At 69.8% G+C, this 113,397-nt stretch carries 111 protein-coding genes, 1 pseudogene and 1 riboswitch (2 of these 113 only partly in view); of the genes and pseudogenes, 73 read left to right on the plus strand and 39 right to left on the minus strand.

The window, feature by feature from the left end; all coding sequences use genetic code 11:
* The 24 genes from ACGFIV_RS00905 to ACGFIV_RS01020 form a co-directional block, all read left to right on the plus strand.
* Nucleotides 1–1,676, plus strand: partial view of a terminase TerL endonuclease subunit gene (locus ACGFIV_RS00905; protein WP_392830770.1) — the 3' portion only. 118 nt of this gene lie to the left of the window's left edge; only the last 1,676 of its 1,794 coding nucleotides appear in the window; its start codon lies beyond the left edge, outside the window; it ends in the stop codon at nt 1,674–1,676.
* Nucleotides 1,673–1,933, plus strand: a complete 261-nt coding sequence (locus ACGFIV_RS00910; RefSeq protein WP_392830773.1) for a hypothetical protein — start codon at nt 1,673–1,675, stop codon at nt 1,931–1,933. The genes ACGFIV_RS00905 and ACGFIV_RS00910 overlap by 4 nt, the downstream gene beginning before the upstream one ends.
* Before the next feature lie 2 nt (nt 1,934–1,935).
* Nucleotides 1,936–3,918 carry a phage portal protein gene (locus ACGFIV_RS00915; RefSeq protein WP_392830776.1) on the plus strand — a complete coding sequence of 661 codons (1,983 nt, stop codon included), beginning with the start codon at nt 1,936–1,938 and terminating at the stop codon, nt 3,916–3,918.
* Nucleotides 3,919–3,929: 11 nt separating this feature from the next.
* Nucleotides 3,930–4,562 (plus strand): hypothetical protein, encoded by a 633-nt coding sequence (locus ACGFIV_RS00920; protein ID WP_392830779.1) that lies wholly within the window; start codon nt 3,930–3,932, stop codon nt 4,560–4,562.
* Between the two features lie 75 nt (nt 4,563–4,637).
* Nucleotides 4,638–5,861 (plus strand): phage major capsid protein, encoded by a 1,224-nt coding sequence (locus tag ACGFIV_RS00925; protein ID WP_392830781.1) that lies wholly within the window; start codon nt 4,638–4,640, stop codon nt 5,859–5,861.
* Between the two features lie 40 nt (nt 5,862–5,901).
* On the plus strand, nt 5,902–6,300 hold the full coding sequence (locus ACGFIV_RS00930) for a Bbp16 family capsid cement protein (protein ID WP_392830784.1): 399 nt from the start codon (nt 5,902–5,904) through the stop codon (nt 6,298–6,300).
* 64 nt (nt 6,301–6,364) lie between these two features.
* Complete coding sequence (locus ACGFIV_RS00935) at nt 6,365–6,652, plus strand: hypothetical protein (RefSeq protein WP_392830787.1); 288 nt, start codon at nt 6,365–6,367, stop codon at nt 6,650–6,652.
* A gap of 3 nt (nt 6,653–6,655) precedes the next feature.
* Nucleotides 6,656–7,201 carry a hypothetical protein gene (locus ACGFIV_RS00940; RefSeq protein WP_392830790.1) on the plus strand — a complete coding sequence of 182 codons (546 nt, stop codon included), beginning with the start codon at nt 6,656–6,658 and terminating at the stop codon, nt 7,199–7,201.
* Entirely contained in the window at nt 7,201–7,536 is a 336-nt protein-coding gene (locus tag ACGFIV_RS00945; RefSeq protein WP_392830791.1) for a head-tail adaptor protein, read from the plus strand. Before ACGFIV_RS00940 ends, ACGFIV_RS00945 begins: the two co-directional genes overlap by 1 nt.
* Nucleotides 7,533–7,892: a hypothetical protein gene (locus ACGFIV_RS00950; protein WP_392830793.1), complete on the plus strand. Its 360-nt coding sequence runs from the start codon at nt 7,533–7,535 to the stop codon at nt 7,890–7,892. The genes ACGFIV_RS00945 and ACGFIV_RS00950 overlap by 4 nt, the downstream gene beginning before the upstream one ends.
* On the plus strand, nt 7,889–8,290 hold the full coding sequence (locus ACGFIV_RS00955; RefSeq protein ID WP_392830796.1) for a DUF3168 domain-containing protein: 402 nt from the start codon (nt 7,889–7,891) through the stop codon (nt 8,288–8,290). Before ACGFIV_RS00950 ends, ACGFIV_RS00955 begins: the two co-directional genes overlap by 4 nt.
* Before the next feature lie 9 nt (nt 8,291–8,299).
* Nucleotides 8,300–8,710: a phage tail tube protein gene (locus ACGFIV_RS00960; protein ID WP_392830799.1), complete on the plus strand. Its 411-nt coding sequence runs from the start codon at nt 8,300–8,302 to the stop codon at nt 8,708–8,710.
* 12 nt (nt 8,711–8,722) lie between these two features.
* Nucleotides 8,723–9,235, plus strand: a complete 513-nt coding sequence (locus tag ACGFIV_RS00965) for a hypothetical protein (protein WP_392830802.1) — start codon at nt 8,723–8,725, stop codon at nt 9,233–9,235.
* Nucleotides 9,232–9,615 (plus strand): hypothetical protein, encoded by a 384-nt coding sequence (locus tag ACGFIV_RS00970; RefSeq protein ID WP_392830805.1) that lies wholly within the window; start codon nt 9,232–9,234, stop codon nt 9,613–9,615. The genes ACGFIV_RS00965 and ACGFIV_RS00970 overlap by 4 nt, the downstream gene beginning before the upstream one ends.
* A 50-nt stretch (nt 9,616–9,665) precedes the next feature.
* The gene (locus ACGFIV_RS00975; protein ID WP_392830808.1) at nt 9,666–9,968 is read left to right on the plus strand and encodes a DUF4035 domain-containing protein; all 303 of its coding nucleotides are present in this window, start codon (nt 9,666–9,668) and stop codon (nt 9,966–9,968) included.
* Between the two features lie 44 nt (nt 9,969–10,012).
* Nucleotides 10,013–12,622: a hypothetical protein gene (locus ACGFIV_RS00980; RefSeq protein WP_392830810.1), complete on the plus strand. Its 2,610-nt coding sequence runs from the start codon at nt 10,013–10,015 to the stop codon at nt 12,620–12,622.
* Between the two features lie 10 nt (nt 12,623–12,632).
* Nucleotides 12,633–12,860 (plus strand): hypothetical protein, encoded by a 228-nt coding sequence (locus ACGFIV_RS00985; protein ID WP_392830813.1) that lies wholly within the window; start codon nt 12,633–12,635, stop codon nt 12,858–12,860.
* Nucleotides 12,857–13,315 carry a hypothetical protein gene (locus ACGFIV_RS00990; protein WP_392830816.1) on the plus strand — a complete coding sequence of 153 codons (459 nt, stop codon included), beginning with the start codon at nt 12,857–12,859 and terminating at the stop codon, nt 13,313–13,315. Before ACGFIV_RS00985 ends, ACGFIV_RS00990 begins: the two co-directional genes overlap by 4 nt.
* Nucleotides 13,316–13,325: 10 nt before the next feature.
* On the plus strand, nt 13,326–13,808 hold the full coding sequence (locus ACGFIV_RS00995) for a hypothetical protein (protein ID WP_392830819.1): 483 nt from the start codon (nt 13,326–13,328) through the stop codon (nt 13,806–13,808).
* A complete protein-coding gene (locus ACGFIV_RS01000) occupies nt 13,809–14,483 on the plus strand; it encodes a hypothetical protein (protein ID WP_392830821.1) in 675 nt (224 codons plus the stop codon).
* Nucleotides 14,484–14,496: 13 nt separating this feature from the next.
* Nucleotides 14,497–15,573: a hypothetical protein gene (locus ACGFIV_RS01005; protein ID WP_392830824.1), complete on the plus strand. Its 1,077-nt coding sequence runs from the start codon at nt 14,497–14,499 to the stop codon at nt 15,571–15,573.
* On the plus strand, nt 15,570–16,745 hold the full coding sequence (locus ACGFIV_RS01010) for a hypothetical protein (protein ID WP_392830827.1): 1,176 nt from the start codon (nt 15,570–15,572) through the stop codon (nt 16,743–16,745). The genes ACGFIV_RS01005 and ACGFIV_RS01010 overlap by 4 nt, the downstream gene beginning before the upstream one ends.
* On the plus strand, nt 16,745–17,497 hold the full coding sequence (locus ACGFIV_RS01015; protein WP_392830830.1) for a hypothetical protein: 753 nt from the start codon (nt 16,745–16,747) through the stop codon (nt 17,495–17,497). The genes ACGFIV_RS01010 and ACGFIV_RS01015 overlap by 1 nt, the downstream gene beginning before the upstream one ends.
* A 6-nt stretch (nt 17,498–17,503) precedes the next feature.
* Nucleotides 17,504–18,310: a hypothetical protein gene (locus tag ACGFIV_RS01020; RefSeq protein ID WP_392830833.1), complete on the plus strand. Its 807-nt coding sequence runs from the start codon at nt 17,504–17,506 to the stop codon at nt 18,308–18,310.
* 4 nt (nt 18,311–18,314) lie between these two features.
* On the opposite strand, the gene ACGFIV_RS01025 is transcribed toward ACGFIV_RS01020, so the two are convergent.
* A complete protein-coding gene (locus tag ACGFIV_RS01025) occupies nt 18,315–18,932 on the minus strand; it encodes a hypothetical protein (protein WP_392830835.1) in 618 nt (205 codons plus the stop codon).
* 108 nt (nt 18,933–19,040) lie between these two features.
* On the opposite strand from ACGFIV_RS01025, the gene ACGFIV_RS01030 reads away from it, so the two are divergent.
* From ACGFIV_RS01030 to ACGFIV_RS01045, 4 genes are all read left to right on the plus strand, one after another.
* On the plus strand, nt 19,041–19,379 hold the full coding sequence (locus ACGFIV_RS01030; protein WP_392830837.1) for a hypothetical protein: 339 nt from the start codon (nt 19,041–19,043) through the stop codon (nt 19,377–19,379).
* A gap of 168 nt (nt 19,380–19,547) precedes the next feature.
* Nucleotides 19,548–20,270 (plus strand): CHAP domain-containing protein, encoded by a 723-nt coding sequence (locus ACGFIV_RS01035; protein ID WP_392830840.1) that lies wholly within the window; start codon nt 19,548–19,550, stop codon nt 20,268–20,270.
* Nucleotides 20,271–20,325: 55 nt separating this feature from the next.
* Nucleotides 20,326–21,045, plus strand: coding sequence for a DNA-methyltransferase (locus ACGFIV_RS01040; protein WP_392830843.1), 720 nt, complete (start codon nt 20,326–20,328; stop codon nt 21,043–21,045).
* Nucleotides 21,046–21,089: 44 nt separating this feature from the next.
* Entirely contained in the window at nt 21,090–21,368 is a 279-nt protein-coding gene (locus ACGFIV_RS01045; RefSeq protein ID WP_392830846.1) for a hypothetical protein, read from the plus strand.
* A 177-nt stretch (nt 21,369–21,545) separates the two neighbouring features.
* Here the strand turns inward: ACGFIV_RS01045 and ACGFIV_RS01050 are convergent, their stop codons facing one another.
* The 5 genes from ACGFIV_RS01050 to ACGFIV_RS01070 form a co-directional block, all read right to left on the minus strand.
* Nucleotides 21,546–22,550, minus strand: coding sequence for a hypothetical protein (locus ACGFIV_RS01050; RefSeq protein WP_392830849.1), 1,005 nt, complete (start codon nt 22,548–22,550; stop codon nt 21,546–21,548).
* 80 nt (nt 22,551–22,630) lie between these two features.
* On the minus strand, nt 22,631–22,786 hold the full coding sequence (locus tag ACGFIV_RS01055) for a hypothetical protein (protein ID WP_392830852.1): 156 nt from the start codon (nt 22,784–22,786) through the stop codon (nt 22,631–22,633).
* A 195-nt stretch (nt 22,787–22,981) separates the two neighbouring features.
* The gene (locus ACGFIV_RS01060) at nt 22,982–23,302 is read right to left on the minus strand and encodes a hypothetical protein (RefSeq protein ID WP_392830854.1); all 321 of its coding nucleotides are present in this window, start codon (nt 23,300–23,302) and stop codon (nt 22,982–22,984) included.
* The gene (locus ACGFIV_RS01065) at nt 23,299–23,682 is read right to left on the minus strand and encodes an ATP-binding protein (protein ID WP_392830857.1); all 384 of its coding nucleotides are present in this window, start codon (nt 23,680–23,682) and stop codon (nt 23,299–23,301) included. Before ACGFIV_RS01065 ends, ACGFIV_RS01060 begins: the two co-directional genes overlap by 4 nt.
* Complete coding sequence (locus ACGFIV_RS01070) at nt 23,683–24,048, minus strand: hypothetical protein (RefSeq protein WP_392830859.1); 366 nt, start codon at nt 24,046–24,048, stop codon at nt 23,683–23,685. It lies immediately after the preceding gene.
* A gap of 86 nt (nt 24,049–24,134) precedes the next feature.
* On the opposite strand from ACGFIV_RS01070, the gene ACGFIV_RS01075 reads away from it, so the two are divergent.
* The gene (locus tag ACGFIV_RS01075; protein ID WP_392830862.1) at nt 24,135–24,908 is read left to right on the plus strand and encodes a GntR family transcriptional regulator; all 774 of its coding nucleotides are present in this window, start codon (nt 24,135–24,137) and stop codon (nt 24,906–24,908) included.
* 98 nt (nt 24,909–25,006) lie between these two features.
* On the opposite strand, the gene ACGFIV_RS01080 is transcribed toward ACGFIV_RS01075, so the two are convergent.
* From ACGFIV_RS01080 to ACGFIV_RS01120, 9 genes and pseudogenes are all read right to left on the minus strand, one after another.
* Nucleotides 25,007–26,188 (minus strand): helix-turn-helix domain-containing protein, encoded by a 1,182-nt coding sequence (locus ACGFIV_RS01080; protein ID WP_392830865.1) that lies wholly within the window; start codon nt 26,186–26,188, stop codon nt 25,007–25,009.
* A gap of 476 nt (nt 26,189–26,664) precedes the next feature.
* Nucleotides 26,665–26,919 (minus strand): hypothetical protein, encoded by a 255-nt coding sequence (locus tag ACGFIV_RS01085; protein ID WP_392830867.1) that lies wholly within the window; start codon nt 26,917–26,919, stop codon nt 26,665–26,667.
* Complete coding sequence (locus tag ACGFIV_RS01090; RefSeq protein WP_392830870.1) at nt 26,920–27,246, minus strand: DUF6247 family protein; 327 nt, start codon at nt 27,244–27,246, stop codon at nt 26,920–26,922. It abuts the gene before it with no gap.
* 294 nt (nt 27,247–27,540) lie between these two features.
* Nucleotides 27,541–29,004 carry a non-reducing end alpha-L-arabinofuranosidase family hydrolase gene (locus ACGFIV_RS01095; protein ID WP_358552068.1) on the minus strand — a complete coding sequence of 488 codons (1,464 nt, stop codon included), beginning with the start codon at nt 29,002–29,004 and terminating at the stop codon, nt 27,541–27,543.
* Between the two features lie 794 nt (nt 29,005–29,798).
* The gene (locus ACGFIV_RS01100; RefSeq protein WP_358552066.1) at nt 29,799–30,359 is read right to left on the minus strand and encodes a hypothetical protein; all 561 of its coding nucleotides are present in this window, start codon (nt 30,357–30,359) and stop codon (nt 29,799–29,801) included.
* 108 nt (nt 30,360–30,467) lie between these two features.
* Nucleotides 30,468–32,270 (minus strand): dipeptide ABC transporter ATP-binding protein, encoded by a 1,803-nt coding sequence (locus ACGFIV_RS01105; RefSeq protein ID WP_392830873.1) that lies wholly within the window; start codon nt 32,268–32,270, stop codon nt 30,468–30,470.
* Nucleotides 32,267–33,193: an ABC transporter permease gene (locus tag ACGFIV_RS01110; RefSeq protein ID WP_358552062.1), complete on the minus strand. Its 927-nt coding sequence runs from the start codon at nt 33,191–33,193 to the stop codon at nt 32,267–32,269. Before ACGFIV_RS01110 ends, ACGFIV_RS01105 begins: the two co-directional genes overlap by 4 nt.
* Nucleotides 33,194–33,258: 65 nt before the next feature.
* Nucleotides 33,259–34,290, minus strand: a pseudogene (locus tag ACGFIV_RS01115) (ABC transporter permease); the annotation flags it as partial.
* Nucleotides 34,223–35,920: an ABC transporter substrate-binding protein gene (locus ACGFIV_RS01120; RefSeq protein ID WP_358552058.1), complete on the minus strand. Its 1,698-nt coding sequence runs from the start codon at nt 35,918–35,920 to the stop codon at nt 34,223–34,225. The gene ACGFIV_RS01120 and the pseudogene ACGFIV_RS01115, both read right to left, overlap by 68 nt.
* A gap of 426 nt (nt 35,921–36,346) precedes the next feature.
* Between ACGFIV_RS01120 and ACGFIV_RS01125 the strand changes: the two genes are divergently transcribed.
* Complete coding sequence (locus ACGFIV_RS01125) at nt 36,347–37,084, plus strand: polysaccharide deacetylase family protein (protein ID WP_358552056.1); 738 nt, start codon at nt 36,347–36,349, stop codon at nt 37,082–37,084.
* Here the strand turns inward: ACGFIV_RS01125 and ACGFIV_RS01130 are convergent.
* From ACGFIV_RS01130 to ACGFIV_RS01140, 3 genes are all read right to left on the minus strand, one after another.
* Nucleotides 37,063–38,166, minus strand: coding sequence for an acyltransferase (locus ACGFIV_RS01130; RefSeq protein WP_358552054.1), 1,104 nt, complete (start codon nt 38,164–38,166; stop codon nt 37,063–37,065). The genes ACGFIV_RS01125 and ACGFIV_RS01130 overlap by 22 nt on opposite strands.
* Before the next feature lie 126 nt (nt 38,167–38,292).
* Nucleotides 38,293–39,648 (minus strand): glutamine synthetase family protein, encoded by a 1,356-nt coding sequence (locus ACGFIV_RS01135; protein WP_358552052.1) that lies wholly within the window; start codon nt 39,646–39,648, stop codon nt 38,293–38,295.
* 261 nt (nt 39,649–39,909) lie between these two features.
* Nucleotides 39,910–42,138 (minus strand): molybdopterin-dependent oxidoreductase, encoded by a 2,229-nt coding sequence (locus tag ACGFIV_RS01140; RefSeq protein WP_392830879.1) that lies wholly within the window; start codon nt 42,136–42,138, stop codon nt 39,910–39,912.
* A 388-nt stretch (nt 42,139–42,526) separates the two neighbouring features.
* Here ACGFIV_RS01140 and ACGFIV_RS01145 point away from each other — a divergent pair, with 388 nt between their 5' ends.
* The gene (locus ACGFIV_RS01145) at nt 42,527–42,835 is read left to right on the plus strand and encodes a hypothetical protein (protein ID WP_358558633.1); all 309 of its coding nucleotides are present in this window, start codon (nt 42,527–42,529) and stop codon (nt 42,833–42,835) included.
* 116 nt (nt 42,836–42,951) lie between these two features.
* Nucleotides 42,952–43,662 carry a haloacid dehalogenase-like hydrolase gene (locus ACGFIV_RS01150; RefSeq protein ID WP_358558635.1) on the plus strand — a complete coding sequence of 237 codons (711 nt, stop codon included), beginning with the start codon at nt 42,952–42,954 and terminating at the stop codon, nt 43,660–43,662.
* Between the two features lie 160 nt (nt 43,663–43,822).
* Here ACGFIV_RS01150 and ACGFIV_RS01155 read toward each other — a convergent pair whose 3' ends face one another.
* On the minus strand, nt 43,823–44,521 hold the full coding sequence (locus ACGFIV_RS01155) for an HNH endonuclease family protein (protein ID WP_358558637.1): 699 nt from the start codon (nt 44,519–44,521) through the stop codon (nt 43,823–43,825).
* 156 nt (nt 44,522–44,677) lie between these two features.
* Between ACGFIV_RS01155 and ACGFIV_RS01160 the strand changes: the two genes are divergently transcribed.
* A complete protein-coding gene (locus ACGFIV_RS01160; protein WP_358558639.1) occupies nt 44,678–45,034 on the plus strand; it encodes a nucleotide pyrophosphohydrolase in 357 nt (118 codons plus the stop codon).
* 137 nt (nt 45,035–45,171) lie between these two features.
* Here ACGFIV_RS01160 and ACGFIV_RS01165 read toward each other — a convergent pair whose 3' ends face one another.
* Entirely contained in the window at nt 45,172–45,969 is a 798-nt protein-coding gene (locus ACGFIV_RS01165; RefSeq protein WP_358558641.1) for a polysaccharide deacetylase family protein, read from the minus strand.
* A 193-nt stretch (nt 45,970–46,162) separates the two neighbouring features.
* Nucleotides 46,163–46,951 carry a CPBP family intramembrane glutamic endopeptidase gene (locus ACGFIV_RS01170; RefSeq protein WP_358558643.1) on the minus strand — a complete coding sequence of 263 codons (789 nt, stop codon included), beginning with the start codon at nt 46,949–46,951 and terminating at the stop codon, nt 46,163–46,165.
* A gap of 256 nt (nt 46,952–47,207) precedes the next feature.
* Here ACGFIV_RS01170 and ACGFIV_RS01175 point away from each other — a divergent pair, with 256 nt between their 5' ends.
* From ACGFIV_RS01175 to ACGFIV_RS01220, 10 genes are all read left to right on the plus strand, one after another.
* Entirely contained in the window at nt 47,208–47,999 is a 792-nt protein-coding gene (locus ACGFIV_RS01175; RefSeq protein ID WP_358558645.1) for a glycosyltransferase family 2 protein, read from the plus strand.
* 293 nt (nt 48,000–48,292) lie between these two features.
* The gene (locus ACGFIV_RS01180) at nt 48,293–48,616 is read left to right on the plus strand and encodes a hypothetical protein (protein WP_358558647.1); all 324 of its coding nucleotides are present in this window, start codon (nt 48,293–48,295) and stop codon (nt 48,614–48,616) included.
* Between the two features lie 96 nt (nt 48,617–48,712).
* A complete protein-coding gene (locus ACGFIV_RS01185) occupies nt 48,713–49,795 on the plus strand; it encodes a hypothetical protein (protein WP_358558649.1) in 1,083 nt (360 codons plus the stop codon).
* A 426-nt stretch (nt 49,796–50,221) separates the two neighbouring features.
* The gene (locus ACGFIV_RS01190) at nt 50,222–50,452 is read left to right on the plus strand and encodes a DUF7008 domain-containing protein (protein WP_392831107.1); all 231 of its coding nucleotides are present in this window, start codon (nt 50,222–50,224) and stop codon (nt 50,450–50,452) included.
* A gap of 111 nt (nt 50,453–50,563) precedes the next feature.
* Nucleotides 50,564–51,316, plus strand: coding sequence for a TauD/TfdA family dioxygenase (locus tag ACGFIV_RS01195; protein WP_358558650.1), 753 nt, complete (start codon nt 50,564–50,566; stop codon nt 51,314–51,316).
* A 2-nt stretch (nt 51,317–51,318) separates the two neighbouring features.
* Nucleotides 51,319–52,308, plus strand: coding sequence for a hypothetical protein (locus tag ACGFIV_RS01200; protein ID WP_358558652.1), 990 nt, complete (start codon nt 51,319–51,321; stop codon nt 52,306–52,308).
* A 7-nt stretch (nt 52,309–52,315) separates the two neighbouring features.
* Nucleotides 52,316–53,149, plus strand: a complete 834-nt coding sequence (locus tag ACGFIV_RS01205; protein ID WP_392830889.1) for a protein phosphatase 2C domain-containing protein — start codon at nt 52,316–52,318, stop codon at nt 53,147–53,149.
* A gap of 2 nt (nt 53,150–53,151) precedes the next feature.
* On the plus strand, nt 53,152–53,619 hold the full coding sequence (locus tag ACGFIV_RS01210) for an NUDIX hydrolase (RefSeq protein WP_358558656.1): 468 nt from the start codon (nt 53,152–53,154) through the stop codon (nt 53,617–53,619).
* 6 nt (nt 53,620–53,625) lie between these two features.
* Complete coding sequence (locus tag ACGFIV_RS01215; RefSeq protein ID WP_392831109.1) at nt 53,626–53,952, plus strand: DUF7008 domain-containing protein; 327 nt, start codon at nt 53,626–53,628, stop codon at nt 53,950–53,952.
* A 151-nt stretch (nt 53,953–54,103) separates the two neighbouring features.
* Nucleotides 54,104–54,430 carry a hypothetical protein gene (locus tag ACGFIV_RS01220; RefSeq protein ID WP_358558658.1) on the plus strand — a complete coding sequence of 109 codons (327 nt, stop codon included), beginning with the start codon at nt 54,104–54,106 and terminating at the stop codon, nt 54,428–54,430.
* On the opposite strand, the gene ACGFIV_RS01225 is transcribed toward ACGFIV_RS01220, so the two are convergent.
* A complete protein-coding gene (locus ACGFIV_RS01225; protein ID WP_358558660.1) occupies nt 54,427–54,639 on the minus strand; it encodes a DUF397 domain-containing protein in 213 nt (70 codons plus the stop codon). The two genes, ACGFIV_RS01220 and ACGFIV_RS01225, sit on opposite strands and share 4 nt — an antisense overlap.
* A complete protein-coding gene (locus tag ACGFIV_RS01230; protein ID WP_358558662.1) occupies nt 54,630–55,451 on the minus strand; it encodes a helix-turn-helix transcriptional regulator in 822 nt (273 codons plus the stop codon). The genes ACGFIV_RS01225 and ACGFIV_RS01230 overlap by 10 nt, the downstream gene beginning before the upstream one ends.
* Nucleotides 55,452–56,557: 1,106 nt before the next feature.
* Between ACGFIV_RS01230 and ACGFIV_RS01235 the strand changes: the two genes are divergently transcribed.
* The 5 genes from ACGFIV_RS01235 to ACGFIV_RS01255 all read left to right on the plus strand — a co-directional run bounded on the left by ACGFIV_RS01235 (nt 56,558) and on the right by ACGFIV_RS01255 (nt 61,704).
* Complete coding sequence (locus ACGFIV_RS01235) at nt 56,558–57,367, plus strand: ATP-binding protein (protein ID WP_392830895.1); 810 nt, start codon at nt 56,558–56,560, stop codon at nt 57,365–57,367.
* Between the two features lie 462 nt (nt 57,368–57,829).
* Nucleotides 57,830–58,333 carry a hypothetical protein gene (locus tag ACGFIV_RS01240; RefSeq protein WP_392830898.1) on the plus strand — a complete coding sequence of 168 codons (504 nt, stop codon included), beginning with the start codon at nt 57,830–57,832 and terminating at the stop codon, nt 58,331–58,333.
* A gap of 177 nt (nt 58,334–58,510) precedes the next feature.
* Entirely contained in the window at nt 58,511–59,005 is a 495-nt protein-coding gene (locus ACGFIV_RS01245; RefSeq protein WP_358551843.1) for a hypothetical protein, read from the plus strand.
* 440 nt (nt 59,006–59,445) lie between these two features.
* Complete coding sequence (locus tag ACGFIV_RS01250) at nt 59,446–60,636, plus strand: glycosyltransferase (protein WP_392830901.1); 1,191 nt, start codon at nt 59,446–59,448, stop codon at nt 60,634–60,636.
* 105 nt (nt 60,637–60,741) lie between these two features.
* A complete protein-coding gene (locus ACGFIV_RS01255; RefSeq protein ID WP_358551839.1) occupies nt 60,742–61,704 on the plus strand; it encodes a UDP-glucuronic acid decarboxylase family protein in 963 nt (320 codons plus the stop codon).
* Nucleotides 61,705–61,746: 42 nt separating this feature from the next.
* On the opposite strand, the gene ACGFIV_RS01260 is transcribed toward ACGFIV_RS01255, so the two are convergent.
* A complete protein-coding gene (locus tag ACGFIV_RS01260) occupies nt 61,747–63,639 on the minus strand; it encodes an amino acid transporter (RefSeq protein ID WP_358551837.1) in 1,893 nt (630 codons plus the stop codon).
* A 414-nt stretch (nt 63,640–64,053) separates the two neighbouring features.
* Here ACGFIV_RS01260 and ACGFIV_RS01265 point away from each other — a divergent pair, with 414 nt between their 5' ends.
* Nucleotides 64,054–66,342 (plus strand): cellulose binding domain-containing protein, encoded by a 2,289-nt coding sequence (locus ACGFIV_RS01265; protein ID WP_358551835.1) that lies wholly within the window; start codon nt 64,054–64,056, stop codon nt 66,340–66,342.
* 25 nt (nt 66,343–66,367) lie between these two features.
* Here ACGFIV_RS01265 and ACGFIV_RS01270 read toward each other — a convergent pair whose 3' ends face one another.
* On the minus strand, nt 66,368–67,543 hold the full coding sequence (locus ACGFIV_RS01270; protein ID WP_392830906.1) for a glycosyltransferase: 1,176 nt from the start codon (nt 67,541–67,543) through the stop codon (nt 66,368–66,370).
* A gap of 133 nt (nt 67,544–67,676) precedes the next feature.
* Nucleotides 67,677–68,165, minus strand: a complete 489-nt coding sequence (locus ACGFIV_RS01275) for an NUDIX hydrolase (RefSeq protein WP_358551831.1) — start codon at nt 68,163–68,165, stop codon at nt 67,677–67,679.
* A 119-nt stretch (nt 68,166–68,284) separates the two neighbouring features.
* Between ACGFIV_RS01275 and ACGFIV_RS01280 the strand changes: the two genes are divergently transcribed.
* Nucleotides 68,285–69,550, plus strand: coding sequence for an MFS transporter (locus ACGFIV_RS01280; RefSeq protein ID WP_358551829.1), 1,266 nt, complete (start codon nt 68,285–68,287; stop codon nt 69,548–69,550).
* On the opposite strand, the gene ACGFIV_RS01285 is transcribed toward ACGFIV_RS01280, so the two are convergent.
* Together ACGFIV_RS01285 and ACGFIV_RS01290 are read right to left on the minus strand one after the other, a co-directional pair.
* Nucleotides 69,540–70,322 (minus strand): MBL fold metallo-hydrolase, encoded by a 783-nt coding sequence (locus ACGFIV_RS01285; RefSeq protein ID WP_358551827.1) that lies wholly within the window; start codon nt 70,320–70,322, stop codon nt 69,540–69,542. The two genes, ACGFIV_RS01280 and ACGFIV_RS01285, sit on opposite strands and share 11 nt — an antisense overlap.
* Nucleotides 70,323–70,447: 125 nt before the next feature.
* Nucleotides 70,448–71,083, minus strand: coding sequence for an SDR family oxidoreductase (locus tag ACGFIV_RS01290; RefSeq protein ID WP_358551825.1), 636 nt, complete (start codon nt 71,081–71,083; stop codon nt 70,448–70,450).
* Between the two features lie 104 nt (nt 71,084–71,187).
* On the opposite strand from ACGFIV_RS01290, the gene ACGFIV_RS01295 reads away from it, so the two are divergent.
* On the plus strand, nt 71,188–71,802 hold the full coding sequence (locus tag ACGFIV_RS01295) for a TetR/AcrR family transcriptional regulator (protein WP_358551823.1): 615 nt from the start codon (nt 71,188–71,190) through the stop codon (nt 71,800–71,802).
* 31 nt (nt 71,803–71,833) lie between these two features.
* On the opposite strand, the gene ACGFIV_RS01300 is transcribed toward ACGFIV_RS01295, so the two are convergent.
* Both ACGFIV_RS01300 and ACGFIV_RS01305 read right to left on the minus strand, forming a co-directional pair.
* Nucleotides 71,834–73,135, minus strand: coding sequence for a carotenoid oxygenase family protein (locus ACGFIV_RS01300; RefSeq protein ID WP_392830912.1), 1,302 nt, complete (start codon nt 73,133–73,135; stop codon nt 71,834–71,836).
* Nucleotides 73,136–73,158: 23 nt separating this feature from the next.
* Nucleotides 73,159–73,716, minus strand: a complete 558-nt coding sequence (locus ACGFIV_RS01305) for a hypothetical protein (RefSeq protein ID WP_358551819.1) — start codon at nt 73,714–73,716, stop codon at nt 73,159–73,161.
* A gap of 90 nt (nt 73,717–73,806) precedes the next feature.
* Between ACGFIV_RS01305 and ACGFIV_RS01310 the strand changes: the two genes are divergently transcribed.
* The 5 genes from ACGFIV_RS01310 to ACGFIV_RS01330 all read left to right on the plus strand — a co-directional run bounded on the left by ACGFIV_RS01310 (nt 73,807) and on the right by ACGFIV_RS01330 (nt 80,542).
* Nucleotides 73,807–74,337 carry a PadR family transcriptional regulator gene (locus ACGFIV_RS01310; protein WP_358551817.1) on the plus strand — a complete coding sequence of 177 codons (531 nt, stop codon included), beginning with the start codon at nt 73,807–73,809 and terminating at the stop codon, nt 74,335–74,337.
* Nucleotides 74,338–74,435: 98 nt separating this feature from the next.
* On the plus strand, nt 74,436–75,635 hold the full coding sequence (locus ACGFIV_RS01315) for a thiolase family protein (protein ID WP_358551815.1): 1,200 nt from the start codon (nt 74,436–74,438) through the stop codon (nt 75,633–75,635).
* Nucleotides 75,632–77,725, plus strand: coding sequence for a 3-hydroxyacyl-CoA dehydrogenase NAD-binding domain-containing protein (locus ACGFIV_RS01320; RefSeq protein ID WP_358551813.1), 2,094 nt, complete (start codon nt 75,632–75,634; stop codon nt 77,723–77,725). The genes ACGFIV_RS01315 and ACGFIV_RS01320 overlap by 4 nt, the downstream gene beginning before the upstream one ends.
* Before the next feature lie 36 nt (nt 77,726–77,761).
* A complete protein-coding gene (locus ACGFIV_RS01325; RefSeq protein ID WP_392830917.1) occupies nt 77,762–78,631 on the plus strand; it encodes a putative RNA methyltransferase in 870 nt (289 codons plus the stop codon).
* Nucleotides 78,632–78,748: 117 nt separating this feature from the next.
* A complete protein-coding gene (locus tag ACGFIV_RS01330) occupies nt 78,749–80,542 on the plus strand; it encodes a prolyl oligopeptidase family serine peptidase (RefSeq protein ID WP_358551809.1) in 1,794 nt (597 codons plus the stop codon).
* A gap of 68 nt (nt 80,543–80,610) precedes the next feature.
* On the opposite strand, the gene ACGFIV_RS01335 is transcribed toward ACGFIV_RS01330, so the two are convergent.
* Nucleotides 80,611–82,164 (minus strand): SpoIIE family protein phosphatase, encoded by a 1,554-nt coding sequence (locus tag ACGFIV_RS01335; protein WP_358551807.1) that lies wholly within the window; start codon nt 82,162–82,164, stop codon nt 80,611–80,613.
* A 121-nt stretch (nt 82,165–82,285) separates the two neighbouring features.
* Here ACGFIV_RS01335 and ACGFIV_RS01340 point away from each other — a divergent pair, with 121 nt between their 5' ends.
* Together ACGFIV_RS01340 and ACGFIV_RS01345 are read left to right on the plus strand one after the other, a co-directional pair.
* Nucleotides 82,286–86,476 (plus strand): HAMP domain-containing protein, encoded by a 4,191-nt coding sequence (locus tag ACGFIV_RS01340; RefSeq protein ID WP_358551805.1) that lies wholly within the window; start codon nt 82,286–82,288, stop codon nt 86,474–86,476.
* The gene (locus tag ACGFIV_RS01345) at nt 86,476–87,102 is read left to right on the plus strand and encodes a response regulator (RefSeq protein ID WP_358551803.1); all 627 of its coding nucleotides are present in this window, start codon (nt 86,476–86,478) and stop codon (nt 87,100–87,102) included. The genes ACGFIV_RS01340 and ACGFIV_RS01345 overlap by 1 nt, the downstream gene beginning before the upstream one ends.
* Before the next feature lie 21 nt (nt 87,103–87,123).
* On the opposite strand, the gene ACGFIV_RS01350 is transcribed toward ACGFIV_RS01345, so the two are convergent.
* Both ACGFIV_RS01350 and ACGFIV_RS01355 read right to left on the minus strand, forming a co-directional pair.
* Entirely contained in the window at nt 87,124–88,842 is a 1,719-nt protein-coding gene (locus ACGFIV_RS01350; RefSeq protein WP_358551801.1) for an HD domain-containing protein, read from the minus strand.
* Nucleotides 88,843–88,902: 60 nt separating this feature from the next.
* A complete protein-coding gene (locus tag ACGFIV_RS01355) occupies nt 88,903–90,864 on the minus strand; it encodes an NYN domain-containing protein (RefSeq protein ID WP_392830924.1) in 1,962 nt (653 codons plus the stop codon).
* A 233-nt stretch (nt 90,865–91,097) separates the two neighbouring features.
* Here ACGFIV_RS01355 and pyrE point away from each other — a divergent pair, with 233 nt between their 5' ends.
* Nucleotides 91,098–91,634, plus strand: coding sequence for an orotate phosphoribosyltransferase (gene pyrE, locus ACGFIV_RS01360; protein ID WP_358551797.1), 537 nt, complete (start codon nt 91,098–91,100; stop codon nt 91,632–91,634).
* 10 nt (nt 91,635–91,644) lie between these two features.
* On the opposite strand, the gene ACGFIV_RS01365 is transcribed toward pyrE, so the two are convergent.
* A complete protein-coding gene (locus ACGFIV_RS01365; protein ID WP_358551795.1) occupies nt 91,645–92,076 on the minus strand; it encodes a hypothetical protein in 432 nt (143 codons plus the stop codon).
* A gap of 141 nt (nt 92,077–92,217) precedes the next feature.
* A complete protein-coding gene (locus tag ACGFIV_RS01370) occupies nt 92,218–92,910 on the minus strand; it encodes a DedA family protein (protein WP_358551794.1) in 693 nt (230 codons plus the stop codon).
* Between the two features lie 224 nt (nt 92,911–93,134).
* Here ACGFIV_RS01370 and fbaA point away from each other — a divergent pair, with 224 nt between their 5' ends.
* From fbaA to ACGFIV_RS01395, 5 genes are all read left to right on the plus strand, one after another.
* Complete coding sequence (gene fbaA, locus ACGFIV_RS01375) at nt 93,135–94,157, plus strand: class II fructose-bisphosphate aldolase (protein ID WP_358551792.1); 1,023 nt, start codon at nt 93,135–93,137, stop codon at nt 94,155–94,157.
* Nucleotides 94,158–94,405: 248 nt separating this feature from the next.
* Nucleotides 94,406–96,001, plus strand: coding sequence for an asparagine synthase-related protein (locus ACGFIV_RS01380; RefSeq protein WP_392830930.1), 1,596 nt, complete (start codon nt 94,406–94,408; stop codon nt 95,999–96,001).
* Between the two features lie 54 nt (nt 96,002–96,055).
* Nucleotides 96,056–97,291, plus strand: a complete 1,236-nt coding sequence (locus tag ACGFIV_RS01385) for a class I SAM-dependent methyltransferase (protein ID WP_392830932.1) — start codon at nt 96,056–96,058, stop codon at nt 97,289–97,291.
* A 43-nt stretch (nt 97,292–97,334) separates the two neighbouring features.
* Entirely contained in the window at nt 97,335–99,368 is a 2,034-nt protein-coding gene (locus tag ACGFIV_RS01390) for a glycosyltransferase (protein ID WP_392830935.1), read from the plus strand.
* The gene (locus tag ACGFIV_RS01395) at nt 99,365–100,996 is read left to right on the plus strand and encodes a glycosyltransferase (RefSeq protein ID WP_392830938.1); all 1,632 of its coding nucleotides are present in this window, start codon (nt 99,365–99,367) and stop codon (nt 100,994–100,996) included. The genes ACGFIV_RS01390 and ACGFIV_RS01395 overlap by 4 nt, the downstream gene beginning before the upstream one ends.
* Before the next feature lie 19 nt (nt 100,997–101,015).
* Here the strand turns inward: ACGFIV_RS01395 and ACGFIV_RS01400 are convergent, their stop codons facing one another.
* Complete coding sequence (locus ACGFIV_RS01400) at nt 101,016–101,816, minus strand: polysaccharide deacetylase family protein (protein ID WP_358550642.1); 801 nt, start codon at nt 101,814–101,816, stop codon at nt 101,016–101,018.
* A gap of 127 nt (nt 101,817–101,943) precedes the next feature.
* Here ACGFIV_RS01400 and ACGFIV_RS01405 point away from each other — a divergent pair, with 127 nt between their 5' ends.
* The 7 genes from ACGFIV_RS01405 to ACGFIV_RS01435 all read left to right on the plus strand — a co-directional run bounded on the left by ACGFIV_RS01405 (nt 101,944) and on the right by ACGFIV_RS01435 (nt 108,439).
* A complete protein-coding gene (locus ACGFIV_RS01405) occupies nt 101,944–102,363 on the plus strand; it encodes a DUF3151 domain-containing protein (protein ID WP_358550640.1) in 420 nt (139 codons plus the stop codon).
* A gap of 102 nt (nt 102,364–102,465) precedes the next feature.
* Complete coding sequence (locus tag ACGFIV_RS01410; protein WP_358550638.1) at nt 102,466–103,749, plus strand: adenylosuccinate synthase; 1,284 nt, start codon at nt 102,466–102,468, stop codon at nt 103,747–103,749.
* Between the two features lie 136 nt (nt 103,750–103,885).
* Nucleotides 103,886–104,800, plus strand: a complete 915-nt coding sequence (locus ACGFIV_RS01415) for a glycerophosphodiester phosphodiesterase family protein (RefSeq protein ID WP_392831112.1) — start codon at nt 103,886–103,888, stop codon at nt 104,798–104,800.
* A gap of 123 nt (nt 104,801–104,923) precedes the next feature.
* Nucleotides 104,924–105,754: a hypothetical protein gene (locus ACGFIV_RS01420; protein WP_358550634.1), complete on the plus strand. Its 831-nt coding sequence runs from the start codon at nt 104,924–104,926 to the stop codon at nt 105,752–105,754.
* Nucleotides 105,741–106,895: an XRE family transcriptional regulator gene (locus tag ACGFIV_RS01425; protein WP_358550632.1), complete on the plus strand. Its 1,155-nt coding sequence runs from the start codon at nt 105,741–105,743 to the stop codon at nt 106,893–106,895. The genes ACGFIV_RS01420 and ACGFIV_RS01425 overlap by 14 nt, the downstream gene beginning before the upstream one ends.
* Before the next feature lie 47 nt (nt 106,896–106,942).
* Nucleotides 106,943–107,055: riboswitch (TPP riboswitch) on the plus strand.
* Complete coding sequence (gene tenA / locus ACGFIV_RS01430) at nt 107,048–107,743, plus strand: thiaminase II (RefSeq protein WP_358550630.1); 696 nt, start codon at nt 107,048–107,050, stop codon at nt 107,741–107,743. Its footprint overlaps the riboswitch before it by 8 nt.
* Nucleotides 107,744–107,872: 129 nt before the next feature.
* Nucleotides 107,873–108,439, plus strand: a complete 567-nt coding sequence (locus ACGFIV_RS01435; protein ID WP_392830945.1) for a zinc-binding dehydrogenase — start codon at nt 107,873–107,875, stop codon at nt 108,437–108,439.
* 147 nt (nt 108,440–108,586) lie between these two features.
* On the opposite strand, the gene ACGFIV_RS01440 is transcribed toward ACGFIV_RS01435, so the two are convergent.
* The 3 genes from ACGFIV_RS01440 to corA form a co-directional block, all read right to left on the minus strand.
* Entirely contained in the window at nt 108,587–108,898 is a 312-nt protein-coding gene (locus ACGFIV_RS01440; protein ID WP_358550628.1) for a MerR family transcriptional regulator, read from the minus strand.
* A gap of 63 nt (nt 108,899–108,961) precedes the next feature.
* Nucleotides 108,962–109,405, minus strand: a complete 444-nt coding sequence (locus tag ACGFIV_RS01445) for an Hsp20/alpha crystallin family protein (protein WP_392830948.1) — start codon at nt 109,403–109,405, stop codon at nt 108,962–108,964.
* 423 nt (nt 109,406–109,828) lie between these two features.
* On the minus strand, nt 109,829–110,962 hold the full coding sequence (gene corA / locus ACGFIV_RS01450) for a magnesium/cobalt transporter CorA (protein WP_358550624.1): 1,134 nt from the start codon (nt 110,960–110,962) through the stop codon (nt 109,829–109,831).
* 402 nt (nt 110,963–111,364) lie between these two features.
* Between corA and purD the strand changes: the two genes are divergently transcribed.
* Both purD and ACGFIV_RS01460 read left to right on the plus strand, forming a co-directional pair.
* Nucleotides 111,365–112,597, plus strand: coding sequence for a phosphoribosylamine--glycine ligase (purD, locus tag ACGFIV_RS01455; RefSeq protein WP_358550622.1), 1,233 nt, complete (start codon nt 111,365–111,367; stop codon nt 112,595–112,597).
* An 82-nt stretch (nt 112,598–112,679) separates the two neighbouring features.
* Nucleotides 112,680–113,397, plus strand: partial view of a hypothetical protein gene (locus ACGFIV_RS01460; RefSeq protein WP_392830952.1) — the 5' portion only. Its footprint extends 356 nt past the window's final position; the window shows 718 of its 1,074 coding nt (coding positions 1–718); it begins with the start codon at nt 112,680–112,682; its stop codon lies off the right edge, out of view.

Consider the following 113,397-nt stretch of genomic DNA (forward strand, 5'->3'; position numbering starts at 1 on the left):
AGAAGAAGGGCGCGCACTACTGCGAGCCGCGCGCCGACCGGTTCGTGCTGTTCTGCGCGGAGCTGCTGGTGCATACCAAGGGCCCGCACCGGCGCCGCCCGTTCCTGCTGCGGTTCTGGCAGGAACACGAGATCGGCCGGCCGCTGTTCGGCGAGGTGGTCTGGTCGGCCGAGTGGGAGCGGTACGTTCGCCGCTACCGCATCGCGCACATCGTCGTCGCGAGGAAGAACGGGAAGTCCGAGATCGCCGCGGCGATCCAGCTGTACCTGCTGGTCGGTGACGACGAGGAGTTCGCTGAGGTCTACTCGGCGGCCAAGGACATGAAGCAGGCCGCGAAGGTGTTCGAGCCGGCCGTGCGCATGGTCCAGTTGAGCCCGTTGCTCAGGGGGCGGCTCAAGCACCTGAAGGACGCCAACCGGCTGGTCGACGAGAAGTCGCACAGCCACTACGAGGTCATCACCTCCGACGCCAAGGGCGAGCTCGGTCACAACCCGCACGGGTTCAATCTGGACGAGGTGCTGTCGCAGCTGGACGGGTCGTTGTGGGAGGCGATGACCACGGCCGCCGGCGCGCGTGAGCAGGAGCTGATGTTCACCACGACGACGGAGACCAACGACGTGGCGTCGTTCGGCGCGGTGATGATCGATGACGCTGAGCGGGTCCAGGAGGACCCGGCGCGGGCGCCCCATGTGTTCACCTTCGTCCGTAAGCTCCCGCGCACCCCAGAGGCCCTGGAGCGCCTGCAGAGGATCTTCAAGGGGCACCCGGACCTGCCGGTCACGCTCGACCCGTACGACGAGCGGAACTGGAAGTGGCCCAACCCGGCCTTGGACGACTTCAAGAGCCGCGAGGCGATGCGCCGCCAGGCCCTGGAGGCCCGCGGCTCGAAGCTCAAGGAGAACGGGTTCCTGCAGTTCCAGATGAACTGCCGGGTCCAGCAGGCCACCCGGTACATCTCGCTGGACCTGTGGGACGCCTGCATCGGCGAGCTCGCCCCGAACCCCGAGTGGATTCTCCCGCTCATCGAGGGCCGCAAGTGCTGGGGCGGCCTGGACCTGTCGTCCAAACTCGACCTGTCGAGCCTGTGCTTGCACTTCGACAACGGGTGGACCTGGTGGCGCCACTGGGCGCCGGAGTCGGTCGCGCCGGTGCTGGACGAGGCGACCGGCGGCCAGTTCTCGGAGTGGGCCGACGCCGGATGGGTGCGGCTCACCGAGGGCGACACGATCGACTACGACGCGATCTACGACGACATCGCCACCGACCACGACCGGTTCCGCATCGTCGACATCACCTACGACAAGTGGTGTGGCGAGCCGGTGCGCCAGGCGATCGAGAAGCGCACCAAGCTCACCATGCACGAGTCGAACACCACCTACGAGCGGATGACCGACCCGATGACGGAGCTCGCCCGCCTGCTGAAGAAGCGCGACGGGACGTTCGTCCACGGCGGTAACCCGGTGGCCCGGTGGATGGCCGACAACCTGGAGGCCAAGACGCCGGCCGACGACGCGAGCCGCTTCCGGCCGGTCAAACCGGACCGCGACAAGTCCGGCAAGCGGATCGACGGCATGGTCACCCTGCTGTACGGCATCGACGGCCGCCGCCGCGGCGGTCCCGCCGAATCCATCTACAAGACGCGCGGTCTGACCGTGCTGGGAGGCAGGGACGCGTGATCGGTTCGACCCAGCATCCGCCGGCCCGGTGGCAGCGCGCCGCGGCGGCCGCCGGCCAGGCGATCGGGGGCCTGCAGCTGGATCGGTGGGATCTCATCTGCGGCCTCGGCGTGGTGGCCTTGTTCGCCGGGGTGTGGATCTGGGTGCACCTGGGCGCCGCGCTCACGCTGATCGGCGTGCTGCTGATCGCCCTGGGCATCGCCGGCGCGCGCACCGCCGCGGCGGACGACGCTTCGACTACGCCTGGGCGGGGGTGACCATGGGCCTGATCCGATCGGCCGTCCGCGCGAGCTCCTACCCGAGCTCGGGGATCGCGACCCCCGAGAAGTGGGTGGAGGAGTGGTTCGCCGGCGGCGCCGCCACCGCGGCCGGGGTGTTCGTCGACGAGGACACCGCGCTGCACTACTCGCCGTTCTTCGCCGGGGTGCGGGTCATCGCCGAGGACCTCGCCTCGCTGCCGCTGATCACCTACGAGCGGCTCACCCGCGGCAAGCGGCGCGCCACCGAGCACGCGCTCTACCCGCTGCTGCACGACCAGCCCAACCCGTACATGTCGAGCGTGGCGCTGCGCGAGACCTTGCAGGGCCACGCGATGACCTGGCGCGGCGGCTACGCCAACATCGTGCGCAACGGCGCCGGCGACGTCACCGAGCTCTGGCCGCTTCGGCCCGACCGCACCAAGCCCGAGATCAAGCGCACCAGCCGCGGCACCTTCACGCTGATGTACCGCTACACCGACGACGTCAACGGCATCCACACGATGCTGCATCCCGACGAGGTGCTCCACATTCACGGCCTGGGCGGCAACGGCGTCCAGGGCTACTCGCTGATCGGCCTGGCCCGCCAGTCCATCGGCCTGGGCCTGGCCACCGAGGCATACGGCTCGGCGTTCTTCGCCAACGGGTCACGGCCCTCCGGGGTGCTCAAGCACCCGGGCGAGCTCGGCGACGCCGCCAGCAGGCGGCTGCGCGAGGGCTGGGAGGACATGCACCGCGGCCTGGACAACGCCCAGCGCGTCGCGATCCTGGAGGAGGGGATGGAGTGGCAGTCCATCGGCATCCCGCCCGAGGACGCCCAGTTCCTGCAGACCCGCAAGTTCGGCGTCTCCGACATGGCGCGGTGGCTGCGCCTGCCGCCGCACAAGATCGGCGACCTGGAGCACGCGACCTACACCAACATCGAGCACCAGGCGCTGGACTACGTGACCAGCGCGCTGCGGATCTGGCTGGTCCGCTGGGAACAGGCGATCCTCACCCGGCTGCTCACCTCGGTCGAGCGTGGCCGGTTCTTCGCCGAGCACCTGGTCGACGCGCTGCTACGCGGCGACATCAAGAGCCGGTATGAGGCGTACGCGATCGGCCGCAACTGGGGCTGGCTCAGCGCGGACGACATCGCGGAGATGGAGAACCGCAACCCGCTGCCCGACGACCGCGGGTCGGTGTACCTGGTGCCGCTCAACATGGTGCCCGCACAGACCCCGGCGGAGATCGAGGCGGACGCGGGCGCGCCGCGCCGGTACGGTCTGCGGATCGCCCGCGGCATCGAGGGCCGCAAACGGATCGCGGCCCAGTACACCAAGCTCTTGGCGGCCGCCGATCTCAGCCTGGCGGAGCTGGAGCGCGAGCTGGTCACCGCGCTGGTCGACCAGCACCTGAATGCCGACCCGCCGACGACGGGCGCGTTCGCGGCCGCCATCGAGGAGCTCTACGCCGGCACCATCACTGAGCGGACCTCGGCGGCGTGGATGCCGATCTTCAGCGAGTTCGCTGCGGCGATCGCGCAGGACGCGGCGGCCGACGTCGCCTACGACGCCGCGGTGGATCTGGAGCAGTGGGTCCGTTCCTATGTCACCTCCCACGTGGGTTACCGCATCGCCTCCGAGCTCGGCCAGCTGGGCGCGCAGCTGGCGGCCGCCGACCCGGCGGCCGCCGTGCTCGCGCGGCTGGCCAAGTGGGTGACCGACCGGCCCGAGCAGCTCGCCAAGTGGCAGGGCAACCAGTTGCCCAACGCCGCCGCGCGTGAGGCCTGGCGCGCCGCCGGGGTGAAGACCCTGAAGTGGGTGGCGCTCGGGTCGGCGGACTGCCCGTTCTGCAGCGCCTTGGACGGCGTCACGGTTGGCATCGACGCCCCGTTCGCCGCCAAGGGCGCCGAGCTCGGCGAGGCCGAGAAGCTGTCGACCCCTCGCGACATCCACCACCCGCCCCTGCACCCCGGCTGCGACTGCCAGATCGTGCCAGCCTGAAAGGAGTGATCATGAAACGGTTGCACGTCCGCGGCTACGCCGAGGTCGAGCGCGCCGGTGAGGTCGGCCCGATCCCGTTCGTGGCGGCCACCGCCGGCGCCAAGGCCGACGGCCTGGATCTGCAGATGTCCGGCGTCGACCTGACCCGCTACCAGGCCAACCCGGTGATCATGTACGACCACGAGTATTGGGGCAGGGACGCGCTGCCGATCGGCCGCGCCGAGAACGTCCGGGTCGACGGCGACGCCCTGCGGATGGACATCGTGTTCGACACCGACGACGAGTTCGCCCGCACCGTCGACCGCAAGGTCCGTGGCCGGTTCCTCAACGCGGTCAGCATCGGGTTCGGGGCGTACAACATCGACGAGGCCGGGGTGCCCGAGCGGTGGGAGCTGTACGAGACCAGCGTCGTTCCGCTGCCCCTGGACCCAGGCGCGCTCGCCGACCCGAACCGCGCTGGAGGCCTCGCTCTGGCCCGGGCCCTGGCCGACGTCGGCGGCCGAGGCCTCGGCGGCGACGTCGACGAGCAGACCGTACGCAAGGCGATCGCCTCCCTGCAGGCGCTGCTGCCCACCCCGTCGGCCAACCCGTCGGCGGCCGCCGACCGGGCTCGCCGGCTCCGCCTCATTGAGGCGTCTCTCTAACCCACACGATCTCCGCCACAGGGCCGCCGTGGTCCTGCGCTGGCGGCTGCCTGCAGTACGAATCAGGAGGTAAGGGTGGACGTCAACGCCCTCAAGCAGAAGCGCGCCGGGCTGGCCAAGCAGGCGCGCGCCATCATGGACGGCGCCGAGGCCCTCAGCCGGAGCATGACCAGCGAAGAGGAGACCGAGTTCGACCGGATGATGGACGACGTCGACAAGCTCGACCGCACCATCGCCCGGGAGGAGAAGCTCCGCGAGCAGGAGAAGCGCGTCGCCGGCGACAACCCGCCCGAGGACGACCCGAACGGCCCGGGCACGGGCACCGAGCAGGAGCGCAAGGCGCGCGCCTGGCGGGTCTTCCTGCGCGACGGCCGCGCCGGCCTGACCCAGGAGCACGCCCGCGCGCTGAACATGGGCTCAGACCCCGAGGGCGGCTACCTGGTCGCGCCCACCCAGTGGGTCACGGAGCTGCTCCAGGCCGTTGACGACGAGGTGCCGCTGCGCGGCATCGCCAACGTGGTGCAGCTGACCAGCGGTGAGAGCCTCGGGGTGCCGACCCTGGACACCGACCTGGGCGACGCCGAGTGGACCAGCGAGGTGGCCACCGGGTCGCAGGACGACGCGCTGCGGTTCGGCGGCCGGGAGCTGTCGCCCAACCCGCTGGCCAAGCGGGTGAAGATCTCCCGCACGCTGCTGCGTCGCGCGTCGCGGAACCCCGAGCAGATCGTCCGGGACCGGATGTCCTACAAGTTCGGCGTCACCCAGGAGAAGGCGTTCATGGTCGGCGACGGCAACAAGAAGCCACTCGGCCTGTTCACCGCCTCCGCTCAGGGCATCTCCACCAACCGGGACATCGCCATCGGTTCGGGCGGCGCCATCCCGCTGACCCCGGCCACCGGTGACCAGCTCATCGACGCCAAGTACACGCTCAAGGGGCAGTATTGGTCCAAGGCGCGGTGGCTGTTCCACCGCGACCTCATCAGGACGATCCGCAAGATCAAGACGACCGACGGGTTCTACGTGTGGCAGGCCGGCCTGGCCAGCGACCGGCCCGACACGATCCTGGACGTCCCGTTCATCGTGTCGGAGTGGGTGCCCAACACCATCACGGGCAACAACTACGTCGGCATGATCGGCGACTTCTCGTTCTACTGGATCGTCGACGCGCTGAGCATGGAGGTTCAGCGGCTGGTCGAGCTGTATGCCGAGAGCAACCAGGTGGGGTTCATCGGCCGCCTGGAGACCGACGCGATGCCGGTCCTTGAGGAGCCCTTCGTCCGTCTCAAGGTCGCCGCGTAGGCGCCCCGTAACCCACGCCCACGACAGGGAGCATCCGCACATGTCCAGGCTCGACAATGTCAACGACATCTCGATCGCCGCGTCGCTGGTGCCCGCCGCGCGCACCACGACGGCCAACGGCACCGGGGTGGACCTCGCCGGCTACAACGCCGCGGCGGTGGTCATCTGCGCCGGCGTCATCACCGACGGCACCCTCTACACCTTCGAAGTGCAGGAGTCCGACGACAACGCCACGTTCACCGCGGTGGCCGACGCCGACCTGATCGGCACCGAACCGGCCCTGGCCGCGAGCGACGACAACGCCGTGCGCGAGCTCGGCTACAAGGGCATCAAGCGCTACATCCGCGTCGCGCTCGCCACGGTGACCGGGTCGCCGGCGACCGGCGGGGTGTTCGCGGCCTTCGTGGTGCGCGGCAAGCCCCGCAAGTCCCCGGCCTGACAGCCCCGGACCCGGGGCGGGCCCCCGAGCCCCGGGTCCGGCCCCCATCTGAAAGGACGAACCGATGAAGCTCGAAATGAGAACGCTGTACGCCACATCCGAGCGCAGTGTCCAGCCCGGCCAGCAGGCCGTGTTCCCGCGCGAGGAGGCCGAGGCCCTCATCGCCGGCGGGTTCGCGGTACCCGTCGACGACGACGGCGAGGGCAAGGTACGTACCCGCCCGGTCCCCCAGCCGCCCAAGCGGGCGGCCCGGGGTGGCAAGCCGCCGGCCGCGCCTGAGGGCCCGGGGCCTGCCGACCCGCCCACGCCTGAGGGCCCGGGGCCTGCCGACCCGCCCACGCCGACGGAGTAGCCCATGCCGTACGCCGAGGCCGAGGAGCTCGGCATCCTGCTGGGCCGCGGCGATGAGGGCCTGGACGGCGTTGAGACCGCCCGGGCCGAGATGCTGCTGGAGATGGCCACCGGCGCGATCGACTCCAAGACCGAGCAGCCGCTGCAGCTGCAGGAGTCCACGCACGTCCTGGACGCTCGCGGCGGCACCAAGCTGGTGCTCCCGCGCTGGCCGGTCACGGCGGTCGCCGCGGTCGTCGTGCTCGACGAGCGCGACCAGGAGATCACCCTGACCCATGGCGCCGACTACCGGTGGACCCGGTGGGGGCTGCTGCGCAGGGTCCGCGGATGCTGGCCCTGTAAGGAGCGGTCAGTGATAGTGACCCTTACCGCCGGGTACGACCCGATTCCCGGGAGCGTCCACGCCATGTGTCTTCGCCTGGCCTTGGCGGGGTGGGAGAACCCGGCCGGACTGGAGTCCCTGCGGCTCGGCGACTGGAACGCCAAGTACGCATCCGCCGGGCTCACCACCGCCGAGCTCCGCACCCTGTCGAAGTACGCGGCGCACTGATGGTCGAGCATCTGCTGAACCGCACGCTGGCGCACACCCGGCCGCACACCTTCAGCGACGGAGGCGGCGGTCAGGCCACCGAGTGGCGGCCCGTCGGCACTGGCACCGTACGGGCCCGCGTCAACCAGCCCACCGCTGTGGAGCGGGAGGCCGGCGACCAGCTCAGCGCCGACCTGTCCTACCCGATCTACCTGTCACCGCGCGCGGCCGTACGCCGCGGCGATCGCCTCACCGACGGCCACGCGGTCTACGAGGTCTTGGAGACCTACGGCCCGTCGGTGTCGATCTACCTGCGCGCCGACTGCCGGCTACGGCAAAGCGAGGGGGGGCCGTGAAGATCGAGATCGACGCCGCGGCGGTGCGGCGCCAGTTCTACCTGATGTTCCACGACATCGACGCCGCCGGGGCCGAGGTCGCGGCCGAGTGGGCCGGCCACGTGCAGACCCACGCCGTCGACCACGTGGCCGTCGACACCGGGTTCCTCGGCGCCCACATCGACAAACGGGTGTCCAAGGCCAGGATGAGCGCGCAGGTCGGTGTGTTCGACAAGGACGGCTACTACGGCACGTTCATCGAGAAGGGCACCGATTCGATCACCGCCGATCCGTTCCTGGAGCCCGCGTTCGACGACGGGAACGACCGCCTGGAGGAGATCACCCGCAGGGCGATCGACAGGCACCTGCCCGGATGAGCGCGATCTGGCCGGTACAGCAGGCCATCTACGGACGGCTCACCGCCGACGCCGAACTCGGCGCGCTGATCTCCGGGGTGTTCGACGAGGTCCCCGAGTCCAAGGACAAACCGTACGTCGCGTTCGCCGAGATCACCGAGACCCCCCTGGACTCCCACGACCGCATCGGGTTCGAGGTGATGGTCACCCTCAACGCCTGGTCCGCCTACCGAGGGTTCGGCCAGTCGGCGCAGGTCCTGGAGCACGTGCACCGGATCTTGCACCGGGTCGAGCTGGAGGTGCAGGGGTGGGAGCTCATCAGCATCGCCCACGTCGCCGACGGCGTGCGGCGGGTCAACGATCCCAACCTCAGACAAGGCCAGGCGCGGTTCCGCGTCTGGGTCCAGCAGAACAGATAGGAGACGCCGATGGGCGTTGACGGGTACGGCTGCCAGCTGCAGCGCTCGGACATGGCCGACCCCCCGGGGTTCGCCGCGATCGCCGGCGTGGTGAACGTGAAGGGCCCGGAGATCTCCCGGGAGACCTACGACTCCACCCACCACGCCTCACCCGACGCCTACCGGCAGTTCGTGGGCGGGCTGAAGGAAGCGGGCGAGGTCAGCCTGGAGGTCCGCTACGACCCGCGCGATCACGATGTGCTGATCGCGGACTTCCAGGACACCGAGCCGCGGGACTACCGACTGGTCTGGCCGGCCATCACCGGCGCCCAGTGGGACGTCAAGGGGATCATGAACGGCTTCAAACCGGAGGGCCCTCACGACGACCTGCTGACGGCCGAGATCACGATCAAGGTGACCGGCAAGCCGGTCTTCAGCTGAGACGGGTGTGAAATGACGTTAACGAGCAAGCTTGTGGTGTCGCTGGACTCGACGCTCACCAGCGCCCTGGACCTGGCCCAAGGCAGCGTGCCGCTGAGACTGCGCGAGGTGCTGGCCCTGGCCGACGGTACCGGCGCCGGCCGGGCCGACAAGATCTTCAGCGACCGGCGCACCCTCGCCGCCAGCGGCACCGAATCGCTCGACCTGGCCGGCGGGCTGACCGACGCGTTCGGCAACGTGATCACCTTCGCCCGGATCAAGGCGCTGCTCATCGTGGCGGCCACCGGTAACACCAACAACGTGGTCGTCGGCGGGGCCGCCTCCAACGGGTTCGCCACCCCGTTCGGCGACGCCACCGACAAGCTCGTCCTTCGCCCCGGCGGGCTGTGCCTGCTCACCACCGGCCCGGCCGACGCCACGGCGTACGCGGTCACCGCGGCGACCGGCGACCTGCTGCAGGTCGCCAACTCCGGTTCCGGAACCGGAGTCACCTACGACATCGTCCTGATCGGAGCCAGCGCATGACCGCACGCACCACCGACCCCGCCACCGAGGAGTTCCTGACGGCGGAGCAGATTCTCGAGGTCGACGACCGGCAGTGGGAGGATCTGCCGGTCCCCGAGTGGGGCGGCAAGGTGCGCGTGCGCGGCCTGCAGGGCACCGAGCGCGACCGGTTCGAGGCCTCCCTGCTGGACTCCAAGGGCAGGGCGAAGATCGAGAACGCCCGGGCCAAGCTGGCCCAGCTGTGCCTGGTCGACCCCAAGACCGGGCAGTTGCTGTTCTCCAAGGAGCAGATCGCCGCGCTGGGCCGCAAGAGCGCGGCCGCGCTTCAGCGCGTGTTCGAACTCGCGCAGAAGCTGTCGGGGCTGACCGATGAGGACATGGAGGAGCTGGAGGGAAACTGAGGCGCCGCCCCGAGCGGCGCTTCTACTTCCGGCTGGCCTCCCATCTGGGCATGACGGTGGAACGGCTGCTCAGGGAGATCTCCTCCCGGGAGCTGTCGGAGTGGATGGTGTACGAGCAGCTCGCCGGGCCGCTCGGCGATCGCCGCGGCGACTATCAGGCCGCACAGATCACCGCGGCCCTGATCAACGTCCACCGCGGCAGGGCCCAGAAGGCGCGCAGCCCTGACGATGTGGTGCTGCGCTGGGATGACCGCGAGCCGATGACACCGGAAGAGATCTACAACCAGATCCGGCAGATCAACGCCGAGCTCGGCGGCACCGTGGCCACCGACAGGGACACGGCCGCCGCCTGAGCCCGGCCCCATAACTGAACAGCACGGCACGCCAGGGGGTGATCATGACCCTCAAGACGCTGCTCGTGAAACTCGGTCTGGACACCAAGCGGTTCAAATCCGGGGTCAACCGGGCCCTGTCCGGCCTGGACTCGCTGGTCGCCCGGGCCGAGAAGCTCAACGGGGTCGCCAAGGCCGGCGGGATGGCGGTGCTCGCCGGCTCGGCCCTCCAGCTCGCCGGGGCCCTGGTGCCGGCGGCCGGGGTGATGCTGGCGATGCCCGCGGCCTTTCTCGCGGTCAAGGGCAGCGCCGCGATCTTGAAGCTCGGGCTGATGGGCCTCGGCGACGCCATGTCGGCCGTAGCCGACGGGGACTCAAAAAAGCTCGACGCCGCCCTGAAAGGCCTCGCCCCCTCGGCTCGGCTCTTCGTCAAGGAGATCGCCCAGCTCAAGAAACAGGCCTTCGACCCGGTCCAACAGGCCGTCCAGAACAGGCTGTTCGAGGGGCTGGTCGGCCCTTTGCGCACGGCGGCCGCCAGCGTCCTGCCGACTGCCCGGTCCGGGCTCGTCAGCGTCGCCGGCGCGCTCAACGGCCTCGGCAAGGAGGCCCTGAAGACGGCGGCGACCCCGATGTTCCGCGGGGAGACGTCCAAGGCGTTCTCCGGTCTCACCGGGGTGATCAACATCATGCGCGGGGCTGTCGGCCCGCTGATCACCGTCGTGCTCAAGCTGGTCAACGCGGGCACCCCGCTGTTGCAGCGCATGGTCGGGTGGGCGGTCGCCGGGGCCAAGGCCGCCGCGGCGTTCCTATCGTCGGAGCAGGGCGCGTCCAAGCTCGCCGGCGTCGCCCAGCGTGCCGGTGACACCCTGGCCACGCTCGGCCGGATCGTCGGGAACCTCGGCGTCGGGCTGGGCGGGATCTTCGCGCAGGCCACCGCTGGATCGGGTGACCTGCTCGGCACGATCGAGAGGCTGACGGCCCGGTTCGCCGCGTGGGCCCAGAGCGCCCAGGGGCAGCAGCAGCTGTCCACGGTGTTCTCCACCCTGGCCCAGACCGGGCAGGCCCTGGGCGCCGCGCTGCCGGTGCTGCTCGGCCCGCTCGGCGCGATCGCCTCCCTGCTGACCTCGCTGCCCGCGCCCGCTCAGGAAGTCGTCGCGAAGATCCTGGCCTTCACGATCGTGGCAGGCACCCTCGGCGCCAAGCTCGGCCCGGTCGTGTCCGGGGTCCGGCTGCTGGTCACCGGGATCGGCAAGGTCGGTCCTGCGGCCAAGGGCCTGATGACCGCGGGGACCTGGATCGGCAAACTCGCCGTGTCCGCAGTGACCGGCACGGCACAGGCCTCGGCCGCGCTCGGCCGGTTCGTGCTGTCGTCCGCCACCGCTGCGGCGTCGTTCACGGTCGCGGCGGCCAAGATGGTCGCCCAGATGGCGCTCACCGCCGGGCGGGTCGTGGCCGGGTGGGTCCTGATGGGCGTGCAGTCCCTCGCCCAGGCGGCCCGGGTCGCCGCGGCCTGGGTGCTGGCGATGGGCCCAATCGGGTGGATCATCGTCGCCGTCGTCGCCCTGGTCGCCCTGATCGTCGCGAACTGGGACACGATCAAGAACGCCATCGCGGCCGCCTGGGAGTGGGTCAAGGAAAAGACGGTCGCGGTCTGGAACGCGATCACCGCCTGGTTCTCCGGCTTCTGGGCGGCCCTGAAGTCGACCTTCCAGTCCCATGTGGACTGGGTGAAGAACCTGATCTCCCGGGTGTGGGCGGCGATCCAGCAGACCAACGCCACCATCTGGAACGCGATCAAGTCCTTCTTCACCGGGCTGTGGAACGGGATCAAGTCGATCTTCACCGGTGCGGTCGACAAGGTGAAGTCCGTGATCAGCGGCGCGTGGACGGCCGTCAAGACCGCTACCAAACTGGCGTGGGACACCGTCACCGGGCTGCTGTCCACCGCCTGGAACAAGGCCAAGAGCGCCGTCTCGGAAGGGATCTCCGGCGTTATCAAGCTGGTGAAGGAGCTCCCCGGCAAGATCCTTTCCGGGCTCGGCAACCTGGCCCAGTTGCTGCTGTCGGCTGGCAAGGACCTGATCAACGGGCTGATCAACGGGGTCAAGGCCATGGCCTCCAAGGTGATCGAGTCGGTGAAGAAGGTCATCGGCGACGCGATCCAAGGGGCCAAGAACCTGCTCGGCATCGCCAGCCCGTCGCGAGTCTTCGACACCATCGGCCAGTTGACCATGGCCGGCATGGTCAACGGGATCAAGAAGGGCGGAGTCGGCGTCCTGAAGGCCGCCCAGGACATCGCCAAGAAGACCGCGCAGGTGGTCAAGGGGGTGGTGCTGTCGGGCCCGTACGTGGCCGGCCCCGCGGCCGAGGGTGAGATCGCCCGGCTCCTGGGCGGCGCCAAGTTCGGGCTGGACGTCAAGGCGCTGCAGCCGAAGGTGCCCGAGCCGCCCAAGCAGCCCAAGCCGCGGTCCGACCCCAACGACGTCACCTACGACCGGCACCCCCCGCCGGGCGGCGGCGCCGGGTACGTCGGGCCCTCGGCGTACGGGGCCGGGCAGACGCCCGGGGGCGTGAACGTCACCGTCAACATCGACAAGAACTACGAGTCCCCCAAGTCGACTCCTCGGCGCAACGCCGAGGAGATGTGGGGACTCATCCGCGCGCGCGGCATCTGAGGAGGGGAATGTGAGCAGCGAGTATCGAGACAAGCTCCGGCGTGTCGGCTTCCTGGCCCGAGGCCGGTCCAGGCCACGGGAGAGGATCTACTTCGACTCCGAGGGCGGCATGGTCCGCGAGACCACCCTGGAGGGCGGCACGGTCTACCGCGAGTACGCCCGCGGGGACCGCAAGGACGTCATCTTGCGGCCGCGTACCATCCACGTCACCACCGTCCTACCGAGGATCGGCGGATGACCATCTCGCAGTCCGGGCTGCTCGTGGCCACGATCCGCAACAACCTGATCGGCGGCACCCAGACCTCCCTCGTCCACGCCGGGAACAAGATTGCGTTCTTCGGGGACGCGCTGGTCCCGAACTTCTCCCAGGCCGCGCCCGTCTACGGCGTCGCGCCCTACGACACCGGCGAGATCTCCGGGCTGGGGCTGAGCGCCGGCGGCGTCCTGATGGACACCCCGGTACTGGTCGACAGCGGCGGCGGGCTGCTCAAGTGGGACGCGGGCGATGTGTCGGTCCCCGGCACGACGCTGTCGGGGATCACTGGCATGGTGATCTTCGGCTCTGGCCAGGGCAACCGGGTGATCGCCGTCGTGGTCGCCCCCGACGGCCCGCACGAGACCCAGAACGGGCTGCTAGGCGTGGTCTGGGATCCGCTGGGGATCGCCGACTGGGACGTGGTCCCCACCCCATGAAGGAGAGCTGATGTCTGGTTACACCGCGATCGCCGAAGAGGTCCTGTCGACCACCTCGCTCAAGACGATCTTGCAGATCACCAACCCGAACACCAACCCGGCCAGCCACCGGATCGCGGTCTACGGCGTGCGGATCTCCGGCGCCGGGACGAACTCGATCGCCGAGCCGGCGCGGGTGCTGGTCGGCAGGCAGACCACCGCCGGCACCGGCGGAGTGGCGCTGACCGCCGGGTTCGGCCCAGTGCCGCTGGATCCGGCCATGCCGGCCAGCTCGATCACCGCGGTCAAGGGCCCGGCCGGTGCGTGGACCACCGAGCCGACCCTGACCGATGTGATCATGGCGCAGAAGATCCACCCGCAGACCGGGATGGGCGAGTTCATCCCACTGAACGACGAGCCGCGGGTGGCGCCCAACGGGCGCCTGGCCGTGCTGGTGGTGGCCACCATCAGCGTGGCCATCACCGCGCAGTTCTACTGGCGTGAGGGCCACTGAATGTCGCTGCTGACCAACGGCTTCGAGGGCGGCACGGCCGCCACGGCCATCACCGCGGGCAACTCCGGGGGCGCCTCGGGGGACGCGTTCAACTCGGTGTCCGGCGCCACCTACAGCATCACCCATCCGCGCGAGACCCTCGGCGCGCAGCTCGCGGCCGCCGGGGCGACCCTGCAATGGAACCTCGCCGGCAGTGTCCTGGCGCTGCGGACCTACCTGTGGATCACCGGGTACCCGAGCGCGGACTTCGACCTCATCGTGGGCAAGCGAACCTTCGACTCCTCGGTTCGCCTGCGCACCTCCGGGCTACTCCAGGTCTTCGCCCTGGACGACTCCGGCAACGTGTCCTCGACCACGGGCGGGATCGCGGTGCCGCTCAACCAATGGGTGCGCGTGGAGGCCCGCTTCACCCGGGGCGGCGCCAACTCCGTCACCACCGCGTTCCGCCTGTACTCCAACCCCGACGCCGGGGCGACCAGCGACGCCCAGGCGATCACCACCACCGGGGCCACCGCCGCCTCCTGGTCGGGGATCGCGCTGAAGTGGGCGAGCTCTTCCAACGCCTGGGCCGATGATCTGGCGGCGAGCGATGTCGACTGGATCGGCCCCAAGTCGCTGGCCGTACGGCCGCCGCCGCTGTCGACCGCCGCGGTGCACCGCGCCTCACGCATCTAAGAGGAGGTAGCTGGTGGCACGTCTCGGACGCGGGTACCCGGTACCCACACGGATCATCGCCCCGCCGCGCGCCCCGGTGAACGCGACGATCCGCCCGGTCACCATCCACGTGGTCACCCGGTTCCACCGGCCGGGCATCACCGCCGAGACGCCGAACGCGACGATCCGGCCGAGAACCATCCACGTGGCCACGCGGTTCCACCCGCCGGGCATCACCGCGGTCCGCTCGGTCACGATCCGCCCGGTCACCATTCACGTGGTCACCCGGTTCCACGCCCCGCGCATCCCTGCGTTGCCGGGTGTGCGCCTGGTGGAGGAGGGGCAACTGGAGTACCGCGGGCTGCTGATGGGCGCCGGCACCCCGTACGAGCTGATCCGCCTGTCAGGGCTGGATGAGACTCCCAGTATCACCTCGGGCAACGTGCGCCGCCCGGACGGGCACGGGTCCATGCGCGGGGCCAAGACCGCTGAGGAACGGGTGGTCACCGCCGAGCTGAAGATCGCCGACCACATCAGCGTGGCGCAGCTGCCCGCCGTGCTGGACCAGCTGCGCGCCGCCACCCCGATCAACTCCGGTGAGACGCCGCTGGCGATCCGGTTGAACGGCCGCGTATGGCTCACCAGCGGCGAGGTGATCAGCCGGCCGATCGGTCACGCCGAGCACCGTGAGCTGACCAACGTGCGGCCGCTGGTGCAGTGGGTGTGCTCCGACCCCGTGCTCTACAGCCCGCAGCTGCACCAGGCGCAGATCGCCCCCGGCACGGTCGCCGTCGCTGGCAACTCCGGCAACTCCGACTCCCGCCCGCAGATCATCTTCCCCGGGCCGGTGGTCAATCCGGTGCTGACCCACGTGCAGACCGGGCGGCGGGTCGGGCTCAACCTCGACATCCCGCCGGGGCAGTTCGTGACCGTCGACTGCGAGGCCGGCACCCTGCTGCTCAACGGCGACGTCGATGTGCTGCCGGCCCGCGCCTACGGCAGCGTCCCGCCGCGACTGCTGGTCATCCCGCCAGGCGGCGCGGCCCTGTCGTACGCGACCGTCTCCGGCACCGCCGCGGCATTCGTGCTGTGGAGGGACGCCACCCTATGATCAAGCCGCGCGTGTGGCAGGTGCTGTTCTGCGACTTCCTCACCGACACCGACTTGGATCTGCTGCCGGTCGAGGGCTTGGAGTTCGACTCGCGGATCATCGTCCCTGGCAGCTTCAAATGCACGCTGCCGATCCCCAACTCCAAGATCGCCAAGCGGGCGCGGCGGATCTTCCCCGACGAACGCGAATGGCCACCGCCTGGTGGTGAGGGCCGGGTGGTGGCCCACGTGTTCACCGATGAGGGCCTGACCCAGGAGTGGGACGCCTACCAGATCTGGGAGGCGCCGGTCATCGGCGACGAGGACGGCAACTCCTCCATCGAGATCATGGGCGCCGGCCTGGACTCCTATGCCCACCACCGGCAGATCTGGAGCAGCCTGGCGTTCGAGCAGACCGACCAGATCGACATCGCGCACGCCCTGATGGCCGACATGATGTTCGAGCCTCCGGGGGACCCGGCGATCTTCCTGTCCGGGGATCCGTCCGGGGTGCTGCGCGACCGCACCTACCTGGCCTCCGAAGGGGCGACCTACGGCGCCCGCCTGGCCGAGCTGGCCAACGTCGACAACGGGTTCGAATTCCGCACCCAGGTCCGCGTCAGCCAGCCCAGCGGCGCGCGGATCCGGGAGTTCGTCACCGGGTACCCGCACCTGGACCCGGGCCCCGGCGGCGCGCTGGCGCTGCAACGGCCCGGGAACCTGCTCAGCTACAAGTACAACAAGAGTGCGCTGGACGCCGCGATCCGGTGGCAGCTGCGCGGCGACACCGTCAACGACGACGTGACCGCCGACAGCGAACCGCTGCTGTCGGACATCATGGTCGCCCAGGAGTTCGTGGACGCCGGGTGGCCGCTGCTGGACCGCGTCATCGACCGCCAGGGCGTCACCGACCTGGCCACGCTCAACGCCTACGCCCGCTGGTACAGAGACACCCGCTCCGGATCGTTCCGCGTCCCGGAGGTCACCGGCATCCTGACCCCCGAGATGACCATCCACCCCCGGCGGCTCGGCGGCGCTCTCGACGTCACGATCGTGGATGAGTGGTTCCCCCTGGACCTCGCCGGCGCCCCCACCCTTCAGGCGCTGTGGCGGATGGTCGGCCTCGGGGTCAAGCCCGGCGCCCGCGACGGACTCGACGAAATGACGATCATCTTCGAGGAAGGCCACGACTGATGGCGGGCACCCCCAAGTACACCGACCCCTGGCCTGAAGAGTGGGGCAATATCCGCACGCTGATCAACGCGGCCATGACGGCCGCCTGGTCGCGGATCGCCTTCATGAAGCTCGTGGCGCGCGAGCTGGTGGTCGGCGCGGTCACCGGGCGCCGGATCATCCTCAACCCCGACGACGGCGAGCTGCCGGAGGTGCGGTTCGTCACCGGCACCGGCGACTACGCCTCGATCGTCGCCGGCGGCGACGGCGGCTCGGGACTAGAGATCCTCGGCCTGGCCTCCGGCACCGGGCAACGGTACGCCCTGCGAGTCGCCGACGAAGAGCTGCACGTGCTGTACGTCGACGCCGCCGGCAACGAGGACCTCGGGGGCCGGCTGCTGCTCAACACCAGCGAGGCCTACGTCGGGTACTGGGGCAACGGGTCCGACGATGAGAACTACTTCCAGTTCGCCGGCGACGGCAAGACCCGCCACATCGGCAAGTGGGACGCCAACACCGGCGGCACGTACTGGGGCATGCTGCTCGGCGCGGTGAGACTCGGCGCCGGGTTCGGCGGGATCAGCATCTCCTGGGGCCCCACCATGGCCACCGAGACGATCCCCATCCCCGCCCTGGGTGACCTGGCGTCCAACCCGGCCGGGGTGGGGTGGATCGTCAACAACCGCGACAACACCGGGTTCGACATCAACTGGGCGGGTGGCAACAACACCACTACCCGGGAAGTGACCTACATGGCCTACCGGACGGGGTGAGCTGGCTTGGAGATGTGGACGATCGACCAGCTGTGGCTGGTGGAGCTCGGCGGCGTGCGGACCTGGAAGCTCGCGATCACCCGGCCCGACGGGTCGCGGTTCCTGCGCGCGTTCACCGCCGACACCATCACCTGCCGCATGGCCGAGTACGACCTGACCTTTGATGAGGCCCTCGACGTCGTGCTGCACGAGCGCGCCGTCGCGCAACCTCAGCGGGACACCCGGGAAACCACCCTGGTGGAATGGTCGGCCGACGCCGGGCAGTCCGCCCCGGCTGCCCCAGCCACCCTGCAAGCCCAGGACCCGGCCGCGGCCGACGCGCCGGTCACCCTGGCCAGCGCGGCCGACGCCCCGGCCGCCCGGGCCGCGCTGCTCGAATGGATCGCCGCGGTCAAGGAATGCGTGCAGATCGTCCCCGCGGCCGCCGCGGCCGCCGGCTCGGGCAAGCAGCGGTCGACCACCACAGCGGCCACCGGCAAACCACCGGCGGCACCGGGCCCTCTGGACATCATCAGGGACAACACCACCGTCGACCCGCAGCACCTGGCCCAGCGCCGCGCCGAGGTCTGGGCCCGCCGGGAAACCCGGGCCGCGCGGGCCGCGCTGGTCGTCTCGACCCGGGCCGCGCGCCGGGCCGCCGCGAAAGAGCAGCAGCGGCTGGTCACCGCCGGCCTGTTCCACAGCGCGCTCACCACCGCCCGCGCGAAGTTCGCCGCCCGCCTGGCGGCCGACGACCCTCGTCGGGGCGCGTTCGAGACCGCCGCCACCGCCCGGGCTGTCGCCCGGATCAGACGCCCGGATGGTGAGCCATGACCGGCTACTTGCAGGTGCCGGACGCGCGCTCGGAGGCGACGATCTCGTCCACCGTCCGGGTTCGATATTGCTGCTGCATCTCCGCCGGTGGCACGTACTTCCACGCGCCGTTCTCGTAGATGAAGTCGTAGGTGAAGATCGCGTTCAGCCTGGACACGCGGACCTTGGCCCGATCACCGGAGACGGCGACCTTCTTCACCTCGAACCGGATGCCGCCTGCCAACGCCGGACATTCCTTGTACCTGCGCACGTAGTCGCGGCGAGAAACAATCTTCTGGCCCTTCGCGCTCCAGGTGTCCCAGAACTCGCCGTACTCCTCGGCCGCGTACGCATCGAACGCGACAGCGGCGGCGGCCTGCACCCCGGCCTTGGTCCGCGGCTCCGCATCCACCGCGGGTTCCTCCTTGGCCGCGGCGGTCTTCGACTTCGCCGGCACCGTCGCCGTCGACGCCGGGGCCGCGGCCGACGCCTGGCCGGACTGGCGTACCAGCAGCACGGCCAGCACCGTCGCGACGAGCACGGCAACGACCGCGACCACCGTGGCGATGACCGCGATGTTGCGGTCGCGGCTGACCCGCGTATCGCGTCGCCTCGGCTGGTGATCACTATCGGGATAGGTCACATCATCTCCAGATCAAGGGGGTGCCAGTGAGACGCCTGATACCTCAGCCCGGGTTACAGGTGGCCGGATCCGGCCACCTGCCCGGGGCCTCGGCAGAACGGAGCCCATGTGAGTGATCAGATGTCCCTCGACCTCGCCTTGCTGGACCTGCGCCGCCTGGTCGAGCTGGGGTTCTCCGAGACCAACGGTCAGAACGCGCTGATACTGCAGCGGATGGACCAGGCCGACGGCCGCCACATCGAGCTGGTGCGCAGGATAGACACCGAACGGGCGGAGATGGTCGCCCGCTACAACGACGTCGTGGAGCGGGTGCAGGTCCTCGAACGCGACGCCGTGACCAAGACCCAGCTCGCTGAACGGACCCGGCAGATCATCGCCGTGGTCGGGCTGCTCGTCACCGTCGCCGGCGTCGTCATCGCGCTCGTGTTCGGCATCGTCCAGGTGTAACCCTCCCGCTTCTCGCCGGTGCCCGCCGGCGAGCTTCGCCATGCCCGCCCCCGGGCTCACCCTTCGGAGGTCCAATGTCCGAACCCTTCCCACAGCCCCCCGTCGACGGCGCCGCTGTGCGCCCCGAAGACGGCCCCCAGGACGACTGGCAGGAGCTCGTGGTCAACGATGACGACGAAACCTGATCAGCGCCTGGTCGAGATCATCCGCGGCGAGCTCGGCTACCGCGAACGCGCGTCCGACCACTGGACCAAGTTCGGCGCTTGGTACGAGCAGACCAAGCCGGCGCCCGGGTTCGCCGAGGGCGCCTGGTGCCAGATGCTCATCTCCTGGGCGGCCGACAAGGCGGGGATCCCTCAGACCGTCATCCCGCGCATGGCCTACACCCCGGCGGCCGCCATGTGGTTCAAGGCCCGCGGCCGGCTGGGCCATGAGCCGAGGCCGTACGCGCTGGTCTTCTTCGACTGGGGCGGGTCTAGAAGCGACCCCAACAAGATCGACCACGTCGGCATCGTCACCGCGGTCCTGAGCGACGGCCGCTTCCGCACCTTGGAGGGCAACACCTCCAACCAGCTGCAGGAGCACACCCGATCCACCTTCGGCGCGTTCTTCGCCTACCCCGACTACGCCGCGGCGGCGACCGATCCGACGGAGGTCCTGTTGAGCAAGCTGCCACTGATCAAGCCCGGCGCCGAGGGCTGGCACGCCAAGACGATCTTCTACCTGCTCAAGGCCCGCGGGTTCGGCAAGTACCTCGACGACACCCGGCTCGACCCGACCCGCTACACCGGGGAGGTCGTCGCCTGCGTGGTCCGGCTCCAGAAGTCCGAAGGGCTCAAGCCGGACGGCGAGGTCGGCGAGAAGACCTGGCCCAAGCTGCTCGGCCTGTAGTACGGCAATCGCTTTACATCCCTCGGAGCTAACCCCTCCGAGGCTCGGGAGAAGCATGCACCACAAGATCATTCAGGGCGATGCCCTATCGGTACTCCTCACCATCCCCTCGCAATCGGTGGACCTGGTTCTGGCCGACCCGCCCTACAACAGCGGCGGCCGTACCAACACCGAACGCCGCACCAGCTCGGCCCACTGCAAGTACGTCAGCAGCGATGCCAATCACCAACTCGCCGACTTCGCCGGCGACAACCGCGATCAGCGCAGCTACACCACCTGGTTGACCCTGATCCTCATCGAGTGCCTTCGCGTCAGCCGTACCGGGGCCTCGGCCCTGGTGTTCTGCGACTGGCGGCAGCTGCCGGCGACCTCCGACGCACTGCAGGCCGCCGGTTGGACATGGCGCGGCGTCATCCCCTGGCGCAAACCGATCTCGCGGCCGCAGCGCGATGGATTCCGCCGCGAATGCGAATACGTGCTGTGGGGCAGCAACGGCCAGCCTCATCGCCACGCCGAGCCGATCTACCTACCCGGCATGGTCGAGGGGTCACAGCCGCGCGGGCACGAGCGCCAGCACATCACTCAGAAGCCCGTGGAGGTCCTGCGGCAACTCATCCGGGTGTGCCCACCGGAGGGAACGGTCCTGGACCCGTTCGCCGGCGCCGGATCGGCCGGGGTCGCTGCGCGCCTGGAGGCTCGCCGCTACCTCGGTATCGAGATCACCGAGCACTACGCCGAAGTCGCCCGAGGCCGCCTGGACGAAGTCCGTTCGTAACCGTCCCGCCGGACCCCGGCGGGACGGTCCCTGAGGAGGGACGCATGGCAAAGATCTTTATCCGTCAGCCGCTCGTGCTCCGCGCCGGCGTGGCCGTCGTGGGCATGGGCCTCGCCCGGATCGCCGCCTGGGCGGGCTGGATCCCCGACGAGTGGGCCAACATCGACCAGGCGCGGATCGAGCAGGCGATCGACCTGATCATCCTGGGCGTCACGTGGCGGTCGACGCACAAGGCCGTCACGCCGGTGGCCGCGCCGCGCGCGAACGACGGCACCACGCTGGTGCCGATCACCCACCCGCTGCAGCGGCCGCGCCCGCTGTAGCCTGTGATCGTCTCCTCTCCCTGGCTGGAACGCAGCGGGACGATCGACAACCGCCACGCGTGACCCGTACGCACGACGGCCCCCGTACCTCCTCCGGGAGGTACGGGGGCCGTTTCGCGTTCTCAGGTACGGCTGCCAGGTAAGGCCGTCGACGCGGGCAGGAGTACCTACCCGCAGTCAGGTAGTGGCGTACTCCGCCAGGTACGCCCGTACCTCCTGGGCGCGCGGTTGGCCGCACTTGAGCTCTCGCTTGATCTGCGCGATGGGCGGCAGCTTGCCCTGGGCGGCCAGCGGGGCGTAGGTCTGGATCGCCTGGCGGACCGGTTCGGGTACGTCGGCGGGTACGGGCACCTCGGCGGGTACGGCCCGGAATGATCCGGTGTCGGTCACGGCTGCCTGATCAGCGGGATCGGCGGGTACGTGCTGCGCCTGGCCCTCGCCGGCGGCGCGGGCGACCAGATCGCTCCAGCGCAGGGGGGCTGCGCCACCCGGATACGGGCTCGGCCCGGCGGGTACGGTCGCAGGTGCCTCAGGTACGGCGGCCGTACGCGGCGGGTACGGCCCCGGTTCGTCGAGCGGTAGACCCGGCCCCCCGAGGATCTCCTGCGCCGGGTCGCCGGCACCCCGCACGGGCGAGGCGGGTACGGCAGCGGCGGCTGCAGGTACAGTCGGCGCCGGACGTACCTCGGCGGGTACGGCTCGCGCCCGGGCTGCGGCGTCGTCCCGCGCGCACAGGGCCATCAGGTGCGCCAGGGCGCCGAGCGCGACCGGCGGGATGATGCTCACGGCGACCACGAGTACCCACATGGCCGGCCCAAGGTGCCAGACATTCGCGGCGAGCAGGTGATAGGCGGCGTTGGCCAGGACGCCGACGACGATCGCGGCGATCGCGTGGACCAGGGCGTGGTGCCGGGTGTGCTCGGAGTACCGCGCGGCGTCCACCGTGATGAGGGTGGCGGTCGCGCCGTAGGCGTCGACGCACAGCGGCAGTAGCCATGAGAGCGACAGCCTCCAGCCGAACACGTTGAGGGAGGCGTGCCACCCGGCGAGCTCGCCGAGGCCGGACTGGGCGTGGAAGCTGGCGATCACCGCGGCTGCCGCCACGATGCCGACCAGGATCCTGCGTATCCAGTCAGGGCGAACGGGTGGCACGTCCACGGTGGCGCTCGTAATCTCGGTCATCTGTTCGTGTCTCCATCGTGAGTGGGGATCGGGCGGAAGGGCCTCGCCTGGTGTTCGTGCACCGGCGAGGCCCGTTGTCGTCAGGGGGTCGCCGGGCGGATGCGGTCCGGCTGCACGTCACCCGCTCCGGCCCAGCCGCCGGGAGCGGGGGCGGTCGCCCATCCGTCGCCCTGTGGGATCAGGCGTATGCCACTACGCCGGATGTCCACGATCGAGCCATCGTGCCACGTGATCATGACTTCTCTCAGGTCGTCGGTAAGCGGGGATCGAGATAGGCAGGCCCCGAGAGGGGCCATGTACCTCTCGGGGCCAAGGTCGGCGGGGATGACCCGCCGGTTTGATGCGGCGACCCTGCACCGTCCTCAAGGCACAGGGCCGCCGCGGCCCGACCGCAGCGCTCGGGGTCCGCTGCGGCCGGGCAGCTCATGCGGTCAGGACGGCCACTTGCCGCGGGTCGAGAACCGCCCGTCGGGTGCGGTGAACTTCGTGGACAGCTCGACGAGGTTCCAGCCCTGCCGCCGCAGCTCGTGGTCGCGGGTGTAGATCCATACGGGCAGGTTCGGTGCGACGTCAACCAGCTCGTCGACCACGACCTCGCCGTCGGCCGTCTCGATCTGCCGGACCTCGTGCTCGGAGACGCGGATCTCCAGGCGCCGGCCCGGCTGCTCGTGCTCGTAGGCGGCGGCGGAGATCCGGAACGGTGTCTGCATGACGGGGTACACGCCCGTCATGGCCAGCATGATCGCGTTCACATGCACCTCGTGAACCACACGGTCTTGCCGCGGCCGTCGTCCGCTGGTTCCACGCCCCAGCGGTCCGCGAGCGCCGCCACGATCACCAGCCCCCGCCCGTGCTCTTCGTCATCGCCGGGCGTCCGTGGCGCGGGCACCGACACGGGGCCCATGTCCGCCACCTCGCCGCCCACGCACCGGCCGGAGGACCTCAACGACATGGTGTACGGCGGGCACCCGTACGTGATCGCGTTGGTGCACAGCTCGCTGAGGATGACCAGCACTTCGTAGGCCAGGTCGCCCAGGCCCCAGCTCTCCAGCGTGGCCAGTGCGATCTCCCGTCCCTTGCCGATCGCCTCGGGGTTGGCGGGTAAGTCCCAATGGGCCTCATGTTCGCTCATCTACCCGTGCCTCCGGGGAAGTAGGACCCAAGCCAAATGGCCCTGCCCCTCGATATGCTTCGTGCCGAACTCGGCCACGTCGCGGAAGAGGGACGCCCAAGAGGTGCTTGACACCTCATCGCTGGCAGGCTCGCCAGGGTCACAAATCTCGATCTTCAGAGTGATGTCCGCGGCGGTGACCTGCAGGTGCACGCGCCCGGCTGGTGGGGTGTGCAGCACGGCGCTAGCCATGAGCACACGTACGACCCGCTCGGCCATGTCGGTCAGCTCGGGGTCGATGCTGCGGACGATGGCGTTGACCCAATTGCAGGCAGCGTCCACGGCCCCGGGGTCACCGGGGAAGGTGGTCTGGAACGGCTCAGTCATGGAGATCACCGATGTGCTTCATAGGCAGGATGAGAACCTTCACAGTCAGCTTGCAACCTACATAGGCAACGGGTCAAGCTGTTCACGTGGATCCCGAAACGCCTGTGTACATGCGCATCGCTGAGACGCTGCGCCGCCGCATCCTTACGGGTGAGCTCGCTGAAGGTGCCCGGCTTCCCTCCTCGCCCGAGATCGCCAGGCAGTACGGCGTGGCGCGTAACACCGCATCCGCCGTGCTCGGCGTGCTCGTCACTGAAGGACTCGCCATTGCGCGCCCCGGGTCTGGCACCTACGTGCGGGCGCAGCCACGTCGGCGCCGACTGGTGCGCAGCTGGCACCGCAACGCGACCGGCGGCAGTCCGTTTGCACGCTCGATGGCCGATTACGCCCAGATCGGGTCCTGGGACTACGAGAGTCGGACTTCCCTCGCTCCGGCCGCAGTACGTGACCGCCTGGCACTTCCCGAGCCTGAAGGCGACCATCCCGACACGATGCACACCACGTACACCTTCCGCGGCGACGGGCAGCCCGTACAGCTCAGTGAAAGCTGGGAGCCCTTGACGCTCACGCGCGGTACACCCATCGTGCTCCCAGAGGATGGCCCGCACGCCGGCCTGGGCGTGGTGGAGCGGATGCGGCAGATTGGCGTAATGGTCAGCCATGCGGCCGAGGTTGTCTCGGCGCGTCAAGCGAGCATCGCCGAGTCCTCGGCCCTGGACGTAGCTCCGGGGTCGATCGTCCTGACCATTCAGCGCACCTACTATGCCGAGGCACGCCCGGTAGAGAGCGCCGACATCGTGATCCCTGTGGATCAGTACGAGGTCGTCTACGGCACGTCGATATGGGACGCACCATCGTGAGCGAAGCACATGCCGACCGTAGAACGCTCGTCACAACAGGTCACTGACAGTTTCCGCAGGCGGTCGGGGGAAGTGTCAGTGGCTGTTATCTCGCCTGGTCAGTAAGACAAGCCGACTGCGTCGGCCAGGTCGCGCATCTGCGGCGTCAGGCTGCGCCGGCGCTGGAACAGCCGAGCGAGGATGTCGCGGCCGTACCGCTGTGCCGCCAGCCATTCGGGGGAAGTGCCCGCCAGCCCCTGCAGCACGGCAAGCGACTCGGCATGCTTGCGCGTGGACGCCAGTGCATATGCCACGTCGAGCCGGTGCCGGTTACGGCTCGCCGAGTGTGTGTATGGCACCTCGGCAGGTATCCGCTCGGCGATCGCCAGCACCTTGTCAGGCTGGTCCAGCACGGCGGCGTTTTCAGCATGGATCATCGCGACCGTCACCGGGCCGAATGTTCGAGTCGTGCTGGTGTCCGACAGCGCTTCGTGTCCGATGCGAGCAGCAGCGGCCCGCGCCAGCTTGATGGAGTCCTCGGCTTCGCCGGGCCGGTTATCTCGCACTGCCGCATTGCTCACTCCAAGCAGCAGCCGCCCCCACAGTGTCAGCTCGGTCGTCGTCGCCCTGGAGAACCGGGGTTCGATGTCATCGGCCCACCGGGTGGCAAGGGCGCGCGCCTGGTCCAGGTGGCCACGCCGCAGCTTTAGCCAGACCAGCGTGTTGACCGCTGCGGCTGCGTCAAGCCGATCCTCGGCGATGTCGATTGCCCGGGTAAGGGTGGGCTCGGCCATGCCGAACTGGCGGGTCTGCGTGAAGATCCAACCGGTCATGTTCAGGACCCTGGAGTGCACGGCCCGTCCAGCACCGTTGAGTGCCTGGGCGTCGCGCAGGAGCGGCGGCAGCATCACGGCTATTTCGCTGTAGCGGTTCTCGGCCAGCAGCGGCTTCAAGGCCTTCAGGCCGGCGGCCACGCCCTCGATGGTCGGTTGATCCTCGGGCTGTTCCATCTGTCCCAGGAGCGCCCGGTACGTCGGCGCCCACGGCGTACGGTCTGGCTCGGGTTCGTGCTCAGTGTCGCCTCGCTCCTCCACCAGGAAGCTCGTGGACACCTGCAGCGCGACCGCGATTTTGCGGACCGTCTCCAGTCGCACGTCGGAGATGATGCCTTGTTCGAGCTTGCTGATCAGACTCCCAGAAACGCCTGCCAGCGTGGCGAGCTCCTTCTGGCTGAGTCCGCGCCTCTTGCGTACGTTCCGCACCCGGGTGGGCAGACTGCCCGTCATGCTACGGTCGTTCATGAGCCCTCACCTTTCCTGAAGCCTTCGACAAACTTCAGGCTACGGTGCAGGGCTTCTTTCGTGCAGGCGCATCCTCGCGTCTGCAGAGGGAGTCGAGCTTGAGCTACCCGCGTTTCGGTAGCTGTCCGGTGCCTCCGCATGGGCGGCAGTTGACCCAGACCTGTACGACCACCGTCCCGCCGCCGGCGGTCTTCTGTTCCCGGGCTTCGTGCCACCCTCCGTTGCCCTGGCATCTGCCACAGGTGGTCGTCTCGCCCGCGACGATCTCCACTGGGGCCGGTGTCTCGGGGGTGAGGTTGGCGACGGCCTGATCGCGCTGTTCCTCGGTGAGGAAGGGCAGCGTGACCGCGCTCCCTCGTGGGGTGGTGACGGTGACGGTGTGTGGCGTCGGGGGTCATGCGCACGACGGTAATCCCAGCATCACCCGCCAAGGGAGCATTCGGGAGAAGTGTGTCCCGTCTGCCGAGAGGGTCGAGTCAGCCCGCCCACAGCACCCGCAGCACAACGACCCGGCGCTGCTCTTCGAGGATGAGGTAGATCGCAAGGCCTGCGCTGTGGTAGCCGAAGGTGTGGGTTCGCACCTGGCCGTCTGGGTTTTTGCGGTTGAGCGAGTCTCCGCTCCAGGGCTGCAGCTCCAGGATTAGGGCGAGCTCGGCGAACGAGGGCAGTGCCTCGGCGGGGAGGGCGGCGATGTGGCCGGCGGCTTCCTCGCTGCGCTCGACCGTGTACACCTACTGACCCAGCTCCGCCAGGGTCTCCCGCAGCGGCCCGGTAGTCACGTCCTGGCCACGGATCAGGCGGTCGGCGGTGTCGAGCATCGCGCGGTGCCCGTCGGGGTCGGCCGAGGACCAGGCGACGCGCCACCACCGTTCGAGGCACGCCGTCACGGGGGTCAGGTCGAGTGCCTCCATGGCCTCGGTCATGACGGCGCGGTACTCGCAGTCGAAGTCGCCGGCGTCCTCAGGCAGCAGGGCCGCGCGGATGGCGCGCGGCGTCTTGTCGGGCGCGGGTAGATGGGGCGCCCGCGCGGGGTGGTGCTGGTGCGCGGTGTTGGCCATGGGCTCACCTTACGCCGGGCCCGTGCGGCGGGCCGTCGCGGTTTGGGGAAGTTTTGGGGAATGACTCGCGGGCGAGGCGTGATGAGAAGGCACGGGATTTCACGAGAAGTATTCACATTTACCCGCTGATCAGGGCTTCCCATGATCGCCCTGGTCAGCGCGATCATCTGGCCTCGTTCGGGACGAAGAGGCCGTGGGTTCAAATCCCGCCACCCCGACCCAGTTAGAAGGCCACTTGCGATCATCGCAAGTGGCCTTTTTGATCTCCGTGCAGCAACGGGTTCTTACGAGCCGTCAGCGCTGCAGCGTCAGCACTCCCGGGCGGTAGGGCAGGAGGCCGTAGTCGCCGCCGGAGCTGGGGCTGCGTCCCTGGTAGAGCAACTGCAGATTGCAGGGATCGATGGTCTTGGTCTGGTCGGGGTTGCTGCGGACCAGGTCGCCGTGGCTGATGTCGTTGGTCCAGGTGGCGCCGCTGTTGGCCTTGCCGGCGAAGGGGTTGCTCTCGGTCGCGGCCTGCGGTGTCCACGAACCGCCCAGGCTGGTGGAGGTGAACGAGCGGAAGTAGCGGCCCTGCGAGCCGATCGCCTCGACGATCATGAGGTATTGGTTCTGGCCCTGGACCTTGTAGACCTCGACCGCTTCGAACAGGTTGTTCGTCGTGTCGCTCATGACCACTGTCGAGGTCGAGCCGAAGCTGCCGGGGAAATTCCCGATGGGCATACTGGCCCGGTAGATCTTGCCATTGTCCCCGGCGAAGAACAGATACATGTTCGTGCCGTCACCGATGAGCGTCTGGTCGATGGGGCCCGTTCCGGAGCCGGAGATGCTTCCGGAGAAGAGTGTCTGCGGCGATGACCAGCCATTTGGATTGGTGGGGTCGCTCGACGTCTTGTAGGAGAAGGCGGTGCCACCCCACTGGTAGGCGAGCACCCAGATGTTCTTCGGGGCGAAGTAGAAAAGCGTGGGCGCGACGGTGCCGGAAGACATCGTGTTCTGGCCGGCCGAGGCCATGTCGGACCAGTTCGTGAAGAGGCCGAAGTTCATCGAACCCCAGCTCGATCCCGTGTCGTGCGTCGTCGCATAGACAAGGTGCTTGCCGTTGTAGACGACCGAGGTGAAGTCCTTGAGCGAGACCCACCCCGACTTCGGATTCGCCAGCGAGCCCGTCGATGTCCAGCGGTACGTCGACGGAAGAGCGCACGTGCCGGTCGGCGTCGGAGTGGGAGTCGGGGTCGGCGTGGGGGTGGGGGTGGGGGTCCGGGTGGGAGTGGGGGTGGGGCTTCCGGGGGTCCCGGTGCAGGCCACGCCGTTCAGGGAGAACGAGGTGGGCGACGGATTGCCGCTGGTGTACGAGCCGTTGAACCCGAAGGCAGTGCTGCCCCCCGACGGGATGGCGGCGTTGTAGCCGACATTGGTCGCGATCACCGTTGAACCGGACTGGGTGGACGTGGCGTTCCACATCTGGGTGATCTGCTGGCCGCCCCCGAAGGTCCAGGTCAGCTGCCAGCCGTTGACCGCGTCACCCAGGTTGTTGATGGTGACGTTGGCGCCGAAGCCACCCGGCCACGACGAGCTGACGGTGTAGTCGACCCGGCAGGCGACGGCCGCCTGAGCGGGCTGCGTGGCCAGTAGCCCGGCCGCCGCCAGCAGGATCGGGATCGCGATGATCGCGAAGCCGCGGCGCACGGCCGGTCGGGACGGCGCCGTCGGTGTGACGGCGGAGCGGCGCGGTGTCCGCGTTCGCCAGGGCAGGCGCATGTGTGTGCTCCTCATCATTTCGTCCAGCCGCTTTCAGCGACTGGTGTCGGTGGGGCGGAGGCGTTGCCGTTCGCGGTGCAACCGAAGGTCGCAGGAGGCCGGGTGAGCGAGCGGCCATAGGAGGCCCGGTGAGCGAGCGGCTATAGGAGGCGTCGCGGACGGGCGCCGGCGAAGCCGAACGCGCTCGTCGTGCCTGTGAGCGTTAACTTGACGTGCTCGCTCCACCCTCGTTGGAGAGCAGTCCACCACGCGTCCGGGGTGAGCGGGAGGCGTGGCTCGGTCCCGTCCCACAACCCGCGCGTGGCGTGCCGGGGAATTCGGCCCAGACGTACACGCGGGGCCATGATTGATGTTAGCGCTAACATTCTGCCCACTGGCGGACTGATCCGTTTCTCTCGCGGGAGGTGGTGGTGCGCGGAGCCAATCCGATGTGGGCGATCCGCGTCAAGGCACGGCCCTCGGCCCCTTCCCCCGCGCCCCCGCCCCCCGGCAGGCCTTCATCTGCCCTTATGGGCATCCGATCGCACCGTGCGAGACCGGCTCTGTGATGAAACGTTCAACGATGGTGATGATCTTCTGCCGTGCGCGGCCGATTCGCCGCGAATCCTTCCGACCTCGATTCTGTCGCCCGTCCGCCGCCTCGCCGGAGCCCCGGGACCGGCGTCGGCTGGAATCGGTCGAGGACAGCAGAAGCCCGCCGCTGTCCGGAGCGGCGGGCTCCTTCACGTTGTGCGTCAACCCCCGCACTTGGTATGTCTCCGCTGACGCTCAAGCCCCCGATCTTCCTGGTGTGATCAGTACGGCGTCATGCTGGGCGACAGCGTGACATCGATCTGATAGTCGGCGCCCTGGGTGTAGGCGTGCGGCCGGAACGAGTAGGTGACGCTGTTGGTCAGTGGTCCGAGGGGAAAGGATTCAAGCAGGAGGTCGTCATCCGCGATCCAGGGGTTCCGCTTCCGGAGGTTGAGGGTGACCCGGCCCCCATTGGGGGTGAACACCGGTTTGGTCACTATGTCGTGCTCGTAGACCGGGTAGACGTACGGGATACCCCCTGGGCACTCAGCCGGGAGGAAAACGAGGCACTTGCCCGGCGTCATCGGATAGCTCGCCCCATTCCCCGGCCAGACTTCATAGGTCACCTCCATGAGCGGCATCAGCGAGGGTCCGGAGATCTTGAGGAAGGTCATGTCGGTACCGCTGTGTTGTGTCCGCCACGAGGTGATCGAGTTCACGGTGATACGGACGTACGGGGCAGCCGCAGTGGAGGCCGCGGCGGAGGCGGAAGGGACGGCGACGAGAGGCGCCACGAGGATCGCCCCCGCGATGACCCGAAGCAGGGTCTTCAGTGGGTTCATACCGAAAGAATCACCGCAGCCGCTTGCGAACATCTTGGAGAAGATTAAGACCGATCAACGCTGCACACCCCGCCCACGTGCGTCGTCCGGCCGAGCTGCCAGGAATCGTCATCGGCCGGGTGCGGGCGCCGGATTGCCGAGGGGGTACCAGCAGGCCACCGCGTGGGTCTCCAGGGACAGCGGCGGTACGTCCGTGCGGCAACGCGTCTGACGGGCCACCAGGCATCGGTCGTGGAAGGCGCACCCGGTGGGGCGGTCCACAGCGGACGGCGGTTCGCCGGGGAGCAGCACCCGCCTGCGGCGTGCCGCCGGGTCGGTCACGGGCACCGCGTCGATGAGCGCACGTGTGTACGGATGCCGGGGGCGCGAGAGGATCTCGTGCGCCGGCCCCGTCTCGATCACCCGGCCGAGGTACATGACCCCGATCCGATCGCAGATCCGGCGCAGGACGGACAGGTCGTGGGACACGAGGATGACGGCGACCCCGAGATCGTCGGCGAGCCGGCGCAGCAGTGCCACGATCTCCCCGCCGGTGGACCGGTCGAGCATCGACACCGGCTCGTCGGCGAGCAGCACCCGAGGCCGGAGGACCAGCGCGCGGGCGATCGCCACCCGCTGGCGCTCCCCTCCGCTGAGTTCATGGGGCCGCCGCGAGGCGTACCGTTCGGCCGGCTTCAGCTCGGCCGCTTCCAGCGCGGCGATGACCCGGCGGTGGACTTCGTCGTCGGTGAGCCGTAGCTGGGCCAGCAGCGGTTCGGCGACCTCGCGATGGACGGTGAGCCGGGGGTTGAGGGACTGGTACGGATCCTGGAAGATCAGCTGCACCTGTGACCGCAGCGCGCGCCAGTCGGGTCTCCCCTCGCCGCCGAGCTCGACGTCGCCGACCCGTACGGTGCCCCCGGCGATGTCGGCCAGTCCCACAAGCGCGGACACGACGGAGCTCTTGCCGCAGCCGCTCTCGCCGGCGAGTCCAAGGATCTCTCCTTCGCGTACCAGCATCGAGACGTCGTCGACGGCCGCGACGTACCGGGGCCGCCGCAGCGCGGCCAGCCCGCGCCCGGTCGTGTAGCGCACGTGTACCCGGTCGAGGGACACCGCCGCCGGCGCCTGCTCACCTCCGTGGGCCCGCGGCCCCGGGTCGACGGGTTCGTCACTGAGGAGCCCACGGGTGTACGGGTGGCGCGGCGCGCGGAACACCGTGCCGACCGGGCCGGACTCGATGGCCTCGCCGTCCTTGAGCACGATGACCCGATCGCAGATCTCTCCGGCCACGCCCAGGTCGTGGGTGACCAGCAACATGGACAAGCCCAGCTCGCGCTTGGCGTCGGCGAGCAGGGCCATGATCCGGTCCTGCACGACCACGTCCAGCCCGGTGGTCGGCTCGTCCGCGATCAGCAGCGTCGGCTGGAGCACCGTGGCCATGGCGATCAGCGCGCGTTGCCGCATGCCGCCGCTGTACTGGTGCGGATAGCCTCCGGACCGGTCGGCCCGGATGCCCACCCGGTCCAGCGCCTGCCGGGCCAGCGTGAACGCCTCCTTTCGTGACATGTCGCGATGCGCCCGTACCACCTCGGCGATCTGCCGGTCGACCGGCTGCACGGGGTCGAGGGAGTTCATCGCCGCCTGCGGAACCAGCGCCAGCCGCTCCCACCTCAAACGGCGCAAGGTCTTCCCGGCGACCGCCGCCAGGTCCGTACCCTCGAACGCGACCTGCCCGGATACCTCGGCTCCGGGAGGGAGCAGACGGAGGATCGCCTTGGCGGCGGTGGTCTTGCCCGATCCCGACTCGCCGATCAGGCCGACCACCTCGCCCGGCGCGATGGAGAACGAAAGGTCGCGTACGGCCCGTACCGGACCGGCATGGCTGGGAAACACGACTTTCAATCCGCGCACGTCCAGGATCGGGGTCACGACCGCACCTCCAGGTGGCGCCGTTGCAGGGACTCGTGCGCCCGTCCGAGCAGCGAGACGGCGAAGACGAACAGCATGATGGCCAGCCCGGGGAACAGCGGCCACCACCACGCGCGGTTCATCTCCTGCGAGTTGAACGCGTCGAACATGATCGTGCCCCAGGACACCGCGTTCGTCGGCGCCAGGCCGAGGAAGCTGAGTCCCGCCTCGGCCAGAACCGCCTCGGCGACGAGCAGCATTCCGTAGAGGATGGCGAGAGAGGCGACGTTCGGGGCGATGTGTACGTACAGGACGCGCCGCCGGGACGCCCCGCCCACGACGGCCGCCTTGACGAACGACCGCTCCTTCAGCGACAGCACCTGCGCCCGTACCACCCGCGCGGTGGTACGCCAGAAGAGCAGGGCGATGGCGAGGACCAGCACGAAGTCCGATCGGCCGAGGATTCCGACCAGCACGATCGCCAGGGGCAGGAAGGGGATGGCGTACGCGGTGTCCGCGATCCGCATGAGCACGCTGTCGACCTTGCCGCCCAGGTAACCGGCGACGAGGCCGACGTTGAGCCCGATCAGCGCGGTCGCCAGGGCGGCGACCCCGGCGACCGAAAGGGTCCGGCGGGTGCCCCAGGCCACCTGGTCGAAGATGTCGCGGCCGAAGTTGGTCGTGCCGAACGGGTGCGCGGGGCTCGGCGGTAGCAGTCTCGCCAGCGCTCCGTCCGCGGCCCGTACCCGCTCAAGAGGGCCGTGCGGTGCTATCGCCGGCGCGAGTACCGCGGTCAGGACGAAGACGCCGATGATGGCGATCGCGGCCCGGCCGCTGGGAGTCGACCACAGGTCCCGCCCGACCCGCCGGGCGCCCGTGGTCACCTTGTCCTGCCACATGCGCCGCTTGGTCTTCGTCGTCGTCGGGGGATGAGGACCGGTCATGCCAACCTCACACGCGGGTCGAGGTACGCGTAGAGAACATCGATGACGCCGTTGACGGCGACGGCCATCACGGCGGTCAGCAGGAAGACGCCTTGCATCATCGGGTAGTCGAAGTTGTTGACGGCGTCGACGATCGCCCGCCCCATGCCTGGCCAGGAGAAGATGGTCTCGACGATCACCTGACCGCCGATGATGGTGCCGGTGAGCGCCGGCATCAGGGTGACCACCGGCAGCAGCGCGTTCCGTGCCGCGTGCCGGTAGACGATTCGCGCCGGGGACAGGCCCTGTGCTCGCCCGAGGGCGATGAAGTCCTCGCGCAGCACGTCCGCCATCGAGGTGCGCATGGTCAGCAACGGCTCAGGCATGAAGTAGAGCGTCATGATGAGGAGCGGAAGGGCGAGGTGCCACCAGAAGTCCGGCGAGCCGAAGACGCCCAGGCCGGTGACCGCGACTCCCCTGCCAGGTGTGGTCATCCCGATCGACGGCACCCAGTTCAGGTGGTAGCTGAACAGCAGCAGCGCGAGCGTCGCCGTCCAGAAGATGGGCGTGGCCCTTCCGACGAAGGCTCCGTTGCGCAGCACCGCGTCGACGAGCCCGCGTCGCCGGCCGGTGGCCGCGGCGAACGCGCCGAGGGCCGACCCGAGCACCAGGGCCAGCACGATGGCGGGCACGGCCAGGACGGCGGTGTTGAAGAGCTTGTTCAGCAGGATGTCACCGACCGGCTGCTTGTAGTGGAACGAGATGCCTAGGTCACCTCGCGCCAGGTTGCTGAGGTACCGGAGGAACTGCACTCCGACCGGCTGGTCCACGCCGTAGCGCGCCCGGAGCATGGCGGCCACGGACGGGTCGAGGTCCGGCCCGACCACCGCCGCGCTGGGATCCCCCGGCACGGCCCTGAACAGCAAGAAGGTCAACGGCACGAGGATCGCGATGGTCGCCGCCATCCGCGCGACACGTCTCATCGAAAATCGCAGCAGCGTCATGGCGCCTCCCTTCCGTATCACCTGAGCCGGCACGCGATTCACCTGGTCAGGAGGGCAGGTCGTTGTCACGGAGGCGCTTGTCCTCGCGGGCGGCCGGGTAGTAGAGCACGCCATGGCGATCGAACACGTATCCCGCCTCCCGCAGCTCCTTCATCGCGGCCGGGAGGTCGTAGGGGAACGGCTGGAGCGACGCGTCGTGCCACTTCGTCAGCGACGCGGCGATCGGCGACCCGGCGGGCTCGCCCTGCCCGTCGAAAACCACGTCGATGATGTCCCGCACGGGGATGAGCAGGGACAGGGCACGCCGGAAGTGGCGGTCGTCGAACGGCTCCTTGCGCATGTTGTAGTGCAGTCCGGCCCAGCCGATGCTCTCGGCGGACAGCACCGTGATCCCGCTCTTCCCGCGCACCGAGGCGAGCTGGGCGACGTTCTGGACGTCCCCGAGCATGTCAAGGTCACCCTGGGCGAGCCCGCCGACCTCGGCGTCGAAACCGCCCAGCACGATCATCACCAGGCCGTCGATCCTGGGTGCCGAGAAGTGCCGCTTGTTCGCCGTGAACCGGATCTCCGCGCCGAGTTTGCGGCCGGCGAAGACGAACGGCCCGGACCCCACGGGGTTGTCGTTGACGAATTTCTCCGGGTGGGCCACCTTCCTCCAGATGTGCTCCGGCAAGATGGGCACCTGGGACAGCGCCGTGGCCACGAAGCTCTGCGACGGCCTGGTGAGGGTGATCTCGACCGAGTCGCCGGTGGCCCGTACGTCCCGCACGGCTGCCAGCTTCGGGGCGAACAGCGGGGACTTCTTGTCGATCAGGTACCTGACGCTGAACGCCACGTCGGAGGCGGTGACCGGATGCCCGTCGCTGAACCGCATGCCGGGCCGCAGCTTCGCGGTCACTCGGGCGCCGTCGACCTTCACCGACTCGGCCGCCCAGTCGCGCAACTCACCTTCCGGGCCGATTCGTACAAGGCTGTCGTAGATGTGTGACAGGAGTAACTGCGCCGAGGGTGTCTCCAGCGCGACCGGGTTGAGGGTCAGGGACTCGGAGATCGTCCCGACCACCAGGGTGCGCTTGCCGGTCTTCGGAGTGGCGCCGATCGAGTTCCAGATGTTGAAGACCGGGTAGCCCAGTGCCTGCCGGATGCCGTCCCAGCGGTCCGACCGATACGCCCCGGCCACGACGGGATAGGCGAACGGCCGGACCGGCTGCTGCTCGTACAACAGCTTCTGCGCCCGCTTCACGGCGGCGACCCGGTCGGTTTCGTTCGTCGCGACCTGCTGAGCGTCATAGAGCGCGTCATATGCGGCGTTGCGATAACCGGAAATGTTGGAGCCGGAGACCCCGGCACGGGCAGAGGTGAACCTCGACAGGATGTTGTCGGGGTCGATCCGGTCCGCCATCGGGGCATAGACCAGCAGGGTCGCGTCGAAGTCCTTGCTCATGAACGCACGGCGACCCACCTCGGCGCCGCGTACCGCCTGTAGTTCGGCGGGGATGCCGGCCCGCTGCCAGGACTCCACGATCAGGCGGGCCTGCTCGAACCAGCGAGGATCCTCCGCCGCGGTCCTGGTGAGCACCTGGATGGTCTGGACGGGCGTGCGCCCTGCGACGTCGGCGACCACGTTCCGGTACGTCGCCGCGTCGGATCCGCCACCGGCCTGGTCACCGTCGGCGCACGCCGAAGTCGTCAACGCGAGGGCGATGGCCAGGGCAGCGCTCAGTCTTCCTTCGTACGAACGCACAATTCTCCTCGTTCGACTGATCGGGGGAATGCTTCAGAAACGGGCGATCGGCAATGGCGACCGCCCGGCGACAATGGGGAAAGTTCGGGAGCGCATCGCGGTGGACGCCGCTCCGGCGATTGGTGATGTCGTTCGTCTGGGGCGAGCCGAACGGCCGGACAAGAAAGGCTCAGCCATGCGACTCGCACGGAAAGTAATGCCCTGATTACTTTCCGCTTACACGCGGGTGCGTATTCTTTACCTCAGAGACCGATCCTCACCCACAACGCCGAATCGGTGGGTTCCGGCCCGCCCGCCCGTGCGACCGCGAGACTGGGCGGTCTAGATCGCCGTAGGCGTGAGGCTTTACTAAGATTCGGCGACATGTGGCGGAAAGTCAGAATCATCGTTGCCAGTGTCTGTGCGGTCGGTGTCCTCGGTGTCCCGGTGGCCGCCGAGGCGAAGAAGACCGAGAAGGCCGCTCCGACCTCGGCGGCCGCCGAGGCGACGAAGACGCAGCAGGCTGATGCGACCCCGGCTGCCGGAAAGGTGAAGAAGGCGGCCAAGCCGTACTGCGCCCGCTACAAGTGCATCGCCCTCACCTTCGACGACGGCCCGTGGCCGTACACCCCCGAGCTGCTCGACACGCTGAAGAAGCACAAGGCCAAGGCCACCTTCTTCCTTCTCGGCAGGAAGGTCGAGACCCGGCCCGAGCTGACCCAGCGGATCGTGGACGAGGGGCACGAGATCGGCAACCACACCTGGGACCACCCGTCGCTGACCGAGCTGTCCGACGAGGAGATCCTCGACGAGATGACGAGGACCTCGGACGTCATCGACCAGACCATCGGCAGGGCGCCGACGATGATGCGCCCGCCGAACGGCGCCACCGACGAGCGGGTCACCCAGCTGATGGCCGAGCTCGCGCTTCCGCAGATCCTGTGGACCGGGTCCACCCTCGACTGGCAGGCCCGCGACACCGCCGTCATCACCAAGCGGACGCTCAAGCTGGCCAAGCGCGACGGTGTCATCCTGCTGCACGACATCGTCCCGGAGACCGTCAAGGCCATCCCGGCCGTACTGAAGACGCTGGAGAAGCAGCACTACCGCTTCGTCACGGTGACGACCCTGCTCCAGGGCCGGGAACTGCGTGGCGGCGAGATCTACCCTCCGCGCTCGAAGTAGCCGTCGCCGGCGTGGAGCGAGCGGTCGAGTGCGGCCCTCAGCCTCGGTTGCAGGGGCACCTCCACCAGCCGGTTCACGCCGTACGCGACGGCGAGCGCGGCCGCGACGACCAGCGGCAGCGTGACCCAGTTCCCCAGCGGGGTGTGGAGCTTGTCGATGAGCAGGAACCCGACGTGGTGATGGAACAGGTAGAGCGGGTAGGTCAGCACGCCGAGCCAGGACAGCCAGCGCCAGTCGATGCCGTCCAGCCTCCCCTGGGCCACCAGGATCATGATCAGGAAGATGAGGGAGATCACTCCGACCACGAGGGCGGATCCCAGGGCCATGCCGAAACGCTTGACGGCCGGAGGGTTCTCCCCCAGCACCTGAACGAGGGCGATCGCCCATCCGGCCCCCACGAACAGCCAGGGGTACAGCGACCCCCCGAAGCGGTGCATCAGGTACAGGGCCATGCCTGCGATGAAGTATGGCGCGCTGAACGGGATGAGGAACGCCTGGAGCAGGTCGGCGTTCACACGCTCGGCGATGGCGAGGAGCAGCAGCCAGCCCCCGAGGAAGGCCAGGCAGCGGCGGTAGGTGATGCCGACCGCGGCGAACACCGCGATGAGCGCGTAGAAGACCAGCTCCTGCCAGAGCGTCCAGTACACGATCTCCAGGTCACGGACCCTCAGGCCGTGCTGCAGCATGGTGAGGTTGGCGAGCAGCTCGCTCAGGGTGGGCCGGTGGTCGGTGACGAGACCCGCGACCGCCAGGCCTCCCAGAGCGATCACGCTGGCCCAGTAGGCGGGGTAGAGCCGGGCGATCCGCGACGAGACGAACTGGCCGGGGCTCCTCCCCCACGCGCTCATCAGGATGACGAATCCGCTGATCATGAAGAACAGGCGGACGCCGTACACGCCGAACATGGTCACCGCGCTCAGGGCGGGGAACGCGTTCGGGGTGCCCCATGCCCGCGTGTCACCGTAGTGGAAGAGCACCACCGCGAGCGCCGCGCAGAACCGTAACAGGTCGAGAACGCGCAGCCGAGACGGGTCACGAAGGATGACCGGAGAATCGGAAGTGCGGGGGGCCGCAACGAGCATATGCAGGAATATATCTACAAAGATCGCTAAGAACCCATCGAACGAGTGCGGGCCAGAAGCACCGACTCCGGCGGCCTCCGGCCCGGCCGCCCGCTCGTCAAGGCGGGCCCCCGAGGACCACCGGTGTCAGTGCTTCCAGCGGGTACGCGCGGCGATCTCGTCGGGGTCCGCTCCGTCGAAGAGCGCTATCTCGCCCCGGCGTACGAGGGCGATCGTGTCGATCATGGCCTCGCCCAGCGCCTCCTTCAGCACGGCGTCGGACTCGAACGCCTCAAGTGCCGCCCCGAGGGAGGACGGCAGCGGCGTGACGGTGCCCAAGGACAGCGGATCGACCTCGACGGGCTCGGGGAGCGTGCCGCCGCCGGCGAGACCGGCCCGGCCCGCGGCGAGGAGCACGGCCATCGCGAGATACGGGTTGGCCGCCGCGTCGAAGCACTTGACCTCCAGGTTGGCCGCCCGCGACCGTTCGCCGGCCGATCCGGTGACGAACCGCAACGCCGCCTCTCGGTTCTCCAGCCCCCAGCAGGCGAACGCGCCGGCCCAGCGGGAAGGGATGAGCCGCAGGTAGCTCGCGACGGACGGGGCGCCCACCGCCAGCAGGGCCGGTAGCCGCGACAGGATGCCGGCGCAGAACGCCTCGCCCTCGGCGGTGAGGCCGTACCGGCCCTCGCCGCCGGCCATGAGGTTCACGCCGTCGCGCCACAGGCTCAGGTGGACGTGCGCCCCGTTGCCGACTCCGCCCGCGAGCACCTTGGGGGAGAAGGTCGCGCGCAGGCCGTGGTTCAGGCTGACCGCGCGGATCGTCTCGCGGACGAGGACCGTGGTGTCGGCGGCACCGACCGGGCCCTCGGCCGCGACCGAGACCTCGTACTGCCCCGCGGCGTACTCGGGGTGAATCTGCTCCACCGCGACGCCCGCCTCCGACAGCGCGTCGACCACCTCACGCAGGTAACCGGACCGTTCGGTGAGCCGCGTCATGCCGTACGCGGGGCCGGTGCAGGCGGGGACGAAGTCATCGCCCGCACCGATGGAGGCCGCCCACTCCACCTCGAACGACGCCCGGACGGAGAAGCCGCAGGCGGCCAGCCGATCGGTCTCGCGGCGGGCCAGGTGGCGGGCGTCCAGGGGATGCGGCACGCCGTCCTGGTCGTACCGGTCCGCGGGCGCCCACGCCCAGCCGGGAAGGGCGGTCAGCACGGCGAGGCGGTCGAGGTCCGGATGCAGGCGCAGGTCGCCGACGGGCCCGCCGGCGAACCGGCCGCTCATGATGGAGTCGTCGAGCAGGAATGCGTCGAACACCGGTGAGGCGCCGATGCCCCAGGCCGCCGCGTGTTCCAGCCGCGCGAGGGGCACCGCCTTGACCCTGGTGACGCCGCTGGTGTCCACCCAGGTGACGGCGACCGCGGTCACGTCCCCGGCTGCCAGGTCCTCGGTCGCCTTCCGGGCCAGGGCCGCGCGTCGCTCACGTTCCGGCTGGTCCATGTCCCGCTCCCCTGCCTTCGTCCGGTGCGGCGCCATCGACACGAGGATCCGGTCGTCTCACGGCCACGGTCGCCGGTACGGCTGAGCAGTGTGGGCTGGACGCCGCGATCGTCACGCTTGGTCACACGCGCTGTCGCAACGTCATTCTCCATGCCGGCGCGAGCGTTCCCGGCCAACCGGCTGATGTCGTCGGCGACGCCGTCCTGACGGCCATGAAGGTGGTCAGGACGGCCGCGCGAGGAGGCGTCCTCTACGGACCCGCTAGGCGGGCGCGGAGGAGGGGACGCGAAGCTGTGTCAGGTCCAGCTCGTCGCTTTCGAACCCGATGGGGATGAGCGTGACCGGGACGCCGTTGAACACCGCGTTTCCGGAGGGCACGTCGATCACCGACTCGTCGGTCAGCGTGTTCGCGTTCACGCCCGCGTGTTCCGACGCGTTCCGCTGACGGGTCCCGGCGTGTCCCCATCCGTGGGGCAGGCTCACCACACCCGGCATGATCCCGTCGTTGGGTTCGACGGGCACGACGAGCTCCCCGCTGGCCGAGCGTACGAGGACCTGCTCGCCGAGCCCGAGCCGCGTCACGTCGTCCGGGTGGATGTGCAGGGTGCACCGGTTGCTGCCGCCGGTCAGCGTCGGCACGTTGTGCAGCCAGCTGTTGAGGGAACGCAGCTGGCGCCGCCCGATCAGCAGGGTCTCCGGCGGCGGTACGGCCAGGCGGTCGCGCAGTCGGGCCGCCTCCTCGGCCAGCCTCGGCGGGGCCAGCTCCACCCGGCCCGAGGCCGTGGTCAGCACCTCCGCCAGCCGGGGCTGAAGCGGGCCGAGGTCGATGCCGTGCGGGTTCGCCAGCAGGTCGGCCAGCGACAGGCCGTAGCCGCCCATCCTGAGCATGGTGTCCAGCATCAGCTCGGGTCCGCTGTCGCCCTGCAGCGTGGCGCGCAGCTCGGCCACGTCCATGCCCTCGTACGGCGAGCCGGGGGCCTGCGTGGCACCGGCGAGCAGCTGGCCGACGATGAACTCGTCCAGCCCGGCCGGGTCGGCGTCCGCTCCCTGCCCTGAGGCGATCAACGTCAGCCGCGCCATGATCTCGGCCTCCGACAGCTGGCCGGGCTGCAGCGGCAGGATCGCCGGGGAGAACCTGGTGTAGTTGCGCACCGTCACCGTCAGCAGCAGGAAGTCGTAGTGCGGCATCTGCAGGATGCGCGGCGGCGGCAGGATGACGTTCGCGTGCCGGGTGGTCTCGTTGAGGTAGGGGTCCACGCAGACCATGAAGTCCAGGCTCTCAAGGGCCCGCTCCAGCCGGGGACCGCCTGGCGCCGACAGCACCAGGTTGCCGGCTATCGACACAAGGGCCCTGACCTGCCCCTCCCCCGGCGTCTCGATCTCGTCGGCGAGGGTGGCCACCGGCAGTTCCCCGTTCGACTCCGGCAGCTCCCGCACGCGGCTGTGGAAGTGCCCGGTGCTGTAGGGCTCGGACGGGCGGAAGAGGTCGACGGTGGCGGTCTTGGTGAACATGACCCCGCCGGGCCGGTCGAGGTTCCCGGTCAGGATGTTGATCGTGTCAACGAGCCACTGCGCCGCGGTGCCGAACTCGACGGTGCTGGCGCCGATGCGGGAGTACACGGCGGCCGTCGGGGCCGCCGCCAGTTCCCGCGCCAGCCGTACGATCGTCTCGACCGGCACGCCGCACACCGGTGACACGATCTGCGGGGTGAAGTCCTGCGCCAGCCGCCGGAGGTCCTCCAGCCCTTCCACCTCAAGGTCGATGGAGGTGAGATTCTCCGCGAGGAGGGTCTGGACGATGCCGAACAGCAGGAAGGCGTCGGTGCCGGGCCGTACGAACAGGTGCTCGTCGGCGAGGTCGGCGGTACGGGTGCGGCGCGGGTCGACGACCACGAGCTTGCCGCCGCGCTTGCGCAGCGCCTTGAGCCGGCCGGGGAAGTCGGGGGCCGCGCACAGCGAGCCGTTGGACTCCGCGGGGTTGGCGCCGAGCACCAGCAGGTAGTCCGTGCGGTCCAGGTCGGGCACCGGGAAGGCCATCGCGTTGCCGAACATATAGCCGCAGGAGACGTGCTTCGGCATCTGGTCGATGGTGCCGGCGGAGTAGATGTTGCGGGTGCCGAGCGACTGGCTGAGCGGCATCCGGTACATGAAGCCGGCCATGGTGTGGAAGGTCGGGTTGCCGAAGTAGGCGGCCACGGCATCGCGTCCGTAGGTGTCGATGACGTTCTTGAGGCCCCGCTCGACCTCCTGGAACGCCTCGTCCCAGGTGGCCTCGTGCCATTCGCCGTCCCTGCGCACCAGCGGGGTGCGGAGCCGGTCGGGGTCCTCGTCGAGGCGGCCGAGGCTGGCCCCCTTGGGGCAGATGAAGCCCTTGGAGAAGGGATCGTCCGGGTCGCCCTTGACCGAGGTGACGTGCCCGGTGTCGTCGAGTGTGAGCCGCAGGCCGCAGACGGCGTCGCAGAGGGGACAGGTCCGGTGCACGGTTCTCATCGGCACTCCTGTAGATCGTCGAATGGAATCATCATGCGCGGCCGCCGGAGACAAGGGGAACCCCAGGAATTAGGCTCCTAGGGGGTTGATACGGGTCTTGGGTGCGGCATGGGCCAGAAATGGCTTATCAAGATCAATAAACGGCTTCGTCCCTCATCGGGGAACGTTTTCATGACCAAATATGGCTTTCGTCCCGTACCGTTGGAGGCTGGGGGTTTCTATCGCGATATTGAGGGCAGTGCGGTCTGGTTCGAACTGACCGATCCACCGTCCGAAAGGGAAGACAGGCGCCCGTCGAACGGCGCTCGCCGCTCCTGGCATGCCGGGGCCGTGAGCAGCCGTCCGGGCAGATGAGAACGGGTTTTGAGAGCATGGGAAGAAGGTCGTGATGACGACGAACGAGGTCACCGAGGGAAAGGCCGCAGCGCGGGAGCTGGCGGCGCGGCTGCCCGGATGGACGGTCTGGTACGGCCAGCACACCCGGCGGTTCTGGGCCATGCCGCGTACGGCCGCTCCGGCCGGCGCGCGGCTCGCGGAGGCCGAGACCGCCGAGGAACTGGAGGACGCGGTACGCCAGATGTCGGGCGCCGCCCCGAGGCAGGGAGCCCCGGCGCAGGGAGCCCCCGCGCAGGAGGCCTCGCATTCCGGCCAGGCCGCGATGGAACCGCAGCACCGCCGCGAGCCGGTTCGGCTCTGATCACGCGACACGCGCCTCGACGCCTCGGGTGGGGAGCCGGGCGAGGCGCGGTCCGGTTTTCCACAGGGTGTGGCGGGACGAGAGCCGGGGCCGGAGCCGCTCCGTATGCTCGGGCCGTGAGCCTGCCGCGCACCCTCGTCCTGTGGGATATCGACCACACCCTCATCAACGCCGCCGGCGCGGGTCGCCAAGCGTATGCCGACGCCTTCGAAGTGATCGTCAGGCGGCCCCTGGAGCATGTCGCCGACATGGCCGGCCGCACCGACTGGGCGATCACCGTGGAGACGTTGCGCATGCACGGCATCGAGGCGTCCGACGACCTGCTCGACTCCTTCGGCGCGGCGCTGGCGGAGGCGTTCACGGCCTACGAGGCGGCCGTCAGGGAGCACGGCCGGGTCCTGCCCGGCGCGCGGGAGGCGCTCGAAGCACTGTCCCGCCGTGACGACGTGGTCCAGTCGGTGCTCACGGGAAACATGGAGCCGATCGCGATCGGCAAGCTCGCCGCCCTCGATCTCGACCGTTTCATGGACTTCGAGGTCGGTGCCTACGGCATGGACCATGAGGAGCGCCCCGAGCTCGTAAGGCTGGCGCAGGGCCGGGCGACCGGCAAGTACGGTCAGGCGTTCGGCGCGGCGAGCACCGTCCTGATCGGCGACACCCGCCACGACGTACGGGCCGGCCACCTGGGCGGCGCCCGTGTCGTGGCGGTCGCGACAGGGGCGAGCGACCGCGAGACGCTGCGCGACGCCGGCGCGGAGCTCGTCCTCGACGATCTTTCCGACACGGAGGAAGTGGTCCGCGCGATCCTCGCGACCACCGATTCCTAGATCCTTTTCGCAGGCCGCGTAATTTGATCATCGACCCAAATGATCGTGAAACCCGGCGCCCCGGGACCGCTGCCCGGAAATCCCCCTCACTTTGATCATTACTCGCGACCGCGCGCGCCCTGATGGCAGAAATCGCCATATCCATGTCATTGCCGCGCCATCAGCGGCACTGGGCAAGCATCGAGGCCTTGTCCGCCTTCGTTACCGGAAGGTGGTACTTCACCGCGACCTGCGCGAAGCGGGCGACGTACGCACAGCGGATCCTGCGCACCGGGGGGAGCCAGGACGCGGGCCCCGCGCCGCCCTTGGCCTCGTTGACGGGGCCGTAGACCGGGATGAGGTTGAGGGGGTCATTGGCGATCCGTACGCGTTTGGCCTTCTTCCACTTCGAGGCGCCCATCTGCCACTCGTACGACAGCGGCACCACGTGGTCGACCTGCACCCGGTCGGCGTCGCGCTTGCGCCATCGGATGGTCCTGCCCGTGTACGGGTCCTCCAGCGTCATCGCGACGACGACGCAGTGCGATCCGCTGCGGTATCTGAGACGCTCGCCGTCCCGCGCCAGCAGGTCGTCACGGGTACGGCACCCGTTGCGGGCGTACGGGATGCCCTTGGCGGTGTCCGCCCAGTTCTCGCCGAACCGGGCGCGCGTGTAGCCCTGCTTGGAGCCTCGGGGCCTGACGCGCAGCTTCTTGATCAGCTTGATGGCCATCGCCCGGTCCGGATGGGAGGTGATGGGCACCAGTCCCGGCTTCGTCCCGTCCGGGTTGCGCAACGGGCTCGCCCGCTCGACGACCTGCGTAGGGCTGTGGGTGTTCTCACGGGCGGCGAGGGAGACGATCATTATGGCCCCCGCCATCACAGCAACCGTCCCGCGCGTGCTCAGCGCCGCCTCCCGGGCATGTACGGGTATAACTCGGTCTATCAATCCCCATAAATCTGTTCATTGACACCGGGCCGGCCAGGGGTGGACATGCCAGGGCCTGGCGATCGTACCCGGGTAAGGTCGTGAGGCGTGACGGACAAGGTGGAGCGGCTGGCGGCCCGGTTGGGTGAGTTCGCGCGGGAGCGCGACTGGGAGCAGTTCCACACGCCGAAGAACCTGGCGATGGCTCTGGCGGGCGAGGTCGGGGAGCTGGTCGCCGAGTTCCAGTGGCTGACGCCCGCCGAGGCGGCGAACCTCGACGAGCAGACACTCGCCCGGGTGCGTTCGGAGCTCGGCGACGTGACGAACTACCTCGTGCGGCTCGCCGACGTGCTGCACGTCGATCTGGTGGAGACCGCCCACGCCAAGCTGGATGAGAACGAACGCCGCTACGATCCCGACCTCTACCGAGGCTCCGCCCGCAAGGCACCCCCACTGCCTTCATGACGGCCGGTCGAGTCGTCGCCCGCTGATGCCCGGTCCGAGCATTGCCCCCGCCGATGCGTTCAGAGGGACCGGTCCTAGCACTGCTCCCGGCGACGCGTTCAGAGGGACCGGTCCGAGCGTCGCGCCCGTCGACGCGTTCAGAGGGAGACGAAGGTCAACCCGCGGTGCTTGAGGCGGGGGATGACCGTGTGCAGTGCCCTGAGTGTCTCGGAACGGTCGCCGCCGCCGTCATGGCACAGCAGGATGGCGCCCGGCCGGCACGCCAGCATGCTCTGGGCGATGCGGCGGGTGCCGGGACGGGACCAGTCGCGGGGGTCGATGTCCCAATCGATGGGGATCATGCCGTGGTCGTCGGCCGTGTGGACCACCCGGCTGGACCACGAACCTCCGGGGGACCGGAAGAACCTGGCGGCGACCCCCGTGGCGTCCGAGATGCGCCCCTGCGCCTCCACGATCTCGGCGGTGATCCGCTTGGCGGGCAACCGGTTGAACGGGATCGGATGGTGCATCGTGTGGTTGCACAGCTGGTGCCCTGCCTGGACGATGCGCTCGGCCAGACGGGGGAACCGCTTCACCTGGATGCCGATGAGGGAGAACGTCGCCCGTATCTCGTGCTCCGCGAGGAGGTCGAGCATCTTCGGCGTCCACTCAGGATGGGGCCCGTCGTCGATCGTGAGCGCGATGGCGTTCCCCGGCGCCGCGGGGGTCAGGTCGCGCAGGCTGTGGACGGGCTGGTGCCGGGCCCTCAGCCTGACGGGCGTCCACCCCGCGTGCGGAGGGGCGACCGGCGGGTGGACCACCGTTCGCGCTCGTGCCGGTGCGGCGTCCGGCGCCCGTGGGGACGAGCGGACGGAGTCGCCCACCACCAGGGACGCCAGCGTCAAAGCACCCAGAGCCCACAGCGCCCGGCGACGGCCGACCTCGCTTTCCTCCACAATCTCACGCTACCCATGTGCCTCCGTGATTTGACTGACCGACAGGAGCGATGACGGTAACCATGCGGTATAACCGGCAGCATCGGTCATGGCGGCCATGCGGCATTAGCGATGAAACCGAACGTGGCAGCCATGCGGCACCTCCGACGGAACCGGTCGCGGCACCACCATGCGGTGGTGCGGGCGGGTCGGGTCAGGGTAACCACGTCACTCGGCCGCGCAGGATGCCGTACCCGACGAAGGCGACCGCGTCGATCAGGGTGTGCGCGACGATCAATGGCATCGCCCGCCCCCACCTCTGGTAGAGCCGACCGAACAGCAGGCCCATCACAAGGTTGCCGATGAAGCCGCCGAAACCCTGGTAGAGGTGGTACGACCCACGGAGCAGCGCCGACACCGCCACGGCACGCCACGGTCTCCAGCCGAGCTGGGACAGCCGATGCAGGAGATAGCCGCTGACGATCACCTCTTCGAGGACGGCGTTCTGTAGAGCGGCCAGGAGCAGCACGGGAACCCGCCACCAGGTGTCGGGAAGCCGGTCGGGCACGACGTCGAGGTTGATGCCCGCGTGGAACGCCGCCAGGTAGAAGGCCAGCCCGGTGCCACCGACCACGGCCGCCAGCACCGCGCCCCGCAGCAGGTCACGCCCGGGCTCTCGCCGGTCGACACCGATCGCGCGCAGCGACTCGCCTGACCGCGCGAGGAGGTAGGCCACCAGGGCGACGGGAGCGACGGACACGGTGATGCCGACAAGCTGGAGCGTCAGGTCGAGCCAGGGCCGCCCCGGCGCCCTCGTGCCGACGAGGACGGCGTGCTGCCCCTTCAGCGCATCGGGAGCGGTCAGCGACCCGATGAGTGAGACCAGTGACTGAAGGGCGCTGGCCCCCAGCGACACGGCGAAGACGACGATGATCTCGGCACCGATGAGCCGGGGAGTGAACGCCCGCGTGCCGACGGTCGGCGAGGGCGGAGAGTCGCGCATGCCCGCAGAGTAGACCCGAGCCGGGGCACCGCGAAGTCGTCACGACCTCCCTGTGGATAACCCTCCGGCAGCGTGCGTGAGGCCGCGGCCGGACACCCACCCGAAACCGTCGAGCGCGAAGGCCCAGGTCCAGAGCCCGGTCACGCCTTAACGGCACGTCCGATGGCCTATTTGACAGCCAACTGAAAAGAAGATGGTCATGGTCCTGCAAGGACTCGTCAAGTCACGTGCAGGCGGGTGCGTTCACGCTGGGCGCATGACGACGTCCGGAATCACCTCGCCCCAGGGAAAGTACACCCGGGTCAGCGACGACCTGGCCATCGGAGCCACGGTCAGCGTGGTGGTTCCCGCGATGAACGAGGCCGAGAACCTGCCGCACGTGTTCGCGACCCTGCCGCACTGGATCGACGAGGTGGTCCTGGTCGACGGCAACTCCTCTGACGAGACGGTGGCCGTCGCGAGGGCCCTGCGTCCGGATCTGCGCGTCGTCACGCAGACCGGCAGGGGCAAGGGCAACGCGCTCACCGAGGGCTTCTCGGCGGCGACCGGCGACATCATCGTCATGATCGACGCGGACGGGTCCACGGACGGACGCGAGATCATCCGCTTCGTGTCCGCGCTGGTCGCCGGGGCCGACTTCGCCAAGGGCTCGCGCTTCGCGTCCGGCGCGGGATCGGACGACATCAGCTTCACCCGCTCCCTCGGCAACACGGTGCTGACCACGCTGACCAACGCGCTGTACGGCACCCGCTACACCGATCTCTGTTACGGATACAACGCCTTCTGGGCCCGCCACCTCGACGCGCTGGCCCTCGACTGCGACGGCTTCGAGATCGAGACGCTCATGAACGTACGGGCGGCCCAGGCGGGTCTGGTCGTCCACGAGATCCCGAGCCACGAGCACTGCCGCATTCACGGCACCAGCAACCTGCGCGCCGTACGCGACGGCTGGCGCGTGCTGAAGACCATCCTGCGCGAGCGCACCCGCCATGCGACCACCGACCAGAGCCGGCCGGTCGGCACCATCTCCGAGCACGCCCCCGCCTGACCTTCCGGCCGCCGTCTTGCCTGACGGGGCACACGAAATCACGGCCCCGGCCGGTAGTCCGGAGCACCCACCGGCCGTACCGGCGGACACCCGCGCCGAGCGGAGCGCCGACGGAGCGCTGAGGATGAACTCGTGCCGGAGACGGCAAAGAGGTACGAGCGGATTCGAACTCCTCTTCGAAGAGTTGGCCACGACGCGCGCATTCGGTTGCGAGACCTTCGAGAAGTTGATATTGCTTGCGCTAGCGAGCCCGCCAAAGGGATCAAAGATCATTTTGGTGGGGGGTGGGTCGCATGGTCAGATCGAGGCAGCCGAGGCTGGTGCGCAGGCTGGAGGAGGCATCCAAGGTCGTCAGGGCGACGACCGGCCTGCTCAGGCAGATGTCGGGCCTGCTACGCCAGCTCGTCATGATGGTCGGCTGGCTGGTGCTGCTGGCCGGTTCCGTGCGCCTGCTCGTCGACCCGCCTTCGACCCTGTCACCGGAGCACTTCGTCGCCCCCGGCGCCGGCGCGGCCGCCGTACTCCAAGGCCTGATCAAGCTGCCCGCGAGGTGGTGGAGGCCGGAACCGCCGAGCCTCACCGACCTCATGGACGCGGCACGGGCGCCCGAGACATGACAACGACCATCGGCGTCCCTCGACCCCGGCAGGGAAGCCGCGGCCGGTGGAATTAAGGAGAGGCGCCGGTCGGTGTGGTGGTGTCAGGATGCCGGGGTGGAGGCGATTCTTCGGGCTGCGAGTGATGTGGCCGGTGTCGAGATTTTTGATCCGATCGACCTTGGAGGGAGCTCGCGCAGTACCGTCCTGCGGTGCCGTACGGCCGCAGGGGGAAGCGTCATCGTCAAGGCGTTCACCAGCGAGCCGGAGGCGCTGCGTGCCTTCACGGGCGAGGCGGCCGGGCTTTCGCTGCGGCTGGCCGGTCCTGAGCTGCTGGGTGTGGACGCCTCCGTCCCCCTGGTGGTGATGAAGGATCTCGGTGACGCGCCGACGCTGGCGGACGTACTGCTGGGGGACGATCCCAAGGCGGCCGTGGACGGACTGCTCGCGTGGGCGCGGGGGCTCGGGCGGCTGGCCGCCGGGTCGGTGCGTCGACGTGCGGACCTCGCACGCATGTGGACCATGTACGACAAGGGCATGCCGTCCTGGGGAGACGACCCGTGGATCGCGCGGAACGCCGCCGAGCTGCTCACTCTGCTGACGGCGGCCGGCATCGCGGTGCCGCCGGGGCTGCCCGAGGAGCTGGCGGGCATCGGGACGGCAGGTGGGGAGAGGTATCCGGCGTTCACCCCGGGCGACACCTGTCCCGACAACAACCTGCTCACCCCGGACGGCCTGCGGCTGCTCGACTTCGAGGGCGCGTGCTTCCAGTCGGTCTTCATGACGGCCGCGTACTGCCGGATGCCCTTCTCCAGTTGCTGGTGCGTCTTCGTGCTGCCTGCCGGGTTGGCGGAGGAGATCGAGCAGGCCTACCGCGCCGAGGTCGTCGATACGTACCCGGCGCTGGCCGATGACGCCGTGTGGCGGGCCGGGGTACGCGAGGCGATCGCCGTCTGGACGGTGGAGGCGACGGTACGGCTGCTCCCGCGCACCGCGGAGGACAAACCGCTGCACCGCACCCGGCGCCCCGCGCCGACGATGCGCCAGCTCCTGCGGCACCGCTGGGAGATGGCGAGCACGCTGGACGACTTCCCCGCGTTCGCGGAGACCATGCGGCTACTCCTCGCGAAAGTGGCGGAGGAGTGGAACGTATCTCCGCTGCCCGGCTACCCCGCCTTCAGCGAGGCAACACCCGGATAAAACCCGCCAAATTCTGTAAATCATAACATTTCGGACATGGATATGGCCAGGCCCCGAAACGCAACCGGGAGGATCGCGTTTCGGCACCCGCTCTATTGTGAGCGGCCTGTTATCGGAGCCCTCGCGACCCCGGCATTTGGCGATCTATGCTGGCTCGGAACCACGCAGCAGCCCCCACTGCACTGGAGATACGCACGTGCGAGAAGGCCGTTGGACGACGATCACGCCTTCCCAGTATCAGCATGAGCGCGAAGCACTCGAACACGTCCGTACGCTACTCCCCGATGCCGAGCCGTACCGCGCCTGGTCCAATTTCACCTTCACCGCCAACGCCGGTCCCGTCCGCGAGGTCGACCTGTTCGTGGCCGCTATTTCGACAATCCGCCACACTTTGCCGACTTCACGGCCAAGCAGCTCAAGTCGCTCCTGCAGAAGGCCGTCAGCGGACCGGCTGACCCCGCTTTCCTCGCCGGCCTCTGCGAGGTCCAGCCATGGGTCCGCCAGTGGCACGACGACTTCGACCCGCTGTACGACGGTAACCCCGCGGACGTCTACGAGGGTTTCCTCACCCAGACCCGCGCCCGCCTGCACCTCAGCGGCGACGACCTCACCACCTGGCGCCCTCCGAAGCACACCCGCACCCACGGGGACGCATAATTCCGACAATGCACCCTCTACCGCCTTCCTGCTCTAGAAAGGCGACTGCATGTGGGGTCTACTTGACATGGCTCCACCTAACCGGATCTCCCCCACGGCGAAGGTTACGGCATGAGACTGGTGACGGCCACCGGGCGACAACTCAGCACAGCCGAAGCCAAAAAAGGACTGGCTTTGCGTGGCGTCCTATTTTTCGATCAAGCCACCATAGAAGAGGTCAGGTCCTTTTTGCGTGATTGGACCGTGCCGTATCCACATCCGCATGAAAGCAGCCCTGGCATCACCGTGATCGAACCCACAGGCGTCGAAGACAAGAACGGCAAAGGCTTCACAAACCAATCTCTGCCATTGCACACCGACCGCGCTCATGCCAGCGTCCAACCGACCATAGTGGGCTGCCTCTACACGGCGCTTGCATGCGAAGGAGGGGAGTCTCTCCTCCTGGACGGCGCCCGCGTAATCAGGAGAGCCAGAGAGAAGCAGCTGCTCACCAACCTTGACAACGTTGTCCTGCTCGCGCCAGGACATCCGTGGCTTCCTGTCATCAAGGTCTCGCGCGGCTCCGAGCTCTGGCGCATCAGGTACAGAAACGATGCGCTGGCACGCCCCCATGCTGCGACGGTCCGGGCGAAGCCCCTGCTGAACCTGCTACGCGAGATGCCGGCACCGGCTGATCACGTCTTCGCCCCAGGCCAGGGCTATCTGATTCACAACCTGCGGGTCCTGCACGGCCGACGGTCATTCAGCGGAGATCGCAGAGCACTCAGAGTGCTGGCCACCGTTGCAGGGTCGTCAGAATACGCCTATCTGAACGACGGCTTTCACTTACGGGCAGAGCACCGCACCGGCGAGACCAGGGGCTGAGCTTGCGCGAGTCGAGACGGTTCACCGAGGTGATTCAGCACCTCAAAGCCCTGCCGGAACAGAGGTCTCCGGAGTTTCCCCAGGCCATTCGGGATGTCATCGAGCGGATCCCCGACCCGGAGGAGACGCTCCAGGGCATCCTGCAACTGCCCAGGGTTGAGCACTCGATCCGCTTCTGCGCGTTATACGGGGTGCTGCTCCGATTGCGCAGAGAGGAACGCCACAGCGAATACGAGCACACTGTCGTGCGTTATGCCAAGCGATTCGATAAAGAGCTATATTTCCCCACCTTCCTCGCGATAATAGAGCGTAACCGGGGAGATGTGGCGAGTCTCAGAAAGGCTGTCGAATATTCACGTCGCGCAGCAGGAGACATGCCGGACGTCGCCGGGGTCGTACATCAGGTGGCCGCCTTCATGGCAGAATACCTTGAGCGAAGAGCGGAGCCTCCGACGATCAATGAGGTCGAAGAAGCGGAGCGTTGCGCTGACGTGGCCATAACGTCAACCAATGGGCGGATCGCACACTATCACGAGACAAAAGCACGCATTCTTACACTTCGGCATGAGTTCGACTCCGCGCGCATATCCCTCACTCGGGCCATAGAACTGGAGCCTCGTCGGAGCCGCGATTACCACAGGCGACTGGTGCAGTACCAGACCACACGAATGCGCATCGACATGGTGGAGCAGCAGGCACGTTGGCATGAGATGCAGGAGAGCAACAAGCGGGAGCTGACGGAGTTCAAGAACCAGCAACTACAGCTTCTGGGACTGCTCGCAGCCGTGGTCGCGCTCATCGCCGCCGGGGCGAACATCGCAAGCCAGAGTAAGCCTGCCGACGGCATCCTGCTCATAGAGGTGATGGCCGGGGCAGTCGTCATCGTGTTCTCGACGTTTTCACTGATGGCGGCCCGCTCACTGTGGCGCGTGCTGGTCTCCTTCGCCGCAGGCCTGGCCCTGATATTGATTCCCCATATCTTCGGACGGTGACACCACTGTGAAGGTTCTGGATATCACAGACAGCCCCGGTTCCCTAACAAAGCCGACCGAGGACAGGGTGGGCGCATCAGGCAATCTGGCCTGGGTGATCGACGGTGCGACGGACTTCAGCAACGAGAGAACCCTGCCCGGCATCTCGAATGTCCAGTGGCTGGTGCAACTCGTCGACCAAAGCTTGCACGACCTCGGAGCAGTGAATAAGTTCACTATGGTCGCCGAGGTCTTCGACCGTCTGGGCGAGATGGTACGTTCCGAGCTTGCCTCTCTGGCCACTGATGAGCTGCGCAACCATCCCTGCTGCTCGATCGGCCTGGCCGCCTTTGACGCCGATTCCGTGGAAGTAGGCCGGATCGGTGACTCCACTCTGGTCACTTATCGGGGAGACCGCGTCACCAGGGAGGTCAGTACGGACTTCTTCGACGCGCGCGAGGCACAAGCAGTCGAGCAGTCACGGACGGCCCTGCAGACCAGGCGGGCGATTATGGCCGGGATATTCGCCCGGCGCACTGAGTACATCAAGGGAGTCCACGCGGAGTCTGTTTTCTCGGGCCACCCCGAAGCGGTCTTCAGAGTTCATCGGGAGACTGTTCCCTTAACTGAGGCGGAAACTGTGCTGATCTGTACCGACGGCTTCGCCCGAGCAGTCGCTGATTATCGGATATTCGCGGACTGGCAGGAGCTGGGCCAACATGGCCGCCATGAGGGCCTCGGCAGGATCACGTCCCTGATCAGGCAGTACGAGGCGGATTCCGCTGGCATGCCGCCGGGCCCGAAGTTCAAGAGTTCTGACGACGTGGCGGCCATCCTATTAGCAAACGAAAGCAGGAGATGAACATGGACGGCCCGGACCGCCTCCGTAGTAATGGCATGCCGGAGTACCTTGTCGAGCGGAACCCCGGCTACTTCGAGTACCAGCTCCCGATATCCGTGAAACTTGTCGTCGACATGGGCGGCAAGATCCCCCTGCTCATGAACGAGCGCGACGAATGGGAGCTCCCCGGCGGGAAGCTTGAAGTTGGGGAGACACCGGAGGTGTGCGTCTGCCGAGAGGTGTTCGAGGAGCTCAATATAACCGTGACGGTTGAGGAGATCGTAGATACCTGGGTCTACGAGATCACCCCGCTGCGCCATACGTTCATTGTCAGCTACGGGGCGACTTACAACGGCGACGAACAGGTGCGCAGCTCCAACGAACACAAGAGACTCGGGCTCTTCGCCTACGCCGACGTGCCTGCTCTGCACATGCCGGAACCTTACAAGCGAACGATCCAGAGCTGGCAGAGTCTCCTCGCGAAACGGTGATTTCAGATCCGAGGAGTCGGCCAGGATCAAGCCCCCTCCACTCTGATCGTCGACCAGGAGCAGAACCACGGATGGAAGGCCGACCGGCTGACCCCGCTTCTCGCCGGCCTCCGCGAGGTCCAGCCATGGGTCCGCCAGTGGCACGACGACTTCGACCCGCTGTACGACGGTAACCCCGCGGACGTCTACGAGGGTTTCCTCACCCAGACCCGCGCCCGCCTGCACCTCAGCGGCGACGACCTCACCACCTGGCGCCCCCCGAAGACATCCCGCACTCGCAAGAACCCGCCAAACGTACAGCAGGCAATCCTTCTTCCGTCCCCACCGAAGTGATCGCCGAGCAGATCAGGGCGGGCGACTCCGAAGAGTTGATCTCCGAGTTGTACGAACTGTCGCCCGAAAAGGTGCGTGACGCAGTCTTGTTCGAGAAGCGCCGCAGCGCCTGACCTTCTGGAAAGTCGTGCCCTCCACAGACCCACGTAGTGTGCGCTTTTTCGTTGACGAAACCTCCCTCGGTGTCGGCCGGGCGCTGGCCTTGCTTCGCCGGGACGTCATCCATACCAACCATCGGCTCATCCCCGAAGTGCCTCTTGACACGCTGGACGACGACTGGATTCCTGAGGTGGCAGCCAGGGAACTGGTGGTGATCACGCGCGACAAGCGCATCCGTACGAAGAGTTCGGAGTTGCCAACCAGCAGACTGGTTGGCAACTCCGAACTGGCGTTAGACGCCCAATCGCGTGTGCGGACGTACGGCCCTTGCGCCCCTGGCGCCGCCAAAGGCTCCTCGTGTTGCTGGAGGAGAGGCTAGAAGTCGAACTCACCCTTCTTCGCTCCGTCGATGAAGGCGTCCCAGACACTGGCGCTCACCACGAAGGGCTCCTTGTCGGGTGCCTCGGTGTCCCGCAGCCCGACCCGCCCACCTGACAGCGGAGCCACCTCAAGGCAATCCCCCTGGTTGGGTCCGCTCTTGGTGGCCTTGCGCCAGGCCGCGCTCTTCAGCTCATCACTCAGGTCCATAGTTTCTCCGCCTCCCTGATCAACTCGATCGAACCAGGCTGGGGCTGGGCCTCAGCTCGTACGGTGTCATAACTGCTCTGGATCACCTTGACGTCTTCCGGACTGTTTGACACCTGCCCGTGAGTCGCGGATTCGATGTACACGGTATCCGGACTATCGGGCATCTGCGCGATGACAAATCCCCCGAGCAACCCTGTGGTGACCCCGAGAGCCGTAGGAACGACTTGAATTCCGACGTGCGGCGACTCGGCGGCTTCAAGGAGCCGACGGACCTGGTTTCGCATGACCTCGTTTCCGCCCACCGGCCGATGAAGCACTCCCTCGTCTATCACAGCCCAGAGCATCGGCGGAGCCTCACGAGCGAAGATCCGCTGCCGCTCCAAACGGGCAATTACGGCTTTCTCCACTTGTCCGGCGGTTATCCCGGCTTCTCCGCGAATGATCGTCCGCGAGTAATCCTCCGTCTGGAGCAGACCTGGAACGACGAGCGGTTGCCATGTGTGAAGCGTGTGAGCCTCCTGTTCGATTTCGAGCCAGCCGCGAAACCACCGAGGGCTGGTGTCCCGGGTCAGCCGGGTCCACAAACGGATGAGACCGCCGCCGGCCCCCAGGGCATCGTCACACCGTTGGGCCAGGTTGCGGCTCGGGGTGCGTTCCCCTCGCTCGACGAAGGCCAGCAGGCTTCTGCTGAACTGCGTTACCTCCGCCAACTGTTCCTGGGTGACGTTAGCCTGCATGCGGCATTTGCGGAGTTCGGCACCGAAAATGGCGAGCGACTTGACCGATGGGTCATGGGATGAGCGTACGGACATTTCAACTCCGACGGACGGCGGGGCTGGCCAGGACGGGAATGGCTCGGAAATGGCACAGATCTCGGCACAAAAGTGTCACAGGGGTGTGCCCGATTTCCTGATGCAGAAGGTAGCCGTTTGCCGTCACCCTGTGAAGAGCACCGAGAAACACGGAAGCCCTTAGCAGGGCCCGCTCCTATATATGCACTTGTGCCATTCGATGGCGTCGCAAGAATTGCTTGATATGTCCGGATAAGGGGGTGCAAATCGAAGATCGAGACGTCGAGCAGGCGTATCCCTAGCGGATAGCCCTCGTATCCGGCGGAGACGGACTTGTCACCGGCTGGCAAGCCGCACCTGGTTACCAACTACAGGGGAAACCGGGGGCCGCGCACCCGCCGTACGAAGGCGCCGATTTCGCCGTCCCACGACCCGCCGTACCGGCGCCAATCAGGAAGCCGCTCGGCGAGGTGCCCGACCAAGCGGCGGCCAGAGCGAGCGGACCCACCGGAGCGATGGGGGCCCCGCCCATGGACGCCACGGTCGGGAACGGATGCCTACCGGAACACGACGATCAACCCGCACCGCACGCCGATGACCACCGGCAACGCACGCCGTACATGAGGCGGGGCTCGCCACGGCACGGCAGGCCGGACAAGCCCCTTGACCGGACTCTGGAGGTCCGACCTGATGCACAAGCCTAGTAGAGGATGCCGTTCCACCAGGGAGGTTCGAGTGATCCGGGTCCGCTGGCACGCCGATCACCCGCCGATGCCGCTCGGCTGCCGCTGGTGCGGGCACCCGCCGTACGCTCACGAGGCGGCGAGCCTCCCCCACCGGCCTCATCACGACTGGGAACAGCCCACCCCCGCGCAGACCCACGCACGCATGAACGTGCGGCGGCGCCTCGGGATGTGCGGCCGCCCGCCGATCGCGATGCCGGTACGCCCGCTCCTCCGGCCGGAGCCTCCCTTGGCCGCCGCCGGACGGTCCCCGGCCGGCTTCCCGGGACACCACCGGAGGCAGGAGCATCCTGTGCCACCGGCAGGCGTACGGTCCCCGCGTGGACGGCCGCCGACCACGCGCGTCCCTGCCGGCGGGCGTGGGCCATACCCGGGACAAGCGGCATGAGCGCGCCCGGCACCCGGACCCTGCGCGGCGGTCGGCATCGGCGAAGCGTGCCTCCGGCGCAGGTGCTCCCTCGGCGATGGGACGCGGCCAAACGGGCCTCCGCCCACCAACTGGACCAGCTCGAACCCGGGTGGGCGGTCTGGTACGGCGTGGGCGCGCGGCGCTTCTACGCCATCGCGACCTGGCCCGCACCGGAACCCCTCATCGTGCAGGCACGCACCGCCGACGAACTGCGCGCCCTGATACGCGAAGCGGAGCGGGAGGCATCGTCCCGTCCCCGCCTCGTCGCGGAGAAGACCTCTCGTTCCCTGGCCGACCGGGCCAGGCCCGCGCCCCCTCCGCCCCGCCCCATCTCACCGTCATCTCAAGGAGCCCTGATGACCGAAGCCCCGGACGGCCTGCGTACGGTCTGCTGGGACCTCCCGCCCGACCTGTCGATGATCGGCAAGACCCGCGCCCTGGTGAACGAGATCCTCACCATCTGGGCGCTGACGGCGCTCGCCGACGACGTGGTCCTGGTCGTCGGCGAACTACTTGCCAACGCGATCACCTACGGCGAGCCCCCGGTCAGGCTGTCCCTGTGGCTGGGGCGCGGCGAGCTGTGCGTCCGCGTGACCGATCACGGTCCCGACCACCCCCGTCACCTGGACCTCGGCATCGAGGCCATACACGGCCGCGGCCTGACCATCGTCGACGCCCTTGCCCACGACTGCGGCCTGACCCCGCTCCCCGACGGCCCCGGCAAGACCGTCTGGGCCCGGTGGCGCCTGTCCTCTCAAACGGCAGAAGCCTCGCCACCCACCTGACGCCGACTACCGCGACCGGGAACCGGACGGACCGATGTGGCTTCTCGACCACAGCAGTGCCCGGCAAGCCTCGCGGGCAGCCCGAAGTGCCGTTGGGCAGCGCCCTTCACGGGGATCCGCTTCGGCCCTGGAGGCTTTCGACCAACGCGGCGATGGCGGCGCTCAACTCGGTGTCCATGCCGCCCATGCTCGCGGGCCGGCTGATCGTCCGCAGCCGGACAGCAGGACGCCCCTGCCTCCACGGAGGACAGGGGCGCTGCGGTGCGCGGGTTCAGTCGTGGATGTAGACGTCAGCCGCCCGAGATCGCCGAATCGATCCCAGGGATCTGCCGTTGAAGAGGCGTTAACAGAACGGCGGATCGCGGGCCTGGCACCTCCTCTCCGCGGGTTTCGTCGACACCGACGGCGGCATGCTCTTCATCGGGCCCGCGGCCGAGAAGGTTCTTCGGACACCGCCACTTCATGGAACTCACCACCGTTTTCACCGCCGCACCGCAGTTCACCGTCCTGCACGGCCGTACGGAACTCGGCCGTACCGACCCGTCGCTGCTCTCCGACCGCGAGGCAGGCCCGCGCCTGCTCCTCCTCGCGGGCCGGAGCTGGCGGGTCACCTGGATCGACTGGAAGCGCCGCCGCTGCTTCGTGGAAGCGGCGGAACGCGGCGGGCGCGCCCGATGGCAGACCGGCGGACTTCCCCAAGGAGCCTCTTTCCCGCTCATGCAGGCGATACGTCAGGTACTCCTGAGGACCGACGTGACCAGGCAGACCTGGAGGTCCGCCGTCGGGAACGCGGCCGTGGGCCTGTGCCTGCCCGAACCGGACTCCAAGGCCATCGAAGGCCTGAAGTTCAACGCCGCCCTCCCGCCACGGCTCGCCGAGCGCACCCTGGCCGCCCGGCTCGCGGACCCTGACGGAGCCACCGCCATACTCAACCTGCCGCAGCGATTCCTCACCAGCAGCCCCTGACCTGCTCTTCACCCGGCACTTAGGCGTATGCGAGGGAGGATTCCGGCTGTCTTTCGAATATGCAACCCATATGCCTCATTTAGCCGGCATATGGGTGGTTGATTAGTCAAGGGGAGGGCATGCTGTGTTAATACGGCCCCATGCGCGGGTGCGTGGCCTGGTGGCGAGGAGGGGCTGATGCAGCCCACGTTGATCGGACTCTCGGACGGGGTGTCCCCCCGCGCACGGGTACGCCTGGCGGGTGACCTGCGGGCGCCGGGGCAGCTCACCGTGGAGGACCTTCGGGGCATGCCGCAGCGGGAGGCGGAGGCGACGTTCCTCTGCCGGAGGTCGGGGGTACGGCGGCACCACTTCGCCGGTCCGCTTCTGGTGGACGTGGCCCGCGCGGCCGAGCCGACCTTCGACGCGTCCGGGCGTAAGGACCGGCTGCGGTTCCTGGTCTCGGTGCTGGGGGGCGACGGTCACCACGCGGTGCTGTCGTGGGGGGAGATCGATCCGGAGTTCGGCAACGCGGAGGTGCTGCTGGCCGTCCAGATGGACGGGCGGGACCTGGACGAGCAGGGGCCTCACCTCGTGGTGCCGGGCGACCGGTGCGGGGGCCGGCACATCAGCAGGATCGTGGAGATCCGCATCTGCGCCGACGCCTCCACGTGGAGCGACCCCCGTCACTGACCCGAAGCTGGACCATCACCGCCCCTTGCCATGACCACCCCGTTTCCGGTCATAGCTTTCGACCCAGTGGCTTTCGGCCCAGACCCGCTATGCGGCCGGCGTCAGGGAAGTCCTCGAAAGCTGACTGACCGGACACCCTTCCGTTCGAAAAATCTCATCGTCCGCGAAGGAAAACCCCGGTCGGTACTGCCGACCTCCGCAGCCGTTCCCCCGAGCGTTGGCTACCCGGGCCGTACGGCGATAAAACCCAGCCAGCCGATACTTAGCGTGACAAATCTCAAGATTCCATGCTGTATACCTCGACTTATGCGCAAAGCCGCGTTTAGCCGCCGCTGCTCTCGGTAACCAGACTCCCTGCCGCCCAACGGAGGTAAGCCGATGCGGGTTCTGGGGATCAACGCCATGTTTCATGATCGGGCAGCGGCGCGATGAGGATCGCCATGGTGTCCGAACATGCCAACCCGCTGGCCGCGGCCGGAGGGGTGGACTCGGGCGGGCAGCACGTCCACGTCGCGGGCCTCGCCGCCGCGCTCGCCACGCTCGGGCACGAGGTGACGGTCTACACGCGGCGCACGGACAAGGACGACCCCGGCACGGCCCCGATGGCACCGGGCGTGACCGTCGAGCACGTTCCCGCGGGGCCGCCCGAACCGGTCCCCAAGGACGAGCTCCTGCCCTACATGCCCGCCTTCGCCGCCTACCTCGCGCGACGCTGGCAGACCGAACGGCCCGACGTGGCGCACGCCCACTACTGGATGAGCGGGATGGCCACGCTCACGGCGGCCGGCGAGCTGGGCGTACCGGTCGTCCAGACGTTCCACGCGCTCGGCGCGGTCGAACGGCGCTGGCAGGGCACGGCCGACCCCAGCCCCCCGAGCCGCGTCGCCATCGAGTACGACATCGGGCAGCGCGCGTCCGCGGTCATCGCCACCTGCACCGACGAGTTCAAGGAGCTCACGGCGCTGGGTGTGCCGGTCGACCGTGTCACGGTCGTACCCTGCGGCGTCGACCTCGGGCTGTTCCGCCCGGACGGCCCCATCATGCGGCACGCCGACCAGAACGGGTACATCCGGATCCTCAGCATCGGCAGGCTCGTCCCCAGCGAGGGCGTCGACACGATCATCGAGGCGATGCCGCACGTGCCAGGAGCCCATCTGATCATCGCGGGTGGCGAGCCCGGCGACGACGAGGCGCTGCGGCTCGGCAGGCTGGCCACCGCGTCCGGCCTGGACGGGCGGGTGCGCCTGATCGGCGGCGTGGACCGCGCGGACGTACCCGCCCTCATGCGGTCCGCGCAGGTCGTGGTCGCCACGCCGTGGTACGAGCCGTTCGGGATGGTGCCGCTGGAGGCGATGGCCTGCGGGGTCTCGGTCGTCGCGTCGGCGGTCGGCGGGCACCTGGACACGGTGGCCGGCTGCGGCGTCCTGGTGCCCCCGCGACGCCCGAGGGTCCTCGCCGAAGTGCTCCGCGACCTGCTGGCCAGGCCCGACACGCGTACCTCGCTCGCCACCGCCGGGATGCGGCGCGCGCGGTCGAGGTACGGCTGGCCGCTCGTGGCCGCCCAGACGGAATCGGTGTACCGCGGCCTGGTCGGCGACCGCCTGGACAGGCTCGCCACGGCGGAAGGTTGAGGCCATGCTCCTTCCCCGGACTCGACGGCCCGATGCGGGCCTGCTGGAGATCGGCACCGAAGCGCTACTGGATGCCGTCGTGAACCTGATGGGGGTGAGCGTTCCATGACGGCACGCCGGGTGGTGGTCACCGGAGGCGCGGGATTCCTCGGCTCGCATCTGTGCGAGCGCCTGCTGGCCGAGGGCGACTCCGTGATCTGCATGGACAACTTCCTCACCGGCTCGCCGGCCAACGTGGAGCACCTGATGGGCCGCCCGAGGTTCCGGCTCGTGGAGTGCGACCTCACGGGTTTCGTCCACGTGCCGGGTGAGGTGGACCTGGTGCTGCACTTCGCCTCGGCCGCGTCGCCGACCGACTACCTTCGCCATCCGATCGCCACGCTCAAGGTCGGCAGTCTCGGCACGCTGCACGCGCTGGGCCTCGCGCGGGAGAAGGACGCCCGCTTCGTGCTCGCCTCGACCAGCGAGGTGTACGGGGACCCGCTGGAGCACCCGCAGCGCGAGACCTACTGGGGGAACGTCAACCCTGTGGGGCCGCGCAGCGTGTACGACGAGGCGAAACGGTTCGCCGAGTCGCTGACGACGGCCTACCGGAACTCCCATGACGTGGACACGGCCATCGTGCGCATCTTCAACACGTACGGCCCGCGCATGCGGCCCCACGACGGGCGGGCCATCCCGACCTTCGTCCGCCAGGCCCTGCACGGGGAGCCGATCACCGTCACAGGGGACGGCAGCCAGACCCGGTCGATCTGCTACGTCGACGACACCGTGCACGGCGTGCTCACCTTGGCCGACAGCGGTTTCGAGGGACCCGTGAACATCGGCAACCCCTCTGAGCTGTCGATGCTCCAGCTCGCCACGATCGTCCGCGACCTGACGGGGTCGTCGTCGCCGATCGCGTTCGTCGACAGGCCGGTGGACGATCCGGGCGTCCGCCGCCCTGACACGTCTCTGGCCGCGCGCCGGCTCGGCTGGCGTCCCGAGATCGACGTGACCACCGGGCTGTTGCGCACCATCTCGTGGTTCGAGCGCCGGCTGATGGAGACGAGCCTGCCGGCATCCTGACCTCAGCGGTACGCGTGGCGCCCTATGGTGCGCGTGGCGTCTTCAGCCGACGTGGACCTGGGGACGCCGGTCCGCGCGGGGTTCGGCCCTGCGGAGGATCTCCCGGGTCAGCTGGGGGACGTCGCCTCCGCCGAGGATGAGATAGCCGAGCAGGGCGAGCACGGGATTGCCCTCGGGCCAGTGGAAGTAGATCTGCGGATTGAGACCGGTCATGTCCCGCAGGTGGAGGAGGATCGCGGCGATCGAGTTGGGCACCGAGGGACTCCGGGTGGTGAGGAAGCGGCAGCCCTCACGCTCTTCGCCCTTGACCTCCAGCGTGCTGCTGAACTCCGAGGCGTCGCCGATCGTCACTTCAAGGAAGAGCACGGGTACGTCCGCGGGCAGGCGGTGCAGCCGGCGGGACCGCCGTTCCTTCGCGTGGTAGTCGACGCGTCCGCGCTCGTCCGGGTTGGTGGAGACCAGGACGAGCTGCCCCGGTGCCGCCGCCTCCCGGACGAACTCCCGCGCGCGCTCGTCCAGCCTGACCTCCTCCACCCGCAGTTCGAGCGACCGGGTGGCCCGGGAGACGAAGGAGGTCAGGATGATCGTGCCGATGAAGAACGAAGCGATCTTGATGCCTTCGGGCCGCTCGAAGATGTTGGCGACCGCGGTGTAGGCGATGACCAGCGTGATCACGCCGAAGTGGACGACCCCTCGCCGATCTCGCCGCCGGTGGGCCGAGATCGTCACGGCCAGCGCGGCCGAGAGGATCACGACGAGCACACCCGTGGCGTACGCGCCGCCCTGGGCGTCCACGTCGGCCCTGAAGATGATCGTGATGGTGAACGCCACGGCGGTGAAGACCAGGACGAGCGGGCGGGTGGCCGTGGCCCAGTGCGGCGCCATGCCGTACCTCGGCAGGTAGCGCGGCACGACCGTCAGCAGGCCTGCCATGGCCGACGCCCCCGCGAACCACAGGATGGTGATCGTGCTGACGTCGTAGACCGTGCCGAATCCCTCGCCCAGGTAGCTGTGGGCGAGGTAGGCGAGGGCACGGCCATTGGCCTTGCCACCTGGCGCGAACTGCCCGGGGGGAATGAGAACGGCCGTGGTGAAGCTGCTGGCGATGAGGAAGAAGCTCATGGTCGACGCCGCCGTCGTGAGCAGTCGTCTCGCTCCCCTGATCCTGCCCAGGGGACGCTCGGGGTCGTCGTCGCCCGAGCCCCGGATCAGCGGCATCACGGCGACACCGGTCTCGAAGCCCGACAGTCCCAGCGCCAGCTTGGGGAAGACCAGCAACGCCACGCCGATCATGACGAGCGGGCTGGAGTAGCGCGCGGTCAGCAGCGCCTCCCAGTGGAGCACAGGACCGGGCGCGGCGAGCAGGTGCTGGAAGGCCACCCCGACGACGACCAGGTTGAGGGCCAGGTAGACGGTGACCAGGCCCACCGCGATGCCGATGGCCTCGCTGAACCCGGCGAGGAACACCACCGCGAGCAGCACGACGAGCGCAAGCGTGACGCCGATCCTGTGACCGTGCAGCACGCCAGGCGCGAGGGGGTTCTCGATGACGTGCGCGGTGGCGTCGGCGGCCGAGAGGGTTATGGTGATGATGAAGTCGGTCGCGAGAAAGCCGAGCAGCACGAGCACGAGGAACTTCCCGGGCCACCCCGGCAGGTGGCGCTGGAGCATGGCGATGCTGCCCTGCCCGTGCGGGCTCTCTTCCGCGACGCGGCGGTAGACCGGCAGCGCGCCGAACAGCGTGACCGCCACGAGCACCAGCGTGGCGATGGGCGACAGCAGGCCCGCGGCCAGGAAGGCGATGCCCGGCTGGTACCCCAGGGTCGAGAAGTAGTCCACCCCGGTGAGGCACATGACGCGCCACCAGGAATGCTGCCTGGAGGGGGTCGCGTGCGCGTCCTTGGTCGACGGTCCCTCCAGAAGCCACCTGGACAACGGCCGCCACCACCGGAAGCCTCCTCCCCCCTCCCCGAAACCACGGTGCCCCGGGGTTCCGTCCCCCGTACCGCCGTGCGCCGGACCACTGTTTCCGGGGTCTCCGTTTCCGGCCGTACCGGGGTCCGTACCCAATACCGTCACTCCCCGTCGCAGACACGCTCGGCCGTTGAAAGTTTCAGCACCTCTCATGCCGGAGACTCGCGGCGTCGCATTGATACCCCCAGGTGAGCACTGGTTTACCCCCGCGGCCTCACTGATCGGAAGAACGGCCGTGAGACCGCCCAAATGGCGGTTTCGCGTGCGTTCATCTAGGTTCCCGTCCAGATCCGGATTCGCAGGCGGCCGCCCTGGCAGATTTACCGATCGTGGAAATTGAAGCGCTTCGATAAATCTCTCGTGAAAGGGAGAGTCATGCGCCACATCGCGAAATCCCCGATGCGTCGACTGGTGGTCACGGGATCGGCGGCGATCACGCTGGCCGCCGCGGTCACGACCGTCTCGGCCGGAGCCGAGGCCGCCGCCGCGGGCTGCCGGGTCGACTACACGGTGTCCTCCCAATGGGCCGGAGGCTTCACCGGGGACGTCAGCGTGACCAACCTCGGTGACGCGATCAACGGCTGGAAGCTCGTGTGGAACTTCACCGCGGGCCAGCAGGTCGTCCAGGCATGGAGCGCCACCGTGTCCCAGAGCGGTGCGCAGGTGACCGCGGCCGACGCCGGCTACAACTCCGCGCTCGCCACCGGCGCGAGCACCTCGTTCGGCTTCAACGGCTCGTGGAACAACTCCAGCAACCCGGTCCCCGGTTCGTTCGCGCTCAACGGCGTCACCTGCACGGGCTCCACCGGGCCGACACCGACCGCCACGCCGACCGCGACCCCCACGGTGACCCCCACGGCGACGCCCACCGTGACCCCGACGCCCACCCCCACGTCCACGACCCCGGCGGCGAACGCGCGCCAGGCGGAGAGGCTGAACCGGGGGCTCATCAGCGCCAGGTCCGGCAGCGGAAACTTCGTCACCTGGCGCATGCTGGGCACCGACCCCGCGAGCGTGGCCTTCAACCTCTACCGGGGCACGACCAAGCTGAACTCCTCACCGATCACCGGCTCCACGAACTACTTCGACAGCGGCGCCGCGGCGGACGCGTCGTACACCGTGCGCCCGGTCGTCAACGGCGCCGAGCAGGCCGCCTCGGAGCCGTCGCTCCGCTTCGGGGGCGGCGACTACCTCGACGTGCGCATACAGCCCCCGTCCGGCGGCACGTCGCCCGACGGCGTCGCCTACACCTACAGCGCGAACGACGCCGGCGTGGGTGACCTCGACGGCGACGGCCAGTACGAGTTCGTGCTCAAGTGGGACCCCTCGAACTCCAAGGACAACTCTCAGTCGGGCTACACCGGCGACGTCTACGTGGACGCCTACCGCCTCAACGGCACCCGCCTGTGGCGGATCGACCTCGGGCGCAACATCCGCGCCGGAGCCCACTACACGCAGTTCCAGGTGTACGACTACGACGGCGACGGCAGGGCCGAGGTCGCCATGAAGACCGCGGACGGCACGGTCGACGGCACCGGCAGGGTCATCGGCAGCTCCTCGGCGGACTACCGCAACAGCTCCGGCTACATCCTGTCCGGGCCCGAGTACCTGACGATGTTCAACGGCCAGACCGGGGCCGCGATGTCCACGGTGAACTACGACCCTCCGCGTGGCACCGTGTCGTCCTGGGGCGACAGCTACGGCAACCGGGTCGACCGGTTCCTGGCCGCGACGGCGTACCTGGACGGCACCAGGCCCAGCCTGGTCATGGCGCGCGGGTACTACACCCGCACGGTCATCGCGGCCTGGGACTTCCGCAACGGCACGCTGACCAAGCGGTGGACGTTCGACTCCAGCAGCTCGGGCAACAGCGCGTACGCGGGCCAGGGCAACCACAACCTGTCCGTCGCGGACGTGGACGGCGACCACAAGGACGAGATCGTCTACGGCGCCATGTGCGTGGACGACACCGGCAGGGGCCTGTGGAACACCGGCAACGGCCACGGAGACGCCATGCACGTCGGCGACCTCGACCCGTCGCGGTCCGGCCTTGAGGTGTTCAAGGTCGACGAGGACGGCAGCAAGCCGAGCTCGTGGATGGCCGACGCCCGTACCGGCCAGATCCTGTGGACGACCCCGTCGAACGGCGACAACGGGCGCGGCGTCTCAGGCGACATCTGGTCGGGCAGCGCGGGCGCCGAGTCGTGGTCCGCCGCCGCCGACGGCCTGCTGAACACCAAGGGCGCCAACGTGGGCCGCAAGCCCTCCTCGATGAACTTCCTGGCCTGGTGGGACGCCGACCCGGTGCGCGAGCTCGTCGACCGCACCCAGGTCGACAAGTACACGACCAGCGGCGAGAGCCGCCTGCTCACGGCTTCCGGGGTCCACTCCAACAACGGCACCAAGGCGACGCCCTCGCTGTCGGCCGACCTGTTCGGCGACTGGCGTGAGGAGATCGTCTGGCCGACCACCGACAACACGGCGCTGCGCGTCTACACGACGACGGCCGTGACCGACCGGCGCGTCTTCACCCTGATGCACGACACCCAGTACCGCGAGGCCATCGCCTGGCAGAACACCGCCTACAACCAGCCGCCCCACCCCAGCTTCTTCATCGGCAACGGCATGACGACCCCGGCCCAGCCCAACATCTACATCCCCTGACCCCCACGCCCACTCGACGACCCGCTCATCGCGGGGCGACGGACAGCAAGATGTCGACGAGCCGGTCTGCCGCGTCGGGCCGACCGTGAGAGCGGGCCCGCGTCGCGATGGCTGCTCGCCGGCCCGGGTCGGCGAGCAGCGGGGCCACAGCCTCCCTCAGGGCGTCCGGGGACACCTCGGCGAGCAGGGCGACCGCGGCGCCGGCCTCGGCCAGGTGTCGCGCGTTGTGCGTCTGCTCGCCGGCGGCGGAACTGGCCAGTGGGACGAGGACCGCGGCCTTGCCCAGCGCGGTCAGTTCGGCGATCGTGCCCGCGCCGCTGCGGGAGACGACCACGTCGGCCAGGGCCAGGACATCAGGCAGCTCGGCGCCGACGTAGCCGGTGAGCAGGTAGCGGGCCGCCAGATCCCCCGGGAGCTCCGCGGCACGCCGGCGCATGTCCTCGACGTTCGCGGGCCCACACTGGTGGACGACGTTCGCTTGGGACAGCAGCCACGGCAAAATGTCGGTCACCAGCCCGTTGATCTGCTGCGATCCTTGGGCGCCGCCGGTGACGTAGACGGTCGGGCGTAGCCCGTCGAAGCCCGCGATGCCCAGGGCCGCCACCGCCCGGTCCGGACGGCCGCGCAGCACCTCGGGCCGTACGGGATTCCCGGTGACGGTGGCGATCGCGCGGGCGGACTCCGGCAGCAGCGGCACGGTCGATTCCGACGACACCGCGATCCGCCTCGCGGCGCGGGCGAGGAGCCGGTTGGCCAGGCCCAGGCGGACCGTCTGCTCGTGGACCACCAGGGGACGGCGGCACAGCTTGGCCGCCAGACCCACCGGGACGGCGACGTAGCCGCCTGTGGACAGCACCACGTCAGGGCGGAAACGGGCGACGATCGAGCGGGCCTGCGCGACGCCCAGCGGCACGCGGAACATGTCGGCCAGGTTGGCAGGTGAGATCATCTTCAGCGGATTGCTTGACCGGCGTACCTTGCCTGTGGCGACCGCGGCGAAAGCGATCCCCTCGGCCGGGGCGACGCGGGCCTCCAGGCCGTGAGCCGCTCCGACCCACAGGACGTCAACGGTCCTGCCCGTGGCCGCGAGCCTGGCCTGGAGTGTGCGAACCGCGGTGAGAGCGGGGTACGTGTGGCCCCCCGTCCCGCCCCCCGTGACGATCAGACGGAAGGGCCGCCCCTGACCCTCGGCACTGTTCAACAGGAAGCTCCCAATCTGCTACGCCGGGGACTCGACCCGCCGCGCACCCTCTGCCGCGAGCGTCCTCCACCCGCGATGCGAACCTGATCTTCGTAGGCGAGAATAGACGCATCGTGATCACCTCCTGTCCGGCTCAGAGGGCGTAGTCAGGGGAGCCGCCGGTGAGGTAGAAGGTCGTGCCCTGGGCCTTCGCTTCGAGGGCGGCGTGGAGGCGGCGGATCAGGTAGGACGGCATCAGTGCCTTGGCCTCGTCCACGTCGAAGAAGCCGCATTCGTCCAGTTCCTCCTCCTGGAGGATGACGCCTTCGGCGCCCGGCAGGGTGCCGCAGTCGAACAGGAAGTGCACCAGGGGCAGCGGGCGCTCGGAGAACGGCGGCACCCAGTGCACGCCCAGGAACCTGCCGACCGGCAGGGTGAGCCCCAGTTCCTCGGTGATCTCGCGCGCGCACGCCTCGTCCGGAGTCTCGTCCTCGTCCACGTGACCGCCGGGCCAGAGCCAGTGGTCGCGGTAGTTGGGCTTGACGAGCAGCACGCGGCCTGACGGATCGGTGATGAGCGCCCCCGAACTCGCGAGGGTCTTGTTGATCCGTTCGTAGAAGAGGTCAGACGAGATCGCAGCCATGATCCGACCGTAACGCCGAGGACGGCGCCACTCCCTCAAGGGCCGGCCCCGTAGTCGCGCACCTGGGACAAAGATCCCGGTAACAGTTCAGAAACGACCAAACAGTAAAATATTCCATCATGGCGGGCGAGCGGGTACCCAGACGGGTTTGGATCATCTGGGTCATCGGCGTCTTCGCTTACGCCGTCGCCGTCTTCCACCGCCAGTCGCTCGGCGTCGCCGGCATCGAAGCGGGCCTCCGCCTCGGCGTCGGGGCGACCGGGCTTTCGATGCTCGCCATGCTCCAGATCCTGGTGTACGCCGGGATGCAGATCCCCGTCGGCATGCTCGTCGACCGGCTCGGCTCCAAGCGGATGCTGCTCATCGGGGCCGGTGTCATGGCCTGCGGCCAGCTCGTCTTCGCCCTCTCAGGCGGCCTGCTCGACGCCGTCGGCGGCAGGATCCTGGTGGGCTGCGGCGACGCCATGACGTTCATCAGCGTCATCCGGCTCGTCAGCGTCTGGTTCCCCGCGCGGCGCAACCCGCTGATCGTCCAGCTCACCGGCCTGCTCGGGCAGCTCGGCGCGATCGCCTCGGCCGTGCCGCTCATCCAGGGCCTGCACCGCTACGGCTGGACGCCCACCTTCCTGACCGCCGCCGCCGTCGGCGGGTTCTCCCTGGCGCTGGTGGCGGTGCTGCTGCGCGACTCCCGCCCGGCGGAGGCGGCCGAGCGCCCACGCCTCCGCGAGGCGTGGGCCGAGCCGGGGACCCGCCTCGGCATGTGGACCCATGCCGCGACCCAGTCGTCCGCCGCCGCGTTCCTGCTGCTGTGGGGCTACCCGTTCCTGGTCGAGGGCCAGGGGCTGCGGCCCGCCACGGCGGGCGTGCTGCTCACCACGCTCACCCTGCTGGGCATGGCGTGCGGGCCCGTGCTCGGCTACCTCGCCGGACGCCACCCCTTCCACCGGTCGCGCATGGTGCTGATCGTCATCGGCACGACCGCCGGGGCCTGGACCGCCGTGCTGCTGTGGCCGGGGCGCGCACCCGTCTGGCTGCTCGTGGTCCTGGTGGTGGTGCTCGCCGGGAACGGCCCTGGCTCCATGATCGGGTTCGACTTCGCCCGGACGTTCAACCCGGCCACGCGCATCGGCGTGGCCACCGGCATCGTCAACGGCGGCGGCTTCGTCGCCACCATGGCGGTGATCGCCCTCATCGGCATCGCGCTGGACCTCCGCGGCGGCGTCGGCCTTCCGGCCTACCGCTGGGCTTTCGCCGTGCAGTACCCCGTCTGGATCCTCGGCGCCGTCCAGGTGCTGCGCTATCGCGGCAAGGCGCGCAAGCTGATCTCCCAGCTCAGCGAGGGCCTTGGAAAGGTGCGGGACACGGCGGAGACGATCACGAAATAGGGCCGAGCTCGGTGAAGGCCTCGGGGAAGTGCCCGGTGCCGATCAGGCCGCCGCGGGCGCGCACCTCGCGCAGGAGGTCCTCCCTGGTCGACACCGCCAGCTCGGGGTCGAGGTCGTGGGCGTAGGTGATCGCCGGGTTGACGAGCTGGACGGGATGGAGCACCGCGTCGCCCGTCAGCGTCAGCGTCCCGATCTCGACCACCTGGTGGCCAGGCGTGTGACCGGGTGCGAGCCGGACGCGGACGCCGGGGACGACCTCGGCGTCGCCCTCCACGACGTCGACCAGCCCGGTCAGCGGGCGGAGCACCCGCTCCAGGATGGGATGCGGACCGGTGCCCTCGATCCAGTCGACCTCGGCCCGCTGGAGGACGTGCCGGGCGTCGGGGAACGCGGGGACGCCGTCGGCCACGGCGCCGCCGGCGTGGTCGCTGTGCAGGTGGGTGAGCACCACGGTGCCGACGTCCCCCGGCGCGACGCCCCGCGCGGCCAGCTCGCCCATCAGGCCCCCTGGCACGGGCGCCCAGCTCGACGCGGGCGAGTCCGACCCGCCGATGCCGGTGTCCACCAGAACCGTACGCCCCGCGCGGTCGCGCAGCAGGTAGCAGCGGAAGTGCAGGACCCAGTCGTCGCCGGGGACCCTGGCCCAGTCGTCGGGCGAGCCCCCGGAGAGGATCTCTCGCACCGGCTGCCTGAGGTCACCCCCAATCGGGCCCACCGCGTCGCACAGCGGGATCACCTCGACACCCGCGATCGACCTGGGCGCGTACGACATCGCACTCCCTCGTCCGGACGGCAGTGCGGCCAGACTAGCGATCGGGGCTCGCGGGTGATCGCCCGATGCCCTCACCCCCGCCGGCGTGGCGTCACTCCGGCAGGTGGGCACGTCGTGGGCGCGGGTCAGTACGCCACCCCGACCACCTGCTTCACCGTCGCGGGGTCGTCCACCACCGCGAGCAGCGCGTGCGCCAGGTCGGCCCGCGAGATCGTGTAGCCGCGCGGCACGTTCCCCCCGACGACCCGGCGGTAGGTGCCCGTGAGCGGCTTGTCGGTCAGGCGGGGCGGGCGGACGATGGTCCACTCGACCGCGCTGTGCCGGACTTCCTGCTCCATCGCCCCGAGGTCGGCGTACACGTCGCGAAGGGTCCTGCGCAGCAGCGGCAGCGCGATCGCCCGGTACCACAGGGCCTCCCCCTCGGGGACGGGGCCGACCGGCACCGCGCTGAGGACCGCGAGCCGGCGCACGTCGCTCGCGTCCATCGCCCGCAGGATCGACCGCAGCGCCATCGACGCGATGCCCGCCTCCTTGCGGCTGTTCGCCCCGAGCGCCGAGATGACGGCCTCCCGGCCGGCGAGCGCGGGGCGCAGCGCTTCGGGGCTGGTGACGTCGGCGGTCACCACCTCCAGCGCGGAGTGGCTGATGGGCAGGCGCGCGGGATCGCGCACGACCGCGGCGACCTGGTGCCCGGCGTCCAGCGCCTGCCGGACGACCTCTCTGCCCGTGCCGCCGGTAGCTCCGAAGACGGTGAGCTTCATGAGACATCCCCCATAAGTTGGTGAGCACTCACTCACATCATAGGATGAGTACCCGCTCTCCGCGCGGGCAAAGCCCGGGACCGCCGAAAGGAAGAACCGCTCCCATGCCCCATCAGCGCACCGCCGCCGGCGCTCGCACACGGCAACGCATCCTCACGGCCGCCGAGCATCTGATGCGCACGATGGGCCTCGCCCGCGTCACCACCAAGGAGATCGCCCGTGAGGCCGGATGCTCGGAGGCGGCCCTCTACCGGCACTTCTCCGGCAAGGAGGAGCTCTTCATCTGCGTCCTGCAGGAGCGGCTGCCCGCGCTGGGCTCCCTGATCGCGGAGCTGTCCGAGGACCTGGGTGAGCGTACGGCCGAGCAGTGCCTCACCGACATCGCCCACAACGCCACGCTGTTCTACGAGGCGAGCATGCCGATCGGCTCCTCGCTCTTCGCGGAACCGGCGCTGCTCCAGCGCCACCGCGAGGGGCTGCGCAAGCTGGGCGCGGGCCCGCACAAGCCGCTGGACGCGCTCGCCCGCTTCTTTCACGTCCTGCGCGCCGACGGCCATATCCGCGCGGACGCCGACCCCGAGTCGGCCGCCGCGCTGCTTCTCGGCGCCTGCTACCAGCGGGCCTTCCTGCGGCACTTCATGGGCGAGGAGGGCTCGCCGAAGAGCATCGGCGACTTCGCCGCCGGCCTCGCCCGCACCCTGCTCACCGGCATCGCCTGACAAGCGCGCCACCGCGCCCCCAGTGGCGTCGTCAGCGGTCGGGCATCCAGGTCCCGTGGAAGCCCGCGGGGACGCGGCGCGGCAGCCGTACGGAGGCGACGAAGTCCAGTCCGGCGGCGTCGAGGACGAGCAGTTCCGAGCCCTCACGGTCGTTGACGATCGACAGCAGCCACCCTCCGTCCTCGGCCCGGGCACCGGAGGCGGGCACGAAGACCGCCTCGCCCGGCCGAGCGCCCAGATCCCGCACGCGGGATGTGCCGGCCACGGTGTCGTACTTCACCACCGCGTCCCCGGTGACGGTGTACAGGTACCTGCTCGACCGGCCGAGCAGGTCCTCGTCGAGCGTGGGGAACTCCACGGCGCGGTCGTCGAGCTGCTCCTCCTTCACCGCGCCGCTCGCGGGGTCGAGCACCCACCGGTGCAGCACGGCGCCACCCGTCTCGGCGGCGGGCACGGCGCTGCCGCCGACGCGGGGCCAGATCCGGGCGAAGGCGCCCGGCGAGTAGCGGACCGCGTCGAGCACCACCCGGCCCGAGGCGTCCTCACGGGCGTTGCCGACGTGGAAGACGTAACAGGGATCGACGTCGAACCAGGTCACCCGCCCCGCACGGTCCATCACACCGAGCCGGGCGCCGTAGGAGTCGTCCCACTGGAACGGCAGGCCGCGCCCCACGCGCTCCATGTCGAACACTACGGGCAGGTCCAGCCACACGACGTGGTTCTCGGTGATCGCGAAGTCGTGGACCATGGTCGGGCCGGGAACGTCCACGGCGCGGCTCTCCACCAGCTCCCCCGCGGCCGACAGGCGGTGATAGGTCAGGAAGGGCGCGAGGACGCCGTAGCCGAAGAAGTGCAGCTCTCCGGTGACCGGGTCGCGCTTCGGGTGCGCCGTCATCGCGGTGGTCAGCCGCCCGCCGAAGTCGCAGGGCCCCACCGTCTCCAGCTCGGGCGTCAGCTCGTACGGCAGGCCGCTCTCGACCAGGGCGAGGATCCTGCCGGCGTGGCGCATGACGCTGGTGTTGGCGGTGACGGCCGTCAGGTCGGGGCCGTCCGCGCCGAGGTAGGCGGCGCCGTCGGTGAACTTGCGGGTGCGCACCCAGCGGTTGCGGTACCACTCGGCGCGTCCGTCGCGCAGGCGGATCCCGTGGACCATGCCGTCGCCGGCGAACCAGTGGCCCGGATCGTGGCCGGGCAGCGGGTTGGGCCCGTTGCGGAAGTAGCGCCCGGTGAGCTCGGCCGGGAGGGCGCCGGTGACCGGCAGGTCGACGGCGCCGATCTCGTCGGGGACGGGGGCGAGTTCGCCCGACAGGTAGGAGGGGGTGGCGGTGGACATGATGGACGCTCCAGACGGGTGGCTCAGGCGGCGTAGCGGGCGGCGACGGCCTTGGGGTAGCGGGCGGTGAACAGGGCGGGGGCCACGAAGGTGACGACCTTGACCGCGATCACGACGGCGGTCGCGTGCGGCGCGCTGTGGAGCAGGAAGGCGAGCGAGACGGCGGCGACGACGAAGGCCACGCCCCACGCCGAGGTGATGACCGCGTTGACCCGGTAGAACAGCGGCGTCCGCCACACCTCCGGGGTCGTCATGCTCCGGGCGATGCCGAGGGTGAACGGCCTGCGGACGGCCAGGGAGCCCCAGGCGGTCAGCGCCAGCCAGGCGTTGACCAGGGCCGGGCCGTACGGCATGAGCGGGGACTCCGGGGCGACCAGGGAGATCACCGTGACGAGCGTGAAGAACACCGCCGCGCTGGACTCGATCACCATCTGGTCCCACTGCTTGCCCGACCTGCGGTCGGCGGCGATGACCAGGAGGGCGATCACGAGCCCGGCGACCGCGCCGTAGCGCCACTCGTCACCGGTGGCGATGACGGCGTACACGATCCACGGGAGGAAACCGAGGAAGCTGCGGATCATTGTCGGACCTTTTCGACGTTCCAATGTAGACATGTCGAAACTAGAAGGTCCCATGGCGACCTGTCAACACTGGAATGTAGGATCTCGGTCATGAGCCTTCGACACGCACTGCTCGGCATGCTCGCCCAGGGCCCGGCGAGCGGCTACGACCTGCTGAAGATCTTCGAGATCTCCCTGGCCAACGTGTGGCCGGCCACGCAGAGCCAGGTCTACACCGAGCTCTCACGCCTCGCCGACGCCGGGCTCGTCAAGGTCGCGGCGCAGGGCCCGCGTGGCCGCAAGGAGTACGCCATCGACGAGACGGGCCTGGCCGAGCTGCGCCACTGGCTGACGGAGGTCGAGCCCAGCCATGCCGGGCGCAGCGACATGCTGCTGCGCGTCTTCTTCCTCGGCCAGGTCGACCAGGAGCAGGCACGAGCCTACCTGCGGCGACGTGCTGAGTTCGGGGCCGAGCAGCATGAGAGGCTGGCCGCGCTGAAGGACGTGGTGTCCGCCGGAGACGACGATCTCTCGGTCTACGGCCGGCTCGCCCTTGAGTGGGGCCTGCGGTTCAGCGCCCTGCAGAAAGAATGGGCCGAGTGGGCCGAAGGCCAGCTCCAGCGGGAAACCCAGCCGGAGTAGGGGTCCCGAGCCCCTTCACGACCAGGGGTGGGGCCATGGCATCATGTTACTCACGAGTAGCCCAAAGCCGGAAGCTACCCGGCAGCGAGGAGCCAACCGTGCCTTCGTCCCGTGACGTCGTGTTCGTCGACGGCGTGCGCACACCTTTCGGCAAGTCAGGGCCCAAGGGCCTGTACGCCGAGACGCGCGCCGACGACCTGGTCGTCCGTGTCATCCGCGAGCTGATGCGGCGCAACCCGCACCTGCCGCCCGAGCGCATCGACGAGGTCGCCATCGCGGCCACCACGCAGATCGGCGACCAGGGCCTGACCATCGGCCGCTCAGCCGCGGTGCTGGCCGGGCTGCCGAAGTCGGTCCCCGGCTACGCCATCGACCGCATGTGCGCGGGGGCGATGACCGCGGTCACCAGCGTGGCGGGCGGCATCGCCTTCGGCGCGTACGACGTCGCCATCGCGGGCGGCGTCGAGCACATGGGCCGCCACCCGATGGGCGAAGGCGTCGACCCCAACCCGCGTTTCCTGTCCGAGAAGCTGGTTGACGGCTCCGCGCTGATCATGGGCATGACGGCGGAGAACCTCCACGACCGCTACCCGGCGATCAGCAAGGCGCGGGCCGACGCCTACGCCGTCGCCTCGCAGGAGAAGGTCGCCAAGGCGTACGCCGACAACAGGATCCAGCCCGACCTGGTGCCGATGGCGACCCGCAAGGCCGCCGAGGGCTGGGGCCTTGCCACCGAGGACGAGCCCCCGCGCCCCGGCACCACCATCGAGGGCCTCGCCTCGCTCAAGACGCCCTTCCGCCCGCACGGCCACGTCACCGCCGGGAACTCCGCGGGCATCAACGACGGCGCCACCGGCAGCATCATCGCCGCCGCGGACGCCGCCGCCGAGCTGGGCCTGACGCCCAAGATGAGGCTCGTCTCCTACGCCTTCGCCGGCGTCGACCCCGAGGTGATGGGCGTCGGCCCCATCCCCTCCACCGAGCGGGCGCTGCGCCTGGCCGGGCTGTCGATCGGCGACATCGGGCTGTTCGAGATCAACGAGGCCTTCGCCGTGCAGGTGCTGGCCTTCCTTGAGCACTTCGGCATCGCCGACGACGATCCGAGGGTCAACCCGTACGGCGGCGCCATCGCGTTCGGCCACCCGCTCGCCTCGTCCGGGGTACGGCTGATGACGCAGCTCGCCCGCGAGTTCGCCGACCGCCCCGAGGTGCGCTACGGCATCACCACGATGTGCGTAGGCATGGGCATGGGCGGCACGGTTGTCTGGGAGAACCTCGCCTGGGAGGGCGCCAAGTGAGCGACATCACGAAGATCTTCGCCGACGAGGTAGTGACCGGCGCGCTCGTACGCGACGTCCGGCTGCCCGGCGGCGCGGGCACGATGGCCCTGATCACGCTGGACAACGGCTTCGACCACACCAAGCCGAACACCTTCGGGCCGCGCGGCCTCGCCGAGCTCGACAAGGCTCTCGACGCCATCCGCGACCGCACCGACCTCGCGGCGGTCGGCGTCACCGGCAAGCCCTTCATCTTCGCCGTCGGCGCCGACCTGAAGGGCGCCTCGCTCGTACGGACCCGCGAGCAGGCCGAGGACCTCGGACGGCTCGGGCACGAGGTGTTCCGGCGGCTCGGAGAGCTGGAGGTGCCGTCGTTCGCGTTCGTCAACGGCGCGGCGATGGGCGGTGGCCTGGAGGTGGCGCTGCACTGCACCTACCGCACGATCTCGTCGGGCGTCCCCGCGGTCGCGCTCCCCGAGTGCTTCCTCGGCCTGGTGCCGGGCTGGGGCGGCACACAGCTGCTCCCCCGCCTGATCGGCCCGGCGAACGCGCTGAAGCTGATCATCGAGAACCCCCTGTCCCAGAATCGGATGATCAAGGGCACCGAGGCGTTCAAGCTCGGCGTCGCCGACGCGGTCTTCGAGCCCGCCGACTTCCTGGAGGAGTCGCTGCGCTGGGCCTCCCGCGTGCTGACGGGCGAGGCGGCCGTCCCCCGCCCGCCGTTCACCGAGGACGCCGAGGCCTGGAAGGCGGCCGTCGAGGGCGCTCGCACCCTGGTCGACCTGAAGCTGCGTGGCGCGTCCCCCGCTCCCTACCGGGCGCTTGAGCTGGTCGAACTGGCCCGTACGGCCCACCGTGACGAGGGCTTCGAGGCCGAGACGACGGCGCTGGCCGACCTGCTGATGGGCGACGAGCTGCGGGCGGGGCTGTACTCCTTCGACCTGGTGCAGCGACGGGCCAAGCGGCCCGCCGGCGCTCCCGACAGGGCGCTGGCCCGCAAGGTGACCAAGGTCGGCGTGGTCGGCGCCGGGCTCATGGCCTCGCAGCTCGCCCTGCTGTTCGCCCGCCGCCTTGAGGTGCCCGTGGTCCTCACCGACCTCGACCAGGCCCGCCTCGACAAGGGCGTCGGATACGTGCACGCCGAGGTCGGCAAGCTGCTCGGCAAGGGCCGGATCAGCGCCGACCAGGCCAACCGGCTCAAGGGCCTCGTGACCGGGTCGCTGACCAAGGACGCGTTCGCCGACGCCGACTTCGTCATCGAGGCCGTCTTCGAGGACCTCAAGGTCAAGCGGCAGGTCTTCGCCGAGGTCGAGGCCGTGGTCGGCCCCGAGTGCCTGCTGGCCACCAACACCTCCTCCCTGTCGGTCACCGCGATGGCGTCGGAGCTGCGGCACCCCGAGCGCGTGGTGGGCTTCCACTTCTTCAACCCGGTCGCGGTGCTGCCCCTGCTGGAGATCGTCCGGGGCGAGCGCACCGACGACGCGTCGCTGGCCACGGCCTTCGCGGTGGGCAAGACGCTGAGGAAGTCCAGCGTGCTGGTGAAGGACGCCCCGGCGTTCGTGGTGAACCGCCTGCTCACCCGCTTCATGGGCGAGGTCATCGGGGCGGTCGACGAGGGCACCCCGATCGAGACGGCCGACCACGCCCTGGACGGCCTCGGACTGCCGATGACGCCGTTCACCCTTCTCCAGCTCGTCGGCCCCGCCGTGGCCCTGCACGTCGCCGAGACCCTGCACGAGGCCTTCCCCGGCAGGTACGGCGTGTCCGCGAACCTCGGGGCGCTCGTGAAGGCCGGCAAGCCCGGGGTCTACGCGCCGGACTTCTCGATCGACCCCGAGGCTCGGAAGATCTTCGAGGGGTCCGGGGCGACCGGGCCGGGCGCCGAGCAGGTCCGCGACCGCGCGCTGCGGGCGATGGCCGAGGAGGTGCGGCTGATGCTCGACGAGGGCGTGGTCGCCGCCGCCGAGGACATCGACCTGTGCATGATCCTCGGCGCGGGCTGGCCCTTCCACACCGGTGGCATCACGCCGTACCTCGACCGTACGGGCGTCTCCGCCGAGGTCAACGGGCGTCCCTTCCTGTCACCGGGGGTCGCCTCGGTCCCGGCCTGACCTTCCGGCCGCCGCCCGGTTCGGGATGATGAGGGCATGCTGGACGACGTCATCGACTACCTCATCTGCCCCGTGTGCCGCGGCGATCTCGCCATCGAGGGCGCGGTGGTGCGATGCGCGCACGGTCATTCCTTCGACGTGGCCAGGCAGGGCTATGTCAGCCTGCTGACGGGGTCCGGCGTCCCCGGCACCGCCGACACCCCGGCCATGGTGGCCGCGCGGGCCGAGTTCCTCGGCTCGGGACACTTCGCCTCCCTGGCCGGCCGGCTCCGCGAGCTGGCCGGCCGCCAGGGCACCGTGGACGGCGGCGAGGGTGCCGGACGTACGGAGGGGGGCCGCAGGGTCGTACTGGACGCGGGAGCGGGCACGGGCCACTACCTCGCCGGGACACTGGGACCCGGTGAGGTGGGGATCGCGCTCGACGTCTCCAAGCACGCGCTCAGGCGGGCCGCCCGTGCCCATCCCCGCGTCGGCGCGGTCGTGGCGGACGTGTGGCGGCCGTTGCCGGTCAGGGACGGCTGCGTGGACGTCCTGCTCGACGTGTTCGCCCCTCGGAACGGACCCGAGTTCGCCCGGGTGCTGCGTCCCGGCGGCGTCCTCATCGTGGTGACGCCGACGCCGCGGCACCTCGCTCCCCTGGTGGAAAGGCTCGGCCTCCTCTCGGTGGACGAGTCCAAGAGCCGGCGGGTCGAGGAGGCGCTGGGAACGCATTTCACCGAAACCGCGCAAGTGACCGAGGAGTCGGACATGCTGCTGGATCACAAGGCCATCGAGACCGTGGTAGGCATGGGTCCGAACGCCTGGCATACCGACCCGATGGCGCTCAGGAAGGAGATCTCACGCCTTCCGAACCCGATGGCCGTGAAAATGTCGTGCCGGATGTCCCTGTTCCGTAAGATCGCCTAGGCGAACTGGAATTATGAATTTCCCCGACTTTGTAGGCCATCTTCCGTTTCCAAGCGACATACTTAACGGCAACCCGCCTATCCCGGGTCCGGGAGAGCGTGAGGGAGGGGCACGCCCATGAAGGCCGAGGAACGCTGGCAGGCCAGGTTCCGCGCGGCACGTATGACGCTGCCCGTCTGGGCACGGCTGGCGCCGGCCCGGGCCGTGTACCGCTGCAACATCTCCGGCATCTGGGAGATCCACGCCTGGGACCGGTCGAACGGCGCCACGCGTCAGGTGACCAGCCGCCCGAGGGGCACCTCCCACGCCGCCATCGACCCGACCGGCCAGTGGATCTACTGGTTCTCCGACACCTACGGCGACGAGTTCGGCATCTGGATGCGCCAGCCGTTCAACGGCGGGCCCGAGACGCCCGCCCACCCCGACCTCGCCCCCGGGCATCCGACGGGCCTCGCGCTGTCGGCCACCGGCACCGCCGCCGTCGGCAGGAGCAGCCGCCACGGCTTCCAGGTTCTCCACACGCGCCTCGGCGGCGACGAGAAGCCGACGGTCATCTACGAGTCCCGCGAGTTCGTCCAGGTCGCGGGCATGTCGCTCGACGGCACGCTGATCGCGGTGAGCCACAGCGAGCACGGTGACTCCCGCCACCCGGCGCTGCGCGTGATCAAGCCCAACGGCCAGGTCGTCGGCGACCTGAACGACGGGCCCGGCAAGGGCTTCACCGGCGTGCGGTTCGCCCCGACCATGACCGATCGGCGCATCCTCGCCCTGCACGAGCGCCGTGGCCGCCGCGAGCCCCTGGTCTGGGACCCGATGACGGGCGAGCAGCGCGAGATCTGGCTGCGGGTGCCCGGCGAGATCACCGCCGACTGGTACCACGACGGGCGCGCCCTGCTCATCGGCCACAACAACCGCGCGAGGACCGAGCTGTTCCGGTACGACCTCGGTGGCGGAGGGCTGACGCCGATCAAGACCCTGCACGGCGTCATCCACGACGCGATGCCCCGTCCGGACGGCACCGTCGAGTACTCCTGGTCGAGCGCCGCGCATCCCCCGGTGATCAGGTCAAGCGACGGCCACGTGGTCATGAACCAGTCGGGACCCTCGGCGCCGCCGTCCGTACCGCTGGAGGACGTCTTCGTCGAGGGGCCGGGCGGGCGCGTCCACGCCCTGGTGTCCCGGCCCGAGGGCGGCGGCGCGCCGTACCCGACGGTGTTCCTGCTGCACGGCGGCCCGGCCGCGCAGGACGACGACTCCTTCCTCCCGAACGTCGCCGCCTGGGTCGACGCCGGCTTCGCGGTCGTCCGCGTGAACTACCGGGGCTCCACGGGGTACGGCTCGGCCTGGCGGGACGCCCTGCGGGGTGACGTGGGCCACATCGAGCTGGCCGACGTCAAGGCGGTCCGCGACTGGGCCGTGAACCAGGGCGTCGCCGACCCCGAACGGCTCGTGCTCGCGGGCGCCTCCTGGGGCGGCTACCTCACCCTCCTCGGCATCGGCACCCAGCCGAAGGCCTGGGTCGCGGGCATCGCGGCCGTGCCGATCGCCGACCACGCGGCGGCTTACGGCGACGAGACCGAGGGCCTGCGCGCCTACCACCGCGCCCTGTTCGGCGGCTCTCCGCAGGAGGTCCCCGACCTGTACGCGGCGTCGTCCCCGATCTCCTACCTCGACTCGCTCCAGGCGCCGCTGCTGGTGCTCGCCGGCGAGAACGACCCGCGCTCGCCGATCAGCCAGATCGAGAAGTACCTGGAGAAGCTGACCGAGCGGCGGCACGAGTTCGAGGTCTACCGCTACAACGCGGGCCACGGCACGCTGGTGGTCGAGGAGCGGATCCGGCAGATGTCGGCGCAGATCGACTTCGCCCGCAAGCACGTCGGGCTCGCCCAGCCGGCCTCCAGCGGCTCCTGACCGGCCCTACCGGCCTTTGGGGCCGGTAGGGGGCCTTCTCGGGGGCCCTGGTCGGCCCTTCGGACGGCCTAGTCGGCCCTGAGGACCAGGATGGCCAGGTCGTCGGCGCTCGGCTCGATCGCGAAGTCCTGCACAGCGCGGCGGATCCGCTCGGCCACCCCCCGCGCCGAAAGCTCGGCGCACTCGGCCAGGAGCTTGGACAGGCCGCCGTCGTCGTCGAGCAGCCGCTCGCCCGACCTGCGCTCGGTCACCCCGTCGGTCACGCCCAGCAGGACGTCCCCCGGCGCCAGGTGGACGTGGTCGGCGACGAACTCCGCCTCGGGAAAGACCCCGAGCAGGGACTGGGAGGTCACCACGGCCTCCACCAGGCCGCTCGGCCGCAGGCGCAGGGCCTCGGGGTGCCCCGCGGAGATCAGCGAGAGGTCGAGGCCGTCCTCGGTGCGGGTGATCTCGCCGTGGAGCAGGGTCAGGAACCTGGCCCGCTCACCCTCCTCCAGGATCGCCTGGTTCAGCCGTGAGACGACCGACGCCACGTCGTACCCCTCGCGGGCGAGCAGGCGGATCGTGTGGCGGGCGAGGCCGGTGACCGCCGCGGCCTGCGGGCCGGTGCCGCAGACGTCGCCGATCGCGAACCGCCAGGAGCTCTCACCGGTCGTGAACAGGTCGTAGAAGTCGCCGCCGACCTCGTTGGTCTCGCCCGCCGGCTCGTACACCACGGAGTAGTCGAGGCCGGGGGTCTCGGCGGGCGTGCCGGGCGGCAGGAGGCTGCGCTGGAGGGCGCGGTTGGCGTCGGCCTGCTGGGCGTAGAGCCTGGCGTTGTCCATCGCGAGCGCCGCCCGCCGCCCGAGGTCCTCCGCGAGCTGCGCGACGTCGTCGGGGAAGCGGCCCGAGCGCCCGAGGCACATCATGCCGAGGCTGCGCCCGCGGGCCACCAGGGGAAAGGCCAGCGACTGCCAGTCGGGGAGCTGGACGGGCACCGGGGTGAGGTTCTCGGCCGAGGGGATCACGACCTCGTCGAGCCGCTCGCGCAGCAGGTCGATCTGGGACTCGTCGGCGTGCCAGAGATAGGCGAGGCCGAGCGGCCCGAGGCCGGAGTCGGCCGTGTAGACGGCGCACCAGGTCGCGAGGCGCGGCACCACGATCTGGGCGATCAGCGCGGGGACCATGTCGGGGTCGAGCGTGCCGGCCAGCAGATCGCTGGCGTCGGCGAGGAAGCCGAGCCAGCCCGGCCCCTGCGAGGCTCCCTGCCCGGTCCAGTCGTCGACCGCGCGGGTGCCGCCGCCCCCGGGCAGGTGGAGGCGGGCCCAGCGGGTGCGCAGGGATCCGGCGAAGCTCACGCCCCAGACGGTGACCGGAGTGGACGAGGGGACCGTGGCGACCTCGTCGCTCCCCTTCTGGCGAACCTCGATCTGGAGAGACTCCCCCTGATGCACCCATACAATCTCAAAAGGGACATCGCCTACATCGGAGACCAGCTCTCCGGTCAGCCGCTCGGCCTCCGCGCTGATGGGAGCGGCCGCCCACGCCGTCATGACCTCGCGCGTGAACCGCTTCGCGGAGGGTAGGGCCGTCCTGCCGGGCGCGAACGACGCGGCCAGCACACCCCGGGAAGAACTTGTCATTGCACCGTGCTTACCACAGTCGGCTCTTGCGTGCGGCCGATCGACTGGGCGACCGCATAGCGTCCTTCATGCCAGACTGGCACTACTCCGAGTCCCGCCCGAACAGCGTGAAGGAGGCTTCATGAAGGGTACCCCGACCACGGGGGCCAGTTCGGAGCGGTCCTATACCGAGTCCGAGCTCCGGCCCCTCCTGGAGACGCTCATCACGTGGCGTGACGGCGATTTCCGGCGACGGGTGCCCCATGCCCCACCGGGCATTCTCAGCGAGGTCCGCCTGCTGGTCAACGAGGTGGCCGACCGTCGTGAGCACCTCGCGAACGAGCTGCTGCGCGTACGCCGCGAAGTGGTCAAGGAGGGGCGCTTCGGCGTCCGCCTGACACCGGGGCCCGGCGTGGGCTCCTGGGCCGAAAGCGTCGACTCGGTGAACGCGCTGATCGACGCCCTCGTCGGCCCGGTCAGCAGCGCGGCGGACGTCCTCGACGCGGTCGCCCAGGGCGATCTCTCGCGCCGCATCGACATGGACCGCACCTCGCGCGGAGAGGTCCGGCGGCTCGGCAAGGCCATCAACGGCATGGTCGACCAGCTCTCGCTCTTCAGCTCCGAGGTCACGCGGGTCGCCCGCGAGGTCGGGTCCGAGGGCCAGCTCGGCGGGCGCGCCAACCTGCGCGGCATGTCAGGAAGCTGGCGCGACCTCACCGAGGCCGTGAACACCATGTCCAGCCGGGTGTCCGCCCAGGTCCGCGACATCGCCGTGGTCACCACCGCCGTGGCGCGGGGCGACCTCAGCCGCAAGGTCACCGTCGACGCGGTCGGCGAGATGCTGGAGCTCAAGAACACCGTCAACACGATGGTCGACCAGCTCTCGGCCTTCGCCGAGGAGGTCACCCGCGTCGCCCGCGAGGTCGGCACCGAGGGCGAGCTGGGCGGGCAGGCCCGCGTGCGGGGCGTGTCGGGCGTCTGGAAGGACCTCACCGACAACGTCAACGTCATGGCGAGCAACCTCACGAGCCAGGTGCGCAACATCGCCACCGTGGCGACGGCCGTCGCGCAGGGCGATCTCTCCAAGAAGATCACCGCGGACGCCAGGGGCGAGATCCTCCAGCTCAAAGAGACCCTCAACACGATGGTCGACCAGCTCTCGCTGTTCGCCGACGAGGTCACCCGCGTCGCCCGCGAGGTCGGCACCGAGGGCCAGCTCGGCGGCCGCGCCGAGGTCAAGGGCGTGTCGGGCGTCTGGAAGGACCTCACCGACAACGTCAACTCCATGGCCAACAACCTGACCTACCAGGTGCGCAACATCGCCCAGGTGACCAAGGCCGTGGCCGGCGGCGACCTGTCGAAGAAGATCGACGTGGACGCCCAGGGCGAGATCCTGGAGCTGAAGTCCACGATCAACACCATGGTCGACCAGCTCTCGTCGGTCGCCTCCGAGGTGAGCCGCGTGGCCCGCGAGGTGGGCTCCGAGGGCCAGCTCGGCGGCCAGGCGCAGGTGCGCGGCGTGTCGGGCGTCTGGAAGGACCTCACCGACAACGTCAACTTCATGGCGAACAACCTGACATCCCAGGTGCGCCAGATCGCGGCGGTCTCCACCGCGGTCGTCCAGGGCAACCTGTCCCGCAAGATCACCGTGGACGCTCAGGGCGAGATCCTGCAGCTCAAGGACACGGTGAACACCATGGTCGACCAGCTCTCGCTGTTCGCCGACGAGGTGACCCGCGTCGCCCGCGAGGTCGGCACAATGGGCCAGCTCGGCGGCCAGGCCAGAGTGCGCGGGGTGTCGGGCGTCTGGAAGGACCTCACCGACAACGTCAACCTGATGGCCACCAACCTGACCTACCAGGTGCGCAACATCGGCGAGGTCACCACGGCGGTCGCCAGGGGCGACCTGTCCCGCAAGATCGACGTCGACGCCCAGGGCGAGATCCTCGTCCTGAAGACCACCATCAACAGGATGGTCGACCAGCTCTCCTCGTTCGCCTCCGAGGTCACCCGCGTCGCCCGCGAGGTCGCCTCCGAAGGCCAGCTCGGCGGCCAGGCCCGCGTCGAGGGCGTCGAGGGCACCTGGAAGCGGCTGACCGAGAGCGTGAACGAGCTGGCCAGCAACCTGACCACCCAGGTGCGCGCCATCGCCGAGGTCACCAGCGCGGTCGCCCGGGGAGACCTGACCCGCTCGATCACCGTCGACGCCCAGGGCGAGCTGGCCGACCTCAAGGACAACATCAACACGATGGTGTCCAACCTGGTCGCGACCACCAAGGCGAACCAGGAGCAAGACTGGCTCAAGAGCAACCTGGCCCGCGTCTCCCGCCTGATGCAGGGCCACCGCGACCTCATGGAGGTCGCCAAGCTCATCATGAGCGAGCTGACGCCGCTGGTGTCCGCGCGTTACGGGGCCTTCTACATGGTCCCGAGCCCGCACGACAACGAGCTGCGGCTGATCGCCGGATACGGCGTGCGGCCCGGACGCAGCCCGCGCCAGAGCTTCGCCTTCGGGCAGGGCATCGTGGGCCAGGCCGCGGCCGAGGGCCGGCCGATCGTGCTCGACGACGTCCCCTCCGACTACCTCACCATCGACTCCGGGCTGAGCCGGTCCACCCCGGCGCAGATCGTGGTGCTGCCGGTCCTGTTCGAAGACCAGGTGCTCGGCGTGCTGGAGCTGGCCTCGTTCAGCCGCTTCGGCGAGGTCCACCTGGCCTTCCTCAACCAGTTCGTCGAGACCATCGGCGTCACGATGAACACCATCATCGCCAACTCCCGCACCGAGGGCCTGCTCATAGAGTCGCAGCGGCTCACCACCGAGCTGCGCGAGCGCTCCGACGAGCTCCAGCGCCAGCAGGAGGAGCTGCGCAGGTCCAACGCCGAGCTGGAGGACAAGGCCGCGCTGCTGGCCAAGCAGAACCGCGCCATCGAGATCCAGAACTTCCAGATCGAGCAGGCCCGACGCACCCTGGAGGAGCGCGCCGAGCAGCTCGCGGTCTCCTCGCGCTACAAGTCCGAGTTCCTGGCCAACATGTCCCACGAGCTGCGCACCCCGCTGAACAGCCTCCTGGTGCTGGCCAAGCTCCTGACCGAGAACAGCGACGGCAACCTGACCGCCCAGCAGGTGGAGTTCGCCAGGACCATCCACGGGGCCGGTTCCGCGCTGCTGCAGCTGATCAACGACATCCTCGACCTGTCCAAGGTCGAGGCGGGCCGCATGGACATCTACCCGCAGCAGCTCTCGCTGCCCAAGCTGGTCGACTACGTCGAGGCCACCTTCACCCCGCTCGCCCAGGACAAGGGGCTCTCCTTCACCGTCGAGGTCGGCCCGTCGGTGCCCGAGGAGCTCCGCACCGACGAGCAGCGCCTCCAGCAGGTCCTGCGCAATCTGCTGTCCAATGCCGTGAAGTTCACGCCGAAGGGCGAGGTGCGGCTGAACATCACCCGCGCGGCGGGCGGCGTGCCGTACATCGACGAGACGCTCCAGGACAGCGACGACATCCTGTCGTTCGAGGTGGTGGACACCGGCATCGGCATCGCACCCGAGAAGCTCGACGTGATCTTCGAGGCGTTCCGCCAGGCCGACGGCACGACCAGCCGCAAGTACGGCGGCACCGGCCTCGGCCTGTCGATCTGCCGCGAGATCGCCCGCCTGCTCGGCGGCGAGATCCACGCCAAGAGCGATCCCGGCCACGGGAGCACGTTCACGCTCCACCTGCCGATCAGCTACGCCGGACCGCTCGCGGGCGGGGACGGCGGGGCGACGGTCTCGCTGCCCGGCGTCCAGCACTCGCGGGCGCTGGAGCTCGGCTCCTCCGACGTGCTGCCCGAGATGCCGCTGAACGACGACCTGCGGATGCCCCAGCTGTCGCAGCCCGCCGAGAGCCAGACCTGGCAGGGCGACGATCCGCTGAACGGTGCGAAGATCCTCATTGTGGACGACGACATCCGGAACGTCTTCGCGCTCACGAGCGTGCTCGAAAGGCACGGCTCGACCGTGGTCTACGCCGAGAACGGCCGCGAGGGCATCGAGCAGCTCGAACGCAACGAGGACGTCGCGCTGGTGCTGATGGACATCATGATGCCCGAGATGGACGGGTGGGCCACGACCTCGGCCATCCGCCGCATGCCCCAGTTCGCCGACCTGCCGATCATCGCGCTCACCGCCAAGGTCATGCGCGGTGACAGGGAGAAGAGCATCGCCTCGGGCGCCTCCGACTACGTGCCGAAGCCGGTGGACGTCGATCGCCTGCTCGAACGCCTGCGCGGTTGGCTCACGCGCGGCCGGGCGCCGATCGGGGACGGAAGAGACGGAAGAGAAGGACGCGGTTGATGCCGGACAGAGCGAAAATCCTCCTTGTCGACGACCGCGAGGAGAACCTCATCGCTTTGGAGGCCATCCTCAGCTCCCTGGACGTGGTGGCCGTGCGGGCGCGGTCCGGGGAGGAGGCCCTCAAGGCGCTCCTCAGCATCGAGTTCGCGCTCATCCTGCTCGACGTGCGCATGCCCGGCATGGACGGCTTCGAGACGGCGGCGCACATCAAGCGGCGCGAGCGCACCCGCAACATCCCGATCATCTTCCTCACGGTGGTCGACAGCGCGCCCGACTACGCCTTCCGCGGGTACGCGGCGGGTGCGGTCGACTACCTCACCAAGCCCTTCGACCCGTGGGTCCTGCGGGCCAAGGTGTCGGTGTTCGTCGAGCTCTACACCATGAACCGCAGGCTGGCCGAGCAGGCGTCCCTGCTGCGCGAGCGGCTGAGCGTCGAGCTGCCCGACGGCACGGCGGCCGAGGTGCTGCCCGAGCTGGCGCGGCGGCTGACGGCCGTGGAGGACGAGCTGTCGCGGGTGGCCGAGCTGGCCGACAAGTCCAACGGCGGCGCGCCCCTGACCGTCCCCCTGAGCGATCTCTCCGAGCGCGTCCTGCACCTGCGCGCCGGCTTCGACGCCCTCTCCTGACCGGCCGTCCTCGGCCTGGGGTCAGGCGCTGTCGGCGGTGAGCTTGGAGACGAGGGTGTCCAGCTCCACGGCGCCCGCCGCCACGGCCGCGTACAGGTCGTCCAGCTCGCGGTAGCCCAGGCGCCCGGCGACGCTGCCGGACACACCCCGGGACTCCAGGTCGAGAAGCTCCATGCCCGTCGCGGCGACCGCCTCGGACACCATGCGCCGCCCGGTGGCCGCCGCGTCGTCGGCGCGCTGCGCGGCGAGGTGCCTGCGGATCAGGAGGCGGGCCGTGGGCGTGGTGGCGGCGTCGAGCCCCTCGGCCGAGGGCCGGGCCGTCTCGGCGGTGAGGATGTGCACCACCGCGCCGTTGTCCAGCCGCGCGTGCAACGGCGCCAGCTTGCCGTTGACCAGGGCCCCGATGGCGTGGTTGCCGATCTCGGGGCCGAGGGCGTAGGCGAAGTCGATCGGGGTCGCGCCGGGGGGCAGCGGGATCACCTCGCCCTCGGTCGTGAACGCGGCGATGAGATCGGGACGCAGGTCGCCGCGCAGCGACTCAAGGAAGTCGGCCGAAGACGCGTCGTTCTGCCACGCCAGCAGGCGGCGCAGCCATTCGAGGTCGATGCGTCCCGCCACGTCGGCGCGCTGCCCCCGGGCGACGTCGTGGATGTGGGCGGCGAGCCCGCGCTCGGCCATGCGGTGCATCTGCCGGGTGCGGATGATGACGTCCATGACCTTGCCGCCGTCGGCGATCACCCGCGTGTGCAGGGCGCGGTAGAGGTTGAACCTCGGCAGCGAGATGAAGTCCTTGAGCCTCCCGGGCACGGGGCTCGTGCTCGTGTGGACGGCCCCGAGCGCGATGTAGCAGTCGCGGTCGTCGCCGTCGACGAGCACCAGCAGCCGGAACAGGTCGGCGGGCTGGAGCGTGTCGAGGCGGTCGCCCACGTCGAGGTGGACGGCCCAGAGGTGGCGACGGTGAAGCACGACCTCACCCGACAGCCGCTGTTCCCTCAGCGAGGCCCTCAGGCGCCGCACCGTGGGTTCCAGGAGCAGCCGTCCCCCGGCCTCGCGCGCCGTGAGCGCCGCGTCGATGGCCGCGTGGGCCTCCGGCTGTAACACCGAGAAGCAGAGGTCGTCCATCTCGCGCTTGAGCTCGTACATGCCCAGCCGCTCGGCGAAGGGGATCAGGAGCTCCTGGGACTGGCGGGCGATGCGCTGCTGCTTGTGCGCGGGCTGGAAGCCGAGCGTGCGGAGGTTGTGCAGCCGGTCGGCGAGCTTGATGAGCAGGACCCGCAGGTCGGCGGCGGCGGCCAGGACCATCTTGCGGAACGTCTCGGCCTCCGCGCGCTCCCCCCACCTGGAGCCGTCGAGCTTGGTCACCCCGTCGACCAGGACCGCGATCTCGTCGCCGAAGTCCGACCGGAGCTCGTCGAGCGTGTAGGAGGTGTCCTCGATCGTGTCGTGCAGGAGCGCGGCCTGGAGCGTGGCGGTGTCCATGCCGAGCTCGGCCAGGATGAGCGTGACCTCGATCGGATGGATGATGTACGGCTCGCCCGACTTGCGCGACTGGCCGCGGTGGGCCAGCTCGGCGGCCTCGTACGCCCGGCGCACGGGCCCGAGCTTGGCCTTCGGGTAGCCGGCCCGGTGGGCGCGGAGAACGGGCTCAAGGCCGATCGTGCCCGTGGAACGCCCGGCGCGCGACGCCGCGCCTCTCACGGCCCAGCCGTCGCGACGGCCCGGGGGCTGCTCGTCACCCATCGTTCCCCCTCGCCACCGCCGGGAGCCATCGGCACGGAACGCGCCCGCATGGCTCCAACGTTAGCGCCGGGCGCGTTCCAGGGCGTCCCAGAAGCCTCGCCTGAGCGCGTGGCGTACCTCGTCGTGCAGGAGGAAGTCGATCGGGAGCGACGAACCCTGGAGCAGCCGCGCCTCAAGGTCGGACGGCATGCGCGGCTTGCGGGCGAGCACGGCCTCCAGCCAGAGGGCGGGGGCGTCCCTCGCGACGGAGTCGCCGAAGTCGTGCCCCTCCTTGTGAGCGGCCTTCACCGCGTCGGCCAGGGTCGTGGTGCCCGGCGTCGCGGTGTGCGAGGGGACGGGGGCCGGCTGCGGGCCCGTGTACGGCCCGAGCTGGGGGCCGGGGTAGGTCGGAGGCCCGCCGGAGGAGCCCATGTTGTACTGGCTGGGCACGGGCTGCGGAGGGACGGGCGCCGCCATGGGCGGGGAGGGCGGTGCCTGGGGAGGCTGCTGGGGAGGGGAGTGCGAGGGCTGCGGCTCGGAGGCGTAGCTGGAGTAGGCGGCGGGCAACGCGGGCTGGGACGAGCGCGGCGGGCTCGGCGGCGCGGCCTCGTGCGAACCCGACCCGTGCGAACCGGAACCGTGGGAACCGGAACCGTGCGAACCGGACCCGTGGGAGCCCGTGCCATGCGACGCCGGCCCGTACGAGCCCGACCCCTGGGAGCTCGCCTCCGGGGAACCGTGGCCGCCGGACCCATGCGAGCCCGGCCCATGGGACCCGTAGGAGCCTGAGCCATGCGCGCCCGTGCCGGAACCCTGCGAGCCGGTGCCGGAGCCGTGGGAGCCCGAGGTGGAACCCAGGGAGCCCGCACCAGAGCCCAGGGAGCCCGCACCTGAGCCCTGGGAGCCCGCACCAGAGCCCTGGGAGCTCAGCCCTGAACCCTGGGAGCTCAGCCCTGAGCCGTGCGAGCCGAGTGCGCTCCATGAGCCGGTGGCCGGGCCCGGGGCGCTCGGCTCCAGCGGGGCGGCCCCGTGGGCGCCGGACCCCTGCGCGGCCGGCGGGGGCGGGTCCTCAGCGGGGGACGACGACCCGTACGCGCCCGGCCCGAACGACGTGGAACCGGTGGAGCTCAGAGGGCTCGGACCCGGAGACGACGCCTGAGAACCGGACGGAACCTGGGACGCGTCGGCCACCTGCGGGGACGGCCCGATGGCGCCCTGCCCGTGGGAACCGGACCCTTGGGAACCGGAGCTGTGGGAACCGGAGCTGTGGGAACCGGTGCCGAAGGCGCCTGACCCGTGGGAGTCCGACCCGTGGGAGCCCGACCCGTGGGAGGCGGACGCCGAGGCGCCGGAGGCCGCTCCCTGCGCGGAACCGGACGAGGAGGAAGGCTGGTGGCCGTTGCTCTGGGCGTGCCCGTTGTCCCTGGGCCGGCCGTTGCTCACCGGCTGCGGGAGGTGCTGCCCGTTGCCGGACGCGGAGCCCAGGTCGGCTCCGCCCGTGATGTTGCCGGTGACGAGGTTGACGTAGGGCCGCAGGTGGCCGCTGCCGATCTCGATCAGGTCGTCGCACTCCTGCTGGAGGGTGCGGGACACCGCCCAGCTCCCGTCGGCCGCGATGTGGATGACGGTGACGCGGATGCCGAGATCCTGGGCGTCGCTGACCACCTGGGCGAGATCCTCGTCGCCGCTCACCACCACGGCGTCGCAGATGGCGTTGTTGCGGGCCAGGGTCATCAGGTCGCGGTGGACCTGGGCGTCCACGCCCTCCCGGCGGCCGGGCCTGATGCGCGCCAGGCGCAGCTTGAGACCGGGGATGTCGGCCAGCGCGTCGTGCTCGGGGGTGCGCCTGCCCTCGACGGTGGCCTCGTACCAGTAGCAGCGGAGCAGCGGGAGGTCGGTGCGCTCCCGCGAGAGAGTGGACAGAAGTTGCAGCAGGCCGGGATAGTCCCAGGCGACGGCTTCGCGATGGCGGGTCCCATGCACGGCCATCGCGCCGTCCGCCAGCAGATAGCCAGCGTCCACGAACAGCGCGCAGCGATCCACGCGACACCGCCCTTTCCTACATGGCCAAGCCCGGTGGCAGCCGACGCCCGGCCCTATCTCAGGGTAATGAAGCCACTGATCGTGCGAGGGTGAATCCCGGCGATTCAGCCCGCGCCTGACCATATCTAGGAACGTTCACGCGAACCGTACCAGTTTGCCCTCTATAACCGACCTGCGGTGATAAACGAGTAGCCCATCGGTCCATCCGAATCCCCCCTCTCTAGGCTGGCCCCATGAGCGACCGTGCGAATCTGCTGGACGAGATCAAGAACAAGGGGGTGGTGCACGGCCGGGTCGTGCTCTCCTCCGGCCGCGAGGCCGACTGGTATGTGGACCTGAGGCGGATCACGCTGGACGGCACCGCCGCCCCGCTCGTCGGGCGCGTGATGCTCGACCTCACCGAAGACCTCGGCTACGACGCCGTGGGCGGGCTGACCCTGGGCGCCGACCCCCTGGCCGCCGCCATGCTGCACGCGGCGGCGGGACGCGGGCGCCGCCTGGACGCGTTCGTCGTCCGCAAGGAGGGCAAGGCCCACGGGCTGCAACGCCGCATCGAGGGGCCCGACGTCGCCGGCCGCCGCGTGCTCGCCGTGGAGGACACCTCGACCACCGGCGGATCGGTGCTCACGGCCGTCGAGGCGCTGCGGGAGGCGGGGGCCGAGGTCGTCGGCGTGGCGACGATCGTGGACCGGGGCGCGGCGGCGAAGATCGAGGAGACCGGGCTGCCCTACCGCACCGCCTACACCCTCACCGACCTCGGTCTCGACTGACCACCGGCGTTCAGCCCGGCTGGTCGTCGCGCCTGACCGTGAAGCTCTGCCGCTCCCCTGGCTTGCCGGGGGAGCGCGCCTCGCCGTTCACCTCGACGTACATCGTGGAGGCGTCACCGAGGACCACATCGAGCTCCGGCTGGGAGTACACCGCCTGCTGGCCCCGGCTCAGGTCGCGGTCCTCGACCACGTCGCCACCGCTGACGCGGACGAAGAGCGGGCACCGGTCGGCCCGGCATTCGACGAAAAGGGTGGGGATCTCGGCGTCGGCCGAGGTCTGGTCTGCCGAGGTCTGGTCTGCCGAGGGCGCGACAGGGGACGAGGACACCTGACCTGTGCCGCCGGAACCGGGCGGCGCGGCGCCCTGGTCGTCGGACTTCAGCGAGCCCATGAGGGACAGGATTCCGACCACGATCAACCCCAGCACTACAAGGATCGCCAAGCCTACGAGAAGCAGGCGGGCGATTCCCATGGGGTCAGACCGATGGCGTCCCACATACCGGAGGGTAGCGCCTGCGTGCGAGCGCCAACGCCGCTCCGAGCAGGACTCTTATAGCGGGACGGCCGAAATCGGCCTGTCGCGCTACAGCGGCGAGGCCGAGTCGCGGTGGTGACGGCCGCGCGGCTCGCCCGCTCCGCCCTTCGACTCCCTGCGGCTCTTCAGCACCTCACGCACGATCGGGATGATCGAGAGCAGGATGATCAGCACCGCGCCGGGAAGGATGTAGCGGTCGACGTTCGGGATGGCGGTGCCGGCGAAGTAGCCGATGAGGAGCATCGACTCGGTCCACAGGATGCCGCCGAGGACGTTCCACAGGAAGAACTTCGGGGCGGGCATGCCGAGCATGCCGGCGACCGGGTTGAGGAAGGTGCGCACGATCGGGATGAACCTCGCGAGCACCACGGCCTTCGAGGGCCCGAACTTCTGGAAGTAGTGCTCGGCCTTCTCGACGTACTCGCGCTTGAACAGGCGGGAGTCGGGCCTGGAGAAGAGCCGGGGGCCGGACTTGGCGCCGATGAGGTGCCCCAGTTGGGCGCCGGCGATGGCGCAGAGGGGGGCGGCGACGAGGAGAACGGCCAGCGGGAACGGCGAGTCGAGGCCGACCGAGGACGCGACCGCCGCCGAGGCGCCCATCCCGGCGACGACCAGGAGCGAGTCACCCGGCAGGAAGAAGCCGATGAGCAGCCCGGTCTCCGCGAAGATGATCGCGAGGATGCCGATGAGCCCGAAGGTGACGATCCACCACTGGGCGTCCAGAAGATTTGTGAGGTCCATCACCGATGAGGGTACCCCCGACGGATGGGTCAGGCGCGCTGGAGGGGTAGGACCAGGTATGTCTGATGACGAGGGCGACCTGGCGGGTCGGCCGGACGCGAACACCCGTTTGTGAACACGAGCCCGGCTCCTGCTTCCTCGCCCGCCGCTCCTTCGCAATACTTGCCCCGGGGAAGACCGAGCCCCGTGCCCGCCATCCGTTCCGTTCAGGGAGATGACTTCCGATGCCTATCGCGACCCCAGAGGTCTACGCCGACATGCTCGACCGGGCCAAGGCCAATGGTTTCGCATACCCGGCGATCAACGTGACCTCCTCGCAGACGTTGAACGCCACGCTCCGCGGTTTCGCCGAGGCCGAGAGCGACGGCATCGTCCAGGTCTCGACCGGTGGCGCCGAGTACCTGTCCGGCACCTCGGTGAAGGACATGGTGACCGGTGCCGTAGCGCTGGCCGAGTACGCCCGCGTCGTCGCGGACAAGTACCCCGTGAACATCGCGCTGCACACCGACCACTGCCCGAAGGACAAGCTCGACGGCTTCGTGCGCCCGCTGCTGGAGATCTCGCGCCAGCGTGTGGCCTCCGGCAAGGACCCCCTGTTCCAGTCGCACATGTGGGACGGCTCCGCCTGCCCGCTCGACGAGAACCTCAGCATCGCCCGCGAGCTCCTTGAGAAGGCCCACGCGGCCAACGTGGTGCTGGAGGTCGAGATCGGGGTCGTCGGCGGCGAGGAGGACGGCGTCGTCGGCGAGATGAACGAGAAGCTCTACAGCACCCCGGAGGACGCCCTCGCCACCGCCGAGGCGCTCGGCCTCAGCGAGCGTGGCCGCTACCTGCTGGCCGCCACCTTCGGCAACGTGCACGGCGTCTACAAGCCGGGTCACGTCAAGCTCCGCCCGAGCGTGCTGAACGAGATCCAGGACGCCGTCACCGCCAAGTACGGCAAGGAGAAGCCCTTCTACCTCGTCTTCCACGGCGGCTCGGGCTCCTCGCTCGACGAGATCCGCGAGGCGATCTCCTACGGCGTGGTGAAGATGAACATCGACACCGACACGCAGTACGCCTTCACCCGCCCGGTCGCCGACCACATGTTCCGCAAGTACGACGGCGTGCTGAAGGTCGACGGCGACGTGGGCAACAAGAAGGACTACGACCCGCGCGCGTGGGGCAAGTCGGCCGAGGCCGGCATGGCCGCCCGCGTCACCCGGGCCTGCGAGGACCTCCTGTCCGCCGGCACGAAGATCTCCTGAACCCGGAGAACCCCGCCGACCCGGGAATCTGACTCGATGTCGCTCTAGGTTGTCGGAGATGTCGCGACTTGCAGGGAACGGGCTGGCCGCATGGTCCGCCCGTTCCATGTGAATTCCCTGAGAAAGTACGTAAAAAGAGATCGGTACGAGGCTGAAGTAACAAATACGTCGTTACCATGAGCTAAATGTTCATCTCCTACCGAGCGCGACCTTATGTGTGCGGTGCCATCGGGAAGTGGGATGCACGCGTGGCGGAACGGCTGCTGTCGGCCTCGCCACAGGGGCTCGACGAGGTGCACCGTTCCCCCATGGCCGCCCTGTGGTCGACGGGCGAGCCGGAGAACTGGTCGGCGGGACCTCGCTCCGGCTATCTGTGGTGGGCCGCGGCGGGCGGCGCGCCCCAGCCGCACTCCTGGCAGGACGCCGCCGAGCGCCGCCTGGCCGCCGGGCTGGTCGTCGACCACGAAGGCGCCGTCCTGCACACCGACGCCCTCGGCCTGAACGATCTGAACATCCGTCCGCTGGGGGACGCCCTCTACTTCTCCGCCCGCGTCGACCCCCTCGTCGCGCTGGACGACGGCCCTCTCCACGTGGACTGGTCGGCCTGGGCGAACCTGCTGGTGATGACGACGCCGATCGGGGACGAGACGCCGTTCTCCGAGATCAGGCACCTGGAGGCCGCCACCGCCTGGCGCGCGACCGGCCCTCGTGGGGGGCCGGAGCGACTGCGGCGGGAGCGGTTCGAGCCCTCCTGGATCGCCGCCGAACCGGACAAGCCGCCCGCTCCCGAGGAAATGGTCGACCTCCTCGCCGACCGGATCCCGGACCGCGCGGGGCCGGTGGCGATCGGGCTCAGCGGAGGCTGGGACTCCCGGCTGCTCGCGGCGCTCGCCGTACGCCGTCCCGGGAGCCAGGTCGAGGCGTGGACCACCAGCACCGACGACGGCCTCGACCTGGACATCGCCCACGCCGGGACGGTCGCGGCGGCGCTGGGCGTGCCGCACCACGTGGTCAGGCCGGGGCCCGAGGCATGGCTCGAAGATCACCGCCAGGTGTGGCGCCGCACCCAGTACCAGACCCTGCACCACGGCTGGGCCATGCCGTACGCCCGGGCGGTTCACCGCCTGCGGGCGCCGCTGATCGACGGGTGCCTCGGGGACGGCCTGCTGCGGACCCGCGCGGACCATCCCGAGGTCGCCCGGGCCGCCGACCCGGCGCAGGCGCGCACGATCACCTGGAAGGCCCTGTCGACGCACTTCCCCCGGCAGCGGGAGGTCTGGGCGCCGGGTGCGGGCGAGACGATCGCCGACCTCAGCCTCTCGGCGTTCGACCGGGTGACAAAGCCGGCCGAGGGGCATCACGCCATGCCGATGCTCGCGCGGCTCCTCACCCGGTACCGGGGGATCTTCAGCTCGCCGAACTGGATGCTCGGGCCCGAGGCGGAGGTCTGGCTGCCGTTCGCCGACCCCGATGTGATCGCCGGCGCCCTCCGCGTGCCGCTCAGCGCGCACGAGGGGAACGCCTACTATCGGGCGATGCTCGATCACGGCGCGCCGGACGTGGCCCGGCTGCCCTCGACCAACGATCCCGGCGAGCGGCCTGAGCCGGGCCCGCAGCGCAAGACCAGCCCGGCCGCGCTGGCCTCGCTGGCCGAGAGCATCGCCGGCAGCGACGAGGTGTGCGCGCTGCTCGGCCCCCGCCTGCTTGCGGCGCTGCGCGACCCCGAACTGCGCGCGCGGCAGACCCGATGGTCAGGGCCCCTCTACGTACTCCAGTGGGCGAGCATGCTCGCTCGCTGGCAGGACGAGTATCGCTCCCGTCTCAGCTGGGAGCCCCTCACGTGACCAGTGATTACTCTGGAACCCCTGCCTGACCGAATAAGTCCAGAAAGGGTAAGAATGCGGGCATTACCCCCACGCCTACTGCTGATCATCGGCGCCGTCCTCACGGGCCTCGCGGTGATCGCTCTGGTGCTGCTGTCCGCTGCGGGAATCGTGGAACCTGCCTCGGCCGTCCAGATCGCCCTGTCCTTCGCGATCCTGGCCATGGCGGCCATGATCGTCGCGGACGGGCGCAGGACCGACGGCAAGGCCCTGCGAATCGACGCGCGGACCAAGCGCCAGGACGCCGCGCTCGCGAGGACCGAGCAGGCCCTCGCCCAGCTCGCGACCGAGCTCGAAGGGCTGCCAGGCCGCCTTGAGGACGCCGGCCGCCACCAGGCGCGCGTCCTGCTCTCGGCGCTCGGCGAGGACCGTATGGAGCTCACCGCGCAGACCGACCGGCTCGCCCAGCTCGCGAGCGCCGTCGCCCGGGTCGACGCCACCGTCAGGCAGAGCGCCGACGACCTCGACGACCTGCGCAAGCTCCGCCACGACCACGAGCAGTTGACCGGCCTCACCGGCACCGCCGTCCAGGGCCTACGCGACCTCGCCGAACGGCTGGACGCCCTCGGCGGTACGGTCCGCGAAGGCCAGGCCGACCTGGCGAAGTCGGCGCGCCAGAACTACGCGCAGCTCGAAGCGCTCATCGACATCCGGGCGCTGCTCCAGCCCCGCGCCCCGCTGCCCCGCCTCCGCGGCTGGGCGGCCTCCCCGGACGTGCTTCGCCTGCTCATCGAGCGGATCGCGGTGGATCCTGCCAAGGTCGTCGTGGAGTGCGGCAGCGGTTCTTCCAGCGTCTGGCTCGGCTACGCCGTCCAGCGTTTCGGCGGCGGCCGGGTCGTCGCCCTGGAACACGACGAGCGGTTCGCCGAAGCGTCGAGGGACCTCGTCCTCGCCCACGGGCTGCAGGACGTCGTCGAGATCCGCCACGCGCCGCTCACCTCCTGGACCCCGCCGGGCGACGGCGCCGAGACCATTCCCTGGTACGACCCCCGGGCCGTCGCGGATCTGAGCGACATCGGGCTCGTCTTCGTGGACGGGCCTCCGGGAGCCACCGCCCAGCTGGTGCGCTACCCGGCCGTGCCCGTGCTGCTGCCGCACTGCGCCGCCGACGCGTGGATCGTCCTGGACGACACGAACCGCCCGGGCGAGCGCGAGGTGGCCGACCGCTGGCTCCTGGAGTATCCCGAGCTGGCCGGCACGGCCCACCCCGCCGAGAAGGGCGCGATGGTCCTCAGGCGGAGCGCCGTATGAGGTGCCGACCCGTCCTGGCCCGGTCGACCGAGCGGAGGCCGGGATGACGGCCGCGCTCGTGCCGGCCGGGATGACCGCCGAGCTGAGCAGGGCGGGCGGGAAGGTCGCCGTGGCCGTCGCCGGGGTGGACGCCGGCGACCTGGACGGCCTGTTCCCCGGCGTGGCCTTCGAGGTGGCGGACATGGACGGCATGGGCCCCGAGCCGTGGGTCATGTCCGATCCCTCGGCCGTCGTCGTGGTAGCCGGGACCCCCACCGACCTGCGCCGGGCGGTCACGCTGGGGGGAGCGCTCCCAGCGGCCCCCTGGATCGGCGTGATCGTCGTCGACGCGCCGCCGTGGTGCGACGCGCCTGGCGTCCCGCTGTCGCCCGGCCTCGGCCGGCGCTTCCTGCGCGACGTGGGAGTCAGCCGGTACGGCCGCACCGGCTGGCGGGTCAAGGCGCGCTTCACCCAGCCGCAGCCCGCCGGGGAGGTCGCGGCGGCCGTGGCGAGGAGCTTCGGCGGCCACCATCTGAGCGGGTACGCGCTCCCCATGGCCGGGCTGGCCGGCTCCGGGCTCGCAGGCTGGCGGCCCGGCGACCCCAACGTGACCTTCTCGGACGGGCGTGGCCCCCTCCCCGACCGCTCCGACGTGCCCACCGCCGACCTGGCCATCCGGGCCGTACCGGCCGCCCCGCCACCGGCCGTCTCCCCCGACCCGACGGCACCCGACGTGACGGCACCCGAGGCGACGGCACCCGAGGCGACCGCGCCGGACGTGACGGCACCCGAGGCGAGGGCTTCCTGGACCGACGGCCGGGTTCCGGCCGTGGACCGTCTCGCGGACGCCACCTGGGAGCGCTTCGGCTCGCCCGGCGGCTACCAGGCGCTGCGGGACGCTGCCTTCGACCCCGACGCCGTGCCTCCTGTCGACGAACGGTCGGTCAACCCGCGCGGCTTCCTCAAGTCACCGGCGGGCGAGGTGGCCGACCTCGCCCAGCACGACGGCCGCTGGGAGGTCAGGGCCGAGGGCCGGACGCTCGTACGCCTGGCCGCGTCCGGAGGAGTGACCGACGCCGACGCCGCCCGCCTGCGGCGCCTGCGCGGGATCCGCGTCGCCTGGCGGCCCGCCCACACCGGGCCGATCGCCGCCGTCCGCGCCGTGGCCGGTCTCGCCGCGGCGGGGGTGCCCCTGCTGTCCGGCCCGCCCCCCGCCTGGGCGGCGCGGGCGCTCGGGCCGGGGCTGGCGGCGCGGCTGAGCGCCGCGACCGAGCACGAACTCGCCGACGCCCTGCGCCGGGAGGAGCACAGCGTACGGCTGCGGCGGCTGGCCCTCGCGACCCACGGGACCGTGGCCCGATGGCGCTCGCTCTCCGCGCGGGCCGGGATCGCCCTGCCCGCGGAGCCGACGATCTCCGTCATCATGTGTACCCGGCGCGGTGACCTCGTGCCCTTCGCGCTCGGACAGATCGCGAGGCAGCGCGGGGTGGACCTTGAGGTCGTGCTCACGCTGCACGGGGTGTCCGCGTCCAGTCCCGAGGTGGCGCGGGCGATCGCGGCCTTCGACCGGCCGATCACGGTCGTGGAGGCGGACGCGAAGCTGCCGTTCGGCATCGTGCTCAACCAGGCGGCGGGGCGCGCGACCGGCTCGTTCCTCAGCAAGTGGGACGACGACGACTGGTACGGCCCCGATCACCTGGCCGACATGATGCTCGCCCAGTCGTACTCGGGGGCCGAACTGGTGGGCGCGGCCTCGGAGTTCTTCTACCTGCAGACGATCGACGTGACCATCCGCCGCGACTGGTCCAGCGAGACGATGTCGAACCACGTGGCGGGCGGCACGTTCGTGGTGGCTCGTTCGGCCTTCGAGGCCCTCGGCGGCTTCAGGCCGGTGGCGCGCTCCGTGGACGTCCAGTTCTTCCAGGACCTGCTCAGAGCCGGCGGTGCGATATACCGGGCGCACGGCCTGGGTTTCGTCGCGCGCAGGGCGGCGAGAGGCATGCACACCTGGCAGGAGCCGGTCGGCTACTTCCTGGCCAGGGCCAAGGACCAGTGGCGGGGATTTCGGCCCAGCAGATTGATGGAGTTGGAACAGTGACACAGCCGACCGAGCACAGGGCGCCGGCTCAGCCGAGGATCCGGCACAACGACTACGGGGTGCTGAGGCCGCCGGCGATCGGGACCTGGCAGCCCCGGCTGTCGGTCAGCGTGGTGATCGCGGCCTACGGCCACCAGGACAAGCTCGACCTGACCCTCGCCGCCCTCGCCGCCCAGAGCTACCCCCGGCACCTGATGGAGGTCGTGGTCGTCGACGACGGGACCGTCCCCGCCCTCCGCCTCCCCGAGATCGTCCCCGAGAACACCCGGCTGATCACCACGGAACCGGGCTCGCGCGGCCGGTCCGACGCCCGCAACGCCGGGCTGGCGCTGGCCGGGGGCGACGTCGTCCACTGGCTGGACGCCGACATGGTCACCTTCCACGACGAGGTCGAGGCGCACATGCGCTGGCACCACCTCGCCGGATACCTGGTGGTGATGGGCTACGTGCGGTTCGTCGACCACCGGCCGGGCACCCCGACGCCGGCGGACGTGCACGCGGCTGTCTCGGCGGGCGCCGCGGACAAGCTCTTCGACGAGGCGGCGAGCGAGCCGCACACCTGGATCGTCGACCTGGCCGAGCGCACCGACGGGCTCCGCACGGCCGGCGACTCGGCGTACCGCGTCCACGTGACCAACGCCGCTTCTGTGAACGCCCGGCTGCTGCGCGAGGCCGGGCCGCTGGACACCGGGCTCGTCCTCGGTGAGGACACCGAGCTGGGCTACCGGCTCGCCCAGGCGGGCGCCGCGTTCGTGCTGGCGCCCGAGGCCCGCAGCCGCCATCTCGGCACCTCGATGATGATGCGCGACGGGGAGCAGGTCAGGCGGTACAACCAGGTCTTCGTGCCCGACCACATCCCGCAGATGCGGTGGCTGCGCGCCCACCCGCGCCGGCAGTGGCTGGTGCCCTACGCCGAGGTGGTCGTCGAGGCCGAGGGGGCGTCGTACGAGGACACCAGGGCGACGGTCGACGGCTTCCTCGCCAGTTCGCTGAACGACATCCAGATCACGCTCGTCGGACCGTGGGACTCGCTGCGGCAGGACAGGCGCAACCCGCTGGACAGCCCCGACCTCGACCTGCTGCTCCTTCGCGGGCTCTACCGAGGCGACCCCCGGGTCCGGTACGCCGAGCACGTGCCCGCCACGGCGGCGCCCTCGTCGTTCCGCATGCTCTGCCCCGCCGGGTGGGTGCCGGGCCAGGAGACGCTGCGGCGGGTGGTGGATCTCGCGGTCGAGCACGGGTACGGGCTGGTCGACATCGCCCTCGACGAGGTGGACGAGGTGATCACGGCCCGCCTCGAACACACCGGCGCCTTCGCCAGGGCCTCGCTGGTGCGCGCCGAGGGTGAGCCCCTGGACGACGCCGTCCACGACGTGTACGGCACGCAATGGCTCGACGGCGGGACCATGGGGTTCCTTCCGGCGGCCGAGGCCGAGCCTCCCCGGCGCGGCAAGAGCGAGGACCCGGCCCTCAAGCGGGAGGTGGCCAGGCTGCGGGCGGAGAACGCCCGTCTCACCGACCAGCTCGCCGCCCTGAACAGCGAGGCCGCCGCCCGCGAGGCCGCGGACTCCCCGGCGAAGCCGCCCCGCCAGGCAGGCCCGAAAGCCCTGCTCAGACGCCTGCGCTGAGCGGGGCCGTGCGGGGCGCCTAGGGGACGGGGCGGAGGTCTCCGCCGACGATGTCGCCGAACAGGCGGACGGAGACCCCGCTGCCCGCGATCCAGCCCAGGAAGTCGTCGAGCACCCGCGGACTCACGCCGAACTCGTCACACGTGTCGCACACGTTGTGGAACTGGTAGGTCACCAGGCCGCCCCCGCGCTGCTCCGCCTGGAGCACGTAGGACTTGAGGACGTCGAGCGTCACCGACCGCCGTACGGCCGGCAGGGTGCGCAGGTGGTAGGCGTCCATCGTTTTGACGTCCTCGAACCGGGCGCACTTCGGGCAGGCGTCGCTCGGCGGGGCGATGCCGCCCGACCTTCGCGCGCTGTTGTACCCGCAGCTCTGGACGACGGCGACGGTCGCGGGGTCGAACATGCCGTACGGGTAGGCGAACGAGCGCGGCTTGTACCCCATGGCCAGCAGGGCGCGGCGGTCGCCGCAGATCTCCCGGCGTTTCGCGGCCTTGGAGAGGGTCGGCAGGCGGGGGTGGGTGAGGGTGTGGCCGCCGATCTCGTTGCCCGCGGCGGCCAGCCCGTCCACCTGCGCCTTCGTGAGCCGCTTGGGCCTGCCGAGGAAGTCGCTGTTGATGTAGAACGTGCCAACCAGATGGTGCTCGCGTAGAAGATCACCCGCGACCGCCTGGGTGGCCCAGGCGTCGTCGAAGGTCAGGGACACGACCGTCTTGGCCGCGTTCGGAGGGTTCCGGTGGGCTTCCCCGCCACAGGCCGCCACCAGCGCCAGCAGCCCGGCCAGTGCCACGGCGACGCACCGGGAGGCTGAGAGGGTCACTTCCTCTGCTCCTTTGTGAGTCCTCGCACACGCAACCGGGTCACCGTATCGGACAATTTTCGGCTTTCAGCACGTATCGCAGAAGGGAGTATGACCAGACAGGCGGAACACAGGTAAGACTGTGCTCATGGAAACGCACGAGAACCTTCTCTCCGGGCCACCGCCCACCCAGCTTCCGGACAGCCCGGAGGCCAGAGAGGCCCTGGAGTCCGGCGCCAAGGCCAGTGACGTCGCCGCGCGCTTCCCCGCCTATACGGCGGCCTGGGCGGCGCTCGCCGACGAATACTTCGCCGCCGGGCACGCGGTGACCTCCTACGCCTTCGCCCGCACCGGCTATCATCGGGGCCTCGACCAGCTGCGGCGCGCGGGCTGGAAGGGTCACGGCCCCATCCCCTGGGAGCACGAGCCCAACAGGGGGTTCCTCCGCTGTCTCAACGCGCTCGGGCGGGCCGCCCAGGCGATCGGCGAGAAGGACGAGGCCGAGAGATGCGCCCAGTTCCTCCGTGATAGCAGCCCAGAAGCGGTAAAGGTGCTCAGTTCCCAGTAAGCCGCGCTTGGGCGGCATGAGCCTGCTCGGGTAGTCTCTCAACGCAAGAGCCCCTGTCGCACTTGCGCCAGGGGTTTCGTTTTTGTTGCGCGGGAGTTAACCATGCCGGCTGTCGTTCTTGTGGGCGCCCAGTGGGGCGATGAGGGCAAGGGTAAGGCCACCGACCTTCTGGGCGGCCAGGTCGACTATGTCGTCCGCTACCAGGGGGGCAACAACGCGGGCCACACCGTCGTCATCGGTGACCAGAAGTACGCGCTCCACCTGCTGCCGACCGGCGTGCTGTCGCCGGACGTCGTCCCCGTGATCGGCAACGGCGTCGTGATCGACCCCGGGGTGCTCCTCGCGGAGATCGACGGGCTGAAGGAACGCGGCATCTCGTGCGACCGGCTGCTGATCTCGGCGAGCGCGCACTTGATCATGCCCCACCACAAGGCGCTCGACAAGGTCACCGAGCGCTACCTCGGCAAGGCCCGCATCGGCACCACGGGACGCGGCATCGGCCCCGCGTACGGCGACAAGATCGCGCGCATGGGCGTGCGGGTGCAGGACCTGCTCGACCCGGGCATCCTCGGCAAGAAGATCGAGGTCGCGCTGAACGAGAAGAACCAGGTGCTGACCAAGGTCTACAACCGCAGGGGCATCGACCCGGCGAAGGTCCTTGAGGAGTACCTCGGGTACGCCGAGCGGCTCAAGCCGCACATCGCCGACACCTCCCTGATCCTCAACAAGGCGCTGGACGACCACAAGGTCGTGCTGCTGGAGGGCGGCCAGGGCAACCTGCTCGACATCGACCACGGCACCTACCCCTTCGTGACGTCCTCCTCGCCGACGTCGGGCGGCGCGTGCGTCGGCTCGGGCATCCCGCCGACCCGGCTCACCCGGGTGATCGGCATCCTGAAGGCGTACACCACGCGCGTCGGCTCGGGCCCGTTCCCGACCGAGCTCACCGACGAGATGGGCGACTGGCTGCGCACGACCGGCGGCGAGTACGGCGTGACGACCGGCCGCAACCGCCGCTGCGGGTGGTTCGACGCGATCATCGCCAGGTACGCCACCCGGATCAACGGCGTGACCGATTTCTTCCTCACCAAGCTCGACGTGCTGTCCGGCCTGGAGCGGATCCCGGTCTGCGTCGCGTACGAGGTCGACGGGGTGCGCCACGACGAGATCCCGATGACCCAGACCGACTTCCACCACGCCAAGCCGATCTACGAGGAGCTGCCCGGCTGGCAGGAGGACATCACCGAGGCGAAGTCCTTCGACGACCTGCCGAAGAACGCCCAGGACTACGTGAGGGCCCTGGAGGAGCTGAGCGGTGCGCCCATCTCCGCCATCGGCGTCGGCCCCGGCCGCACCCAGACCCTCTCCCTGCGTCCCCTGGTCTGAGGCGAGCGGGCCGTCCGGGCCGCGGACGGCCCGTCCCGTCGCTGCCGCAGGGGTCGGAGCGAGAGGCCGGCGAGGAGCGCGGCCCCCGCCTGGACGCGGTCGAGGCAGGTGAGCGATAGGGTGCGCCATTGTGCAGGTGGAGATACACGGCCACCGGGGGGCACGGGGCCTACGCCCGGAGAACACCCTCCCGGGCATGGCCTACACGCTTGAGCTCGGCGTCCACGCGATCGAGTTCGACGTCGCGCTGACCGCCGACGGGCAGCTCGTGCTCACCCATGATCTGACCGTGTCGGCCGTGACCAGCGCGGACACCGTGCCTGCGACGCCGGGGGACCCCGCGTTCCCCTACGTCGGCAAGCCCATCCGCTCCCTGTCGCTCGCCCAGTTGCGCACGCTCGACGTCGGGGTGCGCCATCCGAAGGGCGAGGCCGACCGCTTCGTCCGCACGCAGGTCCCGATCCCCGGCACGCGCATGCCCACGCTCGGCGCCGTGCTCGGGCTGGTGAGCGCGTACGGCGCCGACGGCGTGCGGCTGAACGTCGAGCTGAAGTCCGACCCGACCCGGCCCGACCTCTCGGCCGACCCCCGGCGGCTGACCGAGCTGGTCGTGGCGGAGCTCGACCGGCACGACCGGCTGGACGGCGCGGCGATCCTCAGCTTCGACTGGCGCGTCCTGCGCGTCGCCCGCGATCTCGTGGCCACGCGCTACGCCCTGGTCGAGAAGGCGACGCTCGATCCCGAATGGCTCGGCCTCCGCTACAAGGAGGACTTCGGTGGCGACATCGCCGCCGCGGCGGCCTCGATCGGGGCCACCACGCTGTCCCCCGACCGGGTGCTGGTCGGCGAGGAGCTGATGGCCCGGGCGGCGAAGGCGGGGCTTCCCGTCGCGGTGTGGACGGTCAACGACGTCGAGGAGGCGTCCCTGATGATCGACCTCGGAGTCGCGGGTATCGTCACCGACTACCCCGACCGGATGCGCGAGCTCTGGGCCCAGCGCGGCCTCCCCCTCCCCGAGCCCGCCGCCGCCCTCCGCCACGCGCCCGCCTGACACTTCTGCCCCTTTCCGGCGAGTCACAACATCAACTGGAGTGCTCGCGGGAGTATTGTGCGAAGAACTGAAGTGGCAGCATCGATCACCTGGTGTCAGGACGCCGCGTACGGGAGGTCACCAATGCACGGGGAGCCACAGATTTCGAGCTGGGCGGCCGAGCGGTTCGGGGAGCGCGCCGCGTCCGTCCGGGGGCAGCTCGCCGCGTCCCTCCTGGAGGCCGCGGGGAACGCCCAGGACGCCCAGAAGTCATCGAGAAGCGACAAACGGTACGCGTACGGCTCCACCCTGATGGCCCGCCGCTACGAGGCCCTGGTCGACGGCTTCAAGAACGACCCGGGGTTCCAGGTGGTCAGGCCGTACGGCTCGCCCCACCACCTGGTCGTGCTCAACGGCAACCTGCTCCTGCCCTTCCGCTACGCCGAGGACGACACCACGCCGATCACCGAGGCGCGGGTCAGCGACGGGCGGGTCTCCGCGCTCGTCCGCGAGCTTTTCACCCGCTTCGGCCCCACGACCACCTACCACCAGGAGGTGCTCGACCTCGCGCTCGCGAGCGACGACGAGGACGCCCAGCTCGACGAGCTGACCGCGGCGCGGCCCCTCCTCGCGCAGCTCCCCGCCGACACGCGCCTGATCCCGGTCGCCTACGCCGCGAACGCCCAGGCCAGCCTGTTGAAGCTCTACTGGGGCGAGGCCGAGCTGATCGACGACATGGGCCGGATCCACTGGCTCCACTGCGAGCAGATCCCCCTGCTCACCGCGCTGCCGTGGGTGTCGCAGGGCCTGCCGGTGGCCGAGCCCGACGTGGCCGAGCGCTTCGACCGCGGCGCCGAGCCCGACCTCACCCTCGTCCGCCGTCCCGCGGTCGAGCGCCGGAATGCGATGATCTTCCCCGTGAACAGCGAGCCCACCGACGACCAGCCGATCGCCGACGCCGATGAGCGACCGTAAGACCGACCGTGGGAGACCGACTCCGCAGGCGGTGGCCGACGGCTTCGACCAGGCGCGGCTGACCCAGGCGCGACGGCTGGCGGGCATGACCAAGAAGGACCTCGCCGAGCGGGTGGGGGTCACCCCGGCGGCCGTCGGGCAGTACGAGACGGGCATGACCCACCCCAGGCCCGACCTCATCCCGCGCCTGGCGGGCGCCCTCGGCGTCCCCCTGGCGTTCTTCCTGTCGGGCCGGCCGCACGCCAAGCTCGACGGGTCCATGGCCCACTTCCGCAGCCTGCGCTCCACCCGCGTCCACCAGCGGGCCAAGGCCGTCGCGTTCGTCGAGCAGGTCTGGGAGCTGACCCACGCGCTGGAGAAGCGCGTACGGCTGCCGCACGTCGACCTTCCGGGGTTCTCCGGCGGCGAGGTCCACTCGGGGGTGGAGCTGCCCCGCGACCCGGCCGCCGCCGCCCGCGAGCTGCGACGGCACTGGGGGCTCGGCACAGGGCCGATCTCGCATCTCGTCCGCCACATGGAGGCCCACGGCATCGTCGTGGTGCTCCCCCCGCCCGACGAGGACGCCACCACCGTCGACGCCTTCTCGACCTCGCAACTGCCCCGGCCGATCGTCGTGCTGACCGCCAACCGCTTCGACGACATCCACCGCTACCGCTTCACCGCCGCCCACGAGCTGGGCCATCTCGTCCTCCACGGCGACACCGCCGCCGGGGACGTCCAGCAGGAGCGCGAGGCCGACACGTTCGCGGCCGAGTTCCTCACCCCGCGCGACAGCATCCTGCCCGAGCTCCCCCGGCGCCTCGACCTGCGGCGGCTGGCCGAGCTCAAGCACGTGTGGGGCGTCTCGATCAGCTCACTGCTCTACCGCTGCCGCGAGGTCGGCCTGCTCTCCGATTCCTCGGCCAGCCGGGCGTACCAGCGGCTCGGCGCCCTCCGCGACCAGCCGGGCTTCGCCGGCGAGCCCATCACCGGCTACCCGGGAGAGCACCCGGTCCTCCTGCGGCAGGCCTTCGACCTGGCGTCGGCGGAGACCGACCTCACCATGGCGAGGCTCGCCACCCAGCTCGCCTGGCCGCTCCCCCGCGTAAGAGAGCTACTCGGCATCCGCGACCAACGCCCCAAATTGGTGATCGTCCCCTGATGGCGATCCCCCTGAACCGTCGCGGCAAGGGGGTGCGTTAGCCTCGACCACGACATCGCGGGAGTCCGGCGCACCGGGCTGAGAGTGCGGCCGGAGCGGCCGCAGACCGCTCGAACCTGACCGGGTCATGCCGGCGTAGGGAGTCTGTTCCGATGACGACGTTCGAGCCGGCCGTTTCGCATGCGCGCCCGTACAGCGAGGAGCTGTGGGAGGCCATCGAGCCGATCTACACCGCGATCCTGGACCATCCGTTCATCACCGGGCTGGTCGACGGCACCCTGCCGCGTGAGGCCTTCCGGCACTTCGTGGTGCAGGACTCCCACTACCTGCGGGAATACGCGCGGGCACTGGCCCTGTGCGCGGCCAAGGCGCCGACCGAGGACGACGTACGGGCCTTCGCGGGCGACGCGGTGGGAGCGATCGCGGCGGAGCAGGAGATGCACGCGGAGTTCATGGCCCAGCTCGGCGGTTCCCCGGCACAGGCCGCGGACCTACCGGTGGGCCCGACCACCCGGGCGTACACGAGCTACCTGCTGGCCACGGTGTACGGCGGGTCGTTCCTCGACGGCCTCGCGGCGGTGCTGCCGTGCTACTGGATCTACGCCCGCGTCGGCGAGGCGCTGCTGGCCAAGTCGTCTCCCGACCCTCTCTACCGGCGCTGGATCGCCACCTACGGCGACGAGGCCTTCCAGAGCGTCGTCCGCCGAGTGGTGGCCCTGACCGACCGGGCCGGGGAAGAGGCCACCCAGCGCCAGCGCCTGCGAGCCCGGGAACACTTCGTCACCACATCCCGCTACGAGTGGATGTTCTGGAACGCCGCCTGGCACCAGGAGTCCTGGCCCATCTGACAGGGACAGCGCGGGCGCCCTCCAGAAGGACGGGGCACCCTGGCAAGAAGCGCCCGGATCGGTCCGGAGGCGGCGCATCGGGTGGGCGTGGTAACCGTGCACGGGCCCGTTCTGGTAGGGGTGTGGTCAGTGGGCCGGGAGGTCGTCCAGTTCGGCGGTGAACAGCAGGGCGGGGTCGACTTCCACATCCGGGACAGCTACATCCTGAAGAGCCCTGCGGGAGCGCGGCGTCCTTCCGGTCGACTACCGCACCGGGGACGTCGCCGCGCGCGTCCGCGAGCTCGCCCCCGGCGGGGTGGACGCCGTCTTCGACCACGTCGGGGGCCGGGCGTCGTCGACTCCTGGCGCCTGCTCGCGCCCGGCGGCACGCTCGTCTCCTACGGCAGCGCCTCCACCCGGGACGACAAGGGGTCCAAGCAGTGGCCCGTGCTCAAGCTGCTCGGCCGGGTGTGGCTGTGGAACGTGCTGCCCAACGGCCGCCGCGCCTACTTCTTCAACGTCTGGGCCGGGCGGGCCCTGGCCAAGAACCGGTTCAGGTCCCGGCTGCGCGCCGACCTCACCAAGGTCTTCGCAGCACTCCAGCGCGGTGAGGTCACCGCCCAGATCGCCGCGCGGCTGCCGCTCACCCGCATCGCCGACGCTCTGCGGCTGGCCGAGTCCGGCACCGTCGCCGGAAAGATCGTGCTGACCCCGTAGCGCGCGTCCCTGCCACAGCCACCGGCCGAACGCGCTTGCCTCCCCCACCCGAAACACGAGGAACCGCCATGACCGCCACCCACACCACCACGGAGGACCGCCCGTCACACGTGGTGATCGGGCGGCCCACCGATGCCTTTCCAGGTTTCATTCCTTGGGAGGCAGGAGCCGGCGTGTCGCCTCCAGCTCCTTCTTCAGTGCCTTCACCTGCTGTTCCAGCTCCAGGATGCGGCGGATCGCGATCAGCGTCATGCCTTCCCCGGTCAGCTCCGCGACGTACTGGACACGGTTGATGTCGGCGCGCGAGTAGCGGCGCTGGCCGCCCGAGGAGCGCTGCGGGCGGACCACTTCGAACTCGTCGAGGCGGCGCAGAAAGGCCTGCTGGACGTCGAGCATGCCGGCGACCTGGCCCATGGAGTACAGCGGGGCGTGGTTGTCGTCGATGGGCAACCTGGACATGTGTGCCTCCATGGTGAACGGGCCGGCGCCCGTAGCGGCACCGGCCCATCGCTCGCGGTCACCTCACGGGCGGATCGCCCTGGTGTCGCCGCGCTGGATCTCGACCTTGCGTGGCTTGGCCTTCTCCAGCACGGGGATGCGGATCTGCAGCACCCCGTTGTGGTAGGCGGCGTCGACGCGGTCGATGTCGAGGTGCTCGGAGAGGTAGACGCGCCGGGTGAAGGTGCCCATGACGCGCTCGCGCACGAACAGCCGATCGTCCTCCGACAGCTCCTCATGGCGGCTGGCGGTGACCGTGAGCACGCCGCGGTCGACGGTGACCTCGATCGAGTCGGGGTCGATGCCGGGAAGATCGAAGCGCAGGACCACGTCGTCCTTCCTGCGGATGCCGTCGAGCGGCATGGCCCCCTGGGCGCTTCCCTCTCCCCAAGTGAGGGCGCCACGGGTGAGGCGATCAAACTGGCGCTCGACTTCCTGAACGAACGGGTCGATCGACGTCAACAGCATCTCCGGAACCTCCTCGCTTGTCGGTGTAGCAGAAATCTCTAACTACAGCTGTAGGTTACCTCTCTCTAGCGATGCATGCAACTCCTAATCGGGATTGGAGAGAAGCCGTGTCGCGTGCCCCTCCGGGGCGGGAGGGGCAGGCGGAGGTCAGCGGCAGGTGGCACCGTTGAGCTGGAAGGACGTCGGAGCCGGGTTGGCGCCCTGGTGCCGTTGAAGCCGATGGTGACTCCATCCCCGGGAGCGATCTCGCGGTTCCACGTGAAGGCCGTCCGGTCGGAGGCGGCGGCCCAGCGCAGCGCACGTAGTTGTTGAACACCTGCACCGCCTCGGGCGTGCCCGGGGCGGTCGGCAGCGTCAACGGCGGGCTGCCCGGCGCCGGTGCCTGCCGGAAGCGATGTGACTTTCAGGATTGCCGGCGGAGGGTCAGAGCCAGCTGTTGCGGCGGAAGCCTCGGTAGAGGAGGGAGCAGATGACGAGCATGACGCCGATCACGAGGGGATAGCCCCACATGGCGGACAGCTCGGGCATGTGCTTGAAGTTCATGCCGTAGATGCCGGCGATCATCGTGGGCACCGAGATGATGGCCACCCATGCGGAGATCTTGCGCATGTCCTCGTTGGCCAGGGCGTTGGACCTGGCGAGCGCGGCCTGCAGGATCGAGTTGCACAGCTCGTTCGACGACTCCACCTGCTCGCAGACCCGGGAGAGGTGGTCGACGACGTCACGGAAGTACTCGCGCATCTCGGAGGGGATCATGCGGCGCTGCGGCAGGGCGCCCAGCGGCGTCTGGAGCGGCGTCACCGCGCGCTTCATCTCGATCATCTCGCGCTTGAGCTGGTAGATGCGGCCGATGTCCCGCGAGCTGACGTCGGCGAAGACGGCGGCCTCGACCTCCTCAAGCTCGGCCTGCATCAGGTCGGCGACGCAGAGGTACTTGTCGACGACGAAGTCGGCGATGGCGTGGAGCACGCCCGCCGGGCCCCTTGCCAGCAGCTTGGGCTTGTCCTCAAGGCGCTCGCGGACCTCTGCGAGCGGGCAGTGCTCGCCGTGGCGCACGGTGACCACGAAGTCGGGGCCGACGAACACCATGATCTCGCCGGTGGCGATGATCTCACTGGAGGCGGTCAGCTCGTCGTGGTCGAGGTAGGCGATGGTCTTGAGGACGACGAAGAGAGAGTCGCCGTACCGCTCGACCTTGGGCCGCTGGTGGGCCTTGATGGCGTCCTCGACGGCCAGGGGGTGCAGGCCGAAGACCTCGGCCAGCCACTCGACCTCGGGGGCCTCCGGCTCGTGCAGCCCGACCCAGACGTACGCGTCGTTGATCTCGGAGGAGGCGTTGTGCTCGCGGACGAGGCTGACGGCCTCCGGAATGCCGGAGACGCGGACCCGCTTGCCGGCGACATAGGCGCCGAACTCCACGAGCGAGTCACTGGGCGGCACGCAACGGCCGTTCATCGTCTCGCGGCGCACCACGGCCACCGACGACGAGGTGCCGAGCCGGACGTGGGTGGTGCGCGGGTGGAGGTTGATCCGCTGGAAAAGCGTGGACGAGCGCATGGCGGTCCCTTCCCGCCCGACCTCGCGGAACCAACGCGCAAAAAAGTAATAGTGCGACAGACGTCACAGGAAATAGGCGCGCGTGGCTCTCAGTCGGACACCGAATTGGAGTGGTCGGGTTTGCGCACGACGTACGTGCGCGAGCACGTACTGCTGGGATCACCAGAAGTCATCCCGATTCCACCTCCAATCGCTAAGAGACGGCCCAAAGCTGCCCCAACTTACCACAGCCAGGCTTCATTACCTAGCCTACACGGCCTTCGGATTCCTCGATCATCTGGAAGCCGGCAATTCCCCTTCGCCCGCCGCACATCGCCCGCCGGGAAGTGGCTGGAATGCCTTTCACCTGCGCGGACGTCCTCGCGGTCCGGTGACCCCAGGCCCGACCCGTAGACTCCCCAGGTGCGCGTTCTTGTGATTGGATCCGGCGGCCGCGAGCATGCCCTGTGCCGAGCGCTCGCGCTCGACCCCGCGGTCTCCGAGCTCCACTGTGCTCCCGGCAACGCCGGCATCACCTCGGTGGCGACGACGCATCCCGTCGTGCCCACCGACCCCGAGCAGGTCACGGCGCTGGCCCGTCGGCTGGGCGCCGAGCTGGTCGTCGTCGGGCCCGAGGCGCCGCTGGTGGCGGGCGTCGCCGACGCCGTACGAGCGGCGGGCATCGCCTGCTTCGGCCCCTCCAAGGAAGCGGCGCGCATCGAGGGGTCCAAGGCGTTCGCCAAGGACATCATGATGTCCGCCGGCGTGCCGACGGCGGGAGCGCGCGTGTGCGCGACGCCCGAGGAGGCCGAGGAGGCGCTCGACGCGTTCGGCCCGCCGTACGTCGTGAAGGACGACGGGCTGGCCGCCGGCAAGGGCGTCGTGGTGACCTCCGATCGCGCGGAGGCACTGGCCCACGCCGCGGCGTGCGAGCGCGTGGTCGTGGAGGAGTTCCTCGACGGTCCCGAGGTGTCGCTGTTCGCCCTGTGCGACGGCACGACCGCCGTCCCCCTGCAGCCCGCGCAGGACTTCAAGCGCGCCTACGACGGCGACGAGGGCCCGAACACCGGCGGCATGGGCGCGTACACGCCGCTGCCGTGGGCGCCGGCCGGGCTGACCGAGCAGGTCATGGCCGAGGTCGTGCTCCCGACCATGGGCGAGCTCGCGCGGCGCGGCACACCGTACACCGGGGTGCTGTACGCCGGCCTGGCGCTGACCGAGGCGGGGCCGAGGGTCATCGAGTTCAACGCGCGCTTCGGCGACCCGGAGACCCAGGTCGTGCTCGACCGGCTGGAGACCCCGCTCGCCGGCCTGCTGCACGCCTGTGCGACCGGCGCCCTTTCCACGCAGCCCGCGCCGCGCTACCGCGACGGCGCGGCGGTGACCGTCGTCATCGCGGCCGAGAACTACCCCGCCGACCCCGTCAAGGGCGACCGCGTCGAGGGTCTCGCGCCTTCCGTGAAGGACGCGTACGTCATCCACGCCGGTACCGCGCTCGACGAGGAGGGCAGGGTCGTGTCGGCGGGCGGGCGGGTGCTCAGCGTCGTCGGCACCGGTCCCGACATCGCCACGGCGCGCGCCGCCGCGTACGAGCAGGTGGGGCGCATCCGGCTGCGCGGCTCGCACCACCGCTCCGACATCGCCGCACGGGCGTGACCACGCCGGTGATCGCGAACAGGTAGCGCCGGACGGGGAGATCGCGATAAGCCGTGGGCAGAGCGATTCCCTGGAGGGGCGTATGGCAGCCGACCCGGCCGTGCACGACAGCGAGGCGCCGGACATCAGCGGGGCGCCCTCGGCGAGCCAGAAGGACGAGGGCCAGAAGGACGTGCTGCGCTGGCCCGGCGTGTGGCGTATCCACATCGCCTCGCGCGGTGAGGAGATCCAGGCCGACGCCTCCCGGTGCCTGCTCTCGCGTCCGGGTGAGCCGGGCCTCGACGTGCTGCACGCCACGATCGAACGCCACCTCGCGACGGCCGAGCGGTACGCGAGGGACCGCCAGGGCTGGCGGCGCTGGCTGACCGGGCAGGCCATCGAGGGGGCCTGGGCGAACATCTACGGCGCCACCATCCTGCTCTACGGCCTGCTCCCGGCGAACGAGCTGAACGCGCGCGCCCCCGAGGTGCTCGCGACCGGCCACGCGTACCTCCCTTCGGACGATCCCCGGCTCAGCCGGCTCGCCGCACGCGCCGCCGCGGGCGACATCGACGAGCGGGACCGGTCGCTGTTGCAGTCGGTGCTGAGGGCGGGGTACAATGCGGCCTCCATCGAGAGCGGGAGGGTGCGCAGCTTCCGCAACATGCTTGTCGGCGGGGTGGTGATCCTCACACTCATCGTCGCCGGACTGGTCGCCATCGGCGCCGTCTGGCCCCACGCGATTCCGATGTGCGGGAACGGGACGCTGCTCGCGAGCTTCGGGCCGAGGGACAACCAGGTGTGCCCTGCGGGCAACGGCG

Source organism: Sphaerisporangium sp. NPDC049003 (genome assembly GCF_043197795.1).
GTDB lineage: Bacteria > Actinomycetota > Actinomycetes > Streptosporangiales > Streptosporangiaceae > Sphaerisporangium.

Bases quoted from the DNA above. Each gene is read 5' to 3' on its own strand.
- ACGFIV_RS01425 (WP_358550632.1), top strand. From the start codon at position 105,741: ATGAGCGACCGTAAGACCGACCGTGGGAGACCGACTCCGCAGGCGGTG.
- ACGFIV_RS01040 (WP_392830843.1), top strand. From the start codon at position 20,326: ATGCACCACAAGATCATTCAGGGCGATGCCCTATCGGTACTCCTCACC.
- ACGFIV_RS00970 (WP_392830805.1), top strand. From the start codon at position 9,232: ATGACCGCACGCACCACCGACCCCGCCACCGAGGAGTTCCTGACGGCG.
- ACGFIV_RS01285 (WP_358551827.1), bottom strand. From the start codon at position 70,322: ATGTCGTACGCGCCCAGGTCGATCGCGGGTGTCGAGGTGATCCCGCTG.
- corA (WP_358550624.1), bottom strand. From the start codon at position 110,962: ATGCGCTCGTCCACGCTTTTCCAGCGGATCAACCTCCACCCGCGCACC.
- ACGFIV_RS01250 (WP_392830901.1), top strand. From the start codon at position 59,446: ATGGTGTCCGAACATGCCAACCCGCTGGCCGCGGCCGGAGGGGTGGAC.
- ACGFIV_RS01350 (WP_358551801.1), bottom strand. From the start codon at position 88,842: ATGGGTGACGAGCAGCCCCCGGGCCGTCGCGACGGCTGGGCCGTGAGA.
- ACGFIV_RS00930 (WP_392830784.1), top strand. From the start codon at position 5,902: ATGTCCAGGCTCGACAATGTCAACGACATCTCGATCGCCGCGTCGCTG.
- ACGFIV_RS00975 (WP_392830808.1), top strand. From the start codon at position 9,666: ATGACGGTGGAACGGCTGCTCAGGGAGATCTCCTCCCGGGAGCTGTCG.
- ACGFIV_RS00980 (WP_392830810.1), top strand. From the start codon at position 10,013: ATGACCCTCAAGACGCTGCTCGTGAAACTCGGTCTGGACACCAAGCGG.
- ACGFIV_RS01210 (WP_358558656.1), top strand. From the start codon at position 53,152: ATGGACGGCCCGGACCGCCTCCGTAGTAATGGCATGCCGGAGTACCTT.
- fbaA (WP_358551792.1), top strand. From the start codon at position 93,135: ATGCCTATCGCGACCCCAGAGGTCTACGCCGACATGCTCGACCGGGCC.
- ACGFIV_RS01305 (WP_358551819.1), bottom strand. From the start codon at position 73,716: ATGATCCGCAGCTTCCTCGGTTTCCTCCCGTGGATCGTGTACGCCGTC.
- ACGFIV_RS01275 (WP_358551831.1), bottom strand. From the start codon at position 68,165: ATGGCTGCGATCTCGTCTGACCTCTTCTACGAACGGATCAACAAGACC.
- ACGFIV_RS01445 (WP_392830948.1), bottom strand. From the start codon at position 109,405: ATGCTGTTGACGTCGATCGACCCGTTCGTTCAGGAAGTCGAGCGCCAG.
- ACGFIV_RS00920 (WP_392830779.1), top strand. From the start codon at position 3,930: ATGAAACGGTTGCACGTCCGCGGCTACGCCGAGGTCGAGCGCGCCGGT.
- ACGFIV_RS01100 (WP_358552066.1), bottom strand. From the start codon at position 30,359: ATGAACCCACTGAAGACCCTGCTTCGGGTCATCGCGGGGGCGATCCTC.
- ACGFIV_RS01035 (WP_392830840.1), top strand. From the start codon at position 19,548: ATGACGACGAAACCTGATCAGCGCCTGGTCGAGATCATCCGCGGCGAG.
- ACGFIV_RS01140 (WP_392830879.1), bottom strand. From the start codon at position 42,138: ATGAGAACCGTGCACCGGACCTGTCCCCTCTGCGACGCCGTCTGCGGC.
- ACGFIV_RS01055 (WP_392830852.1), bottom strand. From the start codon at position 22,786: ATGATCACGTGGCACGATGGCTCGATCGTGGACATCCGGCGTAGTGGC.
- ACGFIV_RS00945 (WP_392830791.1), top strand. From the start codon at position 7,201: ATGGTCGAGCATCTGCTGAACCGCACGCTGGCGCACACCCGGCCGCAC.
- ACGFIV_RS01110 (WP_358552062.1), bottom strand. From the start codon at position 33,193: ATGACCGGTCCTCATCCCCCGACGACGACGAAGACCAAGCGGCGCATG.
- ACGFIV_RS01335 (WP_358551807.1), bottom strand. From the start codon at position 82,164: ATGACAAGTTCTTCCCGGGGTGTGCTGGCCGCGTCGTTCGCGCCCGGC.
- ACGFIV_RS01370 (WP_358551794.1), bottom strand. From the start codon at position 92,910: ATGGACCTCACAAATCTTCTGGACGCCCAGTGGTGGATCGTCACCTTC.
- ACGFIV_RS01225 (WP_358558660.1), bottom strand. From the start codon at position 54,639: ATGGACCTGAGTGATGAGCTGAAGAGCGCGGCCTGGCGCAAGGCCACC.
- ACGFIV_RS01330 (WP_358551809.1), top strand. From the start codon at position 78,749: ATGAAGGCCGAGGAACGCTGGCAGGCCAGGTTCCGCGCGGCACGTATG.
- ACGFIV_RS01255 (WP_358551839.1), top strand. From the start codon at position 60,742: ATGACGGCACGCCGGGTGGTGGTCACCGGAGGCGCGGGATTCCTCGGC.
- ACGFIV_RS01090 (WP_392830870.1), bottom strand. From the start codon at position 27,246: ATGGCCAACACCGCGCACCAGCACCACCCCGCGCGGGCGCCCCATCTA.
- ACGFIV_RS01245 (WP_358551843.1), top strand. From the start codon at position 58,511: ATGCAGCCCACGTTGATCGGACTCTCGGACGGGGTGTCCCCCCGCGCA.
- ACGFIV_RS01095 (WP_358552068.1), bottom strand. From the start codon at position 29,004: ATGCGCCTGCCCTGGCGAACGCGGACACCGCGCCGCTCCGCCGTCACA.
- ACGFIV_RS01065 (WP_392830857.1), bottom strand. From the start codon at position 23,682: ATGAGCGAACATGAGGCCCATTGGGACTTACCCGCCAACCCCGAGGCG.
- ACGFIV_RS00960 (WP_392830799.1), top strand. From the start codon at position 8,300: ATGGGCGTTGACGGGTACGGCTGCCAGCTGCAGCGCTCGGACATGGCC.
- ACGFIV_RS01280 (WP_358551829.1), top strand. From the start codon at position 68,285: ATGGCGGGCGAGCGGGTACCCAGACGGGTTTGGATCATCTGGGTCATC.
- ACGFIV_RS01175 (WP_358558645.1), top strand. From the start codon at position 47,208: ATGACGACGTCCGGAATCACCTCGCCCCAGGGAAAGTACACCCGGGTC.
- ACGFIV_RS01155 (WP_358558637.1), bottom strand. From the start codon at position 44,521: ATGGCGGGGGCCATAATGATCGTCTCCCTCGCCGCCCGTGAGAACACC.
- ACGFIV_RS01295 (WP_358551823.1), top strand. From the start codon at position 71,188: ATGCCCCATCAGCGCACCGCCGCCGGCGCTCGCACACGGCAACGCATC.
- ACGFIV_RS01135 (WP_358552052.1), bottom strand. From the start codon at position 39,648: ATGGACCAGCCGGAACGTGAGCGACGCGCGGCCCTGGCCCGGAAGGCG.
- ACGFIV_RS00955 (WP_392830796.1), top strand. From the start codon at position 7,889: ATGAGCGCGATCTGGCCGGTACAGCAGGCCATCTACGGACGGCTCACC.
- ACGFIV_RS01390 (WP_392830935.1), top strand. From the start codon at position 97,335: ATGACGGCCGCGCTCGTGCCGGCCGGGATGACCGCCGAGCTGAGCAGG.
- ACGFIV_RS01440 (WP_358550628.1), bottom strand. From the start codon at position 108,898: ATGTCCAGGTTGCCCATCGACGACAACCACGCCCCGCTGTACTCCATG.
- ACGFIV_RS01145 (WP_358558633.1), top strand. From the start codon at position 42,527: ATGACGACGAACGAGGTCACCGAGGGAAAGGCCGCAGCGCGGGAGCTG.
- ACGFIV_RS01070 (WP_392830859.1), bottom strand. From the start codon at position 24,048: ATGACTGAGCCGTTCCAGACCACCTTCCCCGGTGACCCCGGGGCCGTG.
- ACGFIV_RS01230 (WP_358558662.1), bottom strand. From the start codon at position 55,451: ATGTCCGTACGCTCATCCCATGACCCATCGGTCAAGTCGCTCGCCATT.
- ACGFIV_RS00915 (WP_392830776.1), top strand. From the start codon at position 1,936: ATGGGCCTGATCCGATCGGCCGTCCGCGCGAGCTCCTACCCGAGCTCG.
- ACGFIV_RS01015 (WP_392830830.1), top strand. From the start codon at position 16,745: ATGGCGGGCACCCCCAAGTACACCGACCCCTGGCCTGAAGAGTGGGGC.
- ACGFIV_RS01300 (WP_392830912.1), bottom strand. From the start codon at position 73,135: ATGTCCACCGCCACCCCCTCCTACCTGTCGGGCGAACTCGCCCCCGTC.
- ACGFIV_RS01010 (WP_392830827.1), top strand. From the start codon at position 15,570: ATGATCAAGCCGCGCGTGTGGCAGGTGCTGTTCTGCGACTTCCTCACC.
- ACGFIV_RS01240 (WP_392830898.1), top strand. From the start codon at position 57,830: ATGGAACTCACCACCGTTTTCACCGCCGCACCGCAGTTCACCGTCCTG.
- ACGFIV_RS01290 (WP_358551825.1), bottom strand. From the start codon at position 71,083: ATGAAGCTCACCGTCTTCGGAGCTACCGGCGGCACGGGCAGAGAGGTC.
- ACGFIV_RS01170 (WP_358558643.1), bottom strand. From the start codon at position 46,951: ATGCGCGACTCTCCGCCCTCGCCGACCGTCGGCACGCGGGCGTTCACT.
- ACGFIV_RS01310 (WP_358551817.1), top strand. From the start codon at position 73,807: ATGAGCCTTCGACACGCACTGCTCGGCATGCTCGCCCAGGGCCCGGCG.
- ACGFIV_RS00995 (WP_392830819.1), top strand. From the start codon at position 13,326: ATGTCTGGTTACACCGCGATCGCCGAAGAGGTCCTGTCGACCACCTCG.
- ACGFIV_RS01195 (WP_358558650.1), top strand. From the start codon at position 50,564: ATGAGACTGGTGACGGCCACCGGGCGACAACTCAGCACAGCCGAAGCC.
- ACGFIV_RS01050 (WP_392830849.1), bottom strand. From the start codon at position 22,550: ATGACCGAGATTACGAGCGCCACCGTGGACGTGCCACCCGTTCGCCCT.
- ACGFIV_RS00990 (WP_392830816.1), top strand. From the start codon at position 12,857: ATGACCATCTCGCAGTCCGGGCTGCTCGTGGCCACGATCCGCAACAAC.
- ACGFIV_RS01405 (WP_358550640.1), top strand. From the start codon at position 101,944: ATGGAAACGCACGAGAACCTTCTCTCCGGGCCACCGCCCACCCAGCTT.
- tenA (WP_358550630.1), top strand. From the start codon at position 107,048: ATGACGACGTTCGAGCCGGCCGTTTCGCATGCGCGCCCGTACAGCGAG.
- ACGFIV_RS01130 (WP_358552054.1), bottom strand. From the start codon at position 38,166: ATGCTCGTTGCGGCCCCCCGCACTTCCGATTCTCCGGTCATCCTTCGT.
- ACGFIV_RS01385 (WP_392830932.1), top strand. From the start codon at position 96,056: ATGCGGGCATTACCCCCACGCCTACTGCTGATCATCGGCGCCGTCCTC.
- ACGFIV_RS00935 (WP_392830787.1), top strand. From the start codon at position 6,365: ATGAAGCTCGAAATGAGAACGCTGTACGCCACATCCGAGCGCAGTGTC.
- ACGFIV_RS00965 (WP_392830802.1), top strand. From the start codon at position 8,723: ATGACGTTAACGAGCAAGCTTGTGGTGTCGCTGGACTCGACGCTCACC.
- ACGFIV_RS01340 (WP_358551805.1), top strand. From the start codon at position 82,286: ATGAAGGGTACCCCGACCACGGGGGCCAGTTCGGAGCGGTCCTATACC.
- ACGFIV_RS01180 (WP_358558647.1), top strand. From the start codon at position 48,293: ATGGTCAGATCGAGGCAGCCGAGGCTGGTGCGCAGGCTGGAGGAGGCA.
- ACGFIV_RS01000 (WP_392830821.1), top strand. From the start codon at position 13,809: ATGTCGCTGCTGACCAACGGCTTCGAGGGCGGCACGGCCGCCACGGCC.
- ACGFIV_RS01325 (WP_392830917.1), top strand. From the start codon at position 77,762: ATGCTGGACGACGTCATCGACTACCTCATCTGCCCCGTGTGCCGCGGC.
- pyrE (WP_358551797.1), top strand. From the start codon at position 91,098: ATGAGCGACCGTGCGAATCTGCTGGACGAGATCAAGAACAAGGGGGTG.
- ACGFIV_RS01045 (WP_392830846.1), top strand. From the start codon at position 21,090: ATGGCAAAGATCTTTATCCGTCAGCCGCTCGTGCTCCGCGCCGGCGTG.
- ACGFIV_RS01265 (WP_358551835.1), top strand. From the start codon at position 64,054: ATGCGCCACATCGCGAAATCCCCGATGCGTCGACTGGTGGTCACGGGA.
- ACGFIV_RS01080 (WP_392830865.1), bottom strand. From the start codon at position 26,188: ATGAACGACCGTAGCATGACGGGCAGTCTGCCCACCCGGGTGCGGAAC.
- ACGFIV_RS01345 (WP_358551803.1), top strand. From the start codon at position 86,476: ATGCCGGACAGAGCGAAAATCCTCCTTGTCGACGACCGCGAGGAGAAC.
- ACGFIV_RS01420 (WP_358550634.1), top strand. From the start codon at position 104,924: ATGCACGGGGAGCCACAGATTTCGAGCTGGGCGGCCGAGCGGTTCGGG.
- ACGFIV_RS01410 (WP_358550638.1), top strand. From the start codon at position 102,466: ATGCCGGCTGTCGTTCTTGTGGGCGCCCAGTGGGGCGATGAGGGCAAG.
- ACGFIV_RS00940 (WP_392830790.1), top strand. From the start codon at position 6,656: ATGCCGTACGCCGAGGCCGAGGAGCTCGGCATCCTGCTGGGCCGCGGC.
- ACGFIV_RS01235 (WP_392830895.1), top strand. From the start codon at position 56,558: ATGAGCGCGCCCGGCACCCGGACCCTGCGCGGCGGTCGGCATCGGCGA.